This window comes from Acidovorax sp. SRI_002 (genome assembly GCF_057586455.1).
Map to the genome: position 1 here is coordinate 1 of NZ_JBYCZW010000004.1, position 115,343 is coordinate 115,343.

The 115,343-nt window shown below is 63.8% G+C and carries 100 protein-coding genes (1 of these 100 running past the window's edge); 30 read left to right on the top strand and 70 right to left on the bottom strand.

Annotated elements, in window-relative coordinates; translation table 11 throughout:
- Positions 1-69 precede the first annotated feature (69 nt).
- The 23 genes from AC2YJX_RS11310 to surE all read right to left on the bottom strand — a co-directional run bounded on the left by AC2YJX_RS11310 (position 70) and on the right by surE (position 22,910).
- Positions 70-594 carry a phosphoribosyltransferase gene (locus AC2YJX_RS11310; RefSeq protein WP_121420591.1) on the bottom strand — a complete coding sequence of 175 codons (525 nt, stop codon included), beginning with the start codon at positions 592-594 and terminating at the stop codon, positions 70-72.
- A gap of 57 nt (positions 595-651) precedes the next feature.
- Entirely contained in the window at positions 652-2,028 is a 1,377-nt protein-coding gene (locus AC2YJX_RS11315; RefSeq protein ID WP_487256104.1) for an adenylosuccinate synthase, read from the bottom strand.
- A 27-nt stretch (positions 2,029-2,055) separates the two neighbouring features.
- Positions 2,056-3,204, bottom strand: coding sequence for an ATP phosphoribosyltransferase regulatory subunit (locus tag AC2YJX_RS11320; protein WP_487256105.1), 1,149 nt, complete (start codon positions 3,202-3,204; stop codon positions 2,056-2,058).
- A gap of 90 nt (positions 3,205-3,294) precedes the next feature.
- Positions 3,295-3,477, bottom strand: a complete 183-nt coding sequence (locus tag AC2YJX_RS11325) for a DUF2065 domain-containing protein (protein WP_218301789.1) — start codon at positions 3,475-3,477, stop codon at positions 3,295-3,297.
- Between the two features lie 30 nt (positions 3,478-3,507).
- Complete coding sequence (hflC, locus tag AC2YJX_RS11330) at positions 3,508-4,416, bottom strand: protease modulator HflC (protein WP_055398652.1); 909 nt, start codon at positions 4,414-4,416, stop codon at positions 3,508-3,510.
- 9 nt (positions 4,417-4,425) lie between these two features.
- Positions 4,426-5,802, bottom strand: coding sequence for an FtsH protease activity modulator HflK (hflK, locus tag AC2YJX_RS11335; protein ID WP_487256106.1), 1,377 nt, complete (start codon positions 5,800-5,802; stop codon positions 4,426-4,428).
- 54 nt (positions 5,803-5,856) lie between these two features.
- Positions 5,857-7,023 carry a GTPase HflX gene (gene hflX, locus AC2YJX_RS11340; RefSeq protein WP_487256107.1) on the bottom strand — a complete coding sequence of 389 codons (1,167 nt, stop codon included), beginning with the start codon at positions 7,021-7,023 and terminating at the stop codon, positions 5,857-5,859.
- A gap of 69 nt (positions 7,024-7,092) precedes the next feature.
- Entirely contained in the window at positions 7,093-7,347 is a 255-nt protein-coding gene (gene hfq / locus AC2YJX_RS11345) for an RNA chaperone Hfq (protein ID WP_010464175.1), read from the bottom strand.
- A 106-nt stretch (positions 7,348-7,453) separates the two neighbouring features.
- Positions 7,454-8,797: a ribosome biogenesis GTPase Der gene (der, locus tag AC2YJX_RS11350; protein ID WP_228899703.1), complete on the bottom strand. Its 1,344-nt coding sequence runs from the start codon at positions 8,795-8,797 to the stop codon at positions 7,454-7,456.
- A 13-nt stretch (positions 8,798-8,810) separates the two neighbouring features.
- Positions 8,811-9,977 (bottom strand): outer membrane protein assembly factor BamB, encoded by a 1,167-nt coding sequence (gene bamB / locus AC2YJX_RS11355; protein ID WP_487256108.1) that lies wholly within the window; start codon positions 9,975-9,977, stop codon positions 8,811-8,813.
- Positions 9,978-9,979: 2 nt separating this feature from the next.
- A complete protein-coding gene (locus tag AC2YJX_RS11360; RefSeq protein ID WP_055398657.1) occupies positions 9,980-10,666 on the bottom strand; it encodes a YfgM family protein in 687 nt (228 codons plus the stop codon).
- A 14-nt stretch (positions 10,667-10,680) separates the two neighbouring features.
- Positions 10,681-11,946 carry a histidine--tRNA ligase gene (gene hisS / locus AC2YJX_RS11365; protein ID WP_487256354.1) on the bottom strand — a complete coding sequence of 422 codons (1,266 nt, stop codon included), beginning with the start codon at positions 11,944-11,946 and terminating at the stop codon, positions 10,681-10,683.
- Between the two features lie 155 nt (positions 11,947-12,101).
- The gene (gene ispG, locus AC2YJX_RS11370; protein ID WP_487256355.1) at positions 12,102-13,364 is read right to left on the bottom strand and encodes a flavodoxin-dependent (E)-4-hydroxy-3-methylbut-2-enyl-diphosphate synthase; all 1,263 of its coding nucleotides are present in this window, start codon (positions 13,362-13,364) and stop codon (positions 12,102-12,104) included.
- Positions 13,365-13,384: 20 nt separating this feature from the next.
- Entirely contained in the window at positions 13,385-14,224 is an 840-nt protein-coding gene (locus tag AC2YJX_RS11375; RefSeq protein WP_487256109.1) for a RodZ domain-containing protein, read from the bottom strand.
- Positions 14,225-14,288: 64 nt separating this feature from the next.
- Positions 14,289-15,122, bottom strand: coding sequence for a type IV pilus biogenesis/stability protein PilW (gene pilW, locus AC2YJX_RS11380; protein ID WP_228899687.1), 834 nt, complete (start codon positions 15,120-15,122; stop codon positions 14,289-14,291).
- A gap of 36 nt (positions 15,123-15,158) precedes the next feature.
- Positions 15,159-16,280, bottom strand: a complete 1,122-nt coding sequence (gene rlmN / locus AC2YJX_RS11385) for a dual-specificity RNA methyltransferase RlmN (RefSeq protein WP_121505919.1) — start codon at positions 16,278-16,280, stop codon at positions 15,159-15,161.
- An 87-nt stretch (positions 16,281-16,367) separates the two neighbouring features.
- Entirely contained in the window at positions 16,368-16,793 is a 426-nt protein-coding gene (gene ndk / locus AC2YJX_RS11390; RefSeq protein WP_008905954.1) for a nucleoside-diphosphate kinase, read from the bottom strand.
- Between the two features lie 91 nt (positions 16,794-16,884).
- Entirely contained in the window at positions 16,885-18,474 is a 1,590-nt protein-coding gene (locus AC2YJX_RS11395) for a pseudouridine synthase (protein WP_121420603.1), read from the bottom strand.
- Positions 18,474-19,229 carry an SMC-Scp complex subunit ScpB gene (gene scpB, locus AC2YJX_RS11400; RefSeq protein ID WP_487256110.1) on the bottom strand — a complete coding sequence of 252 codons (756 nt, stop codon included), beginning with the start codon at positions 19,227-19,229 and terminating at the stop codon, positions 18,474-18,476. Before scpB ends, AC2YJX_RS11395 begins: the two co-directional genes overlap by 1 nt.
- 146 nt (positions 19,230-19,375) lie before the next feature.
- Positions 19,376-20,413, bottom strand: a complete 1,038-nt coding sequence (locus AC2YJX_RS11405; protein WP_487256111.1) for an RluA family pseudouridine synthase — start codon at positions 20,411-20,413, stop codon at positions 19,376-19,378.
- Positions 20,414-20,421: 8 nt separating this feature from the next.
- Complete coding sequence (locus tag AC2YJX_RS11410; protein WP_121420604.1) at positions 20,422-21,339, bottom strand: peptidoglycan DD-metalloendopeptidase family protein; 918 nt, start codon at positions 21,337-21,339, stop codon at positions 20,422-20,424.
- 12 nt (positions 21,340-21,351) lie between these two features.
- Positions 21,352-22,122, bottom strand: a complete 771-nt coding sequence (locus tag AC2YJX_RS11415) for a protein-L-isoaspartate(D-aspartate) O-methyltransferase (RefSeq protein ID WP_121420605.1) — start codon at positions 22,120-22,122, stop codon at positions 21,352-21,354.
- Entirely contained in the window at positions 22,122-22,910 is a 789-nt protein-coding gene (gene surE / locus AC2YJX_RS11420) for a 5'/3'-nucleotidase SurE (protein WP_055398666.1), read from the bottom strand. Before surE ends, AC2YJX_RS11415 begins: the two co-directional genes overlap by 1 nt.
- Before the next feature lie 139 nt (positions 22,911-23,049).
- Here surE and AC2YJX_RS11425 point away from each other — a divergent pair, with 139 nt between their 5' ends.
- The 4 genes from AC2YJX_RS11425 to AC2YJX_RS11440 all read left to right on the top strand — a co-directional run bounded on the left by AC2YJX_RS11425 (position 23,050) and on the right by AC2YJX_RS11440 (position 29,440).
- The gene (locus AC2YJX_RS11425) at positions 23,050-24,024 is read left to right on the top strand and encodes an NADPH:quinone oxidoreductase family protein (protein WP_121420606.1); all 975 of its coding nucleotides are present in this window, start codon (positions 23,050-23,052) and stop codon (positions 24,022-24,024) included.
- A 106-nt stretch (positions 24,025-24,130) separates the two neighbouring features.
- Entirely contained in the window at positions 24,131-25,675 is a 1,545-nt protein-coding gene (locus AC2YJX_RS11430; RefSeq protein ID WP_121420607.1) for a GGDEF domain-containing protein, read from the top strand.
- A gap of 173 nt (positions 25,676-25,848) precedes the next feature.
- On the top strand, positions 25,849-27,423 hold the full coding sequence (locus AC2YJX_RS11435) for an alkaline phosphatase D family protein (protein ID WP_487256112.1): 1,575 nt from the start codon (positions 25,849-25,851) through the stop codon (positions 27,421-27,423).
- A gap of 181 nt (positions 27,424-27,604) precedes the next feature.
- The gene (locus tag AC2YJX_RS11440; RefSeq protein WP_487256113.1) at positions 27,605-29,440 is read left to right on the top strand and encodes a gamma-glutamyltransferase family protein; all 1,836 of its coding nucleotides are present in this window, start codon (positions 27,605-27,607) and stop codon (positions 29,438-29,440) included.
- 131 nt (positions 29,441-29,571) lie between these two features.
- Here AC2YJX_RS11440 and AC2YJX_RS11445 read toward each other — a convergent pair whose 3' ends face one another.
- From AC2YJX_RS11445 to AC2YJX_RS11470, 6 genes are all read right to left on the bottom strand, one after another.
- The gene (locus tag AC2YJX_RS11445) at positions 29,572-29,886 is read right to left on the bottom strand and encodes a hypothetical protein (RefSeq protein WP_487256114.1); all 315 of its coding nucleotides are present in this window, start codon (positions 29,884-29,886) and stop codon (positions 29,572-29,574) included.
- A gap of 199 nt (positions 29,887-30,085) precedes the next feature.
- Positions 30,086-30,487 (bottom strand): GNAT family N-acetyltransferase, encoded by a 402-nt coding sequence (locus AC2YJX_RS11450; protein ID WP_121505913.1) that lies wholly within the window; start codon positions 30,485-30,487, stop codon positions 30,086-30,088.
- A gap of 45 nt (positions 30,488-30,532) precedes the next feature.
- The gene (locus AC2YJX_RS11455; RefSeq protein WP_487256115.1) at positions 30,533-31,036 is read right to left on the bottom strand and encodes a GNAT family N-acetyltransferase; all 504 of its coding nucleotides are present in this window, start codon (positions 31,034-31,036) and stop codon (positions 30,533-30,535) included.
- Between the two features lie 225 nt (positions 31,037-31,261).
- Entirely contained in the window at positions 31,262-32,017 is a 756-nt protein-coding gene (locus tag AC2YJX_RS11460) for a sulfite exporter TauE/SafE family protein (RefSeq protein WP_487256116.1), read from the bottom strand.
- Positions 32,018-32,236: 219 nt separating this feature from the next.
- Positions 32,237-32,866: a pyridoxamine 5'-phosphate oxidase family protein gene (locus tag AC2YJX_RS11465; protein WP_487256117.1), complete on the bottom strand. Its 630-nt coding sequence runs from the start codon at positions 32,864-32,866 to the stop codon at positions 32,237-32,239.
- Positions 32,867-33,103: 237 nt separating this feature from the next.
- Positions 33,104-33,670, bottom strand: coding sequence for a carboxymuconolactone decarboxylase family protein (locus AC2YJX_RS11470; protein WP_487256118.1), 567 nt, complete (start codon positions 33,668-33,670; stop codon positions 33,104-33,106).
- Between the two features lie 171 nt (positions 33,671-33,841).
- On the opposite strand from AC2YJX_RS11470, the gene AC2YJX_RS11475 reads away from it, so the two are divergent.
- The 3 genes from AC2YJX_RS11475 to AC2YJX_RS11485 all read left to right on the top strand — a co-directional run bounded on the left by AC2YJX_RS11475 (position 33,842) and on the right by AC2YJX_RS11485 (position 35,690).
- On the top strand, positions 33,842-34,741 hold the full coding sequence (locus tag AC2YJX_RS11475; RefSeq protein WP_431149729.1) for a helix-turn-helix transcriptional regulator: 900 nt from the start codon (positions 33,842-33,844) through the stop codon (positions 34,739-34,741).
- A gap of 191 nt (positions 34,742-34,932) precedes the next feature.
- On the top strand, positions 34,933-35,430 hold the full coding sequence (locus AC2YJX_RS11480; RefSeq protein WP_487256119.1) for a hypothetical protein: 498 nt from the start codon (positions 34,933-34,935) through the stop codon (positions 35,428-35,430).
- The gene (locus tag AC2YJX_RS11485) at positions 35,427-35,690 is read left to right on the top strand and encodes a hypothetical protein (protein ID WP_108497552.1); all 264 of its coding nucleotides are present in this window, start codon (positions 35,427-35,429) and stop codon (positions 35,688-35,690) included. Before AC2YJX_RS11480 ends, AC2YJX_RS11485 begins: the two co-directional genes overlap by 4 nt.
- A 9-nt stretch (positions 35,691-35,699) precedes the next feature.
- Here the strand turns inward: AC2YJX_RS11485 and AC2YJX_RS11490 are convergent, their stop codons facing one another.
- The 3 genes from AC2YJX_RS11490 to AC2YJX_RS11500 are packed head-to-tail and all read right to left on the bottom strand — an operon-like array spanning position 35,700 to position 40,174.
- Positions 35,700-37,346, bottom strand: coding sequence for an acyl-CoA synthetase (locus tag AC2YJX_RS11490; RefSeq protein WP_487256120.1), 1,647 nt, complete (start codon positions 37,344-37,346; stop codon positions 35,700-35,702).
- Positions 37,347-37,396: 50 nt separating this feature from the next.
- Positions 37,397-39,067 carry a diguanylate cyclase domain-containing protein gene (locus AC2YJX_RS11495; protein ID WP_487256121.1) on the bottom strand — a complete coding sequence of 557 codons (1,671 nt, stop codon included), beginning with the start codon at positions 39,065-39,067 and terminating at the stop codon, positions 37,397-37,399.
- Positions 39,068-39,070: 3 nt separating this feature from the next.
- On the bottom strand, positions 39,071-40,174 hold the full coding sequence (locus AC2YJX_RS11500) for an ABC transporter substrate-binding protein (RefSeq protein ID WP_218301807.1): 1,104 nt from the start codon (positions 40,172-40,174) through the stop codon (positions 39,071-39,073).
- Positions 40,175-40,234: 60 nt separating this feature from the next.
- On the opposite strand from AC2YJX_RS11500, the gene dnaG reads away from it, so the two are divergent.
- The 4 genes from dnaG (at position 40,235) to AC2YJX_RS11520 (ending at position 47,968) form a co-directional block, all read left to right on the top strand.
- The gene (gene dnaG, locus AC2YJX_RS11505) at positions 40,235-42,280 is read left to right on the top strand and encodes a DNA primase (RefSeq protein ID WP_487256122.1); all 2,046 of its coding nucleotides are present in this window, start codon (positions 40,235-40,237) and stop codon (positions 42,278-42,280) included.
- Between the two features lie 257 nt (positions 42,281-42,537).
- Positions 42,538-44,907: an RNA polymerase sigma factor RpoD gene (gene rpoD / locus AC2YJX_RS11510; RefSeq protein WP_228899644.1), complete on the top strand. Its 2,370-nt coding sequence runs from the start codon at positions 42,538-42,540 to the stop codon at positions 44,905-44,907.
- Positions 44,908-45,219: 312 nt separating this feature from the next.
- Positions 45,220-46,239, top strand: coding sequence for a Bug family tripartite tricarboxylate transporter substrate binding protein (locus AC2YJX_RS11515; RefSeq protein ID WP_055398679.1), 1,020 nt, complete (start codon positions 45,220-45,222; stop codon positions 46,237-46,239).
- A 115-nt stretch (positions 46,240-46,354) separates the two neighbouring features.
- The gene (locus AC2YJX_RS11520) at positions 46,355-47,968 is read left to right on the top strand and encodes a methyl-accepting chemotaxis protein (protein WP_233559230.1); all 1,614 of its coding nucleotides are present in this window, start codon (positions 46,355-46,357) and stop codon (positions 47,966-47,968) included.
- A gap of 170 nt (positions 47,969-48,138) precedes the next feature.
- Here the strand turns inward: AC2YJX_RS11520 and AC2YJX_RS11525 are convergent, their stop codons facing one another.
- The 3 genes from AC2YJX_RS11525 to AC2YJX_RS11535 form a co-directional block, all read right to left on the bottom strand.
- Positions 48,139-49,176, bottom strand: a complete 1,038-nt coding sequence (locus tag AC2YJX_RS11525) for a tripartite tricarboxylate transporter substrate binding protein (RefSeq protein WP_487256123.1) — start codon at positions 49,174-49,176, stop codon at positions 48,139-48,141.
- Between the two features lie 81 nt (positions 49,177-49,257).
- Entirely contained in the window at positions 49,258-50,475 is a 1,218-nt protein-coding gene (locus tag AC2YJX_RS11530) for a CaiB/BaiF CoA transferase family protein (protein ID WP_487256124.1), read from the bottom strand.
- Between the two features lie 24 nt (positions 50,476-50,499).
- Complete coding sequence (locus AC2YJX_RS11535; protein WP_487256125.1) at positions 50,500-51,468, bottom strand: hydroxymethylglutaryl-CoA lyase; 969 nt, start codon at positions 51,466-51,468, stop codon at positions 50,500-50,502.
- A gap of 122 nt (positions 51,469-51,590) precedes the next feature.
- Here AC2YJX_RS11535 and AC2YJX_RS11540 point away from each other — a divergent pair, with 122 nt between their 5' ends.
- The 3 genes from AC2YJX_RS11540 to AC2YJX_RS11550 all read left to right on the top strand — a co-directional run bounded on the left by AC2YJX_RS11540 (position 51,591) and on the right by AC2YJX_RS11550 (position 53,594).
- Positions 51,591-52,496 carry a LysR family transcriptional regulator gene (locus tag AC2YJX_RS11540; RefSeq protein ID WP_055398682.1) on the top strand — a complete coding sequence of 302 codons (906 nt, stop codon included), beginning with the start codon at positions 51,591-51,593 and terminating at the stop codon, positions 52,494-52,496.
- 279 nt (positions 52,497-52,775) lie between these two features.
- Positions 52,776-53,084 (top strand): winged helix-turn-helix transcriptional regulator, encoded by a 309-nt coding sequence (locus AC2YJX_RS11545; RefSeq protein WP_010464095.1) that lies wholly within the window; start codon positions 52,776-52,778, stop codon positions 53,082-53,084.
- Between the two features lie 150 nt (positions 53,085-53,234).
- Positions 53,235-53,594 (top strand): FKBP-type peptidyl-prolyl cis-trans isomerase, encoded by a 360-nt coding sequence (locus AC2YJX_RS11550; RefSeq protein WP_055398683.1) that lies wholly within the window; start codon positions 53,235-53,237, stop codon positions 53,592-53,594.
- A gap of 45 nt (positions 53,595-53,639) precedes the next feature.
- Here AC2YJX_RS11550 and AC2YJX_RS11555 read toward each other — a convergent pair.
- From AC2YJX_RS11555 to ppsA, 5 genes are all read right to left on the bottom strand, one after another.
- Positions 53,640-54,898 (bottom strand): IS3 family transposase gene (locus AC2YJX_RS11555; RefSeq protein ID WP_238385630.1). Its coding sequence is split into 2 segments (ribosomal slippage): positions 53,640-54,550 and positions 54,550-54,898, totalling 1,260 coding nucleotides; the frame shifts between segments, so codons are not numbered across the junction.
- 149 nt (positions 54,899-55,047) lie between these two features.
- The gene (locus tag AC2YJX_RS11560; protein ID WP_055398686.1) at positions 55,048-55,554 is read right to left on the bottom strand and encodes a hypothetical protein; all 507 of its coding nucleotides are present in this window, start codon (positions 55,552-55,554) and stop codon (positions 55,048-55,050) included.
- A gap of 166 nt (positions 55,555-55,720) precedes the next feature.
- Positions 55,721-57,811, bottom strand: a complete 2,091-nt coding sequence (locus AC2YJX_RS11565; RefSeq protein ID WP_121420625.1) for a VC_2705 family sodium/solute symporter — start codon at positions 57,809-57,811, stop codon at positions 55,721-55,723.
- Positions 57,812-57,813: 2 nt separating this feature from the next.
- Positions 57,814-58,158, bottom strand: a complete 345-nt coding sequence (locus tag AC2YJX_RS11570) for a DUF4212 domain-containing protein (RefSeq protein WP_055398688.1) — start codon at positions 58,156-58,158, stop codon at positions 57,814-57,816.
- 67 nt (positions 58,159-58,225) lie between these two features.
- A complete protein-coding gene (ppsA, locus tag AC2YJX_RS11575) occupies positions 58,226-60,616 on the bottom strand; it encodes a phosphoenolpyruvate synthase (RefSeq protein WP_055398689.1) in 2,391 nt (796 codons plus the stop codon).
- A gap of 264 nt (positions 60,617-60,880) precedes the next feature.
- On the opposite strand from ppsA, the gene ppsR reads away from it, so the two are divergent.
- Complete coding sequence (gene ppsR / locus AC2YJX_RS11580; RefSeq protein WP_055398690.1) at positions 60,881-61,702, top strand: posphoenolpyruvate synthetase regulatory kinase/phosphorylase PpsR; 822 nt, start codon at positions 60,881-60,883, stop codon at positions 61,700-61,702.
- 172 nt (positions 61,703-61,874) lie between these two features.
- On the opposite strand, the gene AC2YJX_RS11585 is transcribed toward ppsR, so the two are convergent.
- Entirely contained in the window at positions 61,875-62,804 is a 930-nt protein-coding gene (locus tag AC2YJX_RS11585) for a LysR family transcriptional regulator (RefSeq protein WP_487256126.1), read from the bottom strand.
- A 109-nt stretch (positions 62,805-62,913) separates the two neighbouring features.
- On the opposite strand from AC2YJX_RS11585, the gene AC2YJX_RS11590 reads away from it, so the two are divergent.
- Entirely contained in the window at positions 62,914-63,900 is a 987-nt protein-coding gene (locus AC2YJX_RS11590) for a 2Fe-2S iron-sulfur cluster-binding protein (RefSeq protein WP_487256127.1), read from the top strand.
- Positions 63,901-64,078: 178 nt separating this feature from the next.
- On the opposite strand, the gene maiA is transcribed toward AC2YJX_RS11590, so the two are convergent.
- From maiA to AC2YJX_RS11630, 8 genes are all read right to left on the bottom strand, one after another.
- The gene (gene maiA / locus AC2YJX_RS11595) at positions 64,079-64,717 is read right to left on the bottom strand and encodes a maleylacetoacetate isomerase (RefSeq protein WP_487256128.1); all 639 of its coding nucleotides are present in this window, start codon (positions 64,715-64,717) and stop codon (positions 64,079-64,081) included.
- 26 nt (positions 64,718-64,743) lie between these two features.
- Complete coding sequence (locus AC2YJX_RS11600) at positions 64,744-65,745, bottom strand: Bug family tripartite tricarboxylate transporter substrate binding protein (RefSeq protein ID WP_487256129.1); 1,002 nt, start codon at positions 65,743-65,745, stop codon at positions 64,744-64,746.
- 55 nt (positions 65,746-65,800) lie between these two features.
- A complete protein-coding gene (locus AC2YJX_RS11605; RefSeq protein WP_487256130.1) occupies positions 65,801-66,925 on the bottom strand; it encodes a cupin domain-containing protein in 1,125 nt (374 codons plus the stop codon).
- A 152-nt stretch (positions 66,926-67,077) separates the two neighbouring features.
- Positions 67,078-67,794: a fumarylacetoacetate hydrolase family protein gene (locus AC2YJX_RS11610; protein ID WP_487256131.1), complete on the bottom strand. Its 717-nt coding sequence runs from the start codon at positions 67,792-67,794 to the stop codon at positions 67,078-67,080.
- A gap of 229 nt (positions 67,795-68,023) precedes the next feature.
- Positions 68,024-69,319 (bottom strand): NAD(P)/FAD-dependent oxidoreductase, encoded by a 1,296-nt coding sequence (locus AC2YJX_RS11615; RefSeq protein ID WP_487256132.1) that lies wholly within the window; start codon positions 69,317-69,319, stop codon positions 68,024-68,026.
- A 39-nt stretch (positions 69,320-69,358) separates the two neighbouring features.
- Complete coding sequence (locus AC2YJX_RS11620) at positions 69,359-69,682, bottom strand: non-heme iron oxygenase ferredoxin subunit (protein ID WP_487256133.1); 324 nt, start codon at positions 69,680-69,682, stop codon at positions 69,359-69,361.
- Between the two features lie 9 nt (positions 69,683-69,691).
- Complete coding sequence (locus tag AC2YJX_RS11625; RefSeq protein WP_487256134.1) at positions 69,692-70,165, bottom strand: aromatic-ring-hydroxylating dioxygenase subunit beta; 474 nt, start codon at positions 70,163-70,165, stop codon at positions 69,692-69,694.
- Positions 70,166-70,167: 2 nt separating this feature from the next.
- Positions 70,168-71,493 (bottom strand): aromatic ring-hydroxylating dioxygenase subunit alpha, encoded by a 1,326-nt coding sequence (locus AC2YJX_RS11630; protein WP_487256135.1) that lies wholly within the window; start codon positions 71,491-71,493, stop codon positions 70,168-70,170.
- A 1,128-nt stretch (positions 71,494-72,621) separates the two neighbouring features.
- Here AC2YJX_RS11630 and AC2YJX_RS11635 point away from each other — a divergent pair.
- On the top strand, positions 72,622-72,765 hold the full coding sequence (locus AC2YJX_RS11635; RefSeq protein ID WP_487256136.1) for a hypothetical protein: 144 nt from the start codon (positions 72,622-72,624) through the stop codon (positions 72,763-72,765).
- A 133-nt stretch (positions 72,766-72,898) separates the two neighbouring features.
- Here AC2YJX_RS11635 and AC2YJX_RS11640 read toward each other — a convergent pair whose 3' ends face one another.
- From AC2YJX_RS11640 to ahpC, 17 genes are all read right to left on the bottom strand, one after another.
- Positions 72,899-74,920, bottom strand: coding sequence for an ORC-CDC6 family AAA ATPase (locus tag AC2YJX_RS11640; protein ID WP_487256137.1), 2,022 nt, complete (start codon positions 74,918-74,920; stop codon positions 72,899-72,901).
- A gap of 8 nt (positions 74,921-74,928) precedes the next feature.
- Entirely contained in the window at positions 74,929-75,927 is a 999-nt protein-coding gene (locus AC2YJX_RS11645) for a phosphoribosyltransferase-like protein (protein WP_487256138.1), read from the bottom strand.
- Positions 75,928-75,930: 3 nt separating this feature from the next.
- On the bottom strand, positions 75,931-77,112 hold the full coding sequence (locus AC2YJX_RS11650) for a DNA cytosine methyltransferase (RefSeq protein WP_487256139.1): 1,182 nt from the start codon (positions 77,110-77,112) through the stop codon (positions 75,931-75,933).
- A gap of 485 nt (positions 77,113-77,597) precedes the next feature.
- A complete protein-coding gene (locus AC2YJX_RS11655; protein ID WP_094291724.1) occupies positions 77,598-77,996 on the bottom strand; it encodes a hypothetical protein in 399 nt (132 codons plus the stop codon).
- Positions 77,997-78,068: 72 nt separating this feature from the next.
- On the bottom strand, positions 78,069-81,188 hold the full coding sequence (locus tag AC2YJX_RS11660; RefSeq protein WP_487256140.1) for an efflux RND transporter permease subunit: 3,120 nt from the start codon (positions 81,186-81,188) through the stop codon (positions 78,069-78,071).
- A gap of 9 nt (positions 81,189-81,197) precedes the next feature.
- Positions 81,198-82,319: an efflux RND transporter periplasmic adaptor subunit gene (locus AC2YJX_RS11665; protein ID WP_487256141.1), complete on the bottom strand. Its 1,122-nt coding sequence runs from the start codon at positions 82,317-82,319 to the stop codon at positions 81,198-81,200.
- The gene (locus tag AC2YJX_RS11670; protein WP_487256142.1) at positions 82,316-82,888 is read right to left on the bottom strand and encodes a hypothetical protein; all 573 of its coding nucleotides are present in this window, start codon (positions 82,886-82,888) and stop codon (positions 82,316-82,318) included. Before AC2YJX_RS11670 ends, AC2YJX_RS11665 begins: the two co-directional genes overlap by 4 nt.
- A 35-nt stretch (positions 82,889-82,923) precedes the next feature.
- Positions 82,924-84,201, bottom strand: a complete 1,278-nt coding sequence (locus AC2YJX_RS11675; RefSeq protein ID WP_487256143.1) for a TolC family protein — start codon at positions 84,199-84,201, stop codon at positions 82,924-82,926.
- Between the two features lie 180 nt (positions 84,202-84,381).
- Positions 84,382-84,738, bottom strand: a complete 357-nt coding sequence (locus AC2YJX_RS11680; protein WP_487256144.1) for a hypothetical protein — start codon at positions 84,736-84,738, stop codon at positions 84,382-84,384.
- A 171-nt stretch (positions 84,739-84,909) separates the two neighbouring features.
- On the bottom strand, positions 84,910-85,743 hold the full coding sequence (locus tag AC2YJX_RS11685) for a heme ABC transporter ATP-binding protein (RefSeq protein WP_487256145.1): 834 nt from the start codon (positions 85,741-85,743) through the stop codon (positions 84,910-84,912).
- Positions 85,740-86,822, bottom strand: coding sequence for a FecCD family ABC transporter permease (locus tag AC2YJX_RS11690; protein WP_487256146.1), 1,083 nt, complete (start codon positions 86,820-86,822; stop codon positions 85,740-85,742). Before AC2YJX_RS11690 ends, AC2YJX_RS11685 begins: the two co-directional genes overlap by 4 nt.
- Entirely contained in the window at positions 86,819-87,721 is a 903-nt protein-coding gene (locus AC2YJX_RS11695) for a heme/hemin ABC transporter substrate-binding protein (RefSeq protein ID WP_487256147.1), read from the bottom strand. Before AC2YJX_RS11695 ends, AC2YJX_RS11690 begins: the two co-directional genes overlap by 4 nt.
- A complete protein-coding gene (locus tag AC2YJX_RS11700; RefSeq protein ID WP_487256148.1) occupies positions 87,711-88,838 on the bottom strand; it encodes a hemin-degrading factor in 1,128 nt (375 codons plus the stop codon). The genes AC2YJX_RS11695 and AC2YJX_RS11700 overlap by 11 nt, the downstream gene beginning before the upstream one ends.
- Positions 88,835-89,191, bottom strand: coding sequence for a hypothetical protein (locus AC2YJX_RS11705; protein WP_487256149.1), 357 nt, complete (start codon positions 89,189-89,191; stop codon positions 88,835-88,837). Before AC2YJX_RS11705 ends, AC2YJX_RS11700 begins: the two co-directional genes overlap by 4 nt.
- Positions 89,192-89,232: 41 nt before the next feature.
- Complete coding sequence (locus AC2YJX_RS11710; RefSeq protein ID WP_487256356.1) at positions 89,233-91,440, bottom strand: TonB-dependent hemoglobin/transferrin/lactoferrin family receptor; 2,208 nt, start codon at positions 91,438-91,440, stop codon at positions 89,233-89,235.
- 502 nt (positions 91,441-91,942) lie between these two features.
- Positions 91,943-93,562 (bottom strand): alkyl hydroperoxide reductase subunit F, encoded by a 1,620-nt coding sequence (gene ahpF, locus AC2YJX_RS11715; protein WP_487256150.1) that lies wholly within the window; start codon positions 93,560-93,562, stop codon positions 91,943-91,945.
- A 163-nt stretch (positions 93,563-93,725) separates the two neighbouring features.
- A complete protein-coding gene (gene ahpC, locus AC2YJX_RS11720) occupies positions 93,726-94,301 on the bottom strand; it encodes an alkyl hydroperoxide reductase subunit C (protein WP_055398629.1) in 576 nt (191 codons plus the stop codon).
- 413 nt (positions 94,302-94,714) lie between these two features.
- On the opposite strand from ahpC, the gene AC2YJX_RS11725 reads away from it, so the two are divergent.
- The 7 genes from AC2YJX_RS11725 (at position 94,715) to AC2YJX_RS11755 (ending at position 103,680) form a co-directional block, all read left to right on the top strand.
- Positions 94,715-95,533: an FTR1 family iron permease gene (locus AC2YJX_RS11725; protein ID WP_228899542.1), complete on the top strand. Its 819-nt coding sequence runs from the start codon at positions 94,715-94,717 to the stop codon at positions 95,531-95,533.
- Positions 95,534-95,721: 188 nt separating this feature from the next.
- Entirely contained in the window at positions 95,722-96,198 is a 477-nt protein-coding gene (bfr, locus tag AC2YJX_RS11730) for a bacterioferritin (RefSeq protein ID WP_055398627.1), read from the top strand.
- A gap of 480 nt (positions 96,199-96,678) precedes the next feature.
- Positions 96,679-96,987 (top strand): DUF3649 domain-containing protein, encoded by a 309-nt coding sequence (locus tag AC2YJX_RS11735; RefSeq protein WP_426304639.1) that lies wholly within the window; start codon positions 96,679-96,681, stop codon positions 96,985-96,987.
- Positions 96,984-98,738, top strand: a complete 1,755-nt coding sequence (locus AC2YJX_RS11740; RefSeq protein ID WP_487256151.1) for a PepSY-associated TM helix domain-containing protein — start codon at positions 96,984-96,986, stop codon at positions 98,736-98,738. The genes AC2YJX_RS11735 and AC2YJX_RS11740 overlap by 4 nt, the downstream gene beginning before the upstream one ends.
- Before the next feature lie 3 nt (positions 98,739-98,741).
- Positions 98,742-99,077 (top strand): DUF3325 domain-containing protein, encoded by a 336-nt coding sequence (locus tag AC2YJX_RS11745; RefSeq protein WP_055398625.1) that lies wholly within the window; start codon positions 98,742-98,744, stop codon positions 99,075-99,077.
- 171 nt (positions 99,078-99,248) lie between these two features.
- Complete coding sequence (locus tag AC2YJX_RS11750) at positions 99,249-101,426, top strand: TonB-dependent receptor (RefSeq protein ID WP_487256152.1); 2,178 nt, start codon at positions 99,249-99,251, stop codon at positions 101,424-101,426.
- A 121-nt stretch (positions 101,427-101,547) separates the two neighbouring features.
- Entirely contained in the window at positions 101,548-103,680 is a 2,133-nt protein-coding gene (locus tag AC2YJX_RS11755) for a TonB-dependent siderophore receptor (protein ID WP_487256153.1), read from the top strand.
- Here the strand turns inward: AC2YJX_RS11755 and AC2YJX_RS11760 are convergent.
- From AC2YJX_RS11760 to AC2YJX_RS11775, 4 genes are all read right to left on the bottom strand, one after another.
- Positions 103,632-104,204, bottom strand: coding sequence for a GNAT family N-acetyltransferase (locus tag AC2YJX_RS11760; protein ID WP_487256154.1), 573 nt, complete (start codon positions 104,202-104,204; stop codon positions 103,632-103,634). The genes AC2YJX_RS11755 and AC2YJX_RS11760 overlap by 49 nt on opposite strands.
- A 20-nt stretch (positions 104,205-104,224) precedes the next feature.
- Positions 104,225-104,644, bottom strand: a complete 420-nt coding sequence (locus tag AC2YJX_RS11765; RefSeq protein ID WP_487256155.1) for a hypothetical protein — start codon at positions 104,642-104,644, stop codon at positions 104,225-104,227.
- A 168-nt stretch (positions 104,645-104,812) separates the two neighbouring features.
- Positions 104,813-105,214, bottom strand: coding sequence for a hypothetical protein (locus tag AC2YJX_RS11770; protein WP_306555686.1), 402 nt, complete (start codon positions 105,212-105,214; stop codon positions 104,813-104,815).
- A 107-nt stretch (positions 105,215-105,321) separates the two neighbouring features.
- Positions 105,322-106,092: a hypothetical protein gene (locus AC2YJX_RS11775; protein ID WP_431149810.1), complete on the bottom strand. Its 771-nt coding sequence runs from the start codon at positions 106,090-106,092 to the stop codon at positions 105,322-105,324.
- 477 nt (positions 106,093-106,569) lie between these two features.
- On the opposite strand from AC2YJX_RS11775, the gene AC2YJX_RS11780 reads away from it, so the two are divergent.
- From AC2YJX_RS11780 to AC2YJX_RS11805, 6 genes are all read left to right on the top strand, one after another.
- Positions 106,570-107,799, top strand: coding sequence for a PepSY-associated TM helix domain-containing protein (locus AC2YJX_RS11780; protein ID WP_487256156.1), 1,230 nt, complete (start codon positions 106,570-106,572; stop codon positions 107,797-107,799).
- Positions 107,796-108,056 (top strand): hypothetical protein, encoded by a 261-nt coding sequence (locus AC2YJX_RS11785; RefSeq protein ID WP_487256157.1) that lies wholly within the window; start codon positions 107,796-107,798, stop codon positions 108,054-108,056. Before AC2YJX_RS11780 ends, AC2YJX_RS11785 begins: the two co-directional genes overlap by 4 nt.
- A 25-nt stretch (positions 108,057-108,081) precedes the next feature.
- Entirely contained in the window at positions 108,082-110,304 is a 2,223-nt protein-coding gene (locus tag AC2YJX_RS11790; RefSeq protein WP_487256158.1) for a TonB-dependent receptor, read from the top strand.
- A 186-nt stretch (positions 110,305-110,490) separates the two neighbouring features.
- Entirely contained in the window at positions 110,491-111,228 is a 738-nt protein-coding gene (locus AC2YJX_RS11795; protein WP_121420656.1) for a TonB-dependent receptor, read from the top strand.
- A gap of 163 nt (positions 111,229-111,391) precedes the next feature.
- On the top strand, positions 111,392-113,527 hold the full coding sequence (locus AC2YJX_RS11800) for a TonB-dependent siderophore receptor (RefSeq protein ID WP_487256159.1): 2,136 nt from the start codon (positions 111,392-111,394) through the stop codon (positions 113,525-113,527).
- Between the two features lie 124 nt (positions 113,528-113,651).
- Positions 113,652-115,343: the 5' portion of a TonB-dependent siderophore receptor gene (locus AC2YJX_RS11805; RefSeq protein WP_487256160.1), read on the top strand. Its footprint extends 495 nt past the window's final position; 1,692 of the gene's 2,187 nt are visible here — the first part of the coding sequence; the start codon lies at positions 113,652-113,654; the stop codon falls past the right edge of the window.

The following is a 115,343-nucleotide window of genomic DNA, read 5'->3' on the forward strand; positions in this document are numbered from 1 at the left end:
GTTTGGAGGGCAAGAAGAATTTTCGAGAGAAATCTTTACACTCCCCTCGAAAGACCGATAGCCCGGCTTTCACACTCGCCACTTTTCCAACAGCTTCTCGGGACTCAAGCTATCGTAACCCTCAAACGGTTGATGGATCCAGGGGTTGGTCGGCAGGAATTCCACTGAATAGTCTGGCGTGAACGTCGACAAGCCCTTTGTCCAGATGACAGCGCTGCGCAGTTCGGTGATGGGTGCATAGTTGGTCTTCAACATGTTGATCACCGCATGCAAGGTGTGACCCGAGTCCGCAAGGTCATCCACCAGTAGCACCTTGCCTGCGATCTCACCCTTGGGCGTCGTGATGAACCGCGCGATATCCAGATGCCCCTGCACCGTTCCAGCCTCGGCACGGTAAGAACTTGTGGACATGATGGCCAAGGGCTTGTCAAAGATGCGGCTCAAAATATCGCCAGGACGCAACCCTCCCCGGGCAAGGCACAGGATCGTGTCGAACGCCCAGCCCGATTGGTGCACCTTGAGCGCCAGCTTCTCAATAAGACTGTGGTACTCGTCATAGCTGACGTAAAGGTGTTTGCCGTCTTCGGTCAACATGCGGTCGCTCCTGGATAGATAGCTGTGGGTGCGGAAGTCACGGGAAATTGCAAATCATCAACCAGCGACATAAGGGTGACGCATCATGATGGTGTGATCACGGTCGGGGCTCGTGGAGATCATATCGATAGGCACACCCGTAACCTGTTCAATACGCTCCAAATAACGGCGAGCGCTCTGTGGCAATTTGACGTAGTCCGTCACGCCAACGGTGGACTCACTCCAGCCTGGCAATGTCTCATAGATAGGCTTGCAGCGTGCGATATCTTCCGCGCCCATGGGTAGAAGATCGATGTGTTCACCGTCGAGCTCATACCCGGTGCAGAGCAATAGTTCTTCCAGCCCGTCCAGAACATCCAGTTTGGTGATACACAAACCGGAGAGGCCATTGACCTGAGCGCTCCGCTTGAGCAGCGCAGCATCGAACCAACCGCATCGACGACTACGCCCCGTGGTCACACCCTTCTCAGCGCCCACCGTACTCATGTGATACCCAGGCGTACCAGGCACTTCCCAGTCCAGCTCCGTCGGGAAAGGGCCGCCGCCAACGCGGGTGCAATACGCTTTGGTAATACCGAGTATGTAATGCAACATGCCGGGACCGACGCCCGAGCCGGCCGCTGCGTTCCCGGCTACACAATTACTCGATGTGACATAAGGGTAGGTCCCATGATCCACATCGAGTAGCGTACCTTGTGCGCCCTCAAACAGAAGATTGGCACCATCTCGATGGGCGTCATTGAGCTCGCGCGATACATCAGCCATCATGGGCTTGAGCAACTCTGCGTGCCGCATCGCTTCTGCATAAACCACATCGAACTGAACCTTGCCGTCCTCGATATAAGGCTTGAGTGCATCACCAAACGCGAAGGCGCCCGAGCGCAGATAGGTCGTAAGGATATGGTTATGCAGATCCAGCAATTCACGAAGCTTGGCAGCAAACCGCTCGGGGTACTTCAAGTCTTGCACCCGCAGGGCACGACGGGCAATCTTGTCTTCATACGCGGGGCCAATACCGCGACCAGTAGTTCCGATTTTTTCCGTTCCACCCTGTTCACGAGCAGCTTCACGCGCCACATCAATGGCTGCATGGAACGGAAGAATCAGCGGGCAAGCTTCGCTAATTCGCAAGCGTGAACGCACTTCGACGCCTGCTTTTTCAAGGCCTTCGATTTCCTCAAACAGCTTGGCTGCCGACAAGACAACACCATTGCCGATGTAGCACTTGACGCCTGGGCGCATGATGCCACTAGGGATCAGATGCAGCGCCGTCTTGACGCCATTGATGACCAGTGTGTGGCCCGCGTTGTGCCCACCTTGAAAACGGACGACACCTTGTGCACTTTCGGTCAGCCAATCAACCAGCTTGCCTTTGCCTTCGTCACCCCACTGGGTTCCGACCACTACTACGTTGCGACCTTTGGTTGCTTTCATCTCAAACCCAATTCAATTGTCAATTGCTTAAACAGCCTGCACGACCCAGCGGCCCGCAATCTGCACCAGTTCCCGATCACAGTGGAACTCGTCCACTTCGCTCTCATGCCCAGGCAAAACACAAACCACCGTCTCACCAGACGTGCGGAGTTCCGCGATGGCTGCATTCACTTCATCCGACTCTCCCCAGGGAGCACGGATAGCAGCTTTCAATGCCCGTGGAGAGACCACGCCCACTACCTGCTTGATATCCAGACTAAACCCCGCTGCGGGACGATTGCGGCCGAACACAGCCCCCACCTCGTCATAGCGGCCACCTCGAACGAGCGCATCGCTTGCGCCCGGGGCATAGATCGCAAAACGTGCGCCGCTGTAGTAGGCATAGCCACGCAGATCGGCCAGATCAAAAGTGACAGCAGCCCCCTCAAGGCGGGATGCCAGCCAATTCAAATTTGATAGCACTTGAGATATGCCAGGAAAGCGCTGGAAGGCTTTTTGAGCCTCAATCAACACACCCTGGTCACCATAGAGCTGAAGCAACGCCAACAAACCCTCGCGCGACTCCAAAGGGAAATCTCGGGTCAATGCCGCGAGTTCAGCCGCGTCCTTGGCTGCCAGTGCCGCATGGATACCGCTCAACACCTGGGCATTCACGGACACGCCCGCCAGAAGATTGCGCACGATGCGCACATCCGCCAGATCAATCGTGGTGCTGGGCACATTGGCCATGCGCAAGCATTCCCGGGCGAGCTGCAACGCCTCAAGATCAGCTTCCAGCCCAGCATGTCCGAAGATTTCTGCGCCGAACTGGAGCGGCTCGCGGGTGGCATGCGGACGATCAGGCCGGGTATGCAACACTGGCCCGCAATAGCAGAGGCGAGTCACGCCCTTGCGATTGAGCAAATGCGCGTCAATTCGAGCGACCTGGGGGGTAGTGTCCGCTCGAAGCCCCATGGATCGCCCTGAGAGCTGGTCCACGAGCTTGAAGGTCTGGAGATCGAGGGCCTCTCCCGTACCTGTCAGCAGGGATTCAAGATGCTCGAGCAACGGGGGCATGACCAGCTCATAGCCGTAGCAGCGGGCTGTATCAAGCAGCCCGCGACGCAATTCTTCGATGTGCCGTGCTTCGGACGGCAAGACATCGGCAATGTGATCCGGAAGGACCCAAGCAGACATGGAAAAAAGGGGAGGCTGTTAAAACCGTGATTCTACCGGGAGCGGCGAAGAGCCCAGAGAGACTCCACCCGCTACCGGCTCTGGCGCCGTTCAGAACCAGAGCATCAACACGCCAGCAACGATTGCCAGCAAACCGAAAAACCGAATCTGGCCATCCTGCAGCAGCGCAATCTGAGCGACTGCACGTCGCCAACTCTGAGGCGAAAGAAATGGCAGCAGTCCCTCAATCACCAGCACCAAGGCGAGCGCTGCCCAAAGGCTTTCCGAATCCACAGCGGCAGGATGTCGAAAATCAGCAGGGGACTACTTCCGGGGTGCTGCAGGCATAGCCGCAGAGTTTCCACCTCGGAATGTCTTGAAAAACTCTGATGACGAGGGGTCCAGAACCATTACATCGCTCTTCTTGTTGAAGCTGGATTTGTAGGCTTCCAAGCTCCGGTAGAACTGCGCAAACTGCGGGTCCCGCCCAAACGCCTCGGCATAAATGCGCGCGGCTTCGGCGTCACCTTCGCCTTTGATCTTCTGAGCATCCCTGTAGGCATTGGCAATAGTGATCTCACGCTGGCGGTCTGCATCAGCACGAATTTTTTCACCTTCCGCCGCACCCGTAGAACGGAGTTCATTGGCCACGCGTTTGCGCTCGGCCTCCATGCGCCGATACACCGATTCCGTAATCGCCTCCACGTAATCGACGCGGGTAATGCGAACATCGACAACATCCACACCCCACGGCTTGGCGCCACGAACGGTCTCCAGCACTTCACGCTTCACATCCGCCATCAGTGCTTCCCGCTTCAGGGAAAGAAGCTCCTTGACGGTGCGCTTGTTGATTTCCTCCTGGAACGCATTGCGCACCACGCGATTGAGTTGCATCGCTCCGGCACTCTCATCCAGTCCAACGTTGCGGATGTACTCCGTTGGCTCGGAGATGCGCCACCGCACATACCAGTCGATGACCACCCGTTGCTTCTCCGCAGTCAACATGGGCTCCGTGTCACTGCTATCCAGTGTCAAAAGGCGTTTGTCGATGTACGACACGTTTTGAAAAGGCGGGGGCAGCTTGAAATTCAAGCCTGGCTCTGTGATCACTTCCTTGATCTGCCCCAATGCGTAAAGCACACCAAACTGGCGCTGGTCCACCACAAAAAGCATGGAGCTCATCAGGGCCAGCACCACCAAGAGGGTAGATGCAATAAATCCGACTCTGTTCACGAGTTGCTCCTAGCGAGATTCACGATCGCGTGTGCGACTGCTGTCACGCGTGCGGGGGTCATTCGAAAAAGTGGTCGAAGGGGCTGCAGGCACTGCAACGGGGGCCGTAGTATTTGCAGCGGGAGCATCCGATGCCCCCCCTCCGCTAGCGACGCTTTGCATGATCTTGTCCAGTGGCAAATACAACAGGTTGGAACCCTGCCGTGATTCAACCAGCACCTTGGTTACGTTGCCATAAATCTGCTGCATCGCCTCCAGATACATGCGGTCGCGGGTCACCTGTGGAGCCTTCTGATACTCTGCCAGAATCGAAGAAAACCGCTGAGCATCACCTTGTGCCTGGGCAACAATCCGGGCCTTGTAGGCTGCAGCTTCTTCGTTCAAGCGCGATGCGGACCCCACTGCACGCGGAATCACATCGTTGGCATAGGCTTGGGCTTCATTCTTGGCCCGCTCACGCTCCTGCCCCGCTTTGAGGACATCGTCAAAGGAGGCCTGCACCTGCTCAGGTGGACGGACACCACCTTGCTGCAAATTGATACCCACCACCTCGACACCTACCTTGTAGCGATCCAAGATGGTTTGCATGAGTGTGCGGACACGGGGAGCGATCTGATCCCGCTCTTCGGCCAATGCCGTATCCATGCGCATCTTCCCGACCACCTCCCGAACTGCCGTCTCCGCAGCTTGAACCACCGCATCCGAAGGGTTCTTGCTTTCAAACAGCCAAGCGCGGGCGTCACTCAAGCGGTACTGGACCGCAAACTTGATCTCGACGATATTTTCATCTTCCGTGAGCATGGCCGACTCACGCAGACCGGTGCTCTTGATGATGCTGTCTCGCCCCACATCGGCAGACCGAATCTGGGTGACAAAAACCAGTTCGTGGCGCTCGATGGGGTACGGCAAACGCCAGTTAAAACCAGCACCCACGGTGCTTTTGTACTTGCCGAACTGGGTAATGACCGCCTGCTGACCTTCCTGAACAATAAAAAATCCTGTTCCCATCCAGATCACAAAGACGATCCCAGCGATCAGCCCCACGCCCACACCAGCGCTCTTCATATCTGGCTGGAAGCCCCCCCCCGAACTACCACCGTTGCCCGGACCACGGCCACCGCCGTTCTTGGAGCCAAAAAAACCTCCGAGCTTCTTGTTGAGGTCGCGCCAAAGCTCATCAAGGTCGGGCGGCTGTCCATTGCTAGGGCGCTGATCGCCGCCCCGATTGCCAGCAGGAGGAGGCGTAGCAGGACGCTCCTCCGGACGTGCACCGTCGTCTGCCTTGTTATCGTCGCCGCGCCCCCACCGAGGGTCATTCAAATTGAACATGCCCCGAATACGTTCTGGCAGCGAAGCCCAGCGTAGGGTGCGATTTTGAAAATTCATGCGCAAAGTCTCTGGTTCTCTGGATGGCATTGGTAATGCTGGCATTGTGCCCAATCAGGGCGCGGCCCCTGGCAATTCAATGGCGGCATCAGGGGTCATGCATTTTTGAGCGGCAAGTACCCTTAGCGAGAGCGCATGGCGCAGGGCATCCAACCCCTCACCAGAACGAGCACTCACAAACAAGCGCGGGAAGACATGCCCATCCACGTCGTACTGGTCTTCAAGAAGCGGGGGGCGCTGCTCAGCCGGTAGAGAATCCAACTTGTTGAACACAAGTATCTGGGGGATGTCAGCTGCACCAATCTCGTTCAAGACCTTTTGAACCTGATCCATTTGTTCAGGAAAGCCCGGATTGGAAGCATCGACCACGTGAAGCAGAAGGTCCGCATCAATGGCCTCTTGCAACGTTGCCTGGAATGCATCCACCAAGCCATGGGGAAGGTCCCGAATGAACCCTACGGTATCCGAGAGGGATACCGATCGCCCAGCATCGCCCAAATAGAGTTGCCGTGTTGTGGTGTCCAGTGTTGCAAACAATTGGTCTGCAGCGTAGGCGCGAGCCTTCACCAGCGCATTAAAGAGCGTGGACTTACCAGCGTTGGTGTACCCCACCAATGAAATATTGAACGTATCGCGTCGCTCACGCTGCCTTCTCTGGGTGGTCCGCTGGCGCTTGACCTTCACGAGGCGCTCACGCGTGCGCTTGACGGCGTCGCCAATCATCCGACGATCCAGTTCAATCTGTTTTTCACCCGGGCCGCCGCGCGCACCAATGCCCCCTGTCTGGCGCTCGAGATGCGACCAGCGGCGCACAAGGCGGGTGCTGAGATACTGCAATCTTGCCAACTCCACCTGGAGTTTGCCCTCGTGGCTGCGGGCACGTTGCGCGAAGATTTCCAAGATCAACAACGTTCGGTCATTGACTGGAAGCTCAAGGTGACGCTCGAGGTTTCGCTGCTGCGCCGGACTGAGAGACTGATCGAACAAGACTTCCGCCGCGCCATGCATTTGTGCCAACGTACGGATTTCATCCGCCTTGCCACTACCAATAAACAAGGCCGCATCCGGCGCCTTGCGTTTGCACGTCAAGCGGGCGACAGGCTTCATACCAGCTGTCTGGGCAAGCAATCCCAATTCTTCGAGATCGGCGTCGAAGTGAGGAAGACCAAAATCAACCCCAACCAGAAGCACCGGGGTGCCATCTCCCGACGAAGCGGTCATCGATTGCAAAGTAGATTGCCCCCTCGCCCGATCAGGGCAAGACGCGAAAACGGCAACACAAACAACAACTTAAGCGTTGTTGCTATCTGCATCAGAGGTGTCGGCAGTAGAGAAGTTGACCGCGCGGCCCGGCACGATAGTGGAAATGGCATGCTTGTAGACCATCTGGGTGACTGTATTGCGCAGCAACACCACGTACTGATCAAACGATTCGATCTGCCCCTGCAGTTTGATTCCGTTCACGAGATAGATGGAAACAGGAACATGCTCCCGACGCAAAGCGTTGAGGAAGGGGTCTTGCAAAAGCTGGCCTTTGTTGCTCACGATATTCTCCGTGTTCAAAAATGTTGTTGTAAACCAGCACCTTACCACAGCACGGAGCACAACCCTGCCTCAGGATGCATGGCCCTTTGGGAATCCAGCCTTTGACTTAGGCTTCCTCTTTATCAGCGAAAGGGTTGTGCGATGTCTTCATCTCTATCCGGAGCGGTGTACCCACCAAGTCGAATTCCTTGCGGAAGCGGCCCTCCAGAAAGCGCTTGTAGGCATCTGTGACGTGTTCCAACGAATTACCATGGATGATGATCACCGGGGGATTCATGCCCCCCTGATGGGCATATCGCATCTTTGGCCTGAACATGCCGGCGCGTTTCGGGCTCTGAAATTGGACAGCTTCTAGCAACAGGCGCGTCAATACTGGAGTTGACATCTTGCAGGTCGCCGCCTTGTGGGCTTGAGCAATCGATGCCCATACCGGCCCCAAACCCTGCCGTTTTTTTGCAGAAATGAAATGCAAGGACGCAAATTTCAGAAATGCGAGCCGGGTCTCGATAGACCGCTCCAGCAACTGACGCTGGTAGTCATCAACGGCATCCCACTTGTTAACCGCAACAACCACGGCTCTCCCGCTCTCCAAGATGTACCCCGCAATGTGCGCATCCTGATCAGTGACACCCTGGGTAGCGTCGAGCAACAGCAGCACCACATTGGCCGATTCAATGGCTTGGAGCGTCTTGACGACCGAGAATTTCTCTATCGCCTCGAAAACTTTTCCCTTGCGGCGCAATCCCGCCGTATCCACCAATTCAAAGCGCTGCCCATTGCGTTCGAAGGGTACCGTGATCGCATCACGGGTCGTTCCCGGCATATCAAACGCAACCAGACGCTCTTCGCCGAGCCAGGTGTTGATCAGCGTCGATTTGCCAACATTCGGCCGACCTGCCACAGCAAGTTTGATGATGCCTTTGTCAGATTCAACATCAGAGTCGTCAGGGTCAGGAAGCTGAAGCGGCTCCAGCGCAATCTCCACCAGGCTTCGGATACCCTGCCCATGGGCAGCAGACACAGGGTAAACCTCGCCCAGACCCAGCTCATAGAACTCGGCGAGTTGCACGCCTTCCAGCATCCCTTCGGCCTTGTTAGCAACAAGTACACAAGGTTTACCAAGGCGGCGCAAGTAATTCGCGATGTCATGGTCTTGCGCAGATACACCGGCGCGCGCATCCACTACAAAAATGACCACATCAGCTTCGGCAACGGCCTGCTGCGTCTGCTTGGCCATTTCCTTGTAAATTCCGCTCGATGCATCAGGCTCAAAACCGCCGGTATCGATAACGATGTACTCGTGCTTGCCCTGCTTGCCATTGCCGTAATGCCGGTCACGCGTAAGCCCTGCAAAGTCCGCAACAATGGCGTCGCGGGACTTGGTCAGGCGGTTGAAGAGCGTGGACTTGCCGACATTCGGACGCCCCACGAGGGCGATAACTGGCTTCATTAAATAAAATCCATCAATCTGGACGGAATCCGTAGACACCACCATTGCGAGTAACCACCACCAACGTATCTGCGACCACAGCGGGTGCTGCGGCGATGCCAGATCCGTCCGTGGCGATGCGGTTGAGCGGAGAACCATCCGTGCGGGATAGCAGGTGAACGAGGCCTGTGTCGTCCCCGACTACGACGGAGCGGCCCAACAACAAGGGCGCCGTCAGTTTGCGGTGTTTGAGCCTGTCGGTGGCCCACAGACGCGAACCATCGCTGCGACGCCACGCCATGACCGTGCCATTGCCCTCAGCACCGAACAGGGCCTCCCCGTCTCCATGCACGCCATCGGCACCACTGGCGGGTTGCGCCCAGGTCACTGCGCCTCTGGCAGCATTGACACAACCCACAGCCGTCTGGAAGGCACGTGCACAGATGGAATCACCTACTCTGCTGGTACGCCCAACCAACTCAACCAGTCTCTCAACATCATTGGTCCCCCGCGCACTCGCCAAAGGAGCCTCCCAACGAACGCTGCCATTGTCTGGATTCAGACCTACGACACGGCCGGAAAACCCCGCAACCAAGGTGTCTCCAACAGCCAGCAAAACGCCCGCCTGGCGCAAAACCAGAGGCTCACCGGGGCGCTGCTGACTCCAGAGTTTGCGGCCCGACACCGCATCAAATGCCGCCAAAGAACGATCGGCTGAAAGCACAAATACGCGTCCACCCGCAACGAGAGGGGGGGTGAATACTTGAGCAGCCAATGATTGGCGCCACCGCTCGCGGCCAGCATCCAGAACGATCAAGGTGTTGCTGCGGGAAACAACCGCAGCCGATTTTCCGTCGCTACCCACCCCCGCAGACAAAGGCTCTGAAAGCGCTACACGCCAGACGTCGCCACCGGTTCGGGCGTCGATGGCCGCCACAACCCCGTCGGAGGAGGCAACAGTCACCACATTGCCTGCGGAATGGACATCAAGCGGCAATCCAGCAACGCTGCCAATGCGCGCAGTCCAAGCCTGCCGCACACCCAGCACCGCAACATTGGCCCCCAGATCTGCCGGCATCGGCTTGGAGTTCCCGCTGCTCCACAGCGAGCATCCAGCCAATGTGACAACCAGGACCGCTGAAGAAATGCACCGCAGGCCGAACACCCTGCCCTTTGCGCCGTCTTCACAAATGAATGCCATGGCTATTTCACCCCATCAATGGATCCGGCTGCAGCTACTGCAACACCTTGTGGAGAAACACCCAGAGCACCGAGCTTTACCTCCACAAGACGACGGTACTCCACCCCCTCTTCGAAGGACTTATAGGCCTTGGCATACTCCGCAATAGCTTCCGCACGCTTATCCTGCAGCAGATAAATGTCTCCCTTTCGATCTGCAAAGACCGCTTCAAACTCCAAAGGAGCGCTTCCAGACAACTGCTTGAGTGCGTCGTCGTAGTTTTTTTGATCCATCAGCACGCTGGCCAAGCGAACCTTGGCCAAGGCCTTGAGACCATCATCTCCCGACTGAGCAGCCACCCAGGCAAGCGCCTCCTTGGCGCCATCAGCATTGCCTGCCTCAACCATGGTCTTGGCCAATGCAAGCCCCGCCTGACTGGCCTGGGTAGTGCCCGCATACTTAGCCTTGAGGTCGGCAAACGCCTGAGCCATGCGCGCCTGGTCACCCGCTCGGGCAGCCACGTCTACAGCATCGTAGAGCGCTGCGGCCTGACTTGCCTGCCGGTTCTGCCAATACTGGTATCCGTTCCAGGCGACCAAGGAGCCTGCCACCAAAATCAGCACGGAGCTGATGAGGGTGCCCCAGGTGTTCCAGAAATGCTTGAGCTGATCAAGCTGCTCTTGTTCTTCGAGATCAAGGTGATTTGCCATGGAATGTGTTCTGTTTAGCGGTTGGATTGTAGGTTGGAGGCCCAATCGGCCAGGGAATCTAGCGGATGGTCAGCCTGTGCACCCACACCATCGCGCAATGACTTGACGACAACCATCCCCCGGGACAGCTCATCCTCCCCAAAGACCAGCGCGTGCTGCGCGCCACTCCCATCTGCCTTCTTGAATTGGGATTTCATGCTGCCCATACCCTCGCCCCCAGCAGGCGCGGCATGCATCTGCACACTGAGGCCCAACTGCCGCAGGCGCTCAATGGTGATCACAGCCACGGGCAGCGCCGCCGCAGAGGGAATCACGGCATAGACATCAGGTACAAGGGCTGGGACCGTGCTGGTCTGCTCCTTGAGCAGTTCAAGCACACGCTCAACCCCCAGCGCCCAACCCACCGCCGGGGCCGCCTTGCCACCGATCTGCTCTATCAGGTAGTCGTAGCGACCACCACCGCAAATGGTGCCCTGCGACCCCAGCTGATCAGTGACAAACTCAAAGACCGTAAGGTTGTAGTAGTCCATGCCCCGAACCAGCCGGGGGTTCACGGCCCAGGCCACACCGTTGGCGCTCAGAATGGACTTCACAGCATCAAAGTGCGCGAGCGACTTTGGCCCCAGAAAATCAATCAATCGAGGCGCAGCCTCCACCACGGCCTGCATAGCGGGGTTCTTGGTATCCAGAATGCGCAACGGATTGCTATGCAAACGCCGACGCGCCTCCTCATCCAGCACCTCGACATGCTGTTCCAGGTACGAAATCAGCGCCGCTCGATGCGCCTTGCGTTCATGCGGTTCACCCAGGCTGTTCAGTTCCAGGCGCACGTTCTGCAACCCCAGTTCGCGCCACAGCGAGTGGGCCAGAAGAATCAACTCCGCATCGACCTCCGCACCAGGAAAGCCGAGCGCTTCAGCGCCAATCTGGTGAAATTGGCGATACCGCCCGCGCTGCGGACGCTCATGGCGGAACATGGGCCCCATGTAGTAGAGCCGCTTGCCTCCGTCATACAGCATGGAATGCTCAGCGACTGCGCGAACCACCCCTGCAGTCGCTTCGGGACGCAAAGTGAGATGCTCGCCATTGAGACGATCCTCAAATGAGTACATCTCTTTTTCGACGATGTCCGTGACCTCACCGAGGCCACGAACAAACAGCGCCGTGGGCTCAACAATCGGCGTACGGATGTTGCGATAGGCATATCGAGCCATAAGGGTGCGGACCTTGGACTCCAGCCACTCCCATCGGGCGGATTCAGGAGGCAGGATATCGTTCATGCCTTTCACGGCCACCAGCTTTTCCGGCTTGGTCGACGAAGCGCTTTTTTCGTTACTCACAACTGTTCTTTTCTCTATCTGGCAACTATTCGAAGGACATCACCCACCATCTCAAGATAGCGGCTTAGTATCAATCAGGGTAAGGCGAGCAACGCTCAGGACAAAGTCACAGCGGCGGCGCCAAAACGCTTTTCGATGTACTGCTCGACAATTTGGTGGAATTCATGGGCGATGTTGTCACCCCGCAGCGTCATCGCCTTCTCGCCATCAATGAACACAGGGGCTGCTGGCGCCTCCCCCGTACCAGGCAGGCTGATGCCGATGTCCGCGTGCTTGCTCTCACCAGGCCCATTGACAATGCATCCCATCACCGCAACACGCAAGTTTTCGACGCCAGGATAGCGAACGCGCCATACAGGCATCTGGGCACGCAGAAAATCATCAATCTGCTTGGCGAGGTCCTGGAACGTGGTGCTGGTAGTGCGACCACAGCCAGGACACGCCGTGACACTGGGAACAAATACACGCAAGCCCAGAGCCTGCAGTATTTCGGAGGCCACCACCACCTCCTGTGTGCGCGCTTCACCGGGCTGTGGCGTCAGAGACACGCGAATGGTGTCACCAATACCCTCCTGCAGCAACACAGACAACGCAGCAGCCGACGCTACTGTGCCTTTGGTTCCCATGCCTGCTTCCGTGAGTCCCAGGTGCAAAGGGTAGTCGCAGCGGCGTGCCAGTTCACGGTACACAGAAATCAGGTCCTGCACACCGCTGACTTTGCAGGACAAGATGATTTGGTTGCCATCAAGGCCCATTTCTTCGGCCCGGCGCGCAGATTCAATGGCCGAGGTAATCAACGCCTCGTACATCACCTGGCGTGCTTCCCAAGGAGTAGCACGGCGGCTGTTGGCATCCATCAAATCAACCAGCAAGTCCTGGTCAAGGCTGCCCCAATTCACACCAATACGCACGGCTTTGTTCCAGCGAATGGCTGCATCGATCATCTGGCCGAACTGCCGAACCCTCTTGTCGCCCTTGCCTACGTTGCCGGGATTGATGCGGTACTTGGAGAGCGCCTGTGCGCACTCAGGAAAATCCGTAAGAAGCCGGTGCCCGTTGTAGTGAAAGTCCCCCACCAAGGGGACGCTTTCTCCCATACGGTCCAATTGTTCACGAATGTAGGGTACTGCCGCTGCGGCCTCAGGGGTGTTCACCGTGATCCGGACGAACTCCGAGCCGGCCTGCGCCAGTTCCTTGACCTGAATGGCCGTGCCAATGGCATCCACGGTGTCTGTGTTGGTCATGGACTGCACTCGCACCGGAGCATCCCCGCCCACGGTCACCACGCGCGATCCCCACACAATCCTGGCTTGGCGGGACCGTCGTGGCAAGGGGGACGCCACCGCAATGGGCTCCATCTCACAAGGTAACCGTTCCATTATTTCACCTCGAAGCGAGCTACGTTCTCACGGGACACAGGCGTCAAGTCAAAAGGCTTTCCGCGCACGAATACCTCTGTCACGTCGGCACGACCAATCACCACGGCCAGCGGCATTTGGCCTGCGACAGACACCGACTCACCCGCCGCAAGATTCCTTTGCAACGCCACGGTGCCTGCGGAATCACGCACCTGCACCCAGGATTCGCTGCGCGCGCGCAGCACCAATGCCCCGGCCGGTGGCGTTGTAGCGCTTGCCGCCTCCACTGGGGCTGACGCAGCGTTGTTAGTAGCGGCAGCCGCAACGGCGGGAGCCGCGTCTGTGCGACCTGCCACTGACGGCAGAGAAACGTCGGGGATGCGCTGGGCAGCAGCGGGGATTGCATCCGACGCACCCGTGACAGCAGGGGCGGCCTGCTGCTCGACCACATTGGCCGGCGGTTGGATCGATGCGGGGGCAACAAGCGAGCTCGTTACACCGTCCTGCTGCCTGGGGAAAAAGACCAGAATCAGTGCCCCCACCAGCAGCGCCAAAACCACCACCGTTACGGACCGTGAGGTAGACCCGGAGGAAAAGGAAGCCGATGAGGAAGACGATTTCCCGATACTGCCTTTCACCGGAGCGTTCAATCCCGCACTGTCTGTAGCCAAGCGAGGGCTTTTACTTTGTGGCAACAGCGACAGAATGGGGGCTGGGTCCAACTTGAGCGTTCTGCACATGCTGGAGGCAAGCGCACGCACAAACACTGTATCGGGCAAGGCCTCATAGTTATCCGCCTCCAGCGCCTCCAGCTTGCTGACTGGCACTTTCAGTGCCACAGCCAAGGCAGCGATGTGCATACCAGACGCTTGTCGCGCCTCCCTCAGCAAACTACCCGCTGTCACCCCACCACTTTCCAAAACCTCACTCATTGAAAGCCCCACGCTCGTATGCACCCAACTCCCGTGAGTCCGGGAAACGCTTGCGCAACTGGTCAGCCAGTTGCTTCATGGCCACGGAATCACCCAAAGCGCGCTCAACCTTGATCCCCAGCCACAACGACTCGGAATTGGCGTACTGGCTGTTGTTGAGCCGCCGGATATAGAACTGAGACCGGGTCAATTCATTGCGACGCAACAAAAGTGCCGCGAGGTGATAACCGACCACAGGGTTTGCCGCATCCAGTTCATAAGCTTTCAGCAGCGACTGCTCGGCCTCCGCAAACTGGCCAGCGCCTGATTGGCACAGGCCTTGGGCCATCAAGGTCTTGCTGCGTGCTGTGTATGCAGGATTTGCGAGAGCCCGACCAAAATGCTGATTCGCCTCGGCGTACTTTTGCTGCTGGCACAACAACCAACCGTAGTTGTGCAGCAGATTGGGATCTCCGCCCCGCAGCGCCAATGCTCGGCGAAAACTGTCGTCCGCCTGGGCAAAATCGCTCAACCTCATGTAGATGAGGCCACGAAGATTGAATGCATCGGCGTAGGTGGGATCAGCTGCAAGCGCCTGCTTGACTTCATCGAGCGCCACGGCCGTCTGACCATTCTCAAAATAGTTGGAAGCAAGCTCCAGACGGATACGGGCGCGGCGCCGCGTCTCTGGCTCATCAGACGGGGTGATCATTCCCGCGTTGGCGTCGGCGGTCTGCATGCCACTATTGGTTGCACACCCTTGAAGCGCAGCCACGCAGGCCACCACGCCACATGCCGTGAGCGTCCAGCGGCCCCATTGCTGCCAGCGTCCAACCAATCTCACCATGTAGAGCCTCCTTGAAGTATGCCGATTGCTTGTTGATCAAGTCACCGGTTTGAGCACGATTGTCCGCTGCTTTGCCATGCGCTCGGCAGCCCTTGTGCGGTCCTTGACATCGCCTGCGAGCTGACCACAAGCAGCGTCGATGTCATCTCCGCGGGTCTTGCGCACGGTCGTGACGATACCCGCTTCGCTCAAGACTTTGGCGAAAGCCAGCACCTGATTTTGTGGCGAACGCAACAGCCCTGACGCGGGAAACGGATTGAAAGGAATCAGGTTGAATTTGCAGCGCACACCCACACCACGGGCGGGCTTGACGAGTTCGATCAGTTGCCGTGCGTGCTCAACCTGGTCATTGACACCATCGAGCATGCAGTATTCAAACGTAATGAAGTCGCGCGGCGCATGCGCCAGATATCGATTGCAGGCAGCCAGCAATTCCTCAATAGGGTACTTGCGGTTCAGCGGCACCAAGTTGTCGCGCAAGGGGTCATTCGGCGCATGCAGAGACACCGCGAGAGCCACAGGACAATCCACGGACAAGCGGTCCATCATCGGAACCACGCCCGACGTTGAAACGGTGACCCGCCTGCGTGACAAACCATACCCATGGTCGTCCAACATGACGCGCAAGGCCGGAACGAGGGCCGAGTAGTTCTGCAGCGGCTCTCCCATTCCCATCATCACCACATTCGAAATGACGCGGTCCTCGGATTGGAGGCGCTGGCGCAGGGAATGTTCAGCAAACCAAAGCTGTGCAACGATCTCCCCTGTGGTGAGATTTCTGCTGAAGCCCTGGTGCCCCGTGGAACAGAAGCGGCAACCCACGGCGCAGCCAGCCTGCGAGGATATACACAGGGTTCCGCGATCATCTTCGGGAATAAAAACCGCCTCGACCGCATTGCCATCCCCCACGTCAAACAGCCACTTGACCGTGCCGTCTGAGGAGACATGTTCGGAGATGACGGGCAAGGCCTCGACGCGAGCACAGCCCTTGAGCTTGTCGCGCAAGGCCTTTGCCAGATCACTCATGGCGTCAAAGTCACTGGCGCCGCGCTGATGAATCCAGCGAAACAACTGCGTGGCGCGAAACCGCTTTTCACCCAACTGCTGGCAGAAAGCCGCCAGACCGTCGAGATCAAATTCTAAAAGATTGGTGGTCACTGCGCCCTCCCCGGGGTGGGCCGAACGCAGTCGTCCCCATGGCGCAGGTATCCCACGTGTGCGGGAACAGGCATGGGGACACCCATATCAGCGCGAGTAAATGTTCAGACCAGGGAAGAAGAAAGCCACTTCTGCCTGGGCAGTTTCCGCAGCGTCGGAGCCATGCACTGCATTGGCATCGATGCTGTCCGCGAAGTCGGCGCGGATGGTGCCAGCTTCTGCCTTCTTGGGGTCCGTGGCGCCCATGAGTTCGCGGTTTTTCAGAATCGCGTTTTCACCTTCCAGGGCCTGGATCATCACAGGACCGGAGATCATGAAATCCACCAGATCCTTGAAGAAAGGACGCTCTTTGTGCACGGCGTAGAACTGCTCGGCCTCCAGGCGCGACAGGTGAGCCATACGTGCAGCCACGACCTTGAGACCAGCCGCTTCGAAGCGTGCATAGATCTGACCGATGACGTTCTTTGCCACTGCGTCGGGCTTGATGATGGAGAGAGTGCGTTCGATTGCCATATTGATTTCCTGAATTGATGTTGCTGTGATTCGTTTGTCCACCGGACAAAGCCCTCGATTCTAACCGGGGAGCCCCGGGGTAGCACAGCGCCTAGCGCCCGCCCCCGCCCCGACGTGGACCTCCGCCACCAGGGCGGCGTTTGTCCTGGCGATGCCGCGAGAGACTGTCCATGCCGATATAGCCCACCGATGTTTTCATCGGATCGGGCTGCGCCGCGCCGCGCGGGCGGTCTCCACCACCTGCATTGTTGCCACGGTCGAACCCTTGCCCCCCATCACGGCGGGGTTTCTGCCCTCGGGGACCACCGGGCGCACCCTGCGACATGTCGCGGCGCGGCCCGTCGCCCACGCGGGGACCATTGCGCCCCCGGTTGCGCTTGTTGCCACTCCGTCCGCCGCCAGCCCCCGACCCTTCATCCGAACGAGCTTCCGCTGCTTCCGGACGCCCGGCGCCCGCCGCCTGCACCAGGGCCCGGATGTCGCCCTCATCCAGTTCCAGCCAGGCACCGCGCTTGAGACCCCGTGGCAGCACCATGGCACCGTAACGAATGCGGATCAACCGACTGACCGCATGGCCCACAGATTCGAGCATGCGGCGCACCTCGCGATTGCGCCCTTCGGAAATGGTGACCCGGTACCAGCAATTGGAACCTTCGCCTCCACCATCTTCGATGGAACCAAACGACGCCATGCCATCGTCCAGGCGCACGCCATCGAGCAGCTTCTGCTTTTCCTCATTGCTGAGGGCGCCGAGCACACGCACAGCGTATTCGCGCTCCAGCCCAAAACGAGGATGCATGAGCTTGTTGGCCAGCTCTCCCGAGCTGGTGAACAGCAGCAGGCCTTCGGTATTCAGATCCAGGCGCCCGACCGACTGCCATTTGCCCTGCATGAGCCGGGGCAGCTTGCGAAAGACGGTGGGCCGGTTCTGGGGATCGTCATGGGTCACCACCTCCCCCACAGGCTTGTGGTAAGCAATCACCCGCGCTGGCGGCGGGTCGATGCGGTAGCGGATGGGTTTGCCATTGACCTTGACCTGATCGCCGAACTGGATGCGCTGGCCGATGTGGGCTGGCTCGTTGTTGACGGAGATGCGCCCTTCCAGAATAAGTTGCTCCATCTCCAGGCGCGAGCCAAGTCCCGCCTGCGCCAGCACCTTGTGAAGCTTGGGGGTTTCCACCTGGGGCAGAAGCACCCGCTTAGCCGGAACCATCTCTGCGGAGGCATCATCCTCATCGAAGCGGCCCGACACCACATCTTCAAACTGGTATCCCTGAACCGCAGGAGCTCCCACCTTGCGCTTATCGCGCCCAGCGCCGTCGAGGCGCGGCTGCCGAGCCCGCCCGTCCCCACGATTCTGGCGCTCGCCATGGCGAGGTTCGGGGGTGGCGTCAGACGCCCCCGCCTCTGCCTCTGGAATTGCAGGCTCATGCGCAACCACAGGAGCGACAGGTACATCCTGCTGGCTCAACCCATGCGGCGACTCCCCGGCCAGGGCAGGTGCCTCAGCAGCATCCAAAACGCGCACGTCCACAGCATCCTGCACTTCCACGGCTTGCGCTGGCTCGACTTTTTTCTTGCGCGGGGCACGTTTGACAGCGGCTTTTTTGGGCGCTGCGGCTGTCGCTGAAGGATCAGCATCCGGCAGATCGGCCGGGATTTCGGGGGTCGAATCGTTCATCAAGTATTTCCCTGGATACCACCCGGGGTATCGGCATCGTCATCACGGAGATCCGTCTCCGCACTCTGAAAAAAATCATCCACACGCAGCAACTGCCCACTGGCGGCAACAGCCTCCAAAGACTCTGATGGCTGACTATCCATCGCCACAGCCAGCAGTTCAGCCTCGGCCTCAGGCGTTGATTCCGGCTCTATCCCTCCTTGCGCTGCAGCGGCCATTGCTTCCAGCACATTCGCATTGCCTGAGGGGTCGTCAAGCACCGGCAATTGGTCCAACGACTGCAATCCCATGTCATCCAAGAACTGCCGGGTGGTTGCAAACAGCGCGGGGCGCCCCACCGTTTCCCGGTGACCAATGACCTCGACCCAGCCGCGGTCTTCCAACTGCTTGACGATCAGGCTATTGACCGTTACCCCCCGGATGTCCTCGATGTCGCCGCGCGTAACCGGCTGGCGATACGCAATGATCGCGAGTGTCTCCATGGTGGCCCTCGAATAGCGCGGAGGCTTTTCGGGGTGCAACCTGTCGAGGTATTCACGCATTTCGGGACGGCTCTGAAAACGCCAGCCCGTGGCCACCTGCACCAGCTCTACACCCCGCTGCGTCCATTCAAGCTGCAACTCCTGCAACAGCAACTTGAGCGTGTCCGACCCCAGAGCGTCATTGAAAAGCACCCGCAGCTCGCGCAAGGGCACAGGCTGCTGCGCGCAGATCAGCGCAGTTTCGAGGACCCGTTTGGCATCCACCGTGTTCATGGTTCAGCGATTCCTGGAAAAGTGCCACGCGTTGCAACGGGTGGCACATCAACAGCAGGGGCAATCAATGGCGCGCTGTGCAAGGGCGCTGGCGCGACGCAGAAGCCCGGCGGGATTCCGTCTTCGGGCTGGGGCCAGTCTGGCCGTCAGGGCGCATTGTAGCCCAGCCCCCACAGGGAGAGGGCTTGGCGCATGTCTTCGGGCACAGGAGCATCGAATTCCAGCGCCTGGCCCGTGACGGGATGCACAAAGGCCAGGCGGTAGGCATGAAGGGCCTGCCGCTGCATCGCCCCGAGCGGAGCTCCCCCATAGAGGCTGTCCCCCACCAGTGGGTGCTTCAGAGATGCCATGTGCACCCGGATCTGGTGGGTGCGCCCCGTGTGCAGGGTGCATTGCACCCAGCAACCGTCGTCCGTACCAGCCAGGCAGCGGATATCGGTCCGTGCCAACTTGCCAGCATGGAGTGCCAAGTCCACCACCGCCATGCGCAGGCGGTTGCGTGGATCTCGGCCGATGGGAGCATCCACCGTTCGCGTCTTGGGCCCCGACCAGGCGCCGTGGGCCATGGCCAAATACTGGCGCTGTACCTTGCGCTCCGCAATCAGTGCCACCAACGCGTCCATGGTGGCACGATCACGGGCAACCACCATCAAGCCACTCGTATCCTTGTCGAGCCGGTGCACGATGCCAGCGCGTGGCACGGTCAACGCCTTGTCGTCGCGGGCGAGCAAGCCGTTGAGCAGGGTGCCACTCCAGTTCCCCGGCGCGGGATGGACCACCAGACCAGCGGGCTTGTTCACCACCAGCAGATGCGCATCCTCATGGACGACCTCGATGTGCATGGGCTCGGGCCGAAACGCCTGGCTCTGCAGCGTGGGCCGCATTTCCAGCACCACCTGATCGCCCACCTTCACCCGGGTCGCCGACTTCCTGACCGGTTTGCCATTGAGGCTGACCAACCCCTGCACCAGCAATTGCTGCAGATAGCTGCGGGAGAACTCGGGCACCAGATCGGCCAGCGCCTTGTCCAGCCGGGCCGCGTGCTGCCCGGCGCCTATCTGCGTGGAGCGAAGCTCGCTCCCGGATTCGTCCGCCAGTCCTTCAGACTCCTCGCTCAGCAAGTCATCTGCGGCTCCGGCCGGTTCATCCGCACTGCCAGATGCGCCCAGAGGCGGTTGAGCCACAGCCGGGCTCAACGGGGAGGCAGGTAACGCGATGGATCCACCGGCTTGCCCTGGCGGCGGATTTCAAAGTGCAGCTTGACGCGATCGGCGTCGGTGCTGCCCATCTCGGCGATTTTTTGCCCCTTGCGCACGGCCTGATCTTCCTTGACGAGCAAGGTCTGGTTATGGGCATATGCCGTCAAAAACGTGTTGTTATGCTTGAGGATGACAAGGTTGCCGTATCCGCGCAGCCCAGCGCCCGCATACACCACGCGGCCATCGGCGGCGGCCAGGACCGGGTCACCGGCCTTGCCAGCAATGTCGTAGCCCTTGTTGCGTGCCTCGTCAAAACCGGCAATCAACGAGCCAGGCGCAGGCCAGATGAACGCCATGTCATCCTCGGCCGCGGCAGCGGGTGCGGCAGGCGTGGCGGGGGCAACGGCCACCACAGGGCCAGAAGCCGCCGATGTTGCAGGTTTCGCGGCACTGGCCGCAGGGGCTGGCGTGCTCGCAGGTGCTGCAGGCGTGATGGAGGAAGACGTGACAGGACGGGTGACCACGCCGCTGTCCGACGCGACCGCCTGCGAAGCAGCAACCGGTGGCGCTACGCGCAGAACCTGGCCCACTTCGATCAGATTTGCGTTGTCAAGGTTGTTCCAGCGCGCAATGTCTTTCCAGCTCTGGCCGGACTCCAGCCCGATTCGGATCAGGGTATCTCCAGGCTTGACTGTGTAATAGCCAGGCTTGCCCGCATTTTCAGCACCCGGCAGTGGCTTGATGGGGGTGCCAACCACCACACCTGGCTGTGCAGAGGATGAAGGAGCGGAGGAGGAGGATGTGCCTCGGTCTTCCACTGGAGCCTTGTTCAGCCGGGTGCCGCAGCCACTAAGCGCCAAACCCGCCAGTGCCACAGTAAACCCAACCACAAGACCACGCGATACGAACATAAGCAATTCCCTTCAGGCAATCCCCGATTTTAGAGGGACAAAATGCACAGGCTCCAGCACGCTTTGTTTCAATCCGTGTGGGGTTTTGTCGATCACAAGCAACATCTGCTGCCCCCCCGCAAGCGCCATGGGCGCAACCAGCCTGCCGCCCACGGCCAATTGATCGCACCAGGCCTGAGGCACAGCATCACCACCGGCTGCGGCAATGATGGCCGCGTAAGGCGCACCCTTGGCATAGCCCAGCATGCCGTCACCGAACAGCAGGTGCACATTGGCCAGCCGAAATGGGCGCAGGTTGTTGCGCGCCTTGTCGTGCAGGCCACGCAGGCGCTCCAGGGTGTAGACCTCGCGCGCCAGGTGGCTCAGCACGGCGGCCTGGTAGCCGCAGCCCGTACCGATTTCCAGCACACGCCCCAGCCCATCGGTGCGTGCGCCTTCGGCGCCCAGGAGCAATTCGCACATGCGGGCGACGACATTGGGCTTTGAGATGGTCTGCCCCAGACCAATGGGCAGACTGGTGTCCTCATACGCCTGGTTGACCAGGGCGCTGTCCACAAAACGGTGGCGTTCCACGGTGCCCATGGCCTGCAGCACCGCAGCCGATGTGATGCCCCCTGCCGCCAGCTTTTGCACCATGCGCGCGCGCACCGCCGCAGAATCCAGCCCAACGCCCACAGGGGGTGCCGCCACTGGATTGCGCGCAGCGGGAGCCACCGGCGTGGGCCGGACTGCCGCAGGACCCGATCCGGGCAGCCGGGCCGGGAATCCAGGGCGGCGCTGCATCAGAGCTCCGGGGCGCCAGCCGCCCCTGCCGCAAGCCGGGACGCCGTTTGCGCCCAGTAGCCAAGGTTGTCATGGTCGGTCAGGTCCACCTTCAGTGGCGTGATGGACACATGGCCCTGCGCCGTGGCATGGAAATCCGTGCCCTCCGCATCGTCCTTGGCGGCTCCCGCGCCACCAATCCAATACATCGCCTCACCCCGGGGGCTTTCCTGCACGATCACGCGCTCGGCCGCGTGGCGGCGTCCCAGGCGGCACAGCTTGATGGGCTGCAGCGCCGCAAGCGGCATGTTGGGAATGTTCACATTCAGCAGCCAGGGTGTATCGGTCACCAGGTTCTGGGCGCGCATCTGTTCCACAATCTCCCGCGCCTTGGCCGCTGCAGCCTCGATCTCGCCCCAGCCCTTGTCCACCTGCGAGAAGGCAATGGCCGGAATGCCAAACAGATAACCCTCCATCGCGGCGCCCACGGTGCCTGAATAAATGGTGTCGTCGCCCATGTTGGCGCCATTGTTGATGCCCGACACCACCAGATCGGGCCGGTAGCCCAGCAGCCCCGTCAGGGCGATGTGCACACAGTCGGCCGGCGTTCCGTTCACATAGCGGAAGCCGTTGTGGGCCTTGTGCACATACAGTGGCGAATGCAGGGTCAACGCATTGGACTTGGCGCTGTTGTTGTGCTCGGGCGCGACGACTTCAACCTCCACCCCATCGAGGGTTTTCAGGGCATCGTGCAGCGCCACGATGCCCGGAGCCTGGTAGCCGTCGTCGTTGGAGATCAGAATTTTCATGGGTTGCGGTAGAGCTTGCAACGGATTGTAGGTGGGGCACCCGTCCACACCCAACGGCCCGCCCTCCGTCGCTCGTGGGACATCGTGCGCCCGGGTGCCCCGCCTATCATGCAGACCACATTGACAGGAGACTTTTCCCATGCACGCTTGGCTTTGCACCAACCCCACCGGCGTTGACGCCCTGGCCTGGACCGAACTGCCCACGCCCACGCCCAAGGCGGGCGAGGTGCTGATCGAAATCAAGGCGGCCAGCCTGAACTTCCCCGATCTGCTGATCGTGCAGAACAAGTACCAGATGAAACCGCCCCTGCCTTTCGTCCCCGGCTCGGAGTACGCAGGCGTGGTGGCAGCCGTGGGCGAAGGCGTCACCCACCTCAAGGTCGGCCAGAACGTGGCCTGCCTGTCGGGCACCGGCGGTTTCGGCACCCACACCATCGCCCCGGCAGCCCTGTGCATGCCGCTGCCGGATGGCTTTTCGCACGTGGACGCTGCGGCGTTCATCATGATCTACGCCACCTCGCACCATGCCCTCGTAGACCGCGCACAGCTCAAGGCGGGCGAGACCGTGCTGGTGCTGGGCGCCGCCGGGGGCGTGGGCACGGCCGCCATCCAGATCGCCAAGGCCATGGGCGCGCGCGTGATTGCAGCGGCCTCCAGCGATGAAAAATGTGCGCTGTGCGCCTCCATCGGGGCCGATGCCACCATCAACTACAGCAAGGACAACCTGCGCGACGCCATCAAGGCGCTTACCGACGGCAAGGGCCCCGACGTGATTTATGACCCTGTGGGTGGCGATTTTGCCGAGCCCGCGTTCCGCTCCATTGCCTGGCGCGGCCGCTACCTGGTGGTGGGTTTTGCCTCCGGCCCCATCCCGGCCCTGCCCTTCAACCTGGCGCTGCTCAAGGGCGCCTCCATCGTGGGCGTGTTCTGGGGCGACTTCGCCAAGCGCGAGCCCAAGGCCAACGCCGCCATGATGGGCGAGCTGGCGCAGTGGTACGCCCAGGGCAAGATCAAGCCCGTGATCGACCGCACCATGCCCATGGCCGAGCTGCCCGCCGCCTACGCGCACATGGGTTCACGGGGGGTGATGGGCAAGCTCGTGATGGTGAACTGACGCCTGCGCCTGCCAGGCCACAAGGCTTGGCAGAGCCAGCCCCTGAGAAAGCGGCCGCTGTGTCACACTCGCACCTCCTGCTCTCCTCTGACACTGGTGTCCGCACATGGCCGACCGACCACCTTCCGAAATTGCGCGCGAGACGCTCAAGCAGCTAGCCACCCGCCGCCTGCCCCCAACGCCCGACAACTACCTGGCGCTGTACGACGAGATCGCAGGAACCCGTAGCCCCCAGCCGTTCCCGGACGGCCAACTGCACCACATCCTGCGGGTGCTGCCAGGGCAGACACCGGCCCAGAAGCGGCTCTTGGGGCAATTTGAGCGCGCCGTCAACAACAAAGACTGGACTTCGCTACAAAGTGTGCTGGTCGGTTACGCCAACCTGGGGCTGAGCCCGGCGGCGGCTGCAGCCCCGGTAGAGACCGCTGCAAGCACCACCGCCCCCGGCAACCCCGGCGTCCTGCCGGACGAGTTTGCGCAAATGCTCGCCCGCCTGATCGACAACACGCTGCCCGCGCTGGGCGAAGACGATGCCCGCGTGATCGAGATGGCGCAAAAGCTCATCGCCTTTCTGAAAGAGCCCGCACCGCCCATCTCCACCGTCCAGCTCATGCTGGGCAACTTTACCTACCGGTTGTCTTTTGCCACCGAAGACCAGGCCGCCATCCGCTCCAGCCTGCTGGAGCTGCTGCACATGGTGTTCGAGAACATCGCCGTGCTCAGCGTGGAAGACCGCTGGCTGCACGGCCAGGCCGAGGCGCTGATGGCAGCATCCACCCCGCCGCTCACTTTGCGCCGCCTGGACGATGTGCAGCGCCGGCTCAAGGACGTGATCTTCAAGCAGACCGAGGCCAAGGCGCGCACCGTGGAAGCGCAGGAGCAGATGAAGGACATGCTGGCCACCTTCATCGAACGGCTGGCCAAAATCACGGCGTCCAGCACCACCTACCAGGGCACCATGGCACGCTGCGCCGACCTGATCGGCAAGGCCAACACCCTTGAGGAAATCGCCCCCGTGCTGCAAGAGGTGATGACCGCCACCCGTTCGATGGCGCTGGACAGCCGTGTGGCCCACGACGAGCTTCACGACCTGCGCGAGCGCACCGAAGCCAAGCGTGCCGAAGTCGCCAAGCTGCAGGAAGAGCTGGACCGCGCCAGCGCCCAGGCCCGGCACGACCCGCTCACCGGCTCGCTCAACCGCAAGGGCCTGGACGAAGCCATGGAGCGCGAAATCGCCCGCGCGCGCCGCCTGGGCTCGCCGCTGTGCCTGGCGCTGCTGGACGTGGACAATTTCAAGACCATCAACGACCGCCTGGGCCACTCGGGCGGGGACGCGGCCCTGGTGCATCTGGCCCAAGTCACACGCGAAGTCATGCGGCCACAGGACCTGCTGGCGCGTTATGGCGGCGAAGAGTTCGTGCTGGTGCTGCCCGACACTTCGGTAGAAAGCGGCGTGGCCGCGATGACGCGGCTGCAGCGCGAGCTGACCACACGCTTCTTCCTGCAGGGCAGCGAGAAGGTGCTCATCACGTTCAGCGCTGGTGTGGCCCAGCTGCACGACAGCGAAGGCAGCCCCGACGCCATCCGCCGCGCCGACCAGGCGATGTACCTGGCCAAGCGATCGGGCAAGAACCGGGTCATGGCGGCATAGGGTGAAGCACCCCCTGAGTCGCCTTCGGCGCCTTCCCCCTCTCCTTCGGGAGGGGGACGCCACCAGCGCACGCAAGCGAAGCGCCGCATCCGCAGCTTGGCGGCCCTTGCGCGGTGGCCGCTGGCCTGGGCCGCGCCGGTTCTAAGCGCAGCGCACCTATCCAGCGCCCCGCAATGAATCCAGAGCAGAGACGCGCATTTTTGCGGAAGGCCATCCTGGCCGCCGCTGCCACCCAACTGCCCCGCTGGGCATGGAGCAACGCACCAGCACTACAGAGCAACACCTTCGCGCTGGGCGTGGCCAGTGGAGACCCGGCGCCCGACGGCGTGGTGCTGTGGACGCGGCTGGTGCTAGCCGACCCGGCGCTGATGCAGGCCACCCACACCGTGCGGTGGGAGGTGGCGCACGATGTGCGTTTTTCACAGATCGTACAAAAAGGCGAAGCCACCGCCCTGCCAGCGCTCGGCCACAGCGTGCATGTAGAACTGCGCGGCCTGGCGCCCGGCCGCTGGTACCACTACCGCTTCATGCTGGGCAATGCCGTCAGCGCCACGGGGCGCACGCGCACCGCGCCAGCGCTCGGCGACTTGCCCGCCACGCTGCGGCTGGCCTTTGCCTCGTGCCAGCGCTGGGAACATGGCCACTACGCCGCCTGGCACCATCTGGTGGCAGACCAGCCCGACCTGGTGCTGTTCCTGGGCGACTACATCTACGAATACGCGACGCCGAAAAACACCACAGACCTGGCGCGCACCCACAACCTGCGCCACGCCACCACGCTGGCGGATTTTCGAGACCGCTACGCCCTGCACAAAAGCGACCCCGCCCTGCAAGCCGCCCACGCTGCCTGCCCCTGGGCCGTGACCTGGGACGACCACGAGGTGCAGAACGACTACGCCAGTGGTACCGGTAAGGGCGACGATGGCAGCTTTCTGACGCTGCGAGGCGCCGCATGGCAAGCCTTCTACGAAAACATGCCGCTGCGCGCCGCCAGCCTGAACGGCCCCGCCTCCGGCACCCGCTGGGATGCCCTGCAGGTCTACCGCCGCCTTCGCTGGGGGCGCCTGGCCCACATCCACCTGCTGGACAGCCGCCAGTACCGCACTTGGCAGGCCTGCCGCACGCCCCAGTCCACCAGCGCGGGCGCTGTGCGCGCGGCAGACTGCGCCGACCTGGCCAGCCCCGCCCGCACGCTGCTGGGCGCAATGCAAGAGCAGTGGCTGGACACCGGCCTGGCCGCCGACGCACACACCAAAGACACCACCCACTGGAGCGTGCTGGCACAGCAAACCCTGTTTTCGCCGCGCCACTACCCTTCGGGCGTTACGTCCGCCGACAGCTGGGACGGTTACCCCGCAGCCCGCGCGCGCCTGCTGCAGGCCTTGGCACAGCACGCCCCGCGCAACACCGTGCTCCTAGGCGGCGACATCCACCAGAACTATGTGTGCAGAGTGCACGCCAATCCCGATCGCCCGGAGTCGCCCGTGGTGGCCAGCGAGTTCTGCGGCACGTCCATCAGCTCTCGCTCGGGCACCACACAAGATAAGGTGGACGCCATCGCCCGGCACAACCCGCATGTGCTGCTGGCCCGCTGCGACCAGCGCGGCTATGGGCTGGCAGACATCACGCCCACGCGCTGGACCACCACCCTGCGCGTGCTGGACGACCCGCTGCGCGCGGACAGTGCCGCCACCACGCTCGCCCGCTTTGTGGTGGAAGACGGGCGGCCCGGGCCCAAGCCAGCATGACGGTTGCTTGAATGCTATTCTATTTATAGCTATTAGCGCTTTATGGATAAGCGCTAGAGGCTAAAAACACCCAAATCTTCGGAGCCTGTAGCGCGATGTAACGCCCCGGCGTCGCTCCGGCCGGTCCGCGTACCATGGCCACTTCTTCGCCCCTTCGCTTCTCGCCACCCAGGAGTTGTCCATGCCCAAAACCACCACGCACCCCCTGCCCTCCCCTCGTGCCATCACCTTCAGCCTGAGCCTGCTGGCCTCGGCCGTGCTGCTGGCAGGCTGCGCAAGCGCCCCGTCACAGTTCGCCTACACCGTGCCCGCCCAGCCCGAAGGCTCGTCGGGCTACACCGAAAAGCCCGGCTGGGCCACCGAGAAATTTGCCGTGGCCGCCGCCAACCCGCTGGCCACGGATGCGGGCTACCAGATCCTCAAGGCCGGGGGTTCCGCCATCGACGCAGCCATTGCCGTGCAGATGGTGCTGACCCTGGTGGAGCCGCAATCGAGCGGCATCGGCGGCGGCGCCTTCCTGCTGCACAGCACCGGCAAAACCGTGGAGGCCTACGACGGCCGCGAGACTGCCCCCGCCGCTGCGGACGAAAAACTCTTTCTCGGCGCCGACGGCAAACCCGTGCAGTTCTACGACGGCGTGGTGGGCGGCCGCTCGGTCGGCGTGCCCGGCACCGTGCGCATGCTGGAGATGGCGCACAAGCAGCACGGCAAGCTGCCCTGGGCCACGCTGTTCCAACCCGCCATCACCCTGGCCGAAGGCGGCTTCAAAATCAGCGCACGGCTCAACACCCTGGTCAAGGCCGACCCGCACCTCAAGAAGGACCCGGTGGCTGCCGCCTATTTCTACAAGGCCGACGGCGACGCGCGCGATGTGGGCGTGAACCTGCGCAACCCCGAGCTGGCCGCCGTGCTGCGCAAGATTGCCGCCGAAGGCAGCAAGGCCCTGCACGAAGGCGAAATCGCCCAGGCCATCGTGGACAAGGTGCAAAAACACCCCACCAACCCCGGCAAACTCAGCATGGCCGACCTGGCCGGCTACCAGCCCAAAAAGCGCGAGGCGCTGTGCCACGACTACCAGGTGCAGGCCAAAGACTTCCGCATCTGCGGCTTCCCGCCGCCCAGCTCGGGCGCCATTGCCATCGGGCAGATCCTGGGCATCCTGAAAAACACCGACGCTGCCGCCAAGCCCCTGCAAGACGGCATTCCATCCGCCGACTGGCTGCACCTGTACACCGAAGCCGCCCGCCTGGCCTTTGCCGACCGTGCGCTGTACGTGGCCGACCCAGACTTTGTGCAGCCCCCCGGCGGCAGCTGGACCAGCCTGATCGCCCCCACCTACCTGGCCGAACGCGCCAAGCTCATCGGCACGCAAAGCATGAAGGTCGCCCAGCCCGGCAACCCGGCCGCCGTGAAGACCAGCTACGCCCCCATGCCCGACCAGCCCGAATACGGCACCAGCCACATCAGCATCGTCGACGCCTTCGGCAACGCCGTGGCCATGACCACCACCATCGAAGACCAGTTCGGCGCGCGGCAGATGGTCAAAGGCTTCTTGCTGAACAACGAACTCACCGACTTCAGCTTTGCCCCCACCGACGCCCAGGGCCAGCCCATTGCCAACCGCGTGCAGCCCGGCAAACGCCCCCGCTCGTCCATGGCCCCTACCCTCGTGTTCGACAAGGCCACCGGCGAGCTGCTGATGAGCGGCGGCAGCCCCGGCGGCGCGGCCATCATCCACTACACCGCCAAGACGCTCTACGGCGTGCTCAACTGGGGCCTGATGCCCCAACAAGCCATCAACCTGCCCAACTTCGGCTCCATGAACGGACCGACGCTGCTGGAAGAAAAGCGCTTCCCCCCCGCCACCGTCGAGGCCCTACGCGCACGCGGCGCCGAGGTGCGCGAGATGAATATGACGAGTGGTCTGCAGGCCATCACGCGCGGGCAGGCACACGGCAAGAAGCTGTGGATGGGGGGAGCAGACCCACGGCGTGAAGGGGTGGTGATGGGGGACTGAGAGGGATAGGCTGACGCCTGCGCATTAACCTATCCTGTAGCCGCACATGAACCCTCTCGTGCGGCGAGCCCCGCAAGCTTGTCGAAGCACCGCGCAGAGCTTCGACAAGCGGTGCCCGAACGAACGGCCGTTCAGGGCTGAAGGCTTGACTTGATCTTGCGAACCGCGGCAACGTCGCCAAGGAAGACTTGCAGGGCATCCTTATCTTCGCGAGACAGGTCCGCGCTGTCGAGAAGATGGAGTTGGTGGATTACAACTTCCAGCGCCTCTGCGAGCCTGCCGATTTGCTTGCCGTAACTGCCAACCTTCTCCAGCACGGCTTGCTCTACCTTGGCGTTTGAAGTCGCTCCCAAGTTGACCTGAAAGAGATTGAACGACCAGTTGGGAAGGATGGGCTGGGAGAGCGCTGTAGGGGCCAGCTGAAGTGGCATGTAGAAGTTTTGCAATTTGCACTCCCAGTGAAGTTCGTGAGTTCGGACGGCAATGCCTGCGTTCCTCGGCGGTGGGCCTGGTGCAGCCAGACGTTCGAGCCAAGCGGAAGATGGTGGCATGACGACTGGCACACGAGGCCGATGATAGCCAGCACACCTAGCAGGCCAGGCGGCGCGCCGTAGGGGCTCCCACTTAAAGACTACCAACTCGGCGTCACCTCTTTCGCCGGATGACAAATGCGTTCTCAGCACGTTGAAAGCCGATTGCAGGGTAATAGGACATCGCATTCGGCGCTGACAGCAGTATGAGAGCGACCTCTTCGCCAATGACCGCCTGCGTCCGCCTGATCAGTTCCTTGCCCACGCCTCGACCCTGAAGAGCCTTGTCGACAGCAAGGTCAGAGAGGTAGCAGCAGTAGGCGTAGTCGGTGAGTGATCGACTCAGTCCCACCAGGCGTCCATCCTCCCAGGCCGAGATCACGAGGCTCGGCGCCGCGAACATGCGCGCGATTCGGGGAAGGTCAGAGGTTGGACGCGTGATCCCTGACGCGTCGAAGACCCGAACAACTTCGACGGGATCTAGCGGTACGTTGTGACGGTACTCGAGTTGAGGCATAGGATCGCGAATGGGATGTGATGTTGAATCGTGTGACGCTTGACGTTAGCGCTCAGCGGACGGCGAAGCCGACTCTCGCAGCAGAGTGTTACCAGCATCTGCTGGAGACCGAAAACGATACACGGATGCGCCACGATCGTGGGAAGGCGCAATGTGAGGACGAAACCCCGCAGTGGCGTTACGCCAAAACAACTCGGCTCCAACATTGCCAGGATAGCTTGCGACAGACCACTCGCCTGGATGCGCTTGGAAGAGCGCCAAGGCGGCCGCCCTCCCCGCGCCGCGGCGCCGATGGCGTGGTTCAACCCAGAACTCAGCTATCTCATGCAGCCCGCGCTCAATGTTTCGGACGAGAGCAAATCCCGCCACGTTGTCGCCCACTCGAAATAGGTACGGCGTTCGCCCCGCCTCCTGCCAGTACAGGTGCAAGTACGGGTAGTCCGTACTGGCGCCCAACTCCGACAAGTATCTGTAGAGCAGCGCTGCCACGAGATCATGGTACTCCCGAGCAACTCGCTCGACGGTTAGGAGATGATCTGGTGTCATCATGATGGATACAGGTTGTGCGGAGCGGCGCGCACCCCGGGGCTTGAACTTGGCACTTTATGCTTCACGCGTCCACTCCTGTGATGGCGTGGACTCATTGGTTGTTTGGGTGAAGGCGTGGTGATGAGACTGAGCTGAATCCGAGAAAAATTGCCGCCATCGTGCTTCGCACCGACAAGCTGAGCAAAAGGCGGCATGCTGGAACCTGCTTATTTAGATACCCGCTTGTCATAACCAACGCTCCAGCACCTTCGGCACCCCCGCCATCAACATCGCCACCCCCGACAGCGTCAGCATCCCCAACACAATCTGCCGAAACCTCGCCTCGCTGATGCCGTGGTACAGCTTGGCGCCCAGCAGCGTCGGCACCAACATGGCGGGCACCACGATGGCCAGCAGGGGCAGCGCTTCGCGGGTGACCAGGCCGGTGGCCAGGTAGGTGATGAAGGTCACCAGCAGCATGGCCAGGTTGAAGTTCTGGATGATGGCGCGCTGCACATCCTTGTCCATGCCGCGCAAGGTGCACCACAGGGTGGGCAGCACGCCGGTGAAGCCGCCCAGGCCGCCCATCACGCCGCCCGCCATGCCCACCAGCGCGTCGGCCACGCGCCCGCCGCGCGTGATGCGGGGCAACTGCTTGGCCATCAGCATGGCCGGGCACCACAGCACCAGCAGCGTGCCCAGGATGACCTTGAACGCGTCCATGTCCAGCCGGGGCAATACGGCCACGCCAATGGGGATGCCCACCAGGCCACCCAGCACAAAGGGCAGCAGGCGCACCCGGTCAAACCCCCGGCGCACCGTGGCCGCCGCCACCAGCTGGCCGGTGAGCGCGCCGCACACCGCCAGCAGCGCGGCCAGGCGGGGTTCCAGCGTCCAGGCCCAGAACGACATGGCCACCATGCCAAAGCCGAAGCCCGACAGGCCCTGCACAAACCCGGCGGCCACGGCGCCCAGGGCTACGATCAACAGCACGGAATCCATTGCACCTCCACTGCTATCGGCTGCGTTCAACAATCCGCACACGCTGAGCTTGTCGGAGCGCTGCACAAGGCTTCGACGAGCTCAGCCTGAACGGCTTCGGTAGATCGCAGACACGCAATTCGTTTTAAGGGGCTGCCGAGCCAGCCGGGTCCATTGTGCAGGTTGGTTCGCAGGCCCACTCGGGCACAGGAGCACCTTGGCCCGCACACACCTTGTTTATCAATACAACGTGGCTTGCTGGCGCGCGGGCAGTTCGCGGTCGTAGGTGGCGCCGTCAAACCGGCCCTGCGTGATGGACGCGAGGATGGCACCAGGGGTCGGCACCGTGCGCGGGGTGCCAGGCGGTACAGCGCTCCACAGGCGCGAGCGCTGTATGGCGCGGGCGCACTGGAAGTACACGGCTTGCACATCAACGACGATCACGCATTTGGGCGGCTGGCCGTTGACCGCAAACCGCTCCATAAGATCGGGCGCCACGCTGATGCGCGCGTGGCCGTTGACGCGCAGGGTTTCGCCCACGCCGGGGATGAGAAACAGCAGCGCCACGCGCGGGTCTGCCACGATGTTGCGCAGGCTGTCGGCGCGGTTGTTGCCACGGCGCTCGGGCAGGAGCAGGGTCTTATCGTCCTGCAGCTGCACAAAGCCCGCCGGGTCACCACGCGGCGAGGCATCCAGCCCGCCAGGGCCGGTGGTGGCCAGCACGGCAAAGGGCGACGCCGCGATCATGGCGCGGTAGGCGGGGTGCACATACGGCAGCTCTTTGTGGACGGAGGCATCGCTGAGTGAGCCCAGCAAGGCCTCCAGGCGTGGCAGGGTGTCGATGGCGTGCTCGTCGCGGGCGGGGGTCATGGCGGTAGCTTCCTTGGGGTAGGGTGGCAAGGGAACGGCCATGGTGCGGCAGGCCCGCCGCCCCGACAAACGACTTTGCGGCAGGTCACGCGTGCAAAAAGCGCACGCATGGAGTCCGGCACGTGGGAGTGCCGGCCCCACTGCCCTGCCCCCAGCGCATGGCACTGGCACGGCACATGCCGCGCCAGGGGCGGAGCGCAATCCGGCCCGTGGGCAAGACGCGCGCCGCTCCTTTGTTCAGCGTGCGGGACGCAGCTTGACGCCGGGGAAATCCACCGGCACCGCGAGCGCCACGTTCACGTAGTTGGTGAACAGGTTGAGCGCCACATGGCCCACGATCTCGACGATGTGCTCGTCGCTCCAGCCGTGGTCGCGCAGCGCCTGCACATCGGTGGCATCCACCTGGCCACGTTCATTGACCAGCTTCAGCGCAAAGCGCAGCACGGCGGCGGTGCGCGGGTCGGCGGATTCGCCCGACTGCGCGGCGGCCAAATCGTCGCCGCTCACGCCTGCCTTGCGGCCCAGTGCGGTGTGGGCGGCCAGGCAGTAGTCGCAGGCATTGCGGTTGGCTACGGCCACGGCGATCTGCTCGCCCAGTGCGGCACCGATCACGCCACCACCCAGCGCACCAAAGGCGGCCCACATGCTTTGCAGCGCGGCGGGAGAGTTGGCCACCGCGCGGAACATGTTGGGAGTGGCACCGAAAGCGCCGTGGATCTGGTCGAGCACGGTGCGCACGGAGCCGGAGGCGGCGGTGCGGTCAACGAGGGGGACGCGGGCAACGGAGGAGGAGTTAGCGGACATGGTGTGGATTTCCTTGAAGGTCATGAAAGACGGTTTGGTTTAAAGGGCCGGTGCTTGGTTAAGGGGTTAAGCACCGGGTGCCTGTTCTCAGCACCCCTGCAGTGTCCAGCGTCAGCTCGTACCATTGGGCACATAAAATCCACCATTCATACCTAATCATCCAAAATCACCATGAATGCCCGCGACACTTGCACCACGCCTCTGCCAACGCAGGCACCCGCTCCGTTTGACCGGCTGTCGTCGCTGCTGGAGCGCTTTCGGGTGCGCGCCCACCTGTTCCACAGCGGCCCGCTGTGCGGCGTGACCCACTTTGCGGCGGCGCCCGGGCGCGGGTTTCTGCATGTGCTGCGCCGTGGCGAGATGGTGGTGACGCACCAGCCCCAGGCGGGGCCACCGGAGCGGCTGGAGGTAGCTGAGCCCAGCCTGCTCTTCTACGCCCGACCGCTAGAGCATTTTTTTCACAATGCGCCCACCGAGGGCTCGGACTTCACCTGCGCGGCGCTGGACTTTGACGGTGGTGCCAGCCACCCGCTGGCCCGCGCCCTGCCCCCGCTGGTGCTGCTGCCCCTGGGCAAGGTGGACGGGCTGCAGCAGTCGCTGGACCTGCTGTTTGCCGAAACCGACCGCCTGCGCTGCGGTCACCGCGTGCTGGCCGACCGGCTGTTTGAAGTGGTGCTGCTGCAGCTGCTGCGCTGGCTGCTGGACCACCCCGAGCAGGCGCACATGCCGCCCGGCCTGCTCACGGGTCTCGCCGACCCTGCCCTGGCCCGCGCCCTCACCGCCTTGCACGATGCGCCGGGCCAGCCATGGAGCCTGGCGCAGATGGCTGCGCAGGCAGGCATGTCGCGCAGTGCGTTTGCGGCCCGCTTCAAGGCGGTGGTGGGCGACACCCCCGCCGACTACCTGGCGCACTGGCGGCTGACGCTGGCGCAGGCCCATCTGCGCGGCGGACGGTCGTTGAAGTCGATTGCCAACGAGCTGGGTTACGCCAACCCCTCGGCGCTGTCGCGCGTGTTTGCGCAGAAGGTGGGCATGTCGCCACGGGTCTGGCTGGAGGGCCTTGCGGCATAGCGAGCTAAGCCGCCACCTCCTCTGCCCGGCTGGACGCGCGGCCCACGGGCCGCCACAATTTCCAGCGCCGGCTGCGAAGCTCCAGGATTTTGATAAAAACAGGCCCTGGCGCTTATCCTGATTGCGCAAAAAGCTATTTAATTGATAGCACAACTCTGCGAATTGATCAGCCGCCGGAAAGGATTCACGCCATGAACGCCGCTCTCACCCAACTGGCAGCCGACTGCGGGCTGGCCAGCGACGCCCACACCCCGCTGCGCCTGGCCTTTGGCCTGGCCTGTGTGCAGCGCGTGCGCCATCTGCTGGAAGATCCGGAGGCCATCGCTGGCCTCGACGTGCTGGCCGCGTTCACGGCGGGCACGGTGGATGCGGCCACTTTGACCAACGCAGCAGAGCGGCTGAAAGCGGTGGCCTCGCACCACCGGGGCTCGCAGTCGCTGGACGGGTCGGCCCATGCCGCCGTGTCGGCCACCTACGCTGTGGCCAACGCGCTGGCGGGCCGGGCGCTGGAGGCCGCCAGCTACGCGGCCTATGCCACGGTGTATGCCTATGGCGGGTATGCGGTGCAAGACCTCTCGGCGTTTGAGCCGGAGCACCAGTGGCAGGTGCAGGCGCTGCAGCGGCTGCTGGACGATGCGGCGACCCAGCGGTCGGCGAGGCCCCTTGCCGCCAGCCAGCCCTGCGCATGAGCCGCCAGCAGGTTCTCGCCGCGCTGGCCGCCCCGCTGCGTGCGATCCTGGAGGCCGAACTGGCGCAGGGCAACGTTATCGACGAGGTGGCGGACTGGCCGCCCCGGTGCGAGTTGCTCGTGATCCTGCGCCGCCCTTTCGCGAAGGCCTACCCGACCGGGCCTGGCGTGGAGTTCACCGCCATCGAAGACCGGCACTACTGGAAGTCCGAATACAACCTCGATGGCGGCCGGCAGACGCTGGCGTGCGGTTTTGGCTGAGCCGGGTGATCAGACGTTGATGGCGGCCGCCGAGCCGGCCTGCTTGCGCAGCTCGAACTTCTGGATCTTGCCGGTGCTGGTCTTGGGCAGCTCGCCAAACACCACGGCACGCGGCACCTTGAAGCCCGCCAGGTGCTTCTTGCAATGCGCCACGATGTCTTCGGGCGTGGTCTGCGCACCGGCCTTCAGCTCCACAAACGCGCAGGGCGTCTCGCCCCACTTGGGGTCGGGCTTGGCCACCACGGCAGCGGCCAGCACGTCGGGGTGGCGGTAGAGCACGTCTTCGACCTCGATGGACGAGATGTTCTCGCCGCCCGAGATGATGATGTCCTTGCTGCGGTCCTTGATCTTGATGTAGCCGTCGGGGTACTGCACGGCCAGGTCGCCGCTGTGGAACCAGCCGCCCGCAAAGGCCTCGTCGGTGGCCTTGGGGTTCTTGAGGTAGCCCTTCATGGCGATGTTGCCCTTGAACATGATCTCGCCCATGGTTTCGCCGTCCTGTGGCACGGGCAGCATGGTCTCGGGGTCGAGCACGCGCACGTCGCGCTCCAGGTGGTAGCGCACGCCCTGGCGGGCGTTGAGACGGGCGCGCTCGCCAATGTCCAGGGCATCCCAGGCCTCGTGCTTGGCACACACGGTGGCGGGGCCGTACACCTCGGTCAGGCCGTACACATGGGTCAGGTCGAACCCCATTTTTTCCATGCCCTCGATCATCGAGGCCGGTGGCGCGGCGCCCGCCACCATGGCCTTGACGCCTGCGGGGATGCCCACCTTCATCGCATCGGGCGCGTTGACCAGCAGGCCGTGCACGATGGGCGCGCCGCAGTAGTGCGTGACACCGTGGTTGCGGATGGCGTCGAAGATGGCCTGCGCGTCCACCCGGCGCAGGCAAACGTTGACGCCAGCACGCGCCGCAATGGTCCAGGGAAAGCACCAGCCGTTGCAGTGGAACATGGGCAGCGTCCACAGGTACACCGCATGTTTGGGCATGTCCCACTCCAGCACGTTGCTGATGGCATTGCTGGCGGCACCCCGGTGGTGGTAGACCACGCCCTTGGGGTTGCCGGTGGTGCCGGATGTGTAGTTGAGCGCAATCGCATCCCACTCGTCGGCGGGCAGGCTCCAGGCAAAGGCCGCATCGCCGCTGGCCACAAAGGCTTCGTAGTCGGTGCCGCCCAGGCTTTGAACTGCGGGTCCATAAAGCGCGTCCTGCACCTCGATCACGCGTATGGGGGTAGTGCTCGTGCGCAGGGCCAGTGCCTTGGCCATGGTGCCGATGAACTCCGGGTCCACGATGACGGCCTTGGCCTCGCCGTGGTCGAGCATGAAGGCGATGGCCTCCGGGTCGAGCCGGGTGTTGAGGGTGTTGAGCACCGCGCCGGCCATGGGCACGCCAAAGTGCGCCTCCACCATGGGTGGGGTGTTGGGCAGCATCACGGCCACGGTGTCGTTCTTGCCAATGCCGGCCTGGGTCAGCGCGCTGGCCAGCTGGCGGCAGCGCGCGTAGGTCTGTGCCCAGGTCTGGCGCAGCGTGCCGTGCACGATGGCCAGACGGTCGGGGTAGACCTCGGCCGTGCGTTCGATGAACGACAGGGGGGACAGGGCAGCGAAGTTGGCTTCGGTGCGGGGCAGGTGCTGGTCAAAGATGGAGGTCATGGGTCGGTGCTGAGAGGTAAACAGAACGCAGCCTACCGCCCCAGGCTGACTCAAACCCTTCGGCGGCGACTCTGCTTGATACGGTACATCGCCGCGTCGGCGCTGGCCAGCAGCGTGTGCGCGTCGTGCGCGTCGCGCGGGAACAGACTCACGCCGATGCTGGCTCGCACCGGGAAGGGCTGGCCTTCGATGTCGAGCGGAGACTCGAAGGCCTGCTCCAGCTTGGCAGCGATCTGCAGGGCCGCATCTTCGGAGTCCACGTTCTCGCACAACACGGTGAATTCGTCGCCCGCAAGCCGGGCCACGGTGTCGGCCTGGCGCACGGCGCCTACGATGGTGCGGGCCACGGCCTGCAACACCAGGTCGCCCACGGCGTGCCCCCGCCCGTCATTGATGGCCTTGAAGTCATCCAGGTCCACAAACAGCAGCGCGCAGTCACGCCCGCTGCGGCGCGACAGCTCCAGCGCCTGCGCCAGGCGCTGCTCGAACATGCGTCGGTTGGGCAGGCCGGTGAGTGCGTCGTGGTGTGCCAGGTGGGCCATGGCATCGCGGCGGGCGTTGAGTTCGGTCATCTGGCGCAGGATCTGCTGCTCCATGTCTTGAAAGCTGCGCGCCAGCTCACCCACCTCGTCCTCGCGATCCACCGGCAGCACGCCGTGGGGACGGCCCTGCGGCAGTGCCTGCGTGGCGCGCACCATGGCTTTGAGGGGCAGGGTGACCACGCGTGAAACCAACGCCGCCAGCACCACCCCCACGGCACTCAGCACCAGCAGGATCTTGAGGATGCTGTTGCCCAGGTTCACCACCTCGCCCTGGACCGCCGCCAGTGGTTGCGAGAGCCCCACCACCATGAACCGCTTTTCCTCCTCGCGCCCGAAGGGCATGCGCACGAACGAGAAGACGCGGGCCTCTTCGTCGTCAGTGCCCGGCAGGCTGAGCACCACCTCTTCCTGGTGGCCCCCGACCAGTGCGGCCACGGGCGCAAAGCTGTCCTGGATCAGGATGCGCTGGCCCCGGTCGAACCCGAAGGTCTGGCTGGCGTCCGGGTGCACCAGAAAATCGCCCCAGCGGTTGCTGAGGAAGAAACCATAAGGAGCGGGCAGCGCTGTGTTGAAGCTACGCAGGAAATGCTGCGCCGCCACACGCACCACCACCACGCCACGCACCTGGCCCCCCCGCACCACGGGCGAAGCCATGCTGAATACGGGCAGCGGCTCGGCATCGGCTGCGCCTTCGTGGTTGATGCCGAACTCCGACACATAGACCTCGCCCGGCGCCAACGCCAGGGTTTCGAACACAAAGGGGAAGTGGGCCTTCTCCTGCAGCTCGTCCTCGCTGGCGCGGACCCACGCGTCGCCAGTCCGGTCGATGCGTACGAGTTCCAGGCCAAAGTCCTGCACGCCGATGAAGCGGATCTGCAGGTAGCTCGGGTGGGTGATCAAGCTGGCACGGAACACATCAGCCAGCACGTTCTTGTCCTGCTCTATGGCCGCCACACTGGCCAGAAAAGCCGTGTCGCGCGCCACGGTGCCAAAGCCGGCTTGCATGTGGCGCGCCAGCACCTGCGTGGTGGCCAGCAACGCCTGTTCGGCCCGCCCCTGCAGGCGCGCGCGGCTGGAATCAAAGGTGTAGTAACCCGCAAGAAGGGCCGCAAACACACTGAAGGACGCGAGCAGCATCCCCAGCCGCAGCGCAATGCCCCATTTCATGCGGGTTTTCATGGCTCAGAACCGGTTCGGTCGGTCGCCCGACAGGATGCGCTGCCACAGCTGCGCGCGGCGCGCCTCGTCCTCCACGGGCTCCAGCCACACAATGGCGCCTGCGGGGGCATCGCCCGACAGCGCGGGCGGCTCTTCGAGCGTGTTGGCCAGGCCCTGGCGCCGGGTCAGTTCGCGGCTGACGGAGGGGTCGAGCATGTAGTTGATCCACTCGGTGGCCAGCGCCACCTGGGTGGACCGGCGGGTGATGGCCCAGCAGTCCAGCCAGGCCAGCGCCCCTTCGCGCGGTACCACGTAGCCCACATCCAGCCCCGCATCCCGCAACTGCTTGAGCTGCTGCTGGCCATAGTTGGCATGCATGACCGCAATGCGGTGTTTGCGAAACAGCTCCAGCGACTCTTCGGGAAGGCTGTAAAACGAGCGCACGTTGCGGCGCAGGGCCACCAGATCCCGCGCCAGCGGGCCAAACTGCGCGGCGGGGATATGGAACGGCGCCATCCCCCGGTACATTGCAGCCAGCGAAAAACCGTGGCTGCTGCCGTCAAATGCCAGCACGCGCCCGCGCCAGCGGGGGTCCCACAGCACGGCAATGGAGGCAGGCGGGGTAGTGATCTGCTGGCGGTCGTAGATCAGCCCCATCTCTGAATAGGTGTAGGGCATCGCATACACGTCCGAACCCTGCGCAATGCCAGCGATGGCATGCAGTTGCCGAAAGCGCGGAAGCTGCCGCTCGGTGTTGGGGATGTTGTGCACGGGCAACGGTGCGAGCAGCCGGCGGGCCACCAGCCGCGCAATTTCGGCCGTATTGGCGGCCACCAGATCAAAACCGGCTCCCTGAGGGTTGGCCAGCTTGGCACGCAGCACATCGTCAGAGGCGACGGTGGTGATCTCCACCTTGGCGCCATGGCGCTTCTCGAAAACCGCCACGATATCGGGATCGGCATACCCGGGCCAGGACAGCACACGCAGCACCGGCGCCGCCTGTGCGGGCGTGGGCCACAGGCCTGTTGCCACCAGCGGCAGCAGCGCAGCCACATCCCGGCGCCGCAGCATGTGCTGCGCCGGGGTGCCTGCCCCACCCACCGCCTGGTGCCGCAACGTGACTGCCATGCTGAAAGCCCCGCTTCTGCAATATCTGGTAACAAATAGTTTACGCGGACAATACGGGGTGTGACGATCCCACAGTCTTTCATTCAGGAGTTGCTTGCCCGCGTCGATGTGGTCGACATCGTGGGCCGCTACGTGCCATTGAAGAAAGGTGGCGCCAATTTCATGGGGCTGTGCCCCTTCCACGGCGAAAAATCCCCCTCGTTCAGCGTCAGCCCCGCCAAGCAGTTCTACCACTGCTTTGGTTGCGGGAAAAACGGCAATGCCATCAGTTTCCTCATGGAACACGCGGGTATGGGGTTTGTCGAGGCGGTACAGGATCTGGCCCAGCAGGTGGGCCTGCAGGTACCGGACGACGACATCTCCCCACAGGAAAAAGAGCGCGCCGCCGCCGCCCGCCAAAAGCAGGCCACGCTGACCGATGTGCTCGAAAAAGCCGCCGACGCCTACCGCCGCCACCTGCGCGAGTCACAACGCGCTATCGGCTACTTCAAAGGCCGTGGCGTCTCGGGCACCGTGGCCAAGCGCTATGGCCTGGGCTACGCACCGGAGGGCTGGCGCAGCCTGGCCAGCGTGTTCCCGCAATACGACGACCCGCTGCTGGAAGAGAGCGGGTTGGTCATCGTCAACGACGAAGATGGCGGCAAGCGCTATGACCGGTTTCGCGACCGGGTGATGTTCCCCATCCGCAACGTCAAGGGCGAATGCATCGGCTTTGGCGGGCGGGTGTTGGGCGATGACAAGCCCAAGTACCTCAACTCACCCGAAACCCCGGTGTTCCACAAGGGGCGCGAACTGTATGGCCTTTTCGAGGCGCGCACCGCCATCCGCGAGCACGGCTACGCGCTGGTGACCGAAGGCTACATGGACGTGGTAGCGCTGGCGCAGCTGGGCTTTCCGAATGCGGTGGCCACGCTGGGCACGGCCTGCACACCTGAACATGTGCAAAAGCTTCTGCGCTTCACGGAATCGGTGGTGTTCAGCTTCGATGGCGACGCGGCAGGTCGGCGCGCTGCGCGCAAGGCACTCGACGGCGCCCTGCCCCACGCCACGGACACGCGCAGCATCAAATTCCTCTTCTTGCCTGCAGAGCATGACCCCGACAGCTTCATCCGCGCCAACGGCACGGACGCTTTTGCCCGGCACGTGAGCGAGGCCGTGCCGCTCAGCCGCTTCCTGGTTGAATCAGCAAGTGATGGCTGCGATCTGGCCACCGCCGAGGGCCGCGCCCACATGGCCAGCAACGCCCGCCCGCTGTGGACGGCCCTGCCCGATGGCGTGCTCAAGCGCCAGGTGCTCAGCGATCTGGCGGACCTGACCCAGCTCAAGGCCCAGGACCTGGCCGACCTGTGGGGCCAGGCCACGTCGCGCGAGGCACCCCGGTCCTCCCACTCTGGCTACTCTGGCCACCCTGGCGCAGGCAGTGCGCCAGCCCGGCAGGCCCCGGCGGCCTACGATCACGAACCGCCGTCCTGGGACGCCCCGCCCGATGCCGGAGCGTGGCCGCCCCAAGGGGAACCGGCCGGAGGATATCCAGGCAGCTATGGCAATGGCAGCGGCTACGGCAACAACAGGCCCGCATTCCGCAAGGGTGGCGACTGGAAGAGCAACTGGAAGAAAAAGGACAAGGACTCCCCCTGGCCACCCCAGCCCCGCCTGCCACGCACCCCCACGGCCAGCCGCGCGGACCATGCTGCGCGCCTGCTGCTGTCGCACATGGCGTTTTTGGAGGAGCTGACCCACGACGACCACACCACCCTGTGCGCGCAGCCCGCCCCCCACGGCCCGCTGTTCAGCTGGCTGGAAGCGCAGTTTCATGAACATGGCCCCTTGGCCTGGGCTGTGCTGCGCGAAAGCCTGCGCGAGCACGAATGCGAAGCGCTGGCCGTCAAGGTGATGACGGGCTCGCACGCCCAGACCGAAGGCGCAATGCAGGAGCTGCGACTGGAACTGCGCGATCTGCTCAACCGCATGCAGATTGAGGACATCGAGGCACAGCAAAAGCTATTGATGCTCCAAGCGGCTGATGACCCGACGGCCCTGGAGCGTTACCGCGGCTTGGAACAAAAGCGCAGGGTTTTACTCGGCGTGGCTGCAAAGGCGGCTTGAAATCAGCGCCAAAGGTATAATGTAGGGTTAGTTATTGGCAAGAGCGACAGCAGCACCTCCGAGCCGGACCACCGTGACAAACGCGCACAACCGTCCAACCATCGCAAGGACTGCACACCAAATGATCGCCCAGACATCTTGCCCCTGAGGGCCTCCCCTCAAAGCGCAAAGCCCTCGTAGCTTTGCGTTGCCACCCGCGCCGGGACCTGAGGCGCTTGCGTTTTCTTTGTGTCCGTTTTTGATCCTGAGGTTGTTCCATGCCCGCTCAAAAGTCCGCGAAGCCACTCAAGTCTGCTCCAGGTACCGCCGCAAAGGCTGCCACCAAAACCGCTGCCAAAGCCCCGGCCAAGGCTGCTTCTCCAAAAGCTGCCGCCGCGCCCGCCCCGGTTGCCAAGAAAGTGAAAACTGTGCCTGTGAAAAGTTCTGCCGAGCTGACCAAAGCTGCCGATGAATTGCTGAAGAAAAAGCCTGCCCGCGCCAAGGCTGCAGCATCCGACGACGAAGAAACCCCGAAGAAGCGCCCAGGCCGCCCTGCCAAGGCCGCTGGTGCCGCCGAAGCCAAAGCCCCCGCCAAGCGCGGACGCAAGCCCAAGGCTGCGGCCGCTGGCGACGAAGGCGGTGACGACACCGACCTGTCCGACATCGAGGCCGACCTGGAAGGTGAAGTCGAAGAAACCACCGAAACCGCAGCCACGGTTGAGAAGGTCAAGCCGCTGCGCATGAAGATCAGCAAGGCGAAGGAACGCGCCTTGATGAAGGAATTCGGCCTGGACGAAACCGTCCTGTCCGAAGAGGACATGGCCAAGCGCCGTGCGCGCCTGAAGGCCCTGATCAAGCTGGGCAAGACGCGCGGCTACCTCACCCACGTTGAAATCAACGACCACTTGCCCGACAAGCTGGTCGATGCCGAAACCCTCGAAGCCGTCATCACCACGCTGAACGACCTGGGTGTGGCGGTGTACGAGCAGACGCCCGACGCTGAGGCGCTGATCATCACGGACAACGCCCCCGCAGGCGCCACCGAAGAAGAAGCCGAGGAAGCCGCTGAAGCCGCGCTGTCCACGGTGGACTCGGAGTTCGGCCGCACCACAGACCCGGTTCGCATGTACATGCGCGAAATGGGCACCGTGGAGCTGCTGACCCGCGAAGGCGAAATCGAAATCGCCAAGCGCATCGAAGGCGGCTTGATGGCCATGATGGAGGCGATCAGCGCATCGCCCGCCACCATCGCCGAGATCCTGAATATGGGCGAAGACATCCGCGAAGGCAAGGTCGTGATCTCGACCATCGTGGACGGCTTCTCCAACCCCAACGAGGCCGACGACTATGTGGCCGAAGAAGACTTCGACGAATTCGACGAAGCCGATGACGACGACGGCAAGGGCGGCTCCAAGGCGCTGACCAAGAAGCTCGAAGAGCTCAAGAAGCAGGCGCTGGAGCGCTTTGACAAGCTGCGCGAGCTGTTCGAGAAGGTCCACAAGGTGTACGACAAGGAAGGCTATGGCACCCCTGCGTACGTAAAGGCCCAGCAGGCCCTGTCGGCCGAGCTGATGACCATCCGCTTCACCGCCAAGACCATCGAGAAGCTGTGCGACATGGTGCGTGGCCAGGTGGACGATGTGCGCAAGAAGGAACGCGAGCTGCGCCGCATCATCGTGGACAAGTGCGGCATGCCCCAAGAGACGTTCATCAAGGACTTCCCGCCCAACCTGCTGAACCTGCAGTGGGTCGAAAAGCAGGCCACTGCTGGCAAGCCCTGGTCGGCCGTGATTGCGCGCAACATCCCGCCCATCCAGGACCTGCAGCAAAAGCTGATGGACCTGCAGTCGCGCGTGGTCGTGCCACTGGCCGAGCTCAAGGGCATCAACAAGCGCATGAACGAAGGTGAAGCCACCTCGCGCGATGCCAAGAAGGAAATGATCGAGGCCAACCTGCGCCTCGTGATCTCGATTGCCAAGAAGTACACGAACCGTGGCCTGCAGTTCCTCGATCTGATCCAGGAAGGCAACATCGGCCTGATGAAGGCGGTGGACAAGTTCGAATACCGCCGGGGCTACAAGTTCTCGACGTATGCCACCTGGTGGATTCGCCAGGCCATCACCCGCTCGATTGCCGATCAGGCGCGCACCATCCGTATCCCGGTGCACATGATCGAGACGATCAACAAGATGAACCGCATCAGCCGCCAGCACTTGCAAGAGTTTGGTTTTGAGCCCGATGCGTCCATCCTGGCGGCCAAGATGGAAATCCCCGAAGACAAGATCCGCAAGATCATGAAGATCGCCAAAGAGCCGATCTCCATGGAAACGCCGATCGGGGACGACGACGACAGCCACCTGGGCGACTTCATCGAAGACGGCGCCAACACCGCGCCCATCGAAGCCGCCATGCAGGCCGGCCTGCGCGACGTGGTCAAGGACATCCTGGATGGCCTGACCCCGCGCGAAGCCAAGGTGCTGCGCATGCGCTTCGGTATCGAGATGACCAGCGACCACACGCTGGAAGAAGTGGGCAAGCAATTCGACGTGACCCGCGAGCGCATTCGCCAAATAGAAGCCAAGGCGCTGCGCAAGCTCAAGCACCCCAGCCGCTCGGACAAGCTGCGCAGCTTCATCGACTCGCTGTAATCCCTGCCCAGCCAGCGGCACACTGAACCCCAGCATTCGTTCAGCACAACGCCCTGCCCCGCAATTGCGGCGCAGGGCGTTTTTCATGGCCAATCCGTTGCGCAAGGCCCAGCGCGTTTACCCTGATACTCCCGACAGCAGACTGACAGCTTGGATGGTGACCATTGCCACCACGTCCAATCAAAAATTGGGAGACTTCCCTGCAGCGTTGCAAGCCGCCCTCTTGCGGCGAGGCTGCGCAGAGAAGCCGACCCTGCTGTCCGGTTGCGTGAAGGACATGCTTTTCACCCCCGCGTTTTCACGAGGTACCCCATGACCCCCCTCAGCCGCCGCAAGGCACTCGCACATGCTGCACTCGCCGCTACGGCGTGGACCGCTTTGACCCCGGCCGCATGGGCGCAAGCCAGCGCCACGGCAGCCCGCCCCACCGCCCCCAAGGCCCCCAAACTGGCGGGCACACTGCGCATCGTGATCCCGGCCAACCCCGGGGGCGGCTGGGACCAGACGGGCCGCGCGCTGGGAGTGGCCCTGGCTGCGGTGGGCGCGGCGGACCAGATCGAGTACGAGAACATTGGCGGCAAGGGCGGCACCATCGGCCTGGCCAAATACGCCGAAAAATACGGCAACGACCCCAACACCCTGCTGATGGGCGGCATGGTGATGGTGGGTGCCGTGGCGCTGCAAAAGCCCGCCGTCGACATGAGCCACATCCAGCCCATTGCCCGGCTCACCAGCGATTACCTGGTGGCAGCGGTAGCCGCCAAATCCCCTATCAAGAACACCAAGGACCTGGCCGATGCCATGCGCGCCGACCTGCGTGCCCTGCCGGTGGCGGGGGGCTCGGCCGGTGGGGTGGACCACATCTTCGCCGGGGTGCTGGCCCGTGCCTCCAAGGCCAAGCCGGAAGACCTGGTCTACAAACCCTTCCCCGGTGGCTCTGAAGTGGTGGACGCCCTGGTGTCGGGCAACGCGGCGGTGGGGCTGTCGGGCTACAGCGAATTCAGTGATGCGATAGCCGCAGGCAAACTGCGCGCCATCGGCGTGTCGTCCCGCCGCAGCGCCTTCGGCCTGCCCGCCTTCCGCGAGCAGGGGCTGGATGCCACCATGGCCAACTGGCGGGGCGTGTTCACCGGCAAAGGGGTGCCCAGCGCCCGCATGGCCGAGATGCTGGCCGCCGTGGAGGCCGCCACCGCCCATGAATCCTGGCTGCGCACGCTCAAAAGCAATCGCTGGGAACCCTCTTGGCTGACAGGCAAGGATTTGGCAGAGTTCATGGAACTGGACCTCACCACGGCACGGGTGATGGTGTACCTGCTCAAGCTGAAGGCATGAAGTGCAACAAGGCCTCTGTGCGGCTGCGGGGCGCCACCCTCGGGCCATACCGGTTTCAGGTTGCAGGCGACGTGCAGCAAGATGGAAAACCGAGATCAACCTTGGGAGCTGACCGATGAAAATGTCCAACCACTCCATCGGCGCACGCATGGCCACCGCACTGGGCCTGGTGCTCGCGCTCCTGCTGGGCGCTGCCCTGTTCGGCATTGCGGCCCTGTACAGCAGCCTGGGCACCTACGAGACCACGGTGCAGGAACGCGTGGCCCAGGAACGTGCGGTGAGCCGCATGGAAAACGAGTTCAAGACCCAGGTGCAGGAGTGGAAGAACACCCTGCTGCGGGGTGAGGATTCGCGCAAGCGCGAACTGCACTGGGCAGCGTTCCAGGCCAGTGAAAAGCGGGTGGCCGACGCCGCCAAGGCGCTGGAGCCGCAACTGACCGATGCGCAGGAAAAGGCAGCGCTGCAGAAATTCACCCAAGCCCACGCGCAGATGGCACAGGGCTACCGCAAGGGTTTTGAGGTGTTCCAGTCGCTCGGTTTTGTGCCCTCTGCGGGTGACGCGGACGTGGCCGACATCGACCAGGGCCCGGCCAAGCTGCTCACCGCACTGAGCGAGCAGGTGGCCGCCAGCAGCGCGACCATTGCAGAGCAGGCGGCCCTGAGCGCGCGGCGTGCGCTCATCAGCAGCCTGGTAGCGCTGGCACTGGTCACGGCCCTGGGCGGCTGTGCGGGCTGGCTGCTCACACGCTCGGTAGTGCGCCCGCTGCGGGTGGCGGTCTCGGTGGCCAACAAGGTGGCGGCCGGCGATCTGACCACCACCATCGAGGTCGATGGCAAGGACGAACCCGCGCGGCTGCTGGAAGCCCTGCGCACCATGCAGGAGAACCTGGAAAACGTGGTGTCGGGCGTGCGCAGCAACGCCGAGGGCGTGGCCAGTGCCAGCGCCGAAATTGCCCAAGGCAATGTGGACCTGAGCATGCGTACCGAAGAGCAGGCCTCGTCGCTGGACGAAACCACCTCTTCGATGCAGCAGCTGCAGGCCACCGTGCAGCAAAACGCCTCCAACGCCCAACGTGCCAGCGAGCTGGCCAAGAGCGGCGCATCGGTGGCCCAGCGCGGTGGCGACGTGGTAACGCAGATGGTGACGGTGGTTCAGGGCATTCAAGACAGCTCACGCCGCATTTCCGACATCATCGGCGTCATCGACAGCATCGCGTTTCAGACCAACATCCTGGCGCTCAATGCTGCCGTGGAAGCAGCACGCGCCGGCGAGCAAGGACGCGGCTTTGCCGTGGTGGCCAGCGAGGTGCGCAACCTGGCCACCCGCAGTGCCAGCGCCGCGCGCGAGATCAAGGCGCTGATCCAGACCAGCGTGGAGCGCGTGCAGGCCGGCTCTGACCTCGCCCGCAACGCGGGCAGCACCATGGGTGAAGTCGTCTCGTCCATCCAGGGCGTGAGCGCGCTCATGGACGAAATCAGCCAGGCGAGCGCGGCCCAGACCTCCGACATGCTGCGCGTCACCCAGGCCATCGTGCGAATGGATGAAACCACCCAGCAAAACGCTGCCCTGGTGGAAGAAAGCGCCGCCGCCGCCGGCAGTCTGAGCGGCCAGGCCCGCCAGCTGGTGGAGGCCGTGGAGGTGTTCCGCCTGCGCCACCAGCAGCCGCAGCTTCAGAACCTTCACCACCACCCGGCAGGGCAGCGCGCCCTGACGGCACCGCAGGGCTGATGAATAGCTATAAAAAACATAGCTACCAGCGCTTGTCACATAAGCGCTAGCGTCCAAAAATATTCAAATTGCGGCTCGGCCGAACGCAGCCTGACCCGGCAGACGACCTCATGCGGGGCGACGGCGCGTTACGCCCTTCGGGCAACCGCACCCCACACGGCAGCCCCGCGTCAATCCATCGTCACGTTGGCGTTTTTCACGACCTGCGCCATGCGCGCCACCTCGGATCGAAAGAACGCGGCTGCTGGCTCCGGAGGGGTGAGCTTGATTTCGTAGCCCTGGGCGATGAGCGCATCGCGCGCCTCGGGCATTTCCATCGCGGCTTTGAAGGCGGCATACAGGCGTTGCAGCTCGGCCTTGGGCAGGCCGGCAGGCCCCACCGGGGCGATCCAGCCGTCGAGCTCGTAGCCCGGCAAGCCCTGCTCCGCAATGGTGGGCACACCGGGCAACGACGGCACGCGGCTGGCCGTGGTCACGCCCAGGGCGCGCAACGCTCCCGACTTGATGTGCGCTGCCGCAGGCGCTACCGCCACCACGGCCAGCTGCACCTGGCCGCCCAGCACATCGTTCATGAGCGGGCCCATGCCCTTGTAGGGAATGTGCTGGATCGACACCTTGGCCTGGTCCACGAACATGGCTGCGGCCAGGTGCAGGATGGTGCCGTTGCCCGACGAGCCGTAGTTGAGGACGCCGGGTTTGGCCCTGGCCAGCGCGATCAGCTCCTGCACGGTCTTGACGGGCACCGAGGGGTGGGCCACCAGCACGAAGGGCGTGGCGCCAATGATGGTGATAGGCGTGATGTCGGCGAGCGAGTCGAACGGAATGTTCTTGTACACGCTGGGGTTGACCACGTGGTTGTTGGACACCACGCCGATCACCGAGCCGTCCTTGGGCGCCCGCACGATCTGCGTGGTGCCGGTGATGCCGCCCGCGCCCGGCAGGTTCTCGATGACCACGGGCTGGCCCAGCGCCTTGGCCAGGCTGGTGCTGATGGCACGGATGGCGCCGTCGGCCCCCGAGCCCGCCGACAGCGGCAGGATCACGCGCAGCGGCTTGCCATCACCCTGGGCACGGGCCAGGCGGGGCAGGCCCCAGGCCACAGCCCCCAGCGCGGCGGCGCCGGTGGCGAGGGCCTGGCGGCGCGTGAGCACGCTGCGGGCGGCAGGCGTGTCGTGGGGTGAAGCGGGGGCAGTGGTGGTGCGTGGCATGGGTTTGTCTCCGGTCGTGGTCAGGGAACCCTGGGCGGTGGTCTGCGCCACATTGCTATGCCCGGGGATGGTTTCAAAAAATCAGGCGATGGCCCCGGCGGCGTGCAACGCCGCCACCTCATCGGCCGTGTAGCCCAGGCCCTGCAGCAGCTCGGCCGTGTGCTGGCCCAGGCGGGGCGGGTCGCAGCGCACATCGAGCCGCTGGCCGTCCATACGCAGCGGCATCAGCGTGATCTGCGCGGTCTGCCCGGCACGTTCGCCATCGGGCAGCGTGATGTCTGCCAGTCCGCCCGTGGCTTGCAGGTGCGGGTCGTCAAACAGTTCTTCGGGCCGGCGGATGGGTGCAAACGGCAGGCCGTGGCGTTCGAAGATCGCGGCCAGTTCGTCGGCCGTGTGCTGCGCCAGCCGCTCGCGCAGCACGGGCATCAGCGTGGGGCGGGCGCGTACGCGGTCGTTGTTGGTGGCCAGGCCGGTGTCGGCCTTCAGGTCGGCATAGCCCATGGCGTCGCAAAAGGTCTGCCACTGCGCGTCGCTCACGGCGGCCAAAAAGATCTGTCCGCCGTCCTTCACGCTGAACACGTCGTACACGGCCCAGGACGAAATGCGGTCGGGCATGGGGGCCGCAGGTTTGCCGGTGACGGCGTACTGCATCATGTGCTGGCCGACCAGGAACACGTTGTTCTCGAACAGGGCCGAGTCCACCTCCTGCCCCCGCCCGGTGATGCCGCGCTGCATCAGCGCCGCCATCGCGCCAATCGCGCCGAACATGCCGCCCATGATGTCGTTCACGCTGCTGCCCGCGCGCAGCGGGTCGCCGGGGCGGCCAGTCATGTAGGCCAGGCCGCCCATCATCTGCACCACCTCGTCCAGCGCCGTGCGGTGCTCATACGGGCCGGGCAAAAAGCCGGTGTGGTTGACATAGATGAGGCGCGGGTTGAGCTGGCTCAGCGCGGCGTAGTCCAGGCCGTATTTGGTCATCACGCCGGGCTTGAAGTTCTGCGCCACCACATCGGCAGATGCCGCGAGCTTGCGCGCCGCCGCCAGGCCCTCGGGGCTGCGCAAGTCGAGCGCAATGCTCTTCTTGTTGCGGTTGAACATGGGGAAAAAGCCTGCGCCCGCGCCCAGCAGGTGGCGCGTGCGGTCGCCGTCCACCGGCTCGACCTTGATGACCTCGGCACCCAAGTCGGCCAGCACCATGCCGCAGGTGGGGCCCATGACCATGTGGGTGAACTCCACCACGCGCAGGCCTTCCAGCGGCAGGCGGGGGGATGGTGGGGTGGCGGGTGTGTCGTCGTTCATGTTCAGGGCGTTCCGAAAAGGGGTTCAGGCGGTTGCTGCTTCGTGCAGCGCGGCAGGTGCGGCATTCTGCGGCAGCCCTGCCTGCCACAGCGTGCCATGCAGGGTCTCGCCCGCCAGCCATCCGGCCACGCGCTGGCGCAGCGCGAGCAGCGCAGTCACATCGATGCCGGTGGCAACGCCCATGCGCTCCAGCATGAACACCAGGTCTTCGGTGGTGACATTGCCGCTGGCGCCCGGCGCGTGCGGGCAGCCGCCAATGCCGGCCAGGCAGGCGTCAAAGCGCGTGATGCCTGCCTGCCAGGCGGCAACCACATTGGCCAGGCCCATGCCGCGCGTGTCGTGGAAGTGCGCGCAGGCCAGGCGGTCGCCCACCAGCGCACGCGCTTTGCCAAACAGGCGGGCGACCGAGGCCGGGTCGGCATAGCCCACGGTGTCGGCCAGGCTCACGCGGTCGGCGCCCGCATCCAGCAGCGCTTGCATCAGGCGCAGCACCTCGCTCTCGGCTACCTCGCCCTGCAAGGTGCAACCAAAGGCCGTTCCCACGCCACCTTCGATCAATGTGCGGCTGCCGCTGGCATCGCGCAGCGCGCGGATGTGGGCCACCTCGGCCACCACCTCGTCGGGCGTCTTGCGCAGGTTGGCCAGGCTGTGGGCGTGGCTGGCAGACAAGGGCACCACCATCAAGTCAGCGCCCTGCTCCAGCGCGCGTTCGGCGCCTTTGTAGTTGGGCACGAGCACCGAGGCCACCAGGCCCGGCAGGGTTTTGGCGTGGGCCAGCACCTCGGCCGTATCGGCCAGCTGGGGCAGCAGCCGGGCGGGCACGAAGGAGCCCACCTCGATCTCGCGCTGGCCAGCGGCGTAGGCGGCGTTGATCCATTCGATCTTGTGCGCGGTGGAGACCACGGTGGCAATGCTTTGCAGGCCGTCGCGCAGACCCACTTCGCGGACGGTGGCACGCGCCGGGGTGGTGGAAGCGGTAGAGGGGGTAAGCACTGCGTTGTCTCCGGCGGGTGGTGTTCTGCCGTCGATTCTAGAAATTCCCAACAGAATCAGAAAATACATTTTGGAAGCCATATGATTCCAAACAGGAATATCAAACACCTGGAGACAAGCCCATGCGCGATCTGGACCTGCAGACCCTGCGCCTCTTTGCCGCCGTGTGCGAGCAGCGCAGCATCGCGCGCGTGGCCGAGCAGGAGTCCATCGTGGGCTCGGCCATCAGCAAGCGGCTGGCGCAGCTGGAAGACACCGTGGGCACGCCCCTGCTACTGCGCAAACGCCGTGGCGTGGTGCCCACCCCGGCGGGCGAAACCCTGCTGGAGCACGCGCGCACCATGCTGGCCAGCGTGGGCCAGATTGAACGCGACATGGCGGCCTATGCCACCGGCACGCGGGGCCATGTGCGCATGCTGGTCACGGCCTCGGTGATGGCCGAATCACTGGCAGACGACGTGGCCGCTTTTCTGCAAGATCCGGCGCACCGCGACATCCAGGTAAGCCTGGAGGAGCGCGTGAGCCCGGACGTCGTACAGGGCATCCGCGACGGCAGTGCCTCCATCGGCATCTGCTGGGACGCGGCCGACCTTACAGGCCTGGAAACCTGCGGCTACCGTACCGACCACCTGGCCGTGGTGGCCCATGCGCTGCACCCGGTGGCCCAGCACCAGAGCGTGCGTTTTGCCGACGTGCTGGACCATGAATTCGTCAGCATGCCCGCACTGAGCGCCGTGCAGGTGTTGCTGGCGCGCGCTGCGGCCGTGGAGGGAAAGATGCTGGCGCACCGGGTGCTGGTGTCCAACTTCGATGCGGCACTTCGGGTGGTGCGGGCCAACCTGGCCATCAGTGTCGTGCCGCGCGAAGTGGCCCTGCCTTTTGCCCAGACTGCGCCCATCCGGGTGGTTCCACTGAGCGACCCTTGGGCCCGGCGGCGCTTCGCCATCTGTTACCGCAGCGCCCAGATGCTGGCCCCGGCCGCACAGTTGCTGGTCAGCCATCTGGCAGGGCTGGGCCGTCAGGAATGACCGACTAGGAGCCTATCAGGTATGGCGAATGGACCGCAGCAGTCCATTTTTCGCTTTCGACGCTCTAAGTCCTACAGGCTCCTAGAACCGTGGCCCTACCGCAACAGTTTGACTTGTAACACAGGTTTTTCGGGGTGTAGCGCATGTGTGGTGTGCGTTCTGAGCTACCAAACTTGTAGCAAAATGGGTTCCGCGCTATAGTCTCAGCGCATCACCGGGCCCGGCATTCGCCCACCCGAATGAATATTTGATCCAACACTTGCGCGAGGAGAAGCGTCCATGAGCTCCAAAGAAAATGCCGCCATCAACCAGTTGTTCGAGCGGCTCGAATGCCGTTACGCACTGCGCGTGCTGTGGGCCCTGAAGGACGGTCACCCCCAGACCTTCCGCCTGCTGCAGGACAGCGTGGGGGGCATCACCCCCAACACACTCAACACCCGCATCAAGGAACTGCGCGAAGCCGGTTTTGTAGACCACGGCAGCGACGGCTACACCGTCACCCCCTCGGGCGCCGACCTGCTCAAGCGCCTGTCGGACGTGCAGGCCTTCGCCACCCGCTGGGTCGCTGGCCGCGCCAAAAAAGCCTGACGCCAAACAGCTCCCCTGCCCCACTCAGGGAAAAGCCCCGCCGGACCTCCGCGCGGGGCTTTCGTTAAAATGGGGGTCAAAAATGCTGCTAGCGCTTAACCATCAAGCGCCAATAGCTCTTTTTTTAATAGCAAACAAGGAATTTCACCCATGGCACTGACCACCACCGCATCCGGCCTGCAATACGAAGACACCACCGTGGGCGAAGGAGCCGAAGCCACCAAGGGCCAGAACGTGTCGGTGCACTACACCGGCTGGCTCTACAACAACGGCGAGCAAGGTGCCAAGTTCGACTCCAGCCGCGACCGCAACGACCCCTTCGAGTTCTCGCTGGGCGCGGGCATGGTCATCAAGGGCTGGGACGAAGGCGTGCAAGGCATGAAGATCGGTGGCCAGCGCACCTTGATCATTCCTGCCGCCCTCGGCTACGGTGCACGCGGCGCGGGCGGCGTGATTCCACCGAACGCCACGCTCAAGTTCGATGTGGAACTGCTGAAGGTCGGCCGCTGAGCGCTGCGCCCTGTGACGCTGACCCGTCCTGGAATAGGTTGACCCCTATGCGGGATTGAATCCCAGCCGCAATTGGCTTGCAAGAGACGCCCGGTGCATCGCATCGGGCGTTTTGTATTCTAGGGACAGGTGGGGCCGCTGCTCGTTGTATAGACGCACTGACTCGCTCACCATGGTCTTGGCCTGCTCAAGGTTTGCCGGGCGGTGCAGCAGGAATTCCATCTTCAGGATGCCGTTAACCCGTTCTGCCAAGGCATTCTGGTAGCAGTCGTAGCCATCGGTCATCGAGCACGTGATCTCATGGCGGTCATGGATGCGTTGGTACTCCGCCGAACAGTATTGGATGCCCCGATCAGAGTGGTGCACCAGCTTCTGGCTGGTCTGCCTGTTGCGCAGAGCCATTTTCAGCGCCTGGCTGACCTGAGCAGTCTCCAGCCCTTCATGTACATGCCAGCCCACGATCTTGCGGGAATAGGCATCCGTTACCAGGCTCAGGTAAGCCGGTTTTTCTTTGGTGGGCAGGTAGGTAATGTCTGCCACCCACAGCTGTTCGCAGCCGCTAGGTACCACCTTGGCTGCTGTGTCTTTAAGTAGGTTGGGATGGCGCCGGAAGCGATGGTGGCTGTTGGTGGTCTTGTGGTACGCCCGCTTGGGCAAGACCAGCATCCGTTCATGACGCAGGATGTCGAACAAGGCATCGCGGCCGAGCTTGATGCCCGCGTGCTGCAGCGGCTCCTTCAGAATAAAGTGCAGCTTGCGTGTGCCGATGCGCGGCTGGTGTCGCCGCTTCTCATCGACCATGGCCACTACGCTGGCCTGTTGTTCATCGCGCAGCCGTTGGCAGGCCAGGGCCTTGTAGTGCGCCTGCCGACTGATGCCCATGTACTGGCAAGCTCTCACAACGCTCAGCCCTTGGACGAGCTTTTCTTGGAGGACTTGCCAGCAGGCTTTTTTGTGATGGTTACCCCATGTTCGCGCTTGAGCACATGGATCACCGCCTCAAAGAACTGCGCTTTCTCCTGCGCCTGCTTCAGTTGCACCTCCAGCTCCTTGATGCGCTGCTCGGGTGTCAGCGGCTTGGATGGCTCTTGCATGGGTGTGGGTCCTTTGAAGCCCGATGATGCGGCCTTCCAGTCCTGGCGGCCATGCTTGCGCAGCCAGACCAGCACGGTCGAGGCACCCTGGATGCCATAGCGCTCCTGGGCTTGCCCGTACGTCAGCTCGCCTCTTTCTACCTGATCCACCACCGCCAGCTTAAAGGCCAGTGTGTAGTCCTTCTGCGTTCTCTTAACCCATTGATCCACTTGACTTTCCTTCCTGATGAACAGAAAGGTGTCAACCTCATTCAGGACGGGTCACGCACCAAACACAAAGCGGCCTGGGGCCGCTTTTTTTGTGCCAACACTTCACGCATGAACCTGGTGCGCCTCTCGGGGGAGAGGATCCGGGCGCCTCAATCAAAAAGCGCTTCGTCCAGCCGCTTGAATTTGGCGTCACCCACCGCCTCGCGGATCTTGGGTGCCAGCGCCGCCAGATCCTCGAAGCTGCCCGCCCCTTCCACCGCCAGATTCAACCGGAACCCACGCAGCCCCAGCCCCGCTGTCAGTTCGGTGGCGATCGGGTAGGCCGCCTGGTAACGCTCCTTGGGTGAGCGCCCGGAGCCCTCCAGCGGCGACGCCACCGTCCCCAGATCGGTGGCCGGTGCAGGCTCTGCCGTCGCATCATGCGGGGTGGCAAAAGCTGCAGGCAGAGACTGCCCCGGCAGCGGAGCCAGCAGTCCCTGCGCAATCATGGCCTGGACATCCTCCTGCGTGATCCCCATGGCTGCCGTGGCCGCCAGTATTTCGCCCGTAGAGCGCTTTCCGTCAAAAAGAATAAAAGCCGAGCGCTGGCGTGAGCTGAGGCTACCGCGCCGATCCTTGAGCGCTTCCTGCCCTGCCTGCGTTTTGACGAGAACCATGAATCTCCTTGAGCTGAACCATTGTGGTGTGACCGAAGCTCACCCCGACAGGTAAGCTTTTACGTCCCAGATTCTCACGTTTGCGCAGGCTTGGTAATCGGGGTTTACGCATAACCCATTAGCAGGCGCACGGGCAGGGCACTCCAGCCTGCCAACCCAAGTCCCCCTACATCTCGGACCGGATGCGCGGCAGCGCCGGGGCAGGCCGGGTCAGCCAGCTCACCACCACCGTCGCTACCAAGCCGGTGGGCACGCCAAACACCCCGGCCGAGACGGGCTGAATACCAAACCACAGCCCGTCTGCCAGCAGCCAGCTGGGCAGCGCGCGCATGGCGGGCACATGCGACAGCAGGTAGTACACCGCCACGCCAAGCCCTGCCAGCATGCCCGCCACCGCCCCCTGCCGCGTGGTGCCGCGCCAGAAGATGCCCAGCACCATCACCGGCACAAAGGCCGAAGCCGCCAACGAGAACGACGCCGACACCATCGGCAGAATCTCAGAGGGTTTGAGCGCCGCTACAAATGCTGCCGACAGGGCCACGGACAGCAAGGCAAACTTGCTCAGAATCACACGCTGCTCCGGCGACGCCTGGCGCTTTGCGTCCTGAAAATACAGGTCGCGCACCAGGGCGTTGCTGATGGTGAGCAGCAGCCCATCAGCGGTAGACAGCGCCGCCGCCAGCCCGCCAGCCGCCACCAGGCCCGACACCACATAGGGCAAGCCCCCCAGCTCCGGCGTGGCCAACATGATGAGGTCGGCCCCCAGCCGGATCTCTCCAAACTGCACGATGCCGTCAGCGTTCACGTCTTCCACCGACAACAGCGAGCTGTCCACCCGCGCCCATTGGGCCATCCAGGTGGGCAAAGCCTCGAAACTGCTGCCCACCAGGTTTTGCATGACCTCGAATTTCACCAGCACCGCCAACGCGGGCGCACTCAGGTACAGCAAGGCGATGAAAAACAGCGACCACGCCACCGATGCCCGCGCCGCCGACACCGTGGGCGAGGTGTAGTAGCGCGTGAGCAGGTGCGGCAAGCCTGCCGTGCCCACCATCAGGCAGAACATGAGTGCCAGGAAGTTGCGGCGCGTCAGCTCGTAGTCGCGTTGCTCGTCGGGCGTGCCCTGCGGGTCACCCACATACGCCTGGCTGTGCAGGGGCAAGCCGCCCAGGGGGCGCGCACGTTCGTAGTTCTCGCGCATTTCGCGGGTCCAGCGTTCGCGCGCCGCTGCGGCATCGCGCGGCAGGGCCGCCAGCTCGCGGCTGGCCGTGACGATCAAGCCTACATCGGCGTTCTGGGTGCGCAGCGCGCGAATGCGCTCCCGCCCTTTCTCGCGCTCACGCTCCAGGGCGCCTTCCACATCACGCAGCCGCGCCTCAAAATCCTGGGCGCGCCGCAGGTAGGTCTGCACCACCTGATGCTCTGCGGGGGAATCGAGCAGCTGCGCTTCCAGGTCGGCGATCTTGCTGATCTGCGCGCCATAGACTGCGGGCGCCAACGGGTTGCCCAATTGTTTGTACGCCAGCCAGGACACTGGGATCAGGAACGCCAGCAGCACCACCACATACTGCGCCACCTGCGTCCAGGTGATGGCGCGCATGCCACCGAGGAAGGAGCACAGCAGCACCCCGCCCAGGCCCAGCATGATGCCGATCTCGAACTGCACACCGGTCAGGCGCGAAGCGATCAGCCCCACACCGTAAATCTGCGCCACCACGTACGTGAACGAACAGAGCACCGCCGCCAGCGCCGCAATCACACGCGGCCACCGGCCGCCAAAACGCACATGGAAAAAATCGGGCACGGTGTACAGGCCCATGGCGCGCAGGTGCGGTGCGATCAGCATCGCCACCAGGCAAAAGCCTCCCGTCCACCCCAGCAGATAGGCCAGCCCCCCGGCCTGCCCCGGTGTGCCGGAAAAACCCTGCAGGTAAAGCGCCCCCGACAGACTGATGAACGATGCGGCACTCATCCAGTCTGCCGCTGCCGCCATGCCGTTGTACATGGGCGGAATGCGCCGACCCGCCACGTAGTATTCCTCGGGGTCGGTGGTACGGCCATAGACACCGATGCCCGCGTAGACCATCACCGTGAGGAAAAGAAAAATCGGCCCGATCCAGTGCCGCGAAAGCCCCTGGTGCTCTGCCCAGGTCATCAGCGCCAGAAAGGCCAGCACCCCGGTCACATACAGCGCCAGGATGCGGTGCAACCGCCACAGATAGGCCCGATCGGTGTCGGAAGAATTGTTTTCAGCCATGGTCAGCCGTGGGGGCGGTCCGCGTCGTCCGAAAGGGCTGCGGCATCCGCTGCCAGGCGCTCCGCATCCTGCCGTTCGAAGCGGTTCATGGCCCAGCCATAGACCACCACAATGCCAATGAACACCAGCACTGCCCCCTGCGCCGCAATCCAGTAACCCAGGGGCCACCCGCCAAAGACCAGCACTTGCAGGTCCCGGGCGAAGTAGGTGGCACCAAACGACACCAGCGCCCATAGCAGCAGCAAGCCGGCCTTGAGCTTGAGGTGCCGCACATCGTGCAGATCGGGCGGGAACGGGCCCGCCATTTCGGCATCTGCAGAACGCCGGTGCTGCTGCGGTGGCTGCATCACAGGCACGGCATCAGGGACGCAGTGGCGGGTGGTGCAGTCGGCACATGGCAGCCCGGTCGGAGCGTCAGCCTGCCAGTTGCTGCCAGGTGGCGATCACGCTGTCGGGGTTGAGCGAGATCGACGAGATGCCTTCCTTGGCCAGCCACTGCGCAAAGTCAGGGTGGTCGCTGGGGCCCTGGCCGCAGATGCCGATGTACTTGCCCTGGGCCAGGCAGGCCTTGATGGCCTGATGAATCAGTGCCTCGACAGCGGGGTCACGCTCATCAAAGTCCTGCGCCAGCAGCTCCAGGCCCGAATCACGGTCCAGGCCCAGCGTGAGCTGGGTCAGGTCGTTGGAGCCGATGGAGAAGCCGTCGAAGAACTCCAGGAAGCGCTCGGCCAGGATGGCGTTGCTCGGCACTTCGCACATCATGATGACCTTGAGATCGTCCTTGCCGCGCTGAAGGCCATGGGTGGCCAGCAGCTTGGTCACGCGCTCGGCCTGGCCCAGCGTGCGCACAAACGGCACCATCACCTGCACGTTGGTCAGGCCCATGTCGTTGCGCACGCGCTTGAGCGCCTCGCACTCCATGGCAAAGGCTTCACCGAAGTCTTCGCTGATGTAGCGGGCTGCGCCACGGAAGCCCAGCATCGGGTTTTCTTCCTCGGGCTCGTAGCGGCTGCCGCCGATCAGCTTGCGGTATTCGTTGGACTTGAAGTCCGAGAGGCGCACGATGACGGGCTTGGGCCAGAAGGCGGCCGCAATAGTGGCCACGCCTTCGGCGACCTTGTCCACATAGAACGCCCTGGGGCTGGCATGGCCACGGGCCACGGACTCCACGGCCTTCTTCAGGTCGGCATCGATCTGGGGGTAGTCCAGGATGGCCTTGGGGTGCACACCAATGTTGTTGTTGATGATGAACTCCAGCCGGGCCAGACCCACGCCTTCGTTGGGCAGCTGGCAGAAGTCAAAGGCCAGCTGGGGGTTGCCCACGTTCATCATGATCTTGGTCTTGATGGGGGGCATCGCGCCGCGCTGCACTTCGGTCACTTCGGTTTCAAGCAGGCCGTCATAGATCTTGCCCGTGTCGCCCTCGGAGCAGCTCACCGTGACCAGCGTGCCGTCCTTCAGCCGCTCGGTCGCGTCGCCGCAGCCCACCACGGCCGGGATGCCCAGCTCGCGCGCAATGATGGCGGCGTGGCAGGTGCGGCCGCCCCGGTTCGTGACGATGGCGCTGGCGCGCTTCATCACGGGTTCCCAGTTGGGGTCGGTCATGTCGGTCACGAGCACATCGCCGGGCTGGACCTTGTCCATCTCGGAAATGTTGTGCACCAGGCGCACCGGGCCGGTGCCAATCTTCTGGCCAATGGCGCGGCCCTCGGCCAGCACGGTGCCATGGCCCTTGAGCTTGTAGCGCAGCTCGGCCTGGCCCTTGGCCTGGCTCTTCACCGTCTCGGGGCGGGCCTGCAGGATGTAGAGCTGGCCGTCGGTGCCGTCCTTGCCCCACTCGATGTCCATGGGGCGGCCATAGTGCTGCTCGATCACGAGCGCGTAGCGCGCCAGTTGCTCCACGTCGGCGTCGGTCAGCGAGTAGCGGTTGCGCTGCTCGGTGGGCACATCAATGGTCTTGACGAGCTTGCCGCTGGCGGCCTTTTCCTCAGGCGTGGAGAACACCATCTGGATCAGCTTGCTGCCCAGGTTGCGGCGGATCAGCGCCTTCTTGCCGGCCTGGAGCATGGGCTTGTGCACGTAGAACTCATCGGGGTTCACGGCGCCCTGCACCACGGTTTCGCCCAGGCCGTAGCTGCTGGTGATGAAAACCACGTCTTCAAAGCCGGATTCGGTGTCGATGGTGAACATCACGCCGGCAGCGCCCAGGTCGGAGCGCACCATGCGCTGCACACCGGCCGACAGGGCCACCACATCGTGCTCGAAGCCCTTGTGCACCCGGTAGGAAATGGCGCGGTCGTTGTACAGCGACGCGAACACTTCCTTCATCTTGTGCATGACTTCGTCGATGCCCACCACGTTCAGGAAGGTTTCCTGCTGGCCGGCAAACGATGCGTCGGGCAGGTCCTCGGCCGTGGCGGAAGAGCGCACGGCAAAAGAGGCAGCGGGGTTGCCAGCACTCAGCTTGGCAAATTCGTCGGCAATGGCCTTTTGCAGGTCGGCCGGGAAGGGCTGGGCCTCGACCATGGCGCGGATTTCTGCACCCACTTGTGCAAGCGCGCGCACGTCTTCGGTGTCCAGGCTCTTGAGCTTGGCGCTAATGCGGTCGGCCAGGCCGTCATAGGCCAGGAACTCGCGGAACGCGTGGGCGGTGGTGGCAAAGCCCGTGGGCACACGCACGCCCTGCGGCAGCTGGGAGATCATCTCGCCGAGGCTGGCGTTTTTACCGCCAACGACCTCGACATCGGTCATTCTCAGGTTTTCAAACGGTACGACCAGGGCGGTCGGGCTGAAAAGTGCAGACATGGGAAAGCTCCAGAAGTTGAAACCGGGTCTGCGTGCCGGGCCCTGGATGGCTCCTGGCAGGCGGCCATGCACGGCCTGAGGCTTTGTCGTTGTGGTTGTGGGCCGACGCGGTGCATGGTGAGAATTGGATAATTGTGACAATTGTAGGCCCGAGCATCTGGCAGCGGGCTGACGCTTTCACGCGACTTACGCAAATCGGGCAATCACCACTTCTTTGTGGTGGCAACCCGGCTGGCGCAAGCCGCATCCAAAAAAAGGGGCTCCATGCACTCGCGCACCGTATTTTTTGTCTCTGACGGCACCGGTATCACCGCCGAAACCTTCGGCAACGCCATCCTGGCCCAATTCGAGATGAAGCCGCGCCATGTGCGCCTGCCCTTCATCGACACGGTGGACAAGGCCCACCAAGCCGTGCGGCAGATCAACCACACCGGAGAAGTCGAGGGCAAAAAGCCCATCGTCTTCACCACGCTGGTCAACATGGAAGTGCTCAAGGTCATCCAGGACGGCTGCAAGGGCATGCTGCTCGATATGTTCGGCACCTTCGTCCACCCGCTGGAGCAGGAGCTGGGCATCAAATCGCACCACCGTGTGGGCCGCTTCAGCGACGTGAGCCGCAGCAAGGAATACACAGACCGCATCGAAGCCATCAACTTCAGCCTGGCCCATGACGACGGCCAGAGCAACCGCGACCTGGCAGGTGCCGACGTGATCCTGGTGGGCGTGAGCCGCAGCGGCAAGACCCCCACCAGCCTGTATCTGGCCATGCAATGTGGCCTGAAAGCCGCCAACTACCCGCTGATCCCCGAGGATTTCGAGCGCCGCCAGCTGCCCCCTGCCCTGGTGCCGTTTCGCAGCAAGATCTTTGGCCTGACCATCAGCCCCGACCGCCTGGCCGAGATCCGCGCCGAGCGCCGCCCCAATTCGCGCTACGCCAGCCTGGAGAACTGCCGCATGGAGGTCTCCGAAGCCGAGGCCATGATGCGCCGCGCAGGCATCCGGTGGTTGTCCACCACCACCAAGTCGATTGAAGAGATTGCGACGACCATCCTGCAGGAGATTCGGCCGGAGAGGCTGGTGTATTGAGCAGCGTTGCATGGCAAGTACGACTCAACCTCCCTCGGGGGCCATGGCAGAATTTATGCAAAAACAGGCTCTACCGCCCTACTGACAAGCGCAACACGCTATAAATAATATAGCAATGTTCTCACAGGACCGGTGGTGCAGTCTGGCTTGCGCCGCAAGCCCCGCCCGCAGATCACGGCAGACCACCTCCTGCGGGGCCATCGCCCCCAAACAATTCAAACACCATGCTGCGCAGCCATTGGTTCACCGGCTCGCGGTGCACCTTGGCGTGCCAAAACACGCTGATGGGCGCGTCAGGCAGTTTGACGGGGTGCGTGCGCACCACCAGGCCAAAGGGCTCGACCAGCTTGAGCGCCAGCCGCTCGGGCACCGTCGCCACCAGCGCCGTGCTTTGGAGGATGTGGCCCACGCTCACAAAGTGCGGCACGCTCAGCCGCACCAGACGGTCGATGCCAGCCTTCTGGATAAGCTCGTCCACCTTGCCGTGCCCCGTGCCCGCTGACACGATCACCAGGTGCTCTGCCGCCTTGTAGTCCGACAACAGCAGCTTGGGCCGGTCCAGCGCGTGGCCCTTGCGGAACAGGCACACATAGCGCTGGCGGAACAAGCGCCGCTGGAAGAACCCCGCTTTCAACTGCGGCAGCAGGCCGATGGCCAGGTCCACCTTGCCAGCCTCCATGTCTTCGCGCAGATGGGTCGCGTTGTTGCGCACGGTGTTCAGCGTGACGCCCGGCGCCTCCCGCCCCAGGCGCTCCAGCAGCGCGGGCAGGAAGACGATCTCGCCAATGTCTGTCATGCCGATGGTGATGGTGCGCTTGAGCGTTGCGGGCGTGAACTGCGTGCGCTGGTTCAGCCCGCTGTGGATCATGCCCAGCGCATACCCCACGGATTCGCCCAGTTGCTCGGCAAAAGGCGTGGGCACCATGCCGCCCGAGGTGCGCAAGAACAACTCGTCGCCAAAAATGCGCCGCAGCTTGGCCAGCGCGTTGCTCACGGCAGGCTGCGTCAGACCCAGGTTGTCGGCCACTTTCGACACGCGCCGTTCGACCATGAGTTGCTGAAACAGCACCAGCAGGTTCAGGTCGATATCCGATAGCTCCATCGCCACTCCATCAGCTTGCGTGATATGAAGTGGCGATGGTATTGCAGCCAGTGATTCGCTGGCGCTTTCGTGGGCACAATGGGCTGGATGAAATCGACCGCAGCCCGCCATGGACATCCTCGTTCAGCCGCTTAACCGCGTGATCCGCGCCGAGCCCGGCGTGAACCTGCTCGACGCCCTGCGCGCGGCGCAGGTTCCGATGTCGTATTCGTGCCTTTCTGGGCGCTGCGGCATCTGCCGCTGCCGGGTGCTGTCTGGTGAGGTGCTCGATGGCGGGCGCGAGCAGCAGCGCCCGCTGGACGGCGTGGACGGTGCCGTGCTGGCCTGCCAGACCTATGTGACCGAGCCCTGCACCATCGAAGTGCCCGCCCCCGGCGAAGCCGTGGTGCACCGTGCGCGCGTGGCCAAGGCCACCGTGGTGGCCATCGAACCGCTGGCGGCAGACATCCGGCGCCTGCTGCTCAAGGTGGCAAAGCCCATTGCGTACTCGCCGGGCCAGTACATGCAACTGGGGTTCACGCCGACGCATGTGCGCCCCTACTCCATGGCAAACCTGCCCGGCGAGCCGCTGCTGGAGTTCCATATACAGCTCATGCCCCAGGGCCGGGTCAGCGGCTACATCGCCGGGCAGCTGAAGGTGGGGGACAAGGTCAAGGTCAGCGGGCCGCTGGGTGCGGCCTATTTGCGCCAGCAGCACACGGGGCCCATGCTGTGCGTGGCCGGGGGCACCGGGCTGGCGTCAGTGCTGTCGGTGGTGCGCGGCGCCATGGCCGCCGGGATGCGCAACCCCATTCACCTGTACTTCGGCCTGCGCTCCCCGCGCGAGCTGTATGGCCTGGGGTGGCTGGACCATTTGCGCAGCGTGCACCCTGCTCTGCAGGTGCATGTGGTGGTGGCATCAGGCGCCGACCCTGCCACACAGCGGCGCGGGCTGGTGACCCAGGCCATCGAGCAGGACCACGCGAGCCTGCAAGGCTGGCAGGCGTATCTGTGTGGCTCGCCGCCGATGGTGGAAACCACCACACTGCTGGCGCTGGGCAAAGGGCTGGAGGCAGCACACCTCCATGCCGAGGCGTTTTACATGCAGGGCGACTGATTCCGTCTCCAAATCATCCGTGTCGTTGTTGCTTCGCCTTGCCGTGCTACAGCACTGTCTGCGGCTTCGCGCCTGGACACGAATGATTTGGAAAAGGAATGAGGTTCTTGGAGTCGTCTGAATCCACTTGAACCGCTCACTCAGCGCGGTCGAAGCGCCGCGAGGGGCTTCGGCAGGCTCAGCCCGCATCCGGCTGCGCACTGGGCGCCGCCTTGCGGAACGCTTCCAGCTGCGCACAGGCGGCATCCACCGCCTGCACCAGCGGCCAGCGCGACAAGTCCACCTTGAAGCGGCGCGCGCTCTCCACCTGCGGCACCAGGTACACATCGGCCATGGTGGGGGTGCTGCCAAAGCAAAAATCACCGCGCTGCGGGTCCCTGGCCAGCAGCGCCTCGATGGCATCAAAACCCGCGCTGATCCAGGTGCCGCACCAATCGTTCACCGCCGCCTCGTCGGCACCAAAGCGATGGCGCAGCGCCTCCAGAATGCGGCGGTTGTTGACCGGGTGGATGTCGCAGCCCACGATGGCCGCCAGGGCGCGCACCTGGGCACGATTGCCTGCATCGCCGGGCAGCAGCGGTGGTGTGGGATAGCGCTCTTCGAGCCACTCGATGATGGCGGGCGACTGGATCATCACGCCCTCGTCGGCCTCCAGCACGGGCACGAACTGCTGCGGGTTGATGGCCTTGAAGGCATCGCCCAAGTGTTCCTCACGCCGCAAATCGACCGCGACCTGCTCGTAGGCCAGCCCCTTGAGATTGAGCGCAATGCGCAAGCGGTGGGAGGTGCCGCTGCGGAAGAAGGAATAGAGTTTCATGGTCAGTCACTGTGTCAGTTTGTGCCTCAGTCCAGGGCAATCTTGGCGCGCTTGACGACTTCACCAAACGTGCGCGAATCGCGTTCGATGGCCTTGGTGAGTTCAGCGGGCGGGCCAATGTAGGGCTCAAACCCGAAGGTCGCCAGGCGCTCCTTGACCTCCGAGGTGGCCAGCACCTTGCCCACGTCGGCATTGATCTTCTCGATGGCTGCCTTAGGCGTGCCAGCAGGCGCGAACAGGCCCACCCAGGTCTTCACTTCGAACCCGGCCGGGCCGCCCGCTTCGCCCATGGTCGGAATGTCGGTGAAGCCCGCCAGACGCTGGGGCGCAGCCAGGGCCAGAAACTTCACCTTCTTGGCCTGGAACATCGGTCCGGCCGTCGCTGCCGTGCCAAACGCCCACTTGATGTCGCCCGTGGCCACCGAGGTGTAGACGCTGCCCATGTCCTTGTAGGGCACATGCATCATCTTCGTGCCCGTTGCTGCCTCCAGACTCGCCGCGCCCACATGGGCCACGCTGCCGATGCCCCAGGAGCCGTAGGTGATGTCGCCCGGCGCCGCCTTGGCCGCCTTGATCAGATCGCCCACATCCTTCCAGGGCGAGTTGGCCGCCACCACCACAAAGAAGTTCGTGAAATACACCGGCGCCACGGGCTCGAAATCTTTGGCCGGGTCATAGGGCAGCTGCTTGAACACATGCGGCTGCAGGGCCATGTGCGTGTTATCCACCTGCAGCAGCGTGTAGCCGTCTGGCGTTGCGCGCTTGGCATCACCGATGGCGATGAACCCGTTGGCCCCTGGTTTGTTGTCGATGACAAGTTGCTGCCCCCAGTTGCGCGACAAGCGCTCGCTGAGGATGCGCATCACCGCGTCGGGGCCGCTGCCGGGCGAATATGGCGCGACGGAGCGAACGGGTTTGGCGGGGAAGGTCTGCGCCACGGCGTTGGGCAGGCTCGCGGCGGCCACAAGGGCCAGCGCGCAAAGCGCCAGGGCGGGTCTCAAAATCTGTGAATGAATGGCGGTCAGCATGGGGGTGTGTCTCCTTGGTTTTATGAAAGCCGAATCCGGCTTGGTGAGTGATGGATCAAACAGTGACTTGCGCACGGTGGCTGTGCAGCGCCTCAAAAATCGGCGCATCGCTGAAGCGGAACAGGTCGAGTGCGCCAGCGGCAGATGCCTGGGCTGAGAACGGCTGCCACGACGGCACCACAAACAAGTCGCCCCGCGCTACCTGCCAGGTGCGTTCACCCACCGTGACGGTGCCGCTGCCGTCAAACACCTGGAACACGGACGAACCCACCTCACGCTGAACCCGCGTTGCACCGCCCGCACGCACGCGGTGCATTTCGGTCCGCATCGTGGGCAACACATCGGCACCGGTGGTGGGGTTGGTAAAGCGCACCGCCGCGTGCCCGGGGCTCAGCGTGCCCGCCTGGCCTTCGTCCTCCAGCGCCAGCTGATCGGCCAGCGCACGGTCGGTGTCCACCCAGCGGTAGGCCAGCAGGGGCGTGGCGGGCTGGGCCTGCACCATCGATACCGGGCGCAGGCCCGGGTGGCCCCATAGCCTTTCGGAGTACGAGCGCTCGGCGGTGGTGCGCTCAGCGGGCGGAAGCTTCTCGCGCCCCACTTCGAAGAACTGGCTCTCGGTGTAGTACGAGAACGGAATGTCCAGACCGTCGATCCAGGCCATGGGCTCGGTGGCAGCGTTGTGGTGGGCATGCCAGTTCCAGCCGGCCTGGGGCAGAAAGTCGCCCCGCGACATGCGCACCGCATCGCCATTGACCACGGTCCACACGCCCTCGCCTTCCACCACAAAACGAAACGCGTGCTGCGTGTGCCGGTGCTCGGGGGCGTCTTCGCCCGGCATCAGGTACTGGATGGCGGCCCACAGCGTGGGCGTGGCAAAGGGGCGCCCGCCCAGCGCCGGGTTGGCCAGCGCAATCGCACGGCGCTCCCCGCCACGGCCCACGGGCACGATGGCGCCCGCCTGTGCGGCCAGGGCCTTCAAGCGGTCCCAGCGCCACAGGTGCGGCACGGCTTTGGATTGGGGCTGGCGGGGCATCAGGTCGCCAATCTGCGTCCAGAGCGGCACCAGCAGCTCTTGCTCAAAGCCCCGGTACAGCTGCTCCAGTTCGGGCGTCGGATCGGGCTGGCCCTTGCCCGCAACGGCGTGCAGCTGCACGGGGGAAGGCGTGAGGTCGGTGGTCATGGTGGGGTTGTCTCCTTCGTTATTGCCGTCAGCTTCTTCGGACTTCCAACATCCGTTCAGGCTGAGCTTGTCGAAGCCCTGCGCGGCGCTTCGACTGCGCTCAGTGAACGGTTTGTGTGATTTCGTGCAGGCTCCGCTGCCTGGTTCTGGTGCTACTCCGCCGCGCCCACGTGCAGCGAGATGCTGCCCACGCCCTCAATGTGGCCGTCGATGCGGTCGCCTGCCAGCACGGGGCCTACGCCCTCGGGCGTGCCGGTAAAGATCAGGTCACCCGGCTGCAGGTGGTAGAACTTGGACAGGTCGGCAATCAGCTCGGGGATGTTCCAGATCAGCTTGGACAGGTCGGACTTCTGGCGCACGGTGCCGTTGACCGATAGCTCCAGATTGCCCTGGCCCAGCACCACCTGCGGCATAGGCACGATCTCGGAGACCACGGACGACTGCTCTACATCCTTGCCCAGGTCCCAAGGCCGGCCCTTGTCGCGCGCCACCAGCTGCAGGTCGCGGCGCGTCATGTCCAGGCCGCAGGCATAGCCATAGATAAGGCGGGGCGCATCGGCCTCGCTCACACGAAAACCGGGCGCACCAATGGCCAGCACCAGTTCCATTTCGTGGTGGTAGTTCTGGGTGCCGGGTGGGTAGGCCACGGTCGCGCCAGACTCGACCAGCGTGGACGGCGCCTTGGTGAAATAGAACGGCACTTCCACCGCCTTGTCCACCGGGCGCCCCATCTCCACCGCATGCGCGTGGTAGTTGCGGCCCACAAAGAACAGCCGGTGGATGGGCAGGCGCTCGCTGCGGCCACGCACAGGCAGCGAATAGACGGGGGGCGGGGTCCAGAGGTAAGTGGTTGACGTGGTTGCGGTCATCGGTGGTTTCCTTTTGCTAATGCTGTTGTTGGTAGTGGTGCTGCGGTTTCGGCATTCGTCCGCTCAAGCCGTTCACGCTGAGCGCAGTCGAAGCGCCGCGCAAGGCTTCGACAAGCTCAGCCCGAACGGACGTTTCAAGAACGGACATTTCAAGTTCCATGACGCTCCATCGAATTCATCCCCCTGAGCCGTTCACGCTGAGCACCGTCGAAGCGCTGCGCAGGCTGTGTCACAGCTTGGCCATCGGGGTACCCAGGTCGGCCAGCCGCTCGGCATCCACCGGCTTGCGCTGCTCGATCAGCCTGCGGGCAAAGCGCAGGTCGCGCGCTGCGTTGGCCCCTACGGCTGCCTGCACCACATCGCCTGCCAGGTAGAACAGCACAAAGCTGCCGCTGGCCGGGTCGCCGCGCTGCACCACGCGGTGCGCAGGCGTGGGCATGCCGTAGATCTGCAGGTTCATGCCGTACTGGTCGGACCAGAACCACGGCAGCGGCTGGTAGTCCACGGCCTGGCCCAGGGCCGAGCGCGCGGCGGCCATGCCCTGCTCCTGCGCGTTCTGCCACGACTCCAGCCGCAGGCTGCGGCCCGCCCAGGGGTTAGGCGCCACGGCCACATCGCCTGCAGCCAGGATGTGGGGGTCGGACGTGCGGCATTGGGCATCGACCAGCACGCCACCTTCGCAAGCCAGGCCCGCCGCGCGCGCCAATTCGTCGTTGGGCACCAGGCCAACGCCCAGCACAATGGTGTCGCACGCCAGCGCGCTGCCATCGGCCAGCAAGACCTCCGAGCGAATATCTGCGCCGTCTGCGCCATCTGCAGCGCGGGCAAAGCCCCGCACCCCCGCGCCCAGCAGCACGCGCACGCCCTGGGCGCGGTGCAGCGCCAGCAGGTACGCCGAAACCTCTGCAGGCACAGAGCGTTCACACAAGCGGCTTTGCGTCTCCACCACCACCACTTCCGCGCCCTGCTGGCGTGCGGTGGCCGCCACCTCCAGGCCGATCCAGCCACCGCCCACCACCACCACGCTGCGGCCGGACCGAAGGGCCGGGGCCAGCGCCTGCGCATCTTCAATGGTGCGCAGCGTGTGCAGCGGCACCTGGTCAGCGCCCGGCACGGCAAGCCGCCGGGCGCGCCCCCCGGTGCACAGGATGAGCTTGTCGTAGGGCTGCGCGGTGCCATCCGACAGCAGCACCTGCTTGGCCGCGCGGTCAATGCGGTGCACCTGCACACCGGGCCGCCATTGCACCGCCAGGGCGTCAAAGGCCTCGGGCTTCATGAGGCGCGTGCTCTCAGGCGCTGCTGCGCCCGAGAGCACCGCCTTCGACAGCGGTGGCCGCTCGTGCGGCGGGTGGGCTTCGTTACCGACCAGCACCACGCGGCCCGCAAAGCCTTCACTGCGCAGCGTTTGCGCCGCCCAGCCGCCCGCCTGGCCCGCACCGACGATCACGATGGTGTGGGCCGAGCGGGCGTTTGCGCCTTCATGCGGCAATGCAGCGGCCTCGACCTCAGGTCGTTCGGCAGTCATGGGGGGTCTCCTTGAGAGGGTTGCTGTGCTCAGCGGCGCTCAGTCCAGGGCCAGCCACACGCGACCGCCCTCGATCTTCACGGGGTAGCTGCGCAGCGGCTCGGTGACGGGCGCGCAGGTGGGTTTGCCGTTGCGCACATCAAACTTGCCCTGGTGCAAAGGGCATTCGATCTCGTGCCCTTCCAGAAACCCATCGCACAGGCGCGCATGGCCGTGGGTGCAGATGTTGTCGGTGGCAAACACCTCGCCGCCCACGCCATACAGCGCAATGTCGCGCCCGGCCACGGCCAGGCCCATCACGTCATCCTGCGGCACATCGTCATGCGCGGCGGCGTCAATCCAGTTCGTCGTCATCGTCGTCATGGCAGCTCCTCAGATGGGGTAGATCAGCGAGTTGGGGATCATCTCGCTGTCGTAGACGACGAGGCGCGACGCGAACTTCAGGCCTTCGGGCGTGGGCACCACCTCATCCAGCGTACGCCCCACGTTGAACACCATCGATTCCTTCGACAGGCGCGTGCGCAGCACCGCGTAGTTGGCCTCGCAGTGGATGCGGCTGTCTGCATCCACCTTGTGCACCAGCGGCGCACCCACCACGTGGCGCTGGTAATAGGGGTCGTGGAACAGCGTCTCACGGATGCCGTAGACGCGGTCTTTCAGCATGCCCTTGCTGTCAAACGCCAGCGTGGCCAGCGGAAACCCGCGCTCGTGGTTCTCTCGCGGCTGCAGCTTGTACACGCAGTTCTCGATAAAAAATTCAGGCCACGCCTCCCAGTCCGCCGCGTCGAGCGCGCGGGCGTAGCGGGCGTAGAGCTGGCTTAGTTCAAAGTAGGTCTGGAAGTCCATGGTCAAGCCTCCGCCTCCATCACCTTGCGCCAGTATTCGTACATGCCCCGGATCAGCGTCTCGGTCACCATGTGGTCTGTGTCGCCCACATCGCGCCCGCCCAGCTCGGCCAGCGTGCGGTGCGCGGGCTTGGTCTCAAAGCCCTCTTGCGACCACTCGATCACCTCGCCATCGTCAGCCGACACAAAGCCCGCCGGGCCGAACAGATTGGCCTGGCGCAGGCGGCGCTGCGTCATCTCCTCGCTGTCGTCCTCAAAGCCAAAGTGCGTCCACACAAAATCAAACGCCCCCTTGCCATCGGGCTGGATGTGGCGTGTGGACACGCTGTTGACCTGCTGCTGAAAAATCACGCTAGGGAACACGGTCATCATCACCGCCGTGGGCACCGATGCCGGTGCGTTCGGCACCGCAGCGCCCTCCCCGCTGGCTGCGGGGGCCGGGCCCGCCCACCAATCCTCCTGCGCAATGTCCAGAAAGCGCGGGTCATTCAGCGACATGCTGGCCTTGAAGCTGGACACCTGCGTCACATCCGCCGCCTTGCCCGCCGCGCCACGGGTCGAGACCATCGCCGCATGGCGGTGCTGCGCATCCATCAGCAGTTGCGACTTGTTGTCGGCGCGCCAGAGCCCAAAGGTCACAAACCAGGTGTGCAGCAGGCCGGGGTGGTACGGGTCCTTGATGTTCTCTTGCATCAGCTTCCAGTTGCCCGGAATGCGCTGGCGGTTGTAGCCCAGGATGGTGAGCTTGCGGCCATTGAACAGCCGGTCAAAGTAGCCCAGGATGGTGGGGCCCAAGAATTCCTCCAGCGGCTCCACGCTGTGGTCAAACGACGCAAACACCACGCCGCCACGGGTGGCCACCTTGAGCTTGGTCAGCCCATGCTCTGCCGGGTTGAAGTCTGCAGGCATGCCGCCATTGACCTTGCCATCCTGCTTCACGCCGCGCCGAAACGGCACGCCCTGCAAGTCGCCCGACAGGGTGTAGTTCCACTGGTGGTACGGGCAGGTCAGGCTCTCGCGGTTGCCATGCCGCTCACGGCAAAACGCCATGCCCCGGTGAGCGCACACGTTTTCCACCACATGGATCGAAGCATCCTTGTCGCGCACCAGCAGCACCGAACGCTCGCCAATCACCGTGCGCTTGAAATCCCCCGCGTTGGGAATCTCTGCCTCCAGGCCGACATAGCACCAGTGCCCGTTGTAGAACAAACGGTCCAGCTCCTTACGGTACAGCGCCTCATCCGTATAGGCCTGAAAAGGAATGCGGCTGGTGCCGTCCGTCTCCCAGCGGATTTGCTGCGGGAACACGGTGACGGGGCATTCATGCATGGGCGTCTCCTTTGTTTTTTGTCATCGCCAATCAATCGGTCGATCTATCAATTCATCCGTCTTTCGGGGCAGGTGCGGATAGCACCCAGCGCCTGGGGACCGATCATTCGCGCTGCAGCAATATCAGTCAATGGAACCCTGGTGATGTTTCACATCACTGGTGTGAATATGACTTTGACGGCGGCGCGGGAGATTACTGCACCATGGGGGCGGTGCAAGGCGTGCAAGGCCGCGCTGCATGCAGATGGCATGAGCGAGTCAAACGGGATTGGGTACTGGGGGCGGTCGGCCGAAAACTTCTACCGATGGGCTGGGCCGGGCGGACAGCCTGCGTGGCGAGGAGTCGTTGGGAGCCATGCCTAGCCGATGAGAGGCTGGGGCATGCGAGGGGATTTCAGATCAGCTCAGCAGGTATTGCTTTGCAGCCGTCACTGTCTTTAAGGATTTCAGCTTAATGGATGCTGTGGACTCATTGCACATGGGCTACCAAGCCACCGCCCCCGAGGTGAGCAGGACGCGCTGTTGCGATACTCAGCATTACAAAACTATCAAATGCCTCAGAATATTTATGCAAGCCATGATGAAATTTCATTTTGAGCCCCAATTTTCTAAAACCCATGATCATTCTGGATGCGAAATTTAGTAAAAATCTGCTCCATCCAGCCTAATAAGATAAGAATAGCCCATAGGTAATCCATTTTTCAATGCGATTCCGGTTGAGTATTCAGGGTGATAATAGGTGGGCTGTGTAAAGTATACCTCAGCGGGATACCTAAGAGCGTGCAAGCACATCGCTACAGATTGCGCCTTGGGTCCATAGGGTGCAAAAACCGCTGGAGATTTTCCATATTTCGTTATTGCATCTATTCGTTGAAAAACACTGCAAAGATCATAAGCCGCGATTCTAATTATCTGTCGATCATCTCTTAGACTCAAGTCTTTTTCAATACGGCGAACGAATTCCCATGCACGGTTTACGCTTGAAGGTGCTGCAGGGAAGGGCATTAACAAAGAAATCTTGAAATTCGGTGCCTCGTATGTCTTTTTGAGCCAATCTGGAAGACTATAGGGTAAAAAACCCACGCCAACAATTACATTCTCAACGTGTTGCGAATTGAGATGGCTGTCATGAACAAATCAACCTTGGGAAGAGCCATTCCATTGATATGTTGGCGATTGGCCAAAATCCTAGCTGCAGATTTTTGGGAAAATGAAGATGCCGAATCAATGATCTCAACGAAGCCGCAATCGTTTATTGTCAACGATTGCTGATGATGTAAAAGCATGCCTCTGCAGCGATCTTGCGTCGAGACACAACCCAATAGAAACCAGCCCTTAGAATTTAGCGTTGGCATCCGGAAAAGCCAGTTCGGCGGCCCCCAAGGGCGAATTTTTCCATTAATCATCAGGCGTCATTTCCAAACAAGCTACCTTGAAGTGGCGACGAGTGCGTATTGGCTGACTCCGCAGGCTGGATATCGTTACCAGAGAGCCACTTGTTAGCCTGTCCAACGTTAATATATTCCGGCTCTTTTGTGTGTACGCTTGGAATCCTAAATACTGGACTCAGTATAGGGGCAAGATAATACTTTGTACGCTTTTCCCCCGGATTCTTTGATGTATGAGGCATCTCGTAAAGATCCCCATAGCCAACGGCTTGACAAAGGAAGGATTTTAATCGCGCATCCTTTTCAAGATCATCTGTTCGCAGCGAAAAACCATTGGCTCCAGGATAACTCATCGTCTTATCCATGATGAGCCTCCTATATAAGTGTCTTCCAACCGCATCTACGAAGACACGCCTTTGCCGTGCGTTGGGGCCTTCAATTTGCTTTTCCTTCCATTCATGACTAGCCTCAACTACACCTTGGCTTTGAACGTCAGGAGGTATCGGAAAATCCAATGCATCAGTAGAAGAACCTCTGTTATCCCTCAGCCAAGCATCCCAAATGTGCTGTAGCAGAAACAAAAAAACAAGAATTTGTCCGCCGCTCAGATTCAGTATCTCATCTTCGCCGCTCCAAGCCAGTGCTTGTCTGTTCGCCGATGCCACTTGCATCAGCGCGTGCGGTACGCGCTCTTTGTACCAATAAGGCTTCCACGGCTTTTCATCGCCTGAAGGGGGGTCGCTCAATGCACTGCTACTCTTAAGTCGATAGCTTTTTTGACGCACCCAAGCGCAAGAGAGCCAAGACGCAAGTACATCTTCTTTGGCGAGGCTCTCTATATATTCCTTCCATTTATCATTCAAGTGTTCGATTCCCGAAAGCTCGCGCCGGATAATATCCTCCCCGCTCACGGCACTTACATACTTTGCGACGCGATCCTGCGGTTTTGGACTGTCGCCTAGAGCAGCAGCAAGTGAAATCTTTTTCAGAATATCGTGTGAGTGGAATGCAGCCGCACGCAACCTTCGCGCAAAAATATCTCTTGCAAAATCAGGAAACTTCCATGTTCGAGCATTCTCTCTACGACGAAACAATTCATCCATGTCAAGGAATGAAAAATCTCGCTTAAGTTCTAGAGAGTCAGTAGTTCGATAAATTATGGGCCGTGAGGGCCAACCGTGCGATCTCGTACCTATACGGTATGAAACTCGTCCATCACGCGCACCTATCGCCTTATGGATCAACCTTTGGCAAGCATCACCATATGTTGTGCCCGACACATTTAGTGTGGTCAACTGTTCGTATTGGTCAATCCGAATAAAGACCTTTGTTGATTCACTTATTACACCGCAGCTCCTGAGCGCCTCAGCAACTTTAAGAATCGGATCGCCAATAACAGTTTTACTTCTCAAAATCTTATCGGGCAGCGCATCGATGTTTAGATTGAGAAACCTTCGATACCAGCCAATTCGTTCGGCAAAGCTCGCTTGCAACTCCTGAATACTACTAGCTTTTGAGTGAACCCCGAACCAACACTCATCAACCGAAAATTTTTCCGAGAAGGCCTTTAACTTGCTAGGGTCTAGAGAAATTCCGATATCCGCGCATAGCGACTCATCGGCAGCCTCAACAAACTTCAAGATCGTTGCCAATACGTCGGATACTATCCAGTAGTTGATGAAATCAGCGAACAACAACTCCAATTCTTGAACCTGTCGCTCGTCTAAGCCAGTCTGAAGATGTTGGGCGAACTCAAGAGCCCCGCACTTCCTAAGATTTACACCAGCACCAATGAACTTGGCTTGCTCTTTAGGAACTGGAAACTTGATTTTTGCTTTCTTATACGCGATGCGTGATTCAGGTCGCAACAAGTTCAGCAGCATGGTCTTGCCCGACCCTTGCAGCCCTCGAACAATTACGTTGCCCGGCTCAAAAACGGCCCCTGCCAAATCTACAATTATCGGGCTAAAGATTTCGACTAGCGCCTCTTCGCTTATTGCCTCGCTCAAGTAAAGGTCATGAAATGGATTTGATGACATTTTTCATCCTATACGCGGCTGTGCCTCGGAAATACAGGTTGCCAAGCGCCATTTGCAGGCCGCCAATGTATTAGTGGCAAGGTGTTGTCTGGTGTGTTAGTGAACATTACAACAAGACCACCCGTAGGTCTGTTACCAGGAAATCCGTACATATGATACGGCTTCGCTCCAACCGCAACACCGCCGCTCACTGCCGGGTAAGATGAAATAATGAGCTCCCTGAGAGCATCTGTTTCAGTCTGCGAGTAAGATGAATCTGTCGGAGTAAAGAAGGCGGGCTTAGGAAGCTCTAAGACCGGATCAAAAGCTAGAGTTCCGGGTCGCCGCAAATTCAATTTCGTCTCCAATAGCCTCGCCATTTCTGCCCCGTCAGGACAAATAATCATCGGAGCAAACAAAACTTCAATATCTTCAATATGGGTTGCCGCAAAATTCACAGCCGACAAAGATTGGCTCCCGCCCCCAACAAAATCCTCCAGAAGAACTAGACGTTTAATGCCATTAGTTTTGCAGTAGTTTCTAATTTTAAAAACATCTCCTAGCGAATAAAGAGAACACCAATCGGGCCGAAGGTTTGCGTTTGCGGGCAGATTATTTATATGAAAAAAAGAATTAATTCGAAAACTATCAGTGACTGGACAAAACCATGTATTCTCTACGGCGGCGATCAATCGCTGCTGAGCATCACCTGCACAAATATCAATTTGCTCACGATCTATCAGCCACCTGGCAATAGGACCTTCATACGCGCAACGGAATAATTCCTCAAATTCCACGGGACCTATATAGAAAATCTTTGTCAATAGCCGATACAAGGTCTTCTTGTGAGCGTCTGTCGGAACATTTTTTAGCCAAGCTTCGCAGCGCTCCCAGAACTCCCCACTAAAAAACTTATTCGGTTCATAGGATTTGAATAGCCGACTCTCAAGGTGATTAACCTTAAGATTGACTTTTGTCATATCATCATCGGCCCAAGCCTTGATTAGATCCTCAATGTAACTTGCCATTTTTTAGAGTAATTGACGGACTGATTTTGCGATAGCGAATGCCATCGGTGGTGGCACCGCATTACCAATCATGCGAAACTGCTCTTTCGTGGAGCCAGAAAATACGATGCTATCGGGAAAGCCCTGAATTCGTGCAGCTTCGCGCACAGTATAGCTACGATGCTCTATTGGATGCAGAACCGAGGTGTAGTCGCCGAAGCGGGTATCCACGGTCCTGCTCAATCCATCCAATTCGAGGCGTCGATATTTTCCATTAAAAGTATTCGTTAAGTCATGGTGATGAGGAAATTTTCGTAGATACCCCTTATCCACGAGTTGCTCCAATATTTCCGCACCATACATATCTACCAAAATACTAGTTGCGACTGGATCTGCATCCCCAAAATCGCGCCTCCGCTCTTGACGCCTTAATCGAAGAACGGTCTTCAGGACCTCTCGTTGTGCTTTGTTCGTTCTACCGAATACCTCAGGTATATCCCACGTGTGAACCGACATCTCGCCGCCCCGGGCATTCGTCAGCTTCTGACCTTGGCCAATTTTTTCAGCAATCTTGCGATGCCTAGATTGAGGGGGCAATTCGACTGGATCATGGTTAGGCGTATCAGATCCTATCGATAGAACATCCCGCAAAGTAACTGACGAGGCTTTTTCGAGGTCAGGCACTTCCAAGGCACGAGTTCGCCAAGAAATCATGACTATGCGCCGCCGATTTTGCGCCACACCGAAATCTGCACTATTGATATAAAAGTCTTTGGTTCGATAACCAACGGCGCGCATCGAAGTATGTAGCGCTTCCCAATAAACTCGGTGCTCGCCAGATAGCGCACCAAGTACGTTTTCCGCGACTACAACCTTTGGGCGATGCTTCTCAGCTAGCCGAGAGGCGACAAGCAACAGCGAGTTTCGAGGGTCATCAACCCGACGTTGCCCAAGGGTCGAGAAGCCCTGGCACGGCGACCCTGCCAGAAGCACATCGATTCGCGCAGATCGAGGAATCGAGGGATCACTCACCGAGAGATCCAGTTCTTGGACTGGTGATCCAAAATGTGCGGCATGAACCGCTAATGCGTTCGCGTCTTGATCGACACTCAGACGCGGTGAGAACCCTGCTTCAACAAAGCCTAAGTCCAAGCCGCCGCAACCGGAAAACAAGCTATAGAAGTTTGGCATTCTTGTAGAGGACATAGCGCAGTTTAGCTCGGTGGCCCGACTCCAGCGTTAGACGCGAGCAGTCTTTCGGGGTTGCTTTCACGGGGAGCGAATACGCTTTTATAGGCTACCGTCATGCGGCTTCAACCAATCGCTGCGCTGAGTCGCCGGCAGTCCTCCAAGATCCGGAAACGACCGACTGCTGTCAGCCTAAAGCAGCCAGAGACCCCGCCCCCAAGAATCTGACGATTCCCGCCCACGGAAGCGCATCACCTTAAGTCCAGGGTCAACCATCTCACTACCAATTTGATAGCTATAAGCGCTTGATAGACAGGCGGTAGAGCCCGATTTTCTTCAAATTTCAGCACACCGCACCACTGAAACCACGCACGCACCCATCTCGCCGGTGCTCAAGGCGCACTGCCACTGAGACAGACCACAGACCACACACCGCCACGCCAGCAAAAGCCAACGCGGCGGCGCGTGGTGCACAACGCTTTCTATCTCTCTCCGGCAGCGGCTTACTTCACCGCAAACCGCACATTCGCCGCCTTCTTGCCCGGCAACGTCACTAGCGCCACCACCTTGGTGCCTGCTGCGACCTTGAAGATGCCTTTGGTTTCGAGTCTGCCCTCGCCGGCCGGTACAAGCACGGCCTCGGATTTCTCGGTGCCGTTGAGCAGGGTGAGCTTGGCGCTCACGCCCTCGGTCTTGGCGGGTTTGCCGTGGTCGCGCAGGTGCAAGGTGATGGTGTCGGGCTTGGCGACGAGTTCGTAGTCCATGTCGTTGGCTTCAGCCACGATGCCGCCGTGTTGGGGCTTGTGGTCGTGGCCTGCGCCGTGGTCGCCAGCGGCATGGGCGGCGGTGGTGGCCACAGCGGCGAGGGCCAGGGCGGCGAAAAGTTGGCGGGTGGTTTTCATGAGAGTCCTTTCAAAGGGTGAATGAAAAAGCAAACGAACAAATAAAGAGAACGAAAACAAAACAAGAAAAGCTCAGAACGCCTCGGCGTTCTTGTCGTCCAGCAGGCGTTCGGCATCCTTGCGGCCAAACAGCCAGAACAGGGCGGGGGTGAGGAAGGTGTCGAGCAGCGTGGAGCTGATGAGGCCGCTGAAGATGACCACCGCCACCGGGTGCAGGATTTCGGTGCCGGGGCGTTCGGCCTCCAGCAGCAGCGGGGCCAGGGCAAAGGCGGTGACCAGGGCGGTCATCAGCACGGGGCTCAGGCGCTCCAGCGAGCCGCGCACGATCATGGCGGTGTCAAAGAGCTCGCCTTCCACGCGCATCAGGTTGAGGTAGTGGCTCACCTTCAAAATGCCGTTGCGCACCGAGATGCCCGCCAGCGTGATGAAGCCAATCAGAGCCGCCACCGACAGCGGCTGGCCCGACACCCACAGCCCCAGCACCGCGCCCACCAGCGCCAGCGGGATGTTGGCCATGATGAGCGCCGACAGCGTGGCCGAGCGGTAGCGGGTGTACAGCACCACAAACATCAGCACCAGCGAGACAATGGCCAGCAGGCCCACCAGGCGGCTGGCTTCTTCCTGCGCCTGGAACTGGCCGCCCAGGGTGATGAAGTAGCCCTCGGGCAGGCGCGTGTCACCCACGGCCTGGCGGATGTCGGCCACCACGTCGGACAGCGCCCTGCCCTGCGCGTTGGCCGAGAGCACGATGCGGCGCTTGCCATCGTCGCGGCTGATCTGGTTGGGGCCGTCGCCCTCTTCGATGGTGGCCAGGCGCGACAGGGGCACGGGGCCGCGTGGCGTGTCGATCAGCACACGCGCCAGGCCGTCGATGGAGCGTGCGCTGTCGGGCAGGCGCACCACCAGCGCAAAGCGGCGGCTGCCTTCCACCACCTGGGCCACTTTTTCACCCTCCACCAGCGTCTGCAGCGCGGCCAGCACCTGGGGTGCGGGCACGCCCATTTGTGCTGCGGCGGCGTAGTCCACGCGCACGGTGATCTGCGGCGCCAGCACCTGCTTTTCCACCTCCAGGTCGGCCAGGCCGGGGATGCCCGCCAGCCGCGCGCGCAGGGCTTCGGCCTGGCCCCGCAGCGTGTCCAGGTCGTCGCCAAAGAGCTTGATGGCGATCTGCGAGCGCACGCCCGAGAGCATGTGGTCGATGCGGTGCGAGATGGGCTGGCCGATGGCGATGGCGGCGGGCAGGTGCGCCAGGCGGCTGCGGATGTCGGCCTGCACCTCGGCCATGCTGCGCTTGAGCTCGGCCGCAGGCAGCAGGCCCACGTCCAGCTCGCTCACGTGCACGCCTTCGGCATGTTCATCGAGCTCGGCACGGCCACTGCGCCGGCCCACGTGCGTGACCTCGGGCACCTGGCGCACCAGCACCTCGGCCTGGCGGGCCAGCGCGCTCGATTCGGCCAGCGTGACGCCGGGGTTGAGCCGCATGCCGACGAGCAGCGTGCCTTCGTTGAACGGGGGCAGGAACGTGGTGGGGAAGAACGGCACCGCCGCTGCCGACAGCGCCACCGCCGCCGCGCTCACGGCCAGGGCCGTGCGTGGGCGCGCCAGCACGGCCACAAGCCCGTTGCGGTAGCGCGCTTTGAGCCAGGCCACCACGCGCGTGTCGCCATGGTCGAGGTTCTTCATGCGCGGCAGCAGGTAGAACGCCAGCACCGGCGTGACGGTGACCGACACCAGCAGCGATGCCAGCGTGGACACGATGAACGCAATGCCCAGCGGCACAAACAGCCGCCCCTCGATGCCCGGCAGCGCAAACAGCGGCAAGAACACCAGCACGATGATGGCCGTGGCATACAGGATGCCCGAGCGCACTTCCATGGACGCGAGCTTGACCACCTCGATGGGGTGCAGGCGGTGGTGGGGGTGCTTGGCGCGGTCCATCTTCAGGCGGCGCAGCACGTTTTCCACATCGACCACCGCGTCGTCCACCAGGCCGCCAATGGCAATGGCCAGGCCGCCCAGCGTCATGGTGTTGATCGACAGGCCGAAATACTTGAACACCAGCGCCGTGATGAAGATGGACACCGGGATGGCCGTGAGCGCAATCACCGTGGGCCGGAGCGTGCCGAGGAACACGAACAAAATCACCGCCACAAACACCGAGGCGCCCATGAGCTTGCCCTGCAGCGTGGTGACCGAGGCCTCGATGAAACTCGCCTGGCGGAAGGTGACGCGCGGTACCTCCATGCCTGCGGGCAGCGAGTTCTTCAAGTCCACCAGCGCGGCCTCGATGCTGCGCGTGAGCCCGATGGTGTCGGCCGTGGGCTGCTTCTGGATGCCCAGGATGACGGCGCCCTGCCCTTCGAAGCCCGCGTCACCACGCCTGGTAGCTGCGGCAAAGGTGGCATCGGCCACCTGGCGCAGCAGCACGCTCTGGCCGTTTTTGGCGGTGAGGGCCAGGTTCTGCAGGTCTTCGAGCCGCGAGGTGCGGCCCAGGTGGCGGATGAGGTATTCGCGCCCGCCCAGCTCCAGAAACCCGCCCGAGGTGTTGGCCGCAAAGCCCTTGAGCGCGCCCGTGAGCTGGTCGTGCGTGATGCCCAGCGCCGCCATGCGCGCCGTGTCGGGCAGCACCTGGAACTGGCGCACCTCGCCACCGATGGGGATCACCTGCGCCACACCGGGGATGGCCATGAGGCGCGGGCGCAGCACCCAGTCGGCGTACTCGCGCACGGCCATGGGCGTGGTCTTGCCCGCGTCGATGGGGATGGCCACCTGCATGATCTCGCCCATGATGGAGCTGATGGGCCCCATGCGCGGCGTGATGCCGCCGGGCAGGCCCTCTTCCATGGACGACAGGCGTTCAGACACCATCTGCCGCGCGCGGTAGATGTCGGTGCTCCAGTCGAAGGTGACGTAGATGAACGACAGGCCCGCGCTGGAGGTGGAGCGCACGCTCTCCACACCGGGCAGGCCATTCATCGCGGTCTCTAGCGGGAAGGTGATGAGCTGCTCGACCTCTTCGGCGGCCATGCCGCCCGCCTCGGTCATGAGGGTGACGGTGGGTTTGTTGAGGTCAGGGAACACGTCCACCGGCGTGCGCGAGAGCGTGAAGGCGCCATAGGCCATGAGCACGGCGGCGGCGATGAGCACCAGCAGCCGGTTGACCAGGCTGTTTTCGAGAAGCCACTTGAACATCGTGACTCCTTAGCGGACCTGGTTGATGAGCGTGGCGCCCTGCGTGGCCACGCGGTCGCCGGGCTGCAGGCCCGAGGTCACGGCCACCGAGGTGCCGTCCAGCGGCACCGCCGTGACCACCCGGGGCGCAAAGCGCTCGGGCGACTCCTTGACCCAGACGATGGTCTGGTTGGCCGGGTTGCGCAGCAGCGCTGCGGCGGGCACCTGCACGCCATCGACCTTGTCGGTGGACTGCACGAACACCCGCACCGGCTGACCCAGGGCCAAGGCGCCAAGCGCGGCCGAGTCGCCCACAAACTGCAGCGGCTGCGCCTGATCACGCAGGCTGCGCGCCGCGCCCAGAAAGCGCAGAGGCACACGCTGCCCACCCACGGCCAGCGTGGCACCGGTCACGCTCTGGGCCTGTGCCGGGTCGTAAGCCAGGGCCTCGATGCGCAGGCGCGATGGGTCCACCACCTCAAACACCAGTTCGCGCGCATCCACCACCTGCCCGGCCACGGCATTGGCCGAAGCGATGACGCCCGACACCGGGGCCACCAGCGCATCGCGTGTGGCCAGGCCCGCGCCCACGGCGCCCAGGCGCTGGGTGAGGCTGTGCAGCTCGCTCTCGGCGGCCTCGATGTCCTTGCGCGGCACGGTGTCGGCCAACTCTTGCAGGCGCGCCACGCGCCGTGCGGCCAGGTCGCGTGCAGCGCGCAGTCCGGCCTGCTGGGCCAGTTGGTTGGAGCGCTCGATGGCGCCCGCCGTGGGCACCACATAGGCCAGCACCTCGCCCTTGCGCACCGCCTGACCCACGCCCGGCAGGCCCTTGGGCCCAGCCTCCAGCCGCCCGGCCAGCACGGCCTGCACCTTGCCCCCCGCGTTGGGGTCCATCACCACGGTGCCCGCCAGTTCAAAGGCCTTGGCGTGCTGCCCGGTGGCTGCCACCAGGGTGCGCACGCCCAGTTGGCGCTGCGCGGGTTTGGGCAGAAACACGCTGCCATCGGGCTGGCGGCTGGGGCCGTTGCCGGTGGGCGCGAGCGGTGCGTCGCCATGGTCGTGGCCGGGGCCTGCCGAAGCAGGCACAGGGGCGCTGAGCGCGGCAGCCATGAGCAGGGCCAGCAAAGAGGGCATGGGGTGGAAGCGCTTCATGCGGCACCTCCCACGCGCTGGTTGTTGCCCATGCGGGCAGCACGGCCCCGGCGCAAACCCCACACGGCGACCAGCGCCAGCAGCACGGCGGCCACGGCGCCTGCGATCAGCACAGTGCGGCGGGCCAGCCCTGCGGGTGCGGCTTCGGTGTGGGCGGCGGGGTGCAGGTCGATCTCGCCTGCGAGCAGGTCGGTGTCAGTGCCTGCGGCCACGGTGGCGGTGACGGGGCTCACGCCCTCGGCCAGCGGGGCGGCCAGAGTGGCCTGGAACTCGCCCTCGGCCACGCGGGTGACGGGCACGCTGGTGCCCGCAATGTCCAGCTCCAGCCGGGCGTCCTTCACGGGGCTGTTGTCGCCCGCGTGGTCCAGGTAGAGCGCGATTTTTTGCCCGTCGAGCACGCCCACCAGTTCAAACAGGTCGGAGGTGGCGGCAAAGCGCGGCAGGGCCGTGCCCGTTGCTGCGGCGGGGGTTTCGCCATGGTCGTGGCCAGCACCGGCCAGCGCGGTCGGCGGTAGCAAGCCCAGCAGCAGGGCCAGGCCCAGTGTGGAGAAAGTGGAAGAGAGTTTCATGGTGTTCAGCAAAAGTGGTGAGGGCCTCAAGGGCGTCATTGCGGCAGCAGGCCCAGGGCTTGGCGCAGGTGGGAGATGGCGGCCGCTGCGTCGATGCGGGCGCGGGCCAGCTGGCGTTCAGCCTGGGCGACCTCCAACTCCACACGCAGGCGTGTGGGGCCGTCGGCTTCGCCCAGGCGGAAGGCCTTGTCGATAAAGCCGCGTGTGCCCTGCGCCAGCGTCGCGTGGCGTGCCAGCGCATCCCGCTGGGCCTGCGTGGCCTTCACGCGGGCCATGGCGGCGGCGATGTCGGCGGCCAGGCGCCTCTGCTCCACGGCAGCACGCGCCTCGGCATCGATGGCATCGGCGCGTGCTGTAGCCTGCTTTGCCTGCGCACGATCGCCCCCGCCCAGGGGTATGCGCAGGCCCACGGTGAAGGTCTGCTGGTAGCGGTCGCCCGCCTGCTCGCGGCCCCGAGTGGCGGCCACCGTCAGCTCGGGGTTGGCACGGGTTTGCACGGCGGCCAGGTCGGCGGCGCGGCGGGCCACCTCGGCCTGGTCCTGCCAGTCAGCCGCCGCAGGGTGCTGGGCAGCGGCTGCCGTGGCGTCTGGCACGGGGGGCTCGGGCTCCGCAGCGTCGGCCAGCGCTAAGTCGGGCACGGCCTTGATGCCCCAAGCTGCCAGCGACGCCTGTGCTGCGTCCCGCGCGCCCTGGGCCTCGGCCATGGCGGCTTCGGCCTGGGCCACGGCGGCGTCGGCCTGGGCCTGGTCGGCGCGCGACAAGTCTCCCGCGCGCACGCGGCGCGCCACGTCGGCGGCCAGGCGCTGGGCGTTCAGCAGCCGGTCTTGCGCCAGTGCCTGATCGGCCTGCGCGCGCTGCGCGGCCCACCACGCTTCGCGCACGGTGGCGGCCAGTTGCAGCTGCGCGGCGCGCTGACGGCTTTCCAGCGCCTGCGTTTCGGCGTCGGCCAGTGCGGCCTTGCGGACGCGCTCGCCGGGCAGCCACAGCGGTAGGGCAAGGCCCACTTCGGCTTCGCGGCTGCCCTGGTTGCTGCCGGGGCGGTCGGTTTTGGTGGACAGCTCCAGCGCCACGGGCTCGGCCGTCCAGGCTGCCGCCGCGCTGCGTGTGGCCTGCGCGGCCTCGCGCCGCAAAGCGGCAGACTGCGCCTCGGGCTGGCGCTGCCAGGCCTGCTCGAACAGGGCCTGGAGTGTGAGCGGCGCCGTGCCGGGGTGTGCGGTCTGGGCCTGTGCGGCACTGCCCAGCAGTGCCCAGCCCAGTGCCATCACCACCAGCGCGGCGATGGGCGTGTGTTGTCGTTGTTTCGTTGGTTGCATCCGATTCCTCTGCAGTGGCCGGGGGCCACAGGTTGAAATCGGCGAGGCGCGATGGATGAAGGGGACGGTCAGCGGTGCACGCACGCCAACAGCAAGACGCGCACCGCTACTGCCAGGGAAGGCAGGTCTCCAACATCATCAGGAAAAGAAACGGAGCCACCCAAGCCCCCGCCTCGCCGCTCAGGCGAAGAAGGACCAGTTGGGGCGTTCGGGGCGCGTAAGGGGGGCAAGTGGCCAGGCGGGTGCGGCCAGGCCCGGCGGGTGCACCACGGCCACCACGATGGCCTGGGCGCTGGCACTGTGCGCCAGGCCGCCGCCTGTGCCGTGGCAGGCATGGCAGTCCATGTCGGCCAGGGTGCTGGGGCTGACGCCCGGGGCCGAGTGGTCGGCACCTTCGTCGCCATGGTGCTCGTGCACATGGTGGCCAAAGTGCGAAGCCTGCGGCGCTGACTCGTGCCCACAATAGGGCGAGGCCGCCGCCCAGATGGACTGGAGCGGCATGAACATCAACAGAAAGACGAGCAGCAAGCGGCGCATGGGCAGCGGGATTCTAAGCAGGCCGCACCACCCGCCCCGCCAGATAGCCTGACGGGTTGAGGGGCCTAGCCCCGTGGGTTGCACAGGCACACCATGCAGATGCTTCACTTTTTATAGCAAACTTTGAGACCCATAGCGCGGCAGAGGCCATTTTGACTACAGAAACGCCATTCACTGCGCCGCCACCAGGTACTGCGGCACCCCGTCGGCCGCCAGCACTGGCGTGCTGTGCACGCCCCACACCTGCGCGATGGTGACGGGGGTGAGCAGGTGGGCCGTGACGTGCACGCTGCGCAGGCCTACCAGGCCCGGAGCGAGCAGCAGGCTGTCGTGGGCGTAGCGCAGGGCCAGGTTCAGGTCGTGCAGCACCGCGACCACGCCCACGCCCTGCTCCACCGCCCAGCGGCGCACCAGGGCCAGCGTGTGGTGCTGGTGCGCCAGGTCGAGCGCGGCGGTGGGCTCGTCCAGCAGCAGCCAGCGTGTTGCACCGTCGGGCAGAGGTTCCCAGATTTGCGCCAGGGCGCGGGCCAGGTGGCTGCGGGCGCGTTCGCCGCCCGACAAGGTGTTGATGCTGCGCCCGGCCAGGTGGGCCACGCCGGTGGCCTGCATCGCCTCGGCCACGATGCGGGCCTCGTGGCGGCTGGGCTGCTGGCGGTGGGGAAAGCGCCCCATCTCCACCACTTCCTGCACCGTGAAGTCGAAGGCCACGGCCGTGTCCTGCGGCAGCACGGCGCGCTGCCGGGCCAGGGCCTGGGCGCCTTTGCCGGACACCGGTTGCCCGCCCATCCGCACATGGCCCGAGCGCGGCGCGCGCTGGCCCGAAAGCATGGTCAGCAGCGTGGACTTGCCCGCGCCGTTGGGGCCCAGGATGGCCGTGACGCGCCCGGGCACGAACTGCGTGTGCACGGTGGCCAGCAAGGGCCTGCCGGGCACGCCCACACCCAGCTGGTCGCACACCAGCAGATCGGCGGTGGTGGTGACCGGGGATGCGACGGCGGCATTCATACCTTGCTCCGATACTGGCGCAGCATGGCCAGAAACAGCGGCACGCCGATGAAGGCCGTGAGCACGCCCAGCGGCAGCTCTGCGGGCTGCACGATGGTGCGCGCCACGCCGTCGGCCGCAAGCACCAGTGCAGCGCCCAGCAGGGCCGAGCCCGGCAGCACCACGCGGTGGTCCGGCCCCGCCACCAGGCGCACCCAGTGCGGTGCCACCAGGCCGATAAAGCCGATGATGCCGGTGGCCGCCGTCACGGCACCCACGGCCAGCGCCGTCACCAGCACGGCCAGGCGCTTGGTGCGCTCCACCGGCACGCCCAGCAGCGCTGCCTGCGCCTCGCCCAGGGCAATCGCATTGAGCGGGCGCGCGAGCGCCAGACCCAGGCCGCAGGCCACCGCCACGATGGCGCCCACCAGCGCCACGGCGCTCCAGCGCGCGCCGCCCAGGCTGCCCAGCAGCCACATCTGGAGGTTGCGCAGCTGCTCGTCGGTGGAGATGAAATTGAGGTAGCCCAGCCCCGCCAGCGCCAGCGCATTGACCGCCACGCCCGCCAGCAGCATGAGCCCCATGCGCGTGCCGCCATCGGCCTGCGCCAGTGCATAGATCAGCGCCGTGACCAGCAGGCCGCCTCCAAAGGCCATGCCCACCAGTGTCCAGCTGCCCAGGGTGCGCGGCAGGTCGGGCAGCCAGTGGCTGCCCAGCACGATGGTGACGGCCGCCGCCAGCGCGGCCCCGCTGCTCACGCCCACCAGCCCGGGGTCGGCCAGCGGGTTGCGAAACAGCCCCTGCATCAGCGCACCGGCCAGCCCCAGGCCGGCGCCAGCGGCTACGCCCATCAGCAGACGGGGCAGCCGAATGTTGATGAACACCAGATATTCGGGCGCCTGCTCGGCCAACGGCGCTGCGCCCACGGCCTGCAGCAGCACCTGCCACAGCTGGGCGGGTGCAATGGCGTAGGCGCCCTGCGTGCTGGCCCAGACCAAGGCCAGCACGACCAGCACTGCCCCTACACCTATCGCCGTGCGGGGAGACAGGCGCCCGGGACTCCAGCGCGCACCCGGCTGCGCCACGGCCACGCTGCTCACGTGGTGATCGCCTGCGTGCGGGTGTGCAGCTCGCGCACGGCGCCGGGCAGGCGCGGGCCAAAGCCCAGCAGGTGGCTGGCCTCCATGGCCACCAGGGCCTTGCGGCGGAAGGCGGGCGTGAGCGCCAGCTCGGGCCGCTGCCAGAAAGCGGCCTCGCCGCCCAGTGCCTCAATGCCCTGGGTACTGTTGAGCAGCACCTCGGGCGCGGCGCTGGCCATGGCCTCGGCCGTGAGGGGCCGGTAGCCTGCGAACTGCGTGATGGCATTGGTGGCACCCGCAAAGCGGATCAGCGCATCGGCCGCCGTGCCGGTGCCTGCCACCATGGGGCTGCCGCCGTGCGACAGGATGAAGATGGCGCGCGGGCGCCGCGTGGTGGCTGCCACCAGCTTTTGCACCGCCGCCCACTGCGCATCCAGGTCCGACTGCAGGGCCTGGGCCTCGCGCTCGCGGCCCGCCACCCGGCCCACGGTGGCGACTTTGCGCTGCACCTCGTCCCAGGTATGGTCGGCCTGCACCAGCTCCACGCGCACGCCAGCGCTGCGCACCTGGTCCAGCACCACGGGCGGCCCGGCTTCGGTGGTGCCCACCACAGCGTCGGGCTTGAGCGACAGCAGACCCTCGGCCGAGAGCTGGCGCATATAGCCGACCTTGGCGGTCTTGAGCGCGGCTTCGGGGAACAGGCTGGTGGTGTCGGTGCCCACCAGCTGGCCCTGTGCGCCCAGCAGGTAGACCACCTCGGTCAACGCGCCGCCCAGCGAGACGATGCGCGCCGGGCGGACGGCCCAGGCGGCCCCGGCCCACATCGCAGACAACCAAGGCAAAGCCGCCACACCGCGCAGCAGCCGCCGACGCGCGCCACCTGGCCCCCAGCTTTGCACGGCAATCGGATCACGCAGCATGGGCCAGCTCCTGCACGCCAGGCAGGCGTGCCACCAGGTCGCGCCAGCCCTGCAGCTCGGGCTTGCCGGGTTTGCGTGCACCGAAGAACATGGCCATCAGCTCGCCCGCGTGGTCGAACGCCTCGACCGAGGTGACAACACCATCGGCCGTGGGCTTTTCCACCACCCACACGCTGGCAATCATGTCGGTGCGCAGGTGCAGGTTGAAGCCCGCGTCCAGCACGTTGATCCACTGCGCACGCGGCGTATCGAGCGGCTGGATATTGCGCACCGGCCCGGTGTGGATCTGGATGCAGCCGCCGCTGCCCACAAACACCATGATGGGCAGGCCGTCCACCGCGGCCTCGTCCAGCAGGCGCGCCACGGCCTGCGGCGCAGCGCGCCAGGCAAACTGGCCTTCGACCAGGCGAAAGCTCTGCTGACGCTCCACGCCGAATTTCTTGGTCAGGCCGAAGAACTCGTGCGTGTCCTGCATGGCGGCCCAGGCCTCGCGCAAGCCCTGGGCGTCGATGTCGGCGTCGGGCAGCACGGCCGCTGGCGCGGGCTCCGGACCAAACACGTAACCCGCGCTGGGTTGCACGAAGCGGCTCACCACTGCGTCGAATGCAGCCAGGTTGGTGGCATCGCGCGTGAAGATCTTGTGCACCGCACGGCCCTGCGCGTTGTAGAACTGCAGGCTGCGCGACGGCGGTTTGGCGAGGTCGTTGGCCAGCTCGGTCACCGCAAAACCCGCATGCCACTGCGCAAAGAACAGGCGCAGGTCAATGTCCTCGCCCAGCGCGATCCCCACCGGCCCGGTGGCCGACACGTGCGTGTACACGCCGGTCTTCTCGTGCACCGTGCTCTCGTTGCGCGTGAGCGCCATCAGCGGGCCGCAGGCCTCCAGCGACTGCAGCAGTTCCAGCCACGAGCCCTGCAGAGGCACGGCCTTGAGCGGGTGGCCATGCTCGCCCGCATGGGCGGCCACGGCGGCGCCTTCCGACAGCCCCAGGCTCTCGGCGGCGTCCTTGGCACGCTTGCCCGCTGCGCGGGCTGCGGCGAACCGCTCACGGATATCGGGGGCGGCCTGCGGCGGATGGGCCGGAGCGCTTGGGGGGTTCGTTGCAACGGCATTCATTGCACGGCCTCCGGTGCGGTGTGCCACAGCACACGGCGTTGTTCGGCAGCCACCATCGCGGCGCTGGCGGCCACGTCCTGGCGCGCCTTGCATTGCTGGTCCCAGCGGCCTTGCAGGCTCCAGACCACGGTGCGAAAGTGCGGCGTGAAGCCCTGGGCGTCGGCCAGCATCTGCAGGTTGGCCGATATCTTGCGGCCCATGGCGTCGCGGTGGCTGTCGCAGCAGGCTTGCACATAGCCCGTCATCAGGGCCAGGGTGCCCGCCAGCAGCGCCTCGGCGCAGGGCAGGCTGTATTCCTCATCGCAATGGGCGCCGGACGTGGGCGTATCGGGCGTGTCAGGTGCATGGCTCATGGTCTGTCTCCTTGATGGGGTTCATCGGGATGGGCTGTGCCTTAAAAGTCCGCCACCAGCGACACGCGCACTGCGCGGCCCGGCTGGCTGTAGGCGTCGATGAAGCTGGCGTTCGCGGCCAGGCCGCGCACGTCGGCCCAGCGCCAGTGCTTCTTGTCGGTGAGGTTGTAGATGCCCGCGTTCAGGCGCAGGTCCTTTCGGATGCGCCACTGCGCCGCCAGGTCCAGCACCGTGTACGACGGCGTGAGGAACTGCGTGCTGCCCGTGGCCACGCTCACGTCGCTGGCCTTCTTGGCTGCGGCGTGGGTCATGTCCAGCCGCGCCATCCAGCCGCCGCTGTCATAGCGCAGGCCCGCCGTGAGCCGCGATGGATCTACCGTGTTCACCGGCTTGCCGGTGGCCGTGTCGCGACCGCGTGTCTGGCCATAGGCAAACGGAGAGCTCCACTGCCCGCCCGCCCACTGGCCCCAGCGCATGTCGCCCTTGACCTCGAAGCCATTGAGCTTGACGCGGCCGATGTTGACCGACTGGAACACCAGCGGGTTGCCCGGCGCGCCCGTGCCGCTGACCTGGCGCAGGTCTTCGATGAAGTCCTTGTAGCGGCCGGTGAAGGCTGCAGCCTCGATGGACAAACGCTCCATGCGCCCGCGCACGCCCAGCTCGAAGTTCTGGCTCTTCTCGGGCTTCAGGTCAGCGTTGGGCACCGTTTTGTAGTTGCCCACCGTGTTCTCAAAAAAACCGTTCACCTGCCCCGCATTGGGCGCACGGAAGCCCGCCGCGTAGTTGCCAAACACGCTCCACTGCTCCGTGGCGCGGTACAGCACGCCGAGCTTGGGCGAGGTGGCATTGCCCGACAGCGACACCGCCTGCGCGCCAAAGCCCGCCTGGTCGGCCTTGATGCGGAAGGTGTCAAAGCGCACGCCGGGCGTGATGCTCCAGGGCCCGCTCACGAACTCGTCCTGCACATAGAGGGCGGTGCTGGTCTCGGTGGTGTCGGGGAATCGCTTGAGCGGGAAGGTCTCGCCCGCCGGTGGCGTCACGCCGGTCTGCAGGTTCTCGACTTTGGCCGCCGTGTAATCCAGGCCGTAGGTGATCTTCTGCACCCACGGCCCGCCATTGCGCAGCACCTTGCTGCCCTGCAGGTTAGCCTGCCAGGTGCGCTCGTCATAGGTCACGTCGCGCACGCGGTCAGCGGCGGTGTTGCGGTCTTCGGTGATGTACTCGCGCGAATGCGCGTCCTGGTAGCTCAGGGTCGCCTTCACATCGTCGACAAAAGCGCTGTTCACGCGCCACGATCCCTCCCAGGTCGCGCGGCTGCGCTGCATGTCGGTGAACGAGGTGGAGCCCAGCACCGAGGTCGCGGCCAGCGGTGGCTTGGAGCGTGCGCTGAGCAGGTCGTAGTCGGACGTCTTGTCCACATGCTCCAGGGTGAACACATGGCGCTGGCCGCCGCCGGGCGTCAGCACCACCTTGCCCAGCAAAGCGCCACTTTTGTCTTTCTGCGGATTGGACTTGGTGCGGTCGGCATTGGCCGCATCGTTGGTGCCCATGTTGTCCAGCTCGCTGGCGCGGGTGACGTTGCCGCCCAGCAGCCACTGCACCGTGTCGCCCGCCTTGCCCGCCACCGTGGCGCCCACGCGCTTGCCGTGCTCGTCGCCGTCATAGCCCAGGCTCACCCGGCCGCCGATGCGCTTGTCGCCGTCGAGGAAGGCCGATGGGTCTGCCGTGATGAAGTTGACCAGGCCCGCCATGCCATCGGAGCCATACAGCGCCGAGGTGGCGCCGCGCACCACCTCGATGCGCTGCAGCAGCCCGATGTCCAGGTAGTCGCGCCCGAAGGCATTGGCGCTGAAGACATAGCTGCGCGGCAGGCGAATGCCATCCACCATCATCAACACGCGGTTGCCGTCCAGCCCCCGGATGTTGAAGCCCGCGTTCTGCTCGCGCCCGGTGGAGCCACTGGCCAGCGTGAAGCGTGCGGGCGAACGGGTGACCGACACGTTGGGCAGCTCGCGCGCCACGTCGCGGATGTCGCGCACCTGGCCTTCCTCGATGGCCTGCGCATTGATCACGTCGATGGTCATGGGCAGTTCGTCGCGGTCCTGCTCGCTGCGCGAGCCGCTGATGACCACTTCTTTGAGCTGCGGCGCTGCAGCCACCAACTGGGCCACATCTTGCGCATGCGCGCTGCCAATGGCCACACATGCACAGGCCACCAGCCATGCCAGCGGCCGCAGACGGCCTTGCAGCCATTGATCGGAGGGGTGCGCCTGTGCGCACCGGGAAGAAAACTGAGGGGAACGGAATGCCTGCGCCACGGAGGGGAGTCCTTCTCTGAAACGACAACGAATACAGAGCTGGCTCCATGCAGACGGTCCTGGCTTCTGCGCGCAGAAGCATGGGCCGTTGTGGCTGGCTGATGGGATGAAATTATATGAGAATAATTCTCAATAGCAACAATTTAAAACCCTTCTTGATGGTGCCTTACAAGCCCAAGCACAGCCGCTTTCTCCGTAAACGTCGGCGCCATCCAGCCATCCAACGTAACACCGCCTGGGCGACTCCAGCCTCTCCCGGACAGCCACCCCAAAACAAAGCGACTGGATGCCGAAACATCCAGTCGCTCTTATTTTTATAGCTATTAGCACTTATCCATCAAGCGCCAGGGGGCAACTTTGTTGGAATATTCCCCGCATCACTAACCCTACCTTTGCGGGAAAGAGTTTGGGAGAGGGGACGTGCGGTGCAGCTTTACGCTGCCACGGCTTCGCGCTGCGCTTCTGGAGCCTTGGCGCCTTCGGCCGCAGCCACCACCGGCATGCGGATCAGGTGGTCAAACGCGCTCAGCGCCGCCTTCGATCCGTCGCCCGCAGCAATCACGATCTGCTTGAAAGGCACCGTGGTGCAGTCGCCCGCGGCGAACACGCCGGGGATGTTGGTGCGGCCGTGCGAGTCGACGATGATTTCGCCGAACTTGGACAGCTCCACCGTGCCCTTGAGCCACTCGGTGTTGGGCACCAGGCCGATCTGCACGAACACGCCTTCGAGCGGCACCAGGTGCTCCACGTTGGTGGCGCGGTCCTTGTACTTGAGGCCGTTGACCTTGCCGTCGGCGCCGGTGATTTCGGTGGTCTGCGCGTTGGTGTGGATGGTCACATTGGGCAGGCTCTTGAGCTTGTTGACCAGCACGGCGTCGGCCTTGAGCTGGTCGGCAAACTCGATGAGCGTGACGTGGGCCACGATGCCAGCCAGATCGATGGCAGCCTCGACACCCGAGTTGCCGCCGCCGATGACCGCCGTGCGCTTGCCCTTGAACAGCGGGCCGTCGCAGTGCGGGCAGTAGGCCACGCCTTTGTTCTTGTACTCGGCTTCGCCGGGCACGTTGACATTGCGCCAGCGGGCGCCGGTGGACAGGATCACCGTCTTGGACTGCAGCGTGGCGCCGTTGGCCATTTGCACGCTGATGAGGCCACCTGGCTCGGCCGCGGGGATGAGCTTGTCGGCGCGTTGCAGGTTCATGATGTCCACGCCGTAGGCGCGGGTGTGGGCTTCGAGTGCGGCGGCAAACTTGGGGCCGTCGGTTTCGAGCACCGAGATGTAGTTTTCAATCGCCAGCGTGTCATTGACCTGACCGCCAAAGCGCTCAGCAGCGACGCCGGTGCGGATGCCTTTGCGGGCGGCGTACACAGCGGCCGCGGCGCCAGCGGGGCCACCACCGACGATGAGCACGTCGTACGGGGCCTTGGCGCTGAGCTTGGCGGCTTCGCGGGCGGCGGCGCCGGTGTCGAGCTTGGCGACGATTTCTTCAATCGTCATGCGGCCGGAGCCGAAGACCTGGCCGTTCAAAAACACCATGGGCACGGCCATGATTTCGCGCTCGGTCACTTCCTGCTGGAAGGCGCCGCCTTCGATCACGGTGGTCTTGATCTTCGGGTTGACGATGGCCATGAGCGACAGCGCCTGCACCACGTCCGGGCAGTTGTGGCAGGTCAGGCTCATGTAGACCTCAAAGTTGAAGTCGCCATCCAGGGCCTTGATCGAATCGATCACGTCCTGCTCGACCTTGGGCGGGTGGCCGCCGGTCCACAGCAGGGCCAGCACCAGCGAGGTGAATTCATGGCCCAGGGGCAGGCCGGCAAAGCGCAGCGAGTTGGTGGCGTCAGCGCGCTGCAGGCTGAACGAAGGCTTGCGCGCATCGTTGCCGTCGGTGCGCAGGGTGATCTTGTCGCTGCGCAGGGATTGGATGGTCGTCAGCAGTTCGCGCATGTCGCGCGCCGTCTCGCTGTCGTCCAGGGAAGCCACCAGCTCAAACGGCTGCTGCACGCGCTCCAGGTAGGCGGCGAGTTGGGTCTTGAGTTGTTCGTCGAGCATGGTGGTGTCCTTTGAATTTCGAGTTGTGATGTATGGGAGGTTGAAGCCAAAAGGGCTGCAGTTCAAGCCTGCATATCAACGTCCGGGCGTAAAAAAGCCGGACGGCATGGCGCACGCGCGCCATGACGCTGTCCGGCTTTTGGGGGCCGAGAAGAGTCGGTAATTAGATCTTGCCAACCAGGTCCAGCGAAGGCGTCAGGGTCTTGGCGCCTTCCTTCCACTTGGCGGGGCAGACCTGGCCAGGGTTGGCGGCGGTGAACTGGGCAGCCTTGAGCTTGCGCAGGGTTTCCGACACGTCGCGGGCGATTTCGTTGGAGTGGATTTCCAGGGTCTTGATCACGCCATCGGGGTTGATCACGAACGTGCCGCGCAGTGCCAGGCCTTCTTCAGGGATGTGCACGCCGAACGCGTTGGTCAGCTGGTGCGTTGGGTCGCCAACCAGGGGGAATTTGGCCTTGCCCACGGCGTCCGACGTTTCGTGCCACACCTTGTGCGAGAAGTGGGTGTCGGTGGTCACGATGTAGACCTCGGCGCCGGCCTTCTGGAACTCTGCGTAGTTGTCGGCAGCGTCTTCGATTTCGGTGGGGCAGTTGAAGGTGAAAGCTGCGGGCATGAAGATCAGCACGGACCACTTGCCCTTGAGGGACTGCTCGGTCACTTCGATGAATTCACCCTTGCCGTCACGGTTGACGAAAGCGGTGGTCTTGAAGGGCTGAACTTGCGTATTGATCAGGGACATTGCTGTTTCCTTGGTGGTTGGTTAACTGAACAGGACTGAAGTCTAGGCCTTTCGAGACCATCAATCCAATTAATTGATTTGATTGAATCAATTGCCTGTGACTATACAGCGACACCCTGCCATCAGGCCGGGGCGGGCATTTTGCCCCCTTTTAAACCCCCAAAGACCGCAAGGAAGCCGCTGCAAGAACCACCGCCCACCCGGTCAACCCTTGCGGCATATCAAACATTTAAATACAACTGATTCGCGTTTAGTTTTATCATCTACCGCACTGCAGCAACGCCGCCCATGCCACTTTGCTGCAGTGGGCCAGCCAAAGCTCGACGCCTCTGAAATATTGGTCAAAACGGCCTGCAGCGCTTTATTGATAAGCGCAAGCAGCTCATAAATTTATAGCAAAGACCTCAAACACCATGTTCCAAACACTTCTGATCTGTTTCCGCGAAGGGCTGGAAGCCCTGCTGGTGGTGGCGATTGCCACCCTGTACCTGCGCAAGACCGGGCGCCTGCACCTGTTGCTGCCACTGCGCGCGGGCGTGGGCGTGGCAGCCCTGCTCTCGCTGGTGCTGGGCTGGGTGCTCTCGCAGGTGGGCGCGCTGTCGCCCGCAGCCGAGGGTGGCATGGCGCTGGTGGCTGCCGCCACCGTGGCCTGGTGCGTGGTGCACATGCGCCGTGCGGGCCAAGGCATGGGCCAGGACATTGCCCAGCGCATGGACCGCGCCAGTGTGCTGGAAGGCCCGCGCGCCTGGGTGGCGGTGTTCCTGTTTGCCCTCTTCATGGTGGGCCGCGAAGGCGTGGAAACCGCCACCATGCTCGCCGCCCTGGCCCGCAGCGCCGAGCTGGGCTACATGGCCTGGGGCGGCCTGGCGGGCCTGGCGCTGGCCATTGCCATCGCCTGGGCCTGGACGCGCTACGGTCGCGCGGTGAACCTTGCGCGGTTCTTCCGGGTCACGTCGTGGTTCATGGCGGTGTTTGCGGTGCAACTGGTGGTGTATGCGTTCCATGAGTTCACCGAAGGCGCAGCGATACCCGGCATCGACAATGCTTACTGGCATGCGGCCACCGAAGACCTGGCCGAAGGCACCATTGCCCAGGCCATCTCGCTGGCCCTGGTGCTGGTGCCCACGGTATGGCTGGGCCTGGCGCACTGGCGTGAACGGCGCACGGCGCCATCGTCCGCAGCCGCAACCGCCATGGGCACACAGGCTGCCGCGCCACGCGCCGCACAATAGCCCCGCGCACGGCCTGGGCAGCCCCATCGGGCCTACCGTGCCGGATAGGGTCGACCGGGGTGAACGCGAACGCCTATCAACCTCACACGCAGCCAGCGCGCTCTAGCAGGGATATGCCTTGCGCGTGTTGATATGGCTCACGACAATCGGGGCCGAATCAACACAACACAACACAACAAGGAGTCCCCATGAAAGGTGACGCACAGGTCATTGGCCATCTGCAGGCCCAGCTCAAGAACGAACTCACGGCCATCAACCAGTACTTCCTGCACTACCGCATGCTCAAGCACTGGGGCTTCGACAAGCTGGCCAAGAAGGAGTATTCGGAATCCATCGGCGAGATGAAGCATGCCGACTGGCTCATGGACCGCATCTTCACGCTCGATGGCCTGCCCAACCTGCAGGACCTGGCCAAGATCCAGGTCGGCGAAGACGTGCCAGAGATCCTGGCCTGCGACCTGCGCGCCGAACAAGGCGCCCAGGCCACCATCAAGGATGGCATCGCCCACTGCGAAACAGTGCGTGACTATGTCTCGCGCGACCTGCTGCAAAAGATCCTGGACGACACCGAAGAGCACATCGACTTCCTGGAAACCCAGATCGATCTGATCGGCAAGGTGGGCCTGCAGAACTACCTGCAATCGCAGATGGGTGACGTGGAGTAACGCCAAGACTGCACCAGAGCGCTCCACGAAAAGTACCAAGAAGAACAACAAAAAACGGGCCGAGGCCCGTTTTTTTGTGCCCACGCCATCACCAAGCTCCCCCGATTGCACGGGGCTGCGAAGCACAGCCCTACCCCCATGTCACAAGCTGTTGCAAGCACACATCAAACCAGCGCAAATAGCATTTTTATAAATGCGAATGCTTCTCAACAAAAGTAGAATGCGTTCTTACGACCAAGGCCATTCCTTCTTGCAGCTCCCGATCTGCAAGGGCAGGTCCCGTGATTCCCTTTAACACCTAGCCAGCCAGTCAGCCGGGCTCTCCGCCGCTGCAGCCAGCGTTTGTACGTTTGCCGTACGACACCTACTGCCTGGAGCCTTTCTGATGCCGCGCAGCACCGCCAGCCCCTGCCCTGCAGGAGTTCTGCTTCTCTCCTTTTCTGAAGGCCGCACCGCCCTGGGTGCCGCCGCAGGTCGGCCATGAAGGCGGCCCGCGTTGACTGGCGCTACCGCCTGGCCATCACCTCCCGCGCCGTGGCGGCCATTGGGGGTGGGTATGCACTGGCCGCAGGGTTCACGGCCGCGCTTTCGCTTGCGTTGGCGCAGTGGATGCCGCGCGTGGAGGCCGTGCTGACCGCCACCATGCTGGCCTGGCTGGCCTATGCCATGGCGGCGGGATGGGCGTTTTATGCGCGCACGGCCTGGGGCGCCTGGGGCGGCACACTGCTGCCCGCCCTGGCAATGGGCGCGTGCGCCATGGCGCCGCAATGGATGAGGGGCACGCCATGACAACAGCGACCTCCACCGTGCGCAAGAGCGCCGACCGCGAAGGCTTTCGCCAAGCGATGTCGTGGCTGCACACCTGGGCAGGGCTCATCCTCGGCTGGCTGCTGTTTGCGATCTTCCTCACGGGCACGCTGTCGTTCTTCAAGAACGAGTTCAACCTGTGGATGCGGCCCGAGATGCACGGGCTGCCGCGCACCGACGCGGCCGATGCGCAGGTGGCACAGAAGTCCGTGGACGCGCTAGTGCGCAAGGCCCCCGACGTCACCCAGTGGATCCTGCACCTGCCCGATGACCGCGACCCAGCCGTCAACATGCTCTGGCGCGGCACCGGCAACGGACGCTTTGAAACGCTGCGCATGAACCCGCAGACGGGCGAGCCCATCGAGGCGCGCCAGACCATGGGCGGTGATTTTTTCTACCGCTTTCACTTCGAGCTGCGCACTGCGCAAAAAGGCCGCTGGACTATCCAAGGCCGCTGGGTGGTGGGCGTGGCCACGATGCTGATGTTTGTGGCGCTCATCACCGGCGTGATCACACACCGCCGCATCTTCAAGGACTTCTTCACCTTCCGCCCTACCAAGGGCGGGCAGCGTGCCTGGCTGGATGCGCACAACGTCAGCGGCGTGCTGGTGCTGCCGTTCTATCTGATGATCACCTTCAGCGGGTTGATGATCTTCCACACGCTGTACATGCCTGCGGGCATTGCCGCCAACTACAAGAACGAGAAAGGCGTGGACTCCAACGCGTACTTTGCCGACCTGCAGGGCGAAAAGCCCGAAAGCCGTCCCCGCCGGGGTGCGGGCGACAAGGTGGAGCCCCTGCCCGTCATCACCCTGCAGCCCGTCATCGACGCGGCCACCACCCGCTGGCAGGGCGGGCGCATCGGCAGCGTGCAGGCGCGCCGCGATGCCAACGGCCGCGCCGTGGTGGAGGTAACGCGCCACGAAGGCGACCGCCTGCAGTACCGCCCACCGCGCCTGCTGTTTGATGCCACCACCGGCGAGTGGCTGGACCAGGCCGACGCCACCAGCCCCGCCGTCAAGACCTACGGCGTGCTGTATGGCCTGCACATGGCGCGGTTTGCCGATGTGGGCCTGCGCTGGGCGCTGTTCGGTTTTGGGGTGCTGGGCAGCCTGATGATTGCCACGGGCATGGTGCTGTGGTCGGTCAAGCGCAGCGCCAAGTCGCAGACACAGGCCAGCCGCAAAGGGGCGGCCACCGCCACCAGCACCGCGCCCGCTGCGCACCCCCAAGCGCCGTTTGGCGAGCGCCTGGTGGCTGGTATCAACATCGCGACACTGGCTGGGCTGCCGCTGGCCTGTGGCGTGTACCTGGCCGCCAACCGCCTGATCCCTGCGGGCATCGAGGGCCGAGCGGATGCAGAGCTGGCCTGGTTCTTCAGCGCCTGGGGCATCACGCTGCTGTGGGCGCTGGCCTGCGCGGTGGTGCGCCCGCACCGCCTGGGCTGGACGGTGCCGCTGGCCGCTGCGGGCCTGGTGTGGGTCGCGCTGCCGCTGATCAACGCGCTGACCACACACACCCACCTGGGCGTGAGCCTGCCCGCGCGCGAATGGGTGTGGGCCAGCATGGACCTGTCGTTTTTGGCCACCGGGCTGCTGCTGGGCTGGCTGGCGTGGCGTGTGCGCCCTGGTCGCACGCCCCGGCGCGGTGCGCCTGCACGGAGTGCGCGACCCGCGCGACCTGCCCCGTCGGTGCCCGTGGCGCCTGCCGAAACCTCCACCTCGGGAGCCTGAGCCATGTCTGCCTTTCTTCTGTGCTTTGCCGCCTGGTCGGCCATTGCGCTGGGCATGGATCGCCACCACGAAGACGCCCTGGGCCAGGAAGGCGCCGCGCGCCGCCTGGTGGCGTTGCGCCGCTCGGGCTGGCTGCTGCTGGTGCTTTCGCTGTGGCTGGCAGCGGCGCACCCGCCGGGGGGCGTGCCTGCATCCCTGGGCGTAACGGCATGGTCCGTGGCCCTGTCGGTGGCCGCCGTGGCGGTCACGGCAACCGTCACCTGGCAGCCCCGGCGCACGCCCGAACTGGCTGGCGCCGCCCTGCTGGCGGGCTTGCTGGCGCGGGCGCTGGGGTGGTGATGGACAGGCTCCACGCTCCCGCAGCCGTGCGCTGAGCCGCTCGGGCTCGAACTCGCTTTTCTGTTTTCACGGCCCCACCACATCCCAGACAGCGGGCCTTCGCGGCGCGCGCCAGGCCACGAGGTGCAAGGGCTTTTCGCCAACCGCGTTGCGCTCACTCCAAGGAAAACCATGCACGCTTACACACCAACCCCCTATCGGCTCCACCCGCTGGTGGCCGCCCTGCTTGCCACGCTGTGTGGCACGGCACTGGCGCAGACGACGGCGCCGCCCCCTGCAGTTGCGCAGACCACGCCGCAGACGCTGGGCGAGGTCACCGTGCAATCCAGCGCGGACGACGACGGCTATTCACCCGCCGCTGCCAGCACGGCCACCAAGGGCAGCGCGCCGCTGCGCGATGTGCCCCAGGCCGTGAACGTTGTGCCCGCGCAGCTCCTGCGCGACCAGGGTGCGCGTTCCATGGAAGACGCGCTGCGCAACGTGCCCGGCGTGGCCATGAGCCACGGCGACGGCCAGCGCGACCAGGTGGTGATACGCGGCTTCACCGCCATCGCCGACCAGTTTGTGGATGGCGTGCGCGACGACGCGCTGTACTTCCGTGACCTGGCCGACATCGAGCGTGTGGAAGTGCTCAAGGGCCCTGCCGCCGTGCTGTACGGGCGCGGATCGTCGGGTGGCCTGATCAACCGCGTGACCAAGAAGCCCAAGTTTGGCGAGACCTCGGGCGAGGCATCGCTGGGCCTGGGCAATTTCGACTACCGCCGCGCCACGGCCGACGTGAATGTGGGCATCAGCGATACCGCCGCCTTCCGCATCAACGCCGCCGTGGAGGACTCCGGCAGCTACCGCGACCAGCAGTTCGTCAAGCGCCACAATTTCGCGCCGTCGCTCGCGCTCAAGCTCGCGGCGCAGACCGACCTGCTGCTGCAGTACACCAACGCGCGCGACAAGCGCCTGACGGACTTCGGCATTCCTGCGCTCAACGGCCGCCCCGTCAACGTGCCCGCCAGCACCTACTACGGCTCCAGCAACGCCGCGCAGGACGACACCACCACCAGCACCATGCAGTCGTTCGCAGCCACGCTGAACCACCGCTTCAACGACGACTGGTCGGTGCGCAACGTCACGCGCCTGTACGACTACACGCTGGACCGATACAACACCTTGCCCGGCGGCACCACCGACCCGGTGAACCTGACGGTGGGCCGCACGCGCTCGTTCATCCTGCGCGACGAAAAAGGCTTCTTCAACCAGACCGACGTGACGTGGCGCAACCAGCTCGGCGGCTTCAAGCAGGAGTGGCTGATGGGTGTGGAACTGGGCCAGCAAAAGAAACGCTCCGAGTCCGTCACCGGTGGCGCAGACCGCGTGCCACTCTTCAACCCCGGCAACCGCCCTGCCCCCGCCATCCCAGCGGCCAACTACAACGCCGACAGCGCCATCCCCAGCCACACCACGCAAGACACAGCCGCGCTGTACTGGCAAAACCAGATCACGCTGGCGCCCCAATGGAAGGCGCTGGTGGGCGCCCGCTACGACGTCTTCGGGCAAGAGACCACGTTCGACCGCAAGCTCGCAACGCTCTCGCGCACCGACAAGAAGTTCAGCCCTCGCGCGGGCCTGGTGTGGCAGCCGAGCGATGTGGTGTCGTACTACGTGTCGTACAGCAAATCCTTCCAGCCCTCGGCCGAAGCGTTTGCGCTGGCCGCCAACAACACCGGCGCCGAACCAGAGATCACCGAGAACAAGGAAATCGGCGTCAAGCTCGACCTGCTCGATGGCCGCCTCAATGTCACCGGCGCGCTCTTCAACCTGGAGCGCACCAACATCAAGAACACCGACCCCGCCAATCCCGGTCGTCAGATCAACGTGGGCACCCAGCGCACCAACGGCCTGGAGCTGACTGCCAACGGCCGCCTGCCCGGCCGGTGGGACGTGAGCACCGGCTACGCCTGGCTGGACGGCCGCATGACGAAGTCACTGGCCACCACCACATCCACACAGCTGCCCACCGCCGCCATCGCCGCCCAAGGCAAGGTGCCCGCACTCACGCCGCGCAACTCGGCGTTCCTGTGGGCCATGAAAGACCTGGGCCACGGCCTGCGCGTGGGCGGCGGCGTGAACTATGTGGGTGCGCGCTTCACCTCGCTGACCAATCTGGTCACCCTGCCCGGCTACGCCACGCTGGACGCGGCCCTGCAGTACACGCTGGGCCAGTGGGATGTGGACGTGAACATCAAGAACCTGGCCAACCGCAAGTACTACGTGTCGGCCCACGGCAGCAACGACAACCTGATCCTGCCCGGCTCGCCGCGCGCGGTGCAGGTGACGCTGCGCACGCGGTTCTGACGCTGCGCCTGCAGGCACAGCACGCAAATTCGAAGAATTTTTGGCTGCTAGCGCTTGATGGATAAGCGATAGCAGCTATTAATTTGATAGCAAATATCAAACACCGAGGAGGAGAAGCACCATGCAAATGCACCCACTGGCCTTTGCCGCCCTGCTGGCCACCGTGGCAACGGCGCAAGCACAGACCAGCTCCGGCCCCACCACGGGCACCCCCACCACGACAGCGCTGCCCGAAGTGAAGGTGACCGACGAGGCCAACAGCGCGGCGACCGAAGGCTCGGGCCAGTACACCGCCCGCGAAGTCAGCGTAGGCAAGCTCCTGCAGGCACCGCGAGAGACGCCGCAGTCCCTCAGCGTGGTCACGCGCCAGCAGCTGGATGACCGCAACCTGACCAAGGTGGAAGACGCCATCAAGCTGAGCACCGGCATGACGGTCACGCGCTTTGATGGTGCGGGCAACTACAACACCTTCCAGGCGCGCGGGTTCGATCTGGGCTCCATCCAGCTCGATGGCGTTCCGATCCCCCAGGGCAACTACAGCACGCTCGACACGGCCATGTATGACCGCATCGAAGTGCTGCGCGGCCCGGCCGGGCTGCTGCAGGGCGCGAGCGAGCCCGGCGGCACCGTGAACCTGGTGCGCAAGCGCGCCCCGGCCAAGCTGGCCATTGGCGCCGATGCGGCGGTGGGCTCCTTCGGCCTGCGCCGGGGCACCGTAGACGTGGGCGGCGGCCTCAATGCCGAAGGCACGATCCGCGCGCGCGCCGTCGCGGTGGTGGAAGACAAAGACAGTTTTGTAGACACCCTGTTCAACAACAAGCGCCTGGGCTACGGCACGCTGGAATGGGACATCGCCCCCTCCACCACCGTGTCGGTGGGCGCGGCGCAGCAGCGCGTGCGCGCCGCCATCGACCAGGGCCTGCCCACCTATGCCGATGGCCGCCTGGCCGACCTGCCCCGCAGTGCCTTTGCCGGCCTGCGTGCCAACCGCCAAGACCTGGAGACCACCGACGTTTTCGCAGAGCTGGAGCACCGGCTGGATGGGGGCGGCTTGGTGCGCCTGTCCGCGCGCGACATCGACCGCACGGCGTTCTACCGCTCGGCCCGCGCCAACAGTGCCCTGGCCGCCGACGGCAGCTTCACCATGGAAACCGTGGACGGCGACTTTCACGTGCGCACCCGCAACTACGACGCCTTCCTGGCCACACCGGTGCAGATGGCAGGCCGCACCCACAAGCTGCTGGTGGGCGCGAGCCATAACGAGGGCAAGAGCTGGGACGGCAACTACGCCTACGGCCCCAGCGTGCCGTTCAACCTGCTGCAGCCCCACTACGACCTGGCCTACCCAGACATCCGGCTACCGGGCTTCACCTCGATCGTCACGCGCCGCGAGAACGCGCTGTACGGGCAGGCGCAGATCGGCCTGACCGACACGGTCAAGCTGCTGGCAGGCGGGCGTCTGTCGTGGGCGGAGGTGGTGACGCGCAGCACCAGCACGGGCGCAGTCACCGCATCGGCAGACCCTGGCCGCCAGTTCGTGCCGTCGCTGGCTCTGATGTGGGACTTCCACCCGCAGTACACCGGCTACGCCAGCTATGCAGAGACCTTCGTGGTGCAAAGCCAGCTCAACGCGGCCAAGCAATTGCTTGCCCCACGCACAGGCAAGCAAGTGGAGCTGGGCGTGAAGGGCGAGTTTTTGCACAAGCGCCTGCAGGCCCATGCAGCGCTGTTTCGCATCATTGACGAAAACCGCGCCATCGCCGACCCGGTGGTGGCAAACGCCTACATCGCCGGCGGCAAGGTGCGCGCGCAAGGCTTCGAAACCGAGGTCAGCGGCCAGCTCCAGCCCGGCTGGGACATCGTGGCGGGCTACGCATACAACGACACCCGCTACCTCCAGGCCCCCGTGGCGCAGCAGGGCCAGGTGTTCAGCCCCGTCACGCCGCGCCACAGCGTGAACCTGTTCACCCGCTATGCCTTCACCAGCCCGGCGCTGCGCGGCTTCAGCGTGGGCGGCGGAATGACCTACCGCAGCGAGTTCTTTGCGCAAAGCGGTGCGTTGCGCATCAACGCACCGGGCTACGCAGTGTTCAACGCCCAGGTGGGCTACCAGATCAACGACCACCTGTCTCTGAACCTGTCGGTGGACAACCTGCTGGACAAGACCTACTACGAGAAGGTGTCAGGCATTTCGCGCCAGAACTTTTATGGCGAGCCGCGGCGTGTGACGGTGGCGCTCAAGGCGCGGTATTGAGGCGGGACGAGGGAAAAGACATAGGCATCGGTGAAGATGCCATGCACCTTGAGCCGATTCCGCGCGAGGCACTCTCGCACTGCGCCCGACTGCTCGGCCAGGCTGAGACTGGGTGTGTTGTGCTGGGCCACGACGATTTCAACGCGGCCCAGCTTGAGCTCTGCAAAGGCGAACTGACTGAGTGCCTGAACGGCGGCGAGCGCTGCGCCTTGGCGCTGCCAGGACTGGCGGACCCAGTAGCCCAGGTTGCAGAAGCCGTTGACTAGGTTGAATTGATTGAGGCCGCAGCCGCCCACAAGGGTATTGGACCCGGCGTCGAAAATGCCGAACTCGTAGCTGGAACCGCGCTCCCACTCGGCCTCGCAATGCGCAAACCAGGACGCAGCATCGGCGGTTGAGTAATTGGGATGGGCCCAGGGCATCCACTTCCCGACGGTGGCAGTGGACTCCAGAACGGCCTCGACGAAGGAGGGGAGATCGGATTCAGCGAAGGGACGGAGCTCGAAACGACCGGAGGCAAGCATGGGGCAGGAACTGCAGAGGTTTAACGTCGAAGCTGACCGGAACGCAGCGCCTTGCGATAGCGTTTGAGGTTCTTCGCCTTGCGTCCCGTCGGAAACTGAGTTAACTCCATGCCGCAGCCAGCGACCGCCAGCGCCGCAATCAGGTCGGCGGGAAAATGGTCAGACTGTACGACCACATCGCGCATAGCGATCCCAAAGTCCAAAGTCGCATGCTCCACGCCTGCAACTTCGCTCATGTTCTTCAGAATGCTTGAATGGGCACGGAGAAACTGGATTGCGTCGGCCTGCTGCTGCTCCAGGTCTTCAAACTCAGCGTCACTCACCACCAAGGTCAGCCCAGAAGTCACTGCAGGCCGACTATTCGGCCGGGAACTGCGCGGCACACCGCGCCGCCAAACGTTGCACGGTTCAACCGGACTCAGCGCGACGAGGCTTTCCACATCAGCCTCGCGGCCCACAAAGTGAAGGATGCAACCCATACGATTTAAGGTTTGAGAAGAGCGCTGGCACTGGGGACTGAAAAATTTGGTGCCCAGCGATTGACTACACGGACTTCACAGGTCTTCCATCGTAAGAAGATGGTTGATGTGCGCAAAAAATACCCACGGCTACCCATCCACATCTTCGTCACGCACAGCAGCAATCTCGCCAAACTCGGACTGCAACGCATTGCGAATCAGCGCGGGATAAGCAAACCAGTAGTGCCGACGAACCGCATCACGAACGAACTCCGCTCCAAACATCTCACTGAAATGGCGCTGCTCCCACACGGCAAGCCGGCTGCGATCATCCGCCAACAACGACCTGCGGTGCCGGGTCATCAGGCGTTTGAGAGTACCTCGGTCTGCTATCCCAAACCTGCGTAGCTCTGGCAACAAGTCCTCGTACAGCGCCATGTCCTCCACGTAGTCGTTTTTCGGCGGAAAGATGCCACTCATGACCTGTCGCACCAGTTCAGCGTTCAGCAACTGAAGCGATGCTCTCTTTCTTGCGGAAACGTGCTTTTTCATGGATTCGGCAACTTACTTTTCAGGATTGGATGAATCGGAGAGGGCGACGCGTGCTCGCGAAGCCTTGCACAACAAGCTGCGGGCTCCTTCGACGAACCCGCTCCGCATCATGGGGGCGTCCCGCCTTTCTTGTGCACCTTGAAACTTTCATCAAGGTAGACCGTAGAACTCGTCATGCCGTAGCCTTCGCAGACAAACCCGTTCAAAGGCAGCACGCCAGGCGCATCGGTGAGCCGGCCTCTCACTTCCTTGTACTTCTTTCCCACACGCCGTGAATGAATGGCGGCGTTGGTCAGGTAGTTGAGACTCACTCGGTAAGAGGAGTTGCTGGAATAGTCTTCGTCATCCTGTTGCTCGCCGATGTGTTCCAGGTCTTCGGTCTTGGCGTTGTAGCGGAACTGCAGCGTGAAGCCCGAGAACCGAGCGGCGTCTGCGTAGTAGACCGCCTGAACGAACAACGAATTGTTTTTGATGTCCAGGTTGTAGAACTTGCTGGGGTGGCAGAACTCGCCGGACACCGAGAGCACCTGATAGCTGCCATCTGCCCTTCCGGTCAGGACAAGCAACCGCTCCTCTCGCTGGCCTTCTCCTTTGTGCCTTGTCAGCAACAGGGCCAGGTCGGGAACGCCGTCGCCGTTCAAGTCGCCTTCTGCAGTGGTCCAGACAAAATCGGAATGCCGAAACTCGAGGGGTATTGCGAGCCGGGCCCTTTGCTCTGCGGATGTGTTTCCGTCTGCGGCATGTGCATTGCCCGTGCACAGCATGGCCAGAACAGCGGGCCCGAGCAAGGCAGCCCTGTGCAGCGCCCGACACAAGGCACCCATGCAAGCCGCAGATGCGTGCGCGGCAGGCTGAACGGCGCGGGATATCGTGGACACGGAACTCTCCTGAAAGCGGCTCGCAACCTGGTTTTGAAGCCGATGCACTGGTTTCAAACGCATGTGTGAATGCCTTCAAAACCAACGCGTTGTGGCGATGGGAATATAGCCTGCAGACTCAAACCACGCCCTGCATCCGCAGCCCCTGTGCGCAAAGCCATCCCTCCCACAAAGCGCCTGATGGGCAGCAGGCGGAGCCGATTTCGCAACACCCTTACCCCCACGTAGTCACGAATAAAAACAATTCCCATTTGCAATGTAAAATTAGGTTTCCGCAAGCCACAGCCCTCCCCCGGAGCCTTTTTTGAACAGGCCTCCCGGCTGCAGCCAGCACCCACCGTCTTCCGATGTTTCCGGGTTGTCTGGCTTGATGAACCACTTTTTCGCCTTTTCTGTTGCGACAGCGCGCTCCGTGCCGTGGGCGGCGCTAGCGGTGGTGCGACTGCCCGACTACCCTTGCCACCCCGCCCCCACGCCATGCTGAGCCCCACCGCCCTGCGCCGCTGGAGCTGGACCCACAAGTGGTCCAGCCTGGTGTGCACCGTCTTCATGCTGCTGCTATGCATCACCGGCCTGCCGCTGATCTTTCACCACGAAATTGGCCACCTGCTGGGCACCGAGGTGGAGGCGCCTGCGATGCCCGCCAACACGCCGCGCGCCAGCCTCGACAAGGTGCTGGCCACCGCGCATGCGCTGCACCCGGATCGTGTGGTGCAGTTCGCGTCGCACGCGGAGGACGATGACAACGTGTGGTTCGTCACGCTCACGCCCACACCGGCGCCCACGGACGATTTCCGCTCCGTGGCGGTCGATGCGCGCACGGGCCAGGTGCTGGCGCAGCCACGGTTTGACGAGGGCTTCATGTACGTGATGTTCAAACTGCATGTGGACCTGTTTGCAGGGCTGCCGGGCAAGTTGTTTCTGGGCTTCATGGGCTTGCTGCTGCTGGTGGCCATAGTCACGGGGGTGGTGCTGTATGCGCCGTTCATGCGCAAGCTGGCGTTTGGCGAGGTGCGGCGTGATCGCTCGACCCGCGTGAAGTGGCTGGACCTGCACAACCTGCTGGGCATCGTCACGCTGGTGTGGGCGTTTGTGGTGGGCGGCACGGGCATGATCAACACGTGGGCCGATCTGCTCATCAAGTACTGGCAGTACGACCAGCTGTCGGTGCTGCTCAAGCCCTATGAGGGCCAGCCCATCGTGCCCGCCGCAGAGCGCGGGCCGCTGCAACAAGCGCTGGAGGTGGCGCAGGCCCAGGCGCCGGGCACCAAGCTGTCGTTCATTGCGTTCCCGGGCACGGCGTTTTCCAGCCCGCATCACAACACATTCTTCCTGCGGGGCAACGAGCCGCTCACCTCGCGCCTGCTCAAGCCCGTGCTGGTGGATGCGCGCACGGCGCAGGTCACAGCAGCGCCCCAGCTGCCGTGGTACCTGACTGCGCTGCTGGTCTCGCAGCCGCTGCACTTTGGCGACTACGGCGGCATGCCGATGAAGATCCTCTGGGCGCTGCTCGACATTGCCACCATCGTGGTGCTGGGCAGCGGGTTGTACCTGTGGTTGCGCAAAGGTGCGCAGGCGGGCAGCGCCAGCAACGCCAGTACCAGCACCGCCACGGCGGCAGCCACCGTGCACGGCCACACCGGCCTGCCGCCAACGGCTGCCGCATGCACTGGCGGCGCGCTGCCAAGCACGGAGGGCCGCGCATGAAGGCGAGCCCTTTCTGGTCGCTGTGGGGCTGGCCCATCGTGATGGGCGTGCTGACCACCACCGGCCTCATCACGGCACTGGTGTCTGACACCTGGGGCGACTGGTGGTCGTGGGTGGGTCTGGGCATTCCGGTGGTGGTGATGAGCTGGACCTGCTGGCCGCGCACCACGCCAAGGGCCACTGCGCAACGCGCCCATGACAAACCCCACACCGATGCCGACGAAGCGGGCACCAACGCCAACGCCACGCCACTCTGAAAATTCCCCGCACCTTCACCACGCCATGCGCAATTCCCATTCCCCTCGCCGCCCTACCCTGACCCCAGCCGCACTGGCCGCCGCGTTGCTCTTCACACTGGCCGCGCCCGCCGCTTGGGCGCAAGCGACGGCCAGCGGTACCGAGCCCGACGGCAAAACCCTGTCCACCGTCACGGTGAACGCCAGCGCCGACGCATCGGCGCAAGGCCTGTCGCCCGCCTACCCCGGCGGCCAGGTGGCCCGTGGGGGCCGTGCGGGCATCCTGGGCACCAAGGACGCGATGGACACGCCGTTTTCCATCACCAGCTACACCAACGAACTGATCCAGGACCGCCATGCCCGCAGCGTGGGCGATGTGCTGCAGAACGACCCCACGGTGCGCGTGGCACGTGGCTTTGGCAATTTTCAGGAGGCGTTCTTCATCCGGGGGTTCATCCTCGATTCGGACGACACGGCCTACAACGGCCTGTACAGCCTGCTGCCGCGCCAATACATCGCCACCGAACTGTTCGAGCGTGTGGAGGTGCTGCGCGGTGCATCGGCCTTTTTGAACGGCGCCAGCCCCAACGGCGGCGGCCTGGGCGGCAGCATCAACCTGCTGCCCAAGCGCGCGCCCAACGAGCCCTTGAACCGCGTGACCTTTGGCGTGGCCAGCGGCGGCCAGACGCAGGTGGCGGCCGACATTGCCCGCCGCTTCGGGCCGGATGGCAACACTGGCATCCGCGTGAATGCTGCTGCCCGCAATGGCGGTACGGCGGTGGACCACGAAGACGTGCAGCTCGGCCTGCTGGCCGTGGGCCTGGACTGGCGCAGCCGCGATGTGCGCCTGTCGGGTGACATCGGCTGGCAGGACCACAAGCTCAAGAACACCCGCACCAACGTTACGCTGGGCAGCGCTGTGACCACGGTGCCGGGCGTGCCCGACAACCAGACCAACTTTGCCCAGCCCTGGAGCTACTCCAACGAACGCGATGTGTTCGGCACGCTGCGTGGCGAGTGGGACCTGTCGCCCAGCACCACGGCCTGGGCTGCGGCGGGCGCGCGCCGTGGCGAAGAAGCCAATTCACTGGCCAACCTCACGGTGACCAACGCCGCCAGCGGCGCCGCCACCACCTACCGCTTTGACAACACCCGCAAGGACAGCGTGAACACCGGCGAGCTGGGCCTGCGTGGCAAGCTGCAGACCGGCAGCGTTGGGCATGAATGGGTGGCGGTGGCGTCGCACTACGACTTCGAAAAGAAGAACGCCTACGCCATGGATTGGCGCAACACGCACGCCACCAATCTTTACAACCCCATAGCCACCAACCTGCCCGGCTTCAGCGCCAACACCCTGTTTGGCGGCGACCTGGCCAATCCCCTGCGCACCGGCAGCACGCGCCTGTCCGGCTTTGCGCTGGGCGACACGATGGCGTTCATGGACAACCGCCTGCTCTTCACCGTGGGCTTGCGCCACCAGAAGATGGAGATCGCCAATTACGACTACGGCACCGGGCTGCAGACCGACCGCTACGACCAGAGCCGCACCAGCCCGCTGCTGGCGGCTGTCTACAAGGTGGACAAGGGCCTGTCGGTGTATGCCAATTATGTGGAAGGCCTGAGCCAGGGCCAGACCGCGCCCAGCACGGCGACCAACCGGGGCGAGATGCTGGCGCCCTATGTCTCCAAACAAAAGGAAGTGGGCATCAAGTTTGACGCCGGCCGCGTGGGCGGCAGCGTGGCGCTGTTTTCCACCACCAAGCCGCGTGCGTTTTTGAACGCGGCCAACCTCTTCAGCACCAGCGGCAAGGACCGCCACCAGGGCATCGAGCTGGCCGTGCAAGGCGAGGCCACCAAGGGCCTGCGCCTGCTGGGCGGCCTGACCTGGCTGGATGCCAAGCAGCAGACCACCGGCGCTGCCGCCACCGACGGCCAGCACGTCATCGGTGTACCCAAGCTGCAAGCCAACCTGGGGGCGGAATGGGACGTGCCCGGCGTGCCGGGCCTGGCCGTGGACGGCCGCTGGGTGCACACCGGCGCCAGTTATGCGAACGCGACCAACACCCTGCGCGTGCCCGGCTGGAACCGGCTCGACGTGGGTGCCCGCTATATGACGGAAGTGCAAGGCAAGCTCGTCACACTGCGCGCCCGCATCGACAACCTGACCAACCGCAACTACTGGGCCTCAGTCGGCGGCTACCCCGGCTCGGGCTACCTGGTGGTGGGTGCGCCGCGCACCTTGTCGCTGAGCGTGAGCGTGGACTTCTAGAGCGGCACCCCGCGCCACACAGGCACTGCCAAGACCCGTTTCAGGGTCAAAAAGCCACCCAGCGCTTATCCAACAAGCGCAGGCAGCTATCAAAAAATGAGTTTTTTCCCCCGTAGCGCCGGGGGTGTGGAGCACTGCGCTCCGCTGTTTTTTGCTGTCACTAAAACCACCGAAAGGAAAACGTCCATGTCCTCGAACCAACGCCTCCAAGCCCCGCTGCTGTCCGCCCTGCTGGCCTGCGGCGCCCTCACCGCGGTGAACTCCGCCCAAGCCCACCAGGTCTGGCTCGAAAACGCTGGCGGCCAGGCGCGCCTGCACTTTGGCGAGTTCAACGAGAACCTGCGCGAGACCTCGCCCGGCCGGCTGGACCAGTTCAAGGGTGTGCCCGCACTGGAACAACAACGCGCAGGTGCCGCCGCCCAGCGCGTGGAAGGCCAGCTCGCCAAAGACGCTTTTGTCTACACCACCACGGGCACGCCCGACACGCTGTTCGCCGCCGCCACCTACCCGCTGATCGACCGCAGCAAGCGCAACCTGCCTGCCATGATCTGGCAGCCCTCGGCCCGCTGGGTGGCCAGCCTGGCCAAGCCCGTGGCACCCACCGCGCCGCTGGACCTGGTGCCCACCGGCAAGCCCGGCGAGCTGAAGGTGGTCTACAAGGGTGCGCCGCTGCCCAAGGCCAAGGTGCAGCTGGCCGCCCCGTCGGGCTGGACGCGCGAGGCCGAGGCAGGTGAAGACGGCACGGTGACCTTCGTCACCCCCTGGAAGGGCCAGTACGTGGCCGAGGTGAAGCACAGCGACAAGACCCCCGGCGAAGTGCAAGGCGAGAAGTACGGCGAAGCCAGCTACGTGACCACGCTCACGTTTGTGCTGGCCGACGGCATGGCGTCGCCCGCCCTGCCCGAGCCGCCCAAGGCCCACTGAGCCCCGGCTGCCGCCACCGCCGATTCGCTAGCCGCACAAATCACCGCCCTCTCGCGGCGCGTGGTACTGCCTTGGCACGCCCCGGCGGTCGGCATTCATATCAAACAAAAAGGGCTGTAACGCTTTACCGACAAGCGCCAACAGCTATTAATATGATAGCGCCATGATTCACCCCAATCTCTTGCGCACCGCTGTGGCGCAAGCCGCACTGCTGGCTGTGTGCGGCACCGCGTTCGCGCAGAACAGCACAGCACCCGCACCTATACCCTCCGACGCTCCAGCAGCCGCCCCCTCCTTGCGCCAGGTCGATGTCATCGACTCCACGGCAGGCGAAGCCGCCACGCCCGCACGGCGCGCGCAAAGCAGCTCGCGCCTGGGCCTGTCGGTGCTGGAGACGCCGCGCTCGGTCAGCGTGATCGACAACGCGTTGCTGGAGCAGCAGATGGCCACCACCGAGCGCGATGTGCTGCGCAATGCCTCGGGCGTTTCGTCGCGCAGCGAGTACTACGGCTCGTACTCGCAGTTCTCCATCCGGGGGCTGTGGGCCAACAACACCTACAACTTCCTTCGCGACGGCGCCAAGTTCATCCACCTGCTGGACCCACCGCTGTTCAACATCGAGCGGGTGGAAGTCATCAAGGGCCCCGCCGCGCTGGAGTTTGGCCAAGTCGCGCCCGGCGGCCTCGTCAACTACGTGAGCAAGCGGCCACAAGCCGATCCGCTCCGCACCGTGAAGATCGGCGCCGGCAGCCATGGCTGGCGCAGTGCCGAGTTCGACCTCACTGGCCCGCTCAACACCGATGGCACGCTACGCTACCGCCTGGACGGCGGCGCCAGCCGGGGCGGCAGTTTTGTGGATGGCAACACCCCGCGCAAGCAAGGCATTGCGGGCAGCCTGGAGTGGCAGATCACGCCCGACACCGTTTGGCGTGCGCAGGCCGAGACCCAAAGCATCGACGGCACTTCGACCTCCGGTTTGGCCGTGCCCGACCCCAAGAATCCACGCAGCGCGGATGTGCTGCCGGTGGGCGCGTTCTACGGCGAGCCCTGGTTGAAAACCGATGGCCATCTGCGCTTTTATTCCACCGAGCTGCAGCACCGCTTTTCGGACCGGGTGGAAGGCCGCGTGCACCTGTCGCGCAACGAGACCTTTCGCAACGTGAACATCGTGTCGCCCATGGGCCCAGTGACCAACGGCCGCGTGGCGCGCGGCTACTGGATGGCGCCGGGGCAAAAATACACGTCGGACACGGCTCTGGCCGAACTGCGCGCGCAGCTGCAGACCGGCGCGGTCAAGCACACGGTGCTGGCGGGCCTGGACTGGCGCGCCATTGCGGGCTTCTATGGCGCGCGCACCACAGGCAACCTGGGCGCTATCGACCTCTACAACCCCGTTGCAGGCCTGGTGCCACCCGTGGCCTCCACGGGCGTGGGCAAGCTCTCCTCCGACGCCCGCAACACCGGTGTGTTTGTGCAAGACCGCATGGTGCTGGGCGATTTCGGCCTGTTGCTGGGCCTGCGCCACGACCGCTTCAAAGACGCCTACACCACGCCCGTCACCGACGTGACCAAGACACAGCCGAGCGCGGCGATCAGCTGGGAGCCCCGCCCGGGCAGCATGCTCTACGCGAGCCATGCGCGCTCGTTCCAGGCCAACTCGGGCACGCTGGTGTGGGGGGCGCAATCGGCCCCGCCCTCGGAGGGAAAGCAGCTGGAGGTGGGCTGGAAGCAGGAATGGCTGGACCAGCGCCTGATGACCACCGTGTCGGCCTTTGACCTGGAGCTGACCAACGCCCCCGCCACCGACCCGGCGCGCCCCGGCTACTCGGTGCTCACCGCGCGCCAGCGCATCAGGGGCATCGAGCTGGAGCTGCAGGGCCGCATCACGCCCGGCTGGACGGTGACGGCCAACACCAGCTTCCACGACCCCAAGGTGCTGGCCGACACCACGGCCGGTGCCAACGTGGGCAACCGCGTCGAGCGGGCCACGCGCCGCACCGCATCGCTGTGGACGCAATACCGCCTGCCCCAGCTGCCAGGCCTGTGGGTGGGTGGTGGCCTGGTGCACCAGGGCGACAAGTTCACGGCCAACGACAACAGGTGGCGCCTGCCCGGCTACACCGTGGCCGACCTGGCCGTGGGCTACCAGTTTGCAGGCGGCGTGCGGCTGCAGGCCAACCTGAAGAACGCGGGCAATCGCCGCTACTACATCGACGGCACCACCACCGCCGCCGGTTTTGGCGCCGTGGTGCCCGGCACGCCACGCAGCCTGCAGGTGTCGCTGGACTACACGTTCTGAAGACCTGCGCCAAGGCTGCGCCTGTCCCATCGCCAGCCCCAAAGCCAAGCGTTCCAGGCGCGCCACGCGCCGTGCCTGGCCTTCGGGCCCGCCCCCTTTTTTCAACCATCGGAGAAACAGCACCATGCAATCTGGCATCACCGTTTGCCGCACCGCCATCGCGCACGCGGCCCTGCTCGCCCTGTGCGGCGCCGCCCATGCGCAGCAGGCCACACCCACAGCCCCCACCGCTCCCACGGCGCCCGCTGCAGAGAAAGCCCTGGCCCCCGTCACCGTGAGTGCGGGCGCCGAGCAGGAAAGCCCCACCGCGCCGGTCACCGGCTTTGTGGCCAAACGCGCCCTGAGCGCCACCAAAACCGACACGCCCCTCATCGAAACCCCGCAGGCCATCAGCGTGATCACCCGCGACCAGATGGAGGCCCAGGGCGTGCAGACGCTGCGCCAGGTGACGGCGTACACGGCAGGCGCCGTGTCCAACTATTTCGACAGCCGCCAGGACACCTTCAAGGCGCGCGGCGGTGACGTGACGCAGTACCTCGATGGCATGGTGCGCTTCATCGGCTACTGGAACGACACCCGGCCCGACCCCTACACGCTGGAGCGTGTCGAGTTCCTGCGCGGCCCCTCGTCGGTGCTGTATGGCCAGGGCAGCGTGGGCGGTGTGCTCAACCTCACCAGCAAGCGCCCGCAAGCCGAAACGCAGCGCGAAGTGCAAGTGCAGCTGGGCAGCAACGCACGCAAGCAGCTCGCCGCCGACATGACCGGCAAGCTCACGCAGGATGGCGAATGGCTCTACCGCCTGGTGGCCGTGGGCCGCGACAGCGACACGCAGGTGGACCATGTGCGCGACGACCGCTTAGTGATCGCCCCCACAGTCACCTGGAAGCCCAGCGCCGCCACCTCGCTGACGCTGCAGCTCACGCACCAGAAGGACAAGAGCGGTTCGCTCATCGGCTTCTTCCCCTGGCAGGGCACGCAGCTGCCCAACCGCTACGGGCAGATCCCGACCAACACCTTCATCAGCGAACCCGGCTGGGACCGCTACAACTCCGAAAGCACCTCCTGGGGCTACCTGTTCAGCCACCAGATCGACAGCGCCTGGACCGTGCGCCAGAACCTGCGCCGCAGTGTGAGCGACGTGGACTACCGCACGCTGTACACCAGCTTTGCCGCCAATGCCGCACTGGGCCGCCCCGCGCGCCCCGTGTTCAACGCCGACAACCGCACCGTGCTGCGCGACGCCTCGTGGACGCTGGGCAACGCGCGCATGCTGCTGGTAGATACGCAGGTCGAAGGCAAGCTGCGCTGGGGTGAAACCGAGCACACCGTGCTGGGTGGCCTCGATGTGCAGCGCAACCATTGGGGCCAGCAAAGCTGGCGCGCCGTGGCACCGGCCATCGATGTGTACAACCCCGTGTACGGCAACTTCACGGCGCCATCGGCATCGGCCCTGGCACGCGTGCCCAGCGTCGAGCAGCGCCAGCTGGGCTTCTACGCCCAGGACCAGATCAAGTGGGGCCGTTGGACCGCCACGCTGGGCCTGCGCCACGACAACGCCAAGAGCGACACCGAAGGCCGACCCGCCGCTGCAGCCGACGACAAGGCCTGGAGCAAACGCGCGGGCGTCACCTACCAGATGGATGGTGGATGGGCACCGTATGCGGGCTACTCCGAGTCCTTCCAGCCGCTGGGCGGCGCCAATGCCTACGGCACCCCCTTCAAGCCCCAGCGCGGCGAGCAGTGGGAGGCCGGTGTGAAATGGCAGCCGCCTGGCCAGGGCATCAACGCCTTCGCCGCCGTCTACCAGCTGCGCGAA

Coding starts and splice junctions, on each gene's coding strand:
- AC2YJX_RS11485 (WP_108497552.1), top strand. CDS start 35,427: ATGAGCCGCCAGCAGGTTCTCGCCGCGCTGGCCGCCCCGCTGCGTGCG.
- AC2YJX_RS11570 (WP_055398688.1), bottom strand. CDS start 58,158: ATGCAGCCACCGCAGCAGCACCGGCGTTCTGCAGATGCCGAAATGGCG.
- ahpF (WP_487256150.1), bottom strand. CDS start 93,562: ATGCTCGACGAACAACTCAAGACCCAACTCGCCGCCTACCTGGAGCGC.
- AC2YJX_RS11460 (WP_487256116.1), bottom strand. CDS start 32,017: ATGGATTCCGTGCTGTTGATCGTAGCCCTGGGCGCCGTGGCCGCCGGG.
- AC2YJX_RS11660 (WP_487256140.1), bottom strand. CDS start 81,188: ATGTTCAAGTGGCTTCTCGAAAACAGCCTGGTCAACCGGCTGCTGGTG.
- AC2YJX_RS11565 (WP_121420625.1), bottom strand. CDS start 57,811: ATGGCTGAAAACAATTCTTCCGACACCGATCGGGCCTATCTGTGGCGG.
- AC2YJX_RS11785 (WP_487256157.1), top strand. CDS start 107,796: ATGAAGGCGAGCCCTTTCTGGTCGCTGTGGGGCTGGCCCATCGTGATG.
- AC2YJX_RS11310 (WP_121420591.1), bottom strand. CDS start 594: ATGTTGACCGAAGACGGCAAACACCTTTACGTCAGCTATGACGAGTAC.
- AC2YJX_RS11635 (WP_487256136.1), top strand. CDS start 72,622: ATGAACAAATCAACCTTGGGAAGAGCCATTCCATTGATATGTTGGCGA.
- AC2YJX_RS11540 (WP_055398682.1), top strand. CDS start 51,591: ATGCGCGATCTGGACCTGCAGACCCTGCGCCTCTTTGCCGCCGTGTGC.
- AC2YJX_RS11620 (WP_487256133.1), bottom strand. CDS start 69,682: ATGACGACGATGACGACGAACTGGATTGACGCCGCCGCGCATGACGAT.
- AC2YJX_RS11440 (WP_487256113.1), top strand. CDS start 27,605: ATGCCCAAAACCACCACGCACCCCCTGCCCTCCCCTCGTGCCATCACC.
- AC2YJX_RS11415 (WP_121420605.1), bottom strand. CDS start 22,122: ATGCAGCGCCGCCCTGGATTCCCGGCCCGGCTGCCCGGATCGGGTCCT.
- hflK (WP_487256106.1), bottom strand. CDS start 5,802: ATGAATTTTCAAAATCGCACCCTACGCTGGGCTTCGCTGCCAGAACGT.
- AC2YJX_RS11610 (WP_487256131.1), bottom strand. CDS start 67,794: ATGACCGCAACCACGTCAACCACTTACCTCTGGACCCCGCCCCCCGTC.
- AC2YJX_RS11630 (WP_487256135.1), bottom strand. CDS start 71,493: ATGCATGAATGCCCCGTCACCGTGTTCCCGCAGCAAATCCGCTGGGAG.
- AC2YJX_RS11500 (WP_218301807.1), bottom strand. CDS start 40,174: ATGGCAGTCACGTTGCGGCACCAGGCGGTGGGTGGGGCAGGCACCCCG.
- AC2YJX_RS11790 (WP_487256158.1), top strand. CDS start 108,082: ATGCGCAATTCCCATTCCCCTCGCCGCCCTACCCTGACCCCAGCCGCA.
- AC2YJX_RS11495 (WP_487256121.1), bottom strand. CDS start 39,067: ATGAAAACCCGCATGAAATGGGGCATTGCGCTGCGGCTGGGGATGCTG.
- AC2YJX_RS11425 (WP_121420606.1), top strand. CDS start 23,050: ATGCACGCTTGGCTTTGCACCAACCCCACCGGCGTTGACGCCCTGGCC.
- ndk (WP_008905954.1), bottom strand. CDS start 16,793: ATGGCAATCGAACGCACTCTCTCCATCATCAAGCCCGACGCAGTGGCA.
- AC2YJX_RS11745 (WP_055398625.1), top strand. CDS start 98,742: ATGTCTGCCTTTCTTCTGTGCTTTGCCGCCTGGTCGGCCATTGCGCTG.
- AC2YJX_RS11525 (WP_487256123.1), bottom strand. CDS start 49,176: ATGCCACGCACCACCACTGCCCCCGCTTCACCCCACGACACGCCTGCC.
- AC2YJX_RS11480 (WP_487256119.1), top strand. CDS start 34,933: ATGAACGCCGCTCTCACCCAACTGGCAGCCGACTGCGGGCTGGCCAGC.
- AC2YJX_RS11585 (WP_487256126.1), bottom strand. CDS start 62,804: ATGGAGCTATCGGATATCGACCTGAACCTGCTGGTGCTGTTTCAGCAA.
- AC2YJX_RS11750 (WP_487256152.1), top strand. CDS start 99,249: ATGCACGCTTACACACCAACCCCCTATCGGCTCCACCCGCTGGTGGCC.
- AC2YJX_RS11695 (WP_487256147.1), bottom strand. CDS start 87,721: ATGCTGCGTGATCCGATTGCCGTGCAAAGCTGGGGGCCAGGTGGCGCG.
- AC2YJX_RS11640 (WP_487256137.1), bottom strand. CDS start 74,920: ATGTCATCAAATCCATTTCATGACCTTTACTTGAGCGAGGCAATAAGC.
- AC2YJX_RS11615 (WP_487256132.1), bottom strand. CDS start 69,319: ATGACTGCCGAACGACCTGAGGTCGAGGCCGCTGCATTGCCGCATGAA.
- AC2YJX_RS11755 (WP_487256153.1), top strand. CDS start 101,548: ATGCAAATGCACCCACTGGCCTTTGCCGCCCTGCTGGCCACCGTGGCA.
- AC2YJX_RS11520 (WP_233559230.1), top strand. CDS start 46,355: ATGAAAATGTCCAACCACTCCATCGGCGCACGCATGGCCACCGCACTG.
- AC2YJX_RS11770 (WP_306555686.1), bottom strand. CDS start 105,214: ATGAAAAAGCACGTTTCCGCAAGAAAGAGAGCATCGCTTCAGTTGCTG.
- AC2YJX_RS11475 (WP_431149729.1), top strand. CDS start 33,842: ATGAATGCCCGCGACACTTGCACCACGCCTCTGCCAACGCAGGCACCC.
- ppsA (WP_055398689.1), bottom strand. CDS start 60,616: ATGTCTGCACTTTTCAGCCCGACCGCCCTGGTCGTACCGTTTGAAAAC.
- AC2YJX_RS11315 (WP_487256104.1), bottom strand. CDS start 2,028: ATGAAAGCAACCAAAGGTCGCAACGTAGTAGTGGTCGGAACCCAGTGG.
- hflX (WP_487256107.1), bottom strand. CDS start 7,023: ATGACCGCTTCGTCGGGAGATGGCACCCCGGTGCTTCTGGTTGGGGTT.
- surE (WP_055398666.1), bottom strand. CDS start 22,910: ATGAAAATTCTGATCTCCAACGACGACGGCTACCAGGCTCCGGGCATC.
- AC2YJX_RS11395 (WP_121420603.1), bottom strand. CDS start 18,474: ATGAACGATTCGACCCCCGAAATCCCGGCCGATCTGCCGGATGCTGAT.
- AC2YJX_RS11515 (WP_055398679.1), top strand. CDS start 45,220: ATGACCCCCCTCAGCCGCCGCAAGGCACTCGCACATGCTGCACTCGCC.
- ppsR (WP_055398690.1), top strand. CDS start 60,881: ATGCACTCGCGCACCGTATTTTTTGTCTCTGACGGCACCGGTATCACC.
- AC2YJX_RS11740 (WP_487256151.1), top strand. CDS start 96,984: ATGACAACAGCGACCTCCACCGTGCGCAAGAGCGCCGACCGCGAAGGC.
- ahpC (WP_055398629.1), bottom strand. CDS start 94,301: ATGTCCCTGATCAATACGCAAGTTCAGCCCTTCAAGACCACCGCTTTC.
- bfr (WP_055398627.1), top strand. CDS start 95,722: ATGAAAGGTGACGCACAGGTCATTGGCCATCTGCAGGCCCAGCTCAAG.
- AC2YJX_RS11530 (WP_487256124.1), bottom strand. CDS start 50,475: ATGAACGACGACACACCCGCCACCCCACCATCCCCCCGCCTGCCGCTG.
- AC2YJX_RS11450 (WP_121505913.1), bottom strand. CDS start 30,487: ATGCCTCAACTCGAGTACCGTCACAACGTACCGCTAGATCCCGTCGAA.
- AC2YJX_RS11675 (WP_487256143.1), bottom strand. CDS start 84,201: ATGCAACCAACGAAACAACGACAACACACGCCCATCGCCGCGCTGGTG.
- AC2YJX_RS11795 (WP_121420656.1), top strand. CDS start 110,491: ATGTCCTCGAACCAACGCCTCCAAGCCCCGCTGCTGTCCGCCCTGCTG.
- AC2YJX_RS11645 (WP_487256138.1), bottom strand. CDS start 75,927: ATGGCAAGTTACATTGAGGATCTAATCAAGGCTTGGGCCGATGATGAT.
- AC2YJX_RS11655 (WP_094291724.1), bottom strand. CDS start 77,996: ATGAAAACCACCCGCCAACTTTTCGCCGCCCTGGCCCTCGCCGCTGTG.
- AC2YJX_RS11705 (WP_487256149.1), bottom strand. CDS start 89,191: ATGAGCCATGCACCTGACACGCCCGATACGCCCACGTCCGGCGCCCAT.
- rpoD (WP_228899644.1), top strand. CDS start 42,538: ATGCCCGCTCAAAAGTCCGCGAAGCCACTCAAGTCTGCTCCAGGTACC.
- AC2YJX_RS11360 (WP_055398657.1), bottom strand. CDS start 10,666: ATGGCAAATCACCTTGATCTCGAAGAACAAGAGCAGCTTGATCAGCTC.
- pilW (WP_228899687.1), bottom strand. CDS start 15,122: ATGGTGAGATTGGTTGGACGCTGGCAGCAATGGGGCCGCTGGACGCTC.
- bamB (WP_487256108.1), bottom strand. CDS start 9,977: ATGGCATTCATTTGTGAAGACGGCGCAAAGGGCAGGGTGTTCGGCCTG.
- AC2YJX_RS11455 (WP_487256115.1), bottom strand. CDS start 31,036: ATGATGACACCAGATCATCTCCTAACCGTCGAGCGAGTTGCTCGGGAG.
- AC2YJX_RS11600 (WP_487256129.1), bottom strand. CDS start 65,745: ATGCTGACCGCCATTCATTCACAGATTTTGAGACCCGCCCTGGCGCTT.
- AC2YJX_RS11605 (WP_487256130.1), bottom strand. CDS start 66,925: ATGACCACCGACCTCACGCCTTCCCCCGTGCAGCTGCACGCCGTTGCG.
- AC2YJX_RS11430 (WP_121420607.1), top strand. CDS start 24,131: ATGGCCGACCGACCACCTTCCGAAATTGCGCGCGAGACGCTCAAGCAG.
- AC2YJX_RS11650 (WP_487256139.1), bottom strand. CDS start 77,112: ATGTCCTCTACAAGAATGCCAAACTTCTATAGCTTGTTTTCCGGTTGC.
- AC2YJX_RS11760 (WP_487256154.1), bottom strand. CDS start 104,204: ATGCTTGCCTCCGGTCGTTTCGAGCTCCGTCCCTTCGCTGAATCCGAT.
- scpB (WP_487256110.1), bottom strand. CDS start 19,229: ATGAACACGGTGGATGCCAAACGGGTCCTCGAAACTGCGCTGATCTGC.
- AC2YJX_RS11800 (WP_487256159.1), top strand. CDS start 111,392: ATGATTCACCCCAATCTCTTGCGCACCGCTGTGGCGCAAGCCGCACTG.
- AC2YJX_RS11700 (WP_487256148.1), bottom strand. CDS start 88,838: ATGAATGCCGTTGCAACGAACCCCCCAAGCGCTCCGGCCCATCCGCCG.
- AC2YJX_RS11560 (WP_055398686.1), bottom strand. CDS start 55,554: ATGGTTCTCGTCAAAACGCAGGCAGGGCAGGAAGCGCTCAAGGATCGG.
- AC2YJX_RS11490 (WP_487256120.1), bottom strand. CDS start 37,346: ATGACCTCCATCTTTGACCAGCACCTGCCCCGCACCGAAGCCAACTTC.
- AC2YJX_RS11680 (WP_487256144.1), bottom strand. CDS start 84,738: ATGCGCCGCTTGCTGCTCGTCTTTCTGTTGATGTTCATGCCGCTCCAG.
- AC2YJX_RS11410 (WP_121420604.1), bottom strand. CDS start 21,339: ATGTTCGTATCGCGTGGTCTTGTGGTTGGGTTTACTGTGGCACTGGCG.
- hisS (WP_487256354.1), bottom strand. CDS start 11,946: ATGAACGATATCCTGCCTCCTGAATCCGCCCGATGGGAGTGGCTGGAG.
- AC2YJX_RS11320 (WP_487256105.1), bottom strand. CDS start 3,204: ATGTCTGCTTGGGTCCTTCCGGATCACATTGCCGATGTCTTGCCGTCC.
- AC2YJX_RS11545 (WP_010464095.1), top strand. CDS start 52,776: ATGAGCTCCAAAGAAAATGCCGCCATCAACCAGTTGTTCGAGCGGCTC.
- AC2YJX_RS11375 (WP_487256109.1), bottom strand. CDS start 14,224: ATGCACATCGCTGCCTTGGCTGTGGCACTGAAAGTGCCAGTCAGCAAG.
- AC2YJX_RS11625 (WP_487256134.1), bottom strand. CDS start 70,165: ATGGACTTCCAGACCTACTTTGAACTAAGCCAGCTCTACGCCCGCTAC.
- AC2YJX_RS11685 (WP_487256145.1), bottom strand. CDS start 85,743: ATGAATGCCGCCGTCGCATCCCCGGTCACCACCACCGCCGATCTGCTG.
- AC2YJX_RS11550 (WP_055398683.1), top strand. CDS start 53,235: ATGGCACTGACCACCACCGCATCCGGCCTGCAATACGAAGACACCACC.
- AC2YJX_RS11470 (WP_487256118.1), bottom strand. CDS start 33,670: ATGTCCGCTAACTCCTCCTCCGTTGCCCGCGTCCCCCTCGTTGACCGC.
- AC2YJX_RS11725 (WP_228899542.1), top strand. CDS start 94,715: ATGTTCCAAACACTTCTGATCTGTTTCCGCGAAGGGCTGGAAGCCCTG.
- AC2YJX_RS11435 (WP_487256112.1), top strand. CDS start 25,849: ATGAATCCAGAGCAGAGACGCGCATTTTTGCGGAAGGCCATCCTGGCC.
- der (WP_228899703.1), bottom strand. CDS start 8,797: ATGAAGCCAGTTATCGCCCTCGTGGGGCGTCCGAATGTCGGCAAGTCC.
- AC2YJX_RS11465 (WP_487256117.1), bottom strand. CDS start 32,866: ATGACCCCCGCCCGCGACGAGCACGCCATCGACACCCTGCCACGCCTG.
- AC2YJX_RS11665 (WP_487256141.1), bottom strand. CDS start 82,319: ATGAAGCGCTTCCACCCCATGCCCTCTTTGCTGGCCCTGCTCATGGCT.
- AC2YJX_RS11590 (WP_487256127.1), top strand. CDS start 62,914: ATGGACATCCTCGTTCAGCCGCTTAACCGCGTGATCCGCGCCGAGCCC.
- AC2YJX_RS11735 (WP_426304639.1), top strand. CDS start 96,679: ATGAAGGCGGCCCGCGTTGACTGGCGCTACCGCCTGGCCATCACCTCC.
- AC2YJX_RS11670 (WP_487256142.1), bottom strand. CDS start 82,888: ATGAAACTCTCTTCCACTTTCTCCACACTGGGCCTGGCCCTGCTGCTG.
- ispG (WP_487256355.1), bottom strand. CDS start 13,364: ATGGAGCCCATTGCGGTGGCGTCCCCCTTGCCACGACGGTCCCGCCAA.
- maiA (WP_487256128.1), bottom strand. CDS start 64,717: ATGAAACTCTATTCCTTCTTCCGCAGCGGCACCTCCCACCGCTTGCGC.
- AC2YJX_RS11780 (WP_487256156.1), top strand. CDS start 106,570: ATGCTGAGCCCCACCGCCCTGCGCCGCTGGAGCTGGACCCACAAGTGG.